This is a genomic window from Streptomyces sp. QH1-20, assembly GCF_041283565.1.
In the GTDB taxonomy this organism is placed as follows: Bacteria; Actinomycetota; Actinomycetes; order Streptomycetales; family Streptomycetaceae; genus Streptomyces; species Streptomyces syringius.
The window spans coordinates 7373608-7487153 of record NZ_CP166299.1 but is presented as its reverse complement, the minus strand read 5'-3'; the positions used below and the strand labels follow the sequence as shown (position 1 = coordinate 7487153).

Here is a 113546-nt window from a genome sequence, read left to right as displayed (position 1 = left end):
CGCCGCGGCTGACGCACACGGCTCTTCCATCGTCGCCGCCCCTGCCCTCCGCCGCGAACGCGGCGCCCTCCGCCCGGGGGCGATGGCCGGGCGACCGCGCCCTGTGGGCCCTTCTTGAGCCCGCGCGGCTGTCAGTGGCCGGTGCCAGACTGAAAAGCGTCGGGAGACACCGGATCGCCGCGCCCGCGGGAGACGGCCCCCGGCGCGGATCCGTCGAAGGAGCGCACCACCATGCTCACCACTGACTTCGTGACCGGCGCACCCAATTGGCTCGACCTCGGCAGCCCCGACACCGCGGCGGCGGCCGCGTTCTACGGCTCGGTGTTCGGCTGGGACTTCCGGGCGGCCGGGCCCGAAGCGGGCGGTTACGGCTTCTTCCAGAAGGACGGCCGGACGGTCGCCGCCCTCGGACCGCTCACCGAGGAGGGGGCGAACGCCGCCTGGACGGTGTATTTCCGGACCCCGGACGCCGATGCGACGGCGAAGGCCACCGAGCAGGGCGGCGGCACCGTCCGGGTCGAGCCGTTCGACGTGATGGACGCCGGGCGGATGGCCTGTCTGACGGACCCGGGCGGTGCCGAGTTCGCCGTCTGGCAGCCCGGCTCCGTCAAGGGGCTGGAAGCGGCCTCGGAGCCCGACACGCTGTGCTGGACGGAGCTGCACAGCCCGGACCCCGAGGCGGCCCAGGCCTTCTACCGCTCGCTGTTCGGGTGGCGGAGCGAGCGGATGGAGGTCCCCGGCATGACCTACACCGTGCTCTCGTCGGCCGAGGGCGACCAGCAGGCCACGACGTTCGGCGGTGTCGCCCCGCTCGAGGACGGCAATGAGCCGCGCTGGCTGCCCTACTTCGCCGTCGAGGACGCGGACGCGGCCGTCGCGAGGACGGTCGACCACGGCGGCTCGGTCCTCATGCCCGCCATGGACACCCCGGACATCGGCCGGATGGCCTGGCTCACCGACCCCTTCGGCGCCCCCTTCGCCGTGATCGAGCCGAACCCTCCGCAGTCGCCCTGACCGGGCGCGTCGGAAGGGAGGCCGGGCAGGTGGTCAGTGGACGGGGGCCACGGCCCGGATGCCCGCCACGACGGCGTCGACGAGGGCGGCCGGGTCGGGCTGGAAGTAGAAGTGGTCCCCGCTGAACACCCGGGTGCCCAGGAAGCGCGTGCTGGTGGCCGCCCAGCCCTCCGTGCGCGACAGCGGAACGCCCGCGTCGCCGTCCGCGACGAACACCGACAGGGGGACCGGCAGAGCGGGGGCGTCGCGGCGTGGCCGCCAGGTCTCCGAGAGTTCGAAGTCGGCCCGCATGATCGGCGAGAAGAACGCCCAGAGTTCGGGGTCCTCCAGCACCTCGCGCGGCGTGCCGCCCAACCGCAGCACCGCTTCGCGCAGCCCGTCGTCGGGAAGGGCGAAGCGCCGGGTCCCCCGGGGGTGGTGCTCGGGGGCGCTGATCGCCGAGAGACCCAGCCACTGCGGGAGGGGAAGCCCGCGCTCGTGCACGGCGAGGGCGGTCTCGTACGCGGCTATCGCACCCATGCTGTGGCCGAAGAGGGCGTACGGACGGTCCATCAGGGGCCGGAAGTCGTCGAGGAACCGCTCGGCCAGCTCCGCCGCGCTGCGGCAGGGCGGGCCGGGGCGGGCGACCCGGCCGGGCGCGTCGACCAGGCACAGCTCCCACTCGGCCGGCAGCAGCCGGGCCCAGCTCCGGAACGGCGCGTGCGAGCCCCCGGCGTGGTGCAGGACGAAGAGGCGCAGCTCGGGGTCCTGGACGGGGCGGGGGCGGATGATGTTGTTGATCTTGTTGTCGGTCATCAGAGCGGTGGGTTCCTGTTCTCGTCGCCGTCGGCCCGCCGGTGCGCGAGGGCGGACTCGAACGCCAGTATGGCGAGTTCGTGATCGGAGTGCGGGGCCGGGGCGGTAAGTGACGGGGACCGAAACGGAACCTTACTTTCCATGTGGGGCGGGGCCGGGCCGGTGTCGGGCGGCGGTCCGGTTGCGGGCAGGGGCGGAGTCCCTATGGTGGAGAACAATCATGATGCTCGCCCCAGGCCGGGACAGGCCGCCCGAGGCTTCGCGGCTCCCCCACCGCGCGCGACGCCTCGTCGTGGCCGCCTATGTCCTCCTCGCCGCCTCCGTCGCGACGGACCTGGCCACGAATCCGCAGTGGACGCTCTCCCCCGTGCTCGCCACGGCGCCCGTGCTCGCCAGCATCGGCACCCGGCGCGCCCGGGTCCCCCTGGCGGCCGGGCTGCTCGCCCTGGCGCTCGTCCCCCTGCTCGCGCGGGCCGACCCCGATGTCTCGCTCGCCGTCCATCTGACGTCGGGCTTCACCATCCTGACGATCACCTCGGTCAGCACCGCGAACGTCGTCCTCGTGGCGACGCGGGAGCGCGAGCTGCTCCAGTCCCGTTCCGTGGCGGAGGCGGCGCAGCGCACGCTGCTGCGGCCGCTGCCGGAGCGGATCGGCACGCTGCGGGTGGCCGTGCGGTATCTGGCGGCCGCGGCCGAGGCCCGGGTGGGCGGCGACCTCTACGCGGCGCTGGCCACGCCCTTCGGGACCCGGCTGATCATCGGTGATGTGCGGGGCAAGGGGTTGTCCGCCGTGGACGCCGCGGCCGACGTGCTGGGCACCTTCCGGGAGGTCGCCCAGGTCGAGGCGGATCTGACCACGGTGGCGCGCCGGATCGACGCCGCCCTGGGACGGCGCCCGCCCAGCGAGGAGTTCGTGACCGCCGCGCTGGTCGGGGTGCCGGACGACGACGGCCCGGCCGAGCTGGTGAACTGCGGCCACCTGCCGCCGTTGCTGCGGCGCGCGGGGACGGTGACCGAGGTGGAGACGCCCGTCCCGCAGCCGCCGCTGGGTCTGCTCCATCTGATCGGCGGCCTCTGCGACGGGCAGGGGTTCGTCTTCGAGCGGGGTGATCTGCTGGTGCTGTACACCGACGGCGTGACCGAGGCCCGCGACGCGTCCGGTGTCTTCTATCCCCTGACCGAGCGGCTCGCCCGACTGCCGGAGCTGGCTCCGGACGCGATGGCGGACCGTCTGGTGGCCGATCTGCTCTCCTACGCGGGCGACGAACTGTCCGACGACGCCGCCCTGCTGGTGGTGCGGCGCGAGCAGTGACACGGCGATCCCCTCACGGGTGGGCACGGACCGTCCGCGCCGCCCGGGTCTCCGCCGCCGCGGGCGGTCAGGCGCCGCAGTCCAGCTCCGCCGGGGGCAGTTTGCCGGAGACGAGGAAGGTGCCCACCGCGCGGTCGGTGCACTCCGAGCCGTTCGCGTAGGCCGAGTGACCCGTGCCGGCCCGCACGACCAGGGAGCCCGCGCCCAGGTTCGTCCGCACGGCCCGGGCGTTGACCAGCGGCGTCGCCGGATCGACGGCGTAGGAGACCAGGACCATGGCGGGGGCGCCGGGCGCGCTGAGAGGTTCGGCCTTCCCCGTGGGGGTGATGGGCCAGGCCGCGCAGTGCACCATGGCCGTGGCCACGGTGGAGCCGAACAGCGGCGACGCCTTCTCGAACTCCCCGAGGTATTTGAGGATGTCGTCGGGGCTCCTCGGCCCCGGCCTGTCCAGGCAGTCGATGGCGCTCCTGGCCATGGAGGGATCGGCGGTGGCTTCCCCGTTCTCCCCGGCCGGTCCCTGCCCGGTGAGCCGGCCCCCGTACGGGCCGAGCCGCATGAGCGGCTCCGGGTCGCCGTTCATGGCGTCGACCAGGGCCTGAGTGAGCTCCGGCCACTTCGCGTCCTGGTAGAGGGAGTCACGGATGGCCTGAGCCGCCATGGCGGTGGTGAGCCGGGCGCCGTCGGGGCCGGGGACGGGGTGGGCGTCGAGGCCCCGCACGAAGTCGGTGGTCGTGGTGGTGACGTCGTCGGGTGTGGCGCCGAGGGAACAGTCGTTCGCCGCGCAGGTCCGCGCGTAGCTCGCGAAGCTCTCGCTGATGGCCTTGACGTCCTCCCGCGCGGTCTGCGCCTGGTCGGCGCCCGGGTCCACGACCCCGTCGAGAACGAAGCGCCCGACCCGGTCCGGGAAGAGCCGGGCGTAGTGCTGGCCGATGTAGGTGCCGTAGGAGACGCCGAGGTAGTCGAGTCTGTCCTCGCCCAGGGCCGCCCTGAGCAGATCCAGGTCGCGGGCGACGCTGACGGTGTCCATGTGTGCCATCAGCGCACCGGTGACCTTCCGGCACTCGGCCGCCCGCTCGGCGGCGATCTTGAACTCCGCGTCCATCAACTGCCGGGTGCGCGGGATGAGATCGCTGCCGCCGTCGCTCGCGGGGCATATCAGCGGGGCCGAGCGGCGGACGCCACGCGGATCGAAGCCGACGAGGTCGTAGCGGTCGCTCACCTCGGGGGTCGCCACGAACGTACCGTCGGCGACGAGGGCGGCGCCCGCCTCACCGGGTCCGCCGGGGTTGAAGACCAGCGCGCCGAGCCGGCGGGACCCGGCCGGGGCGCGCACCCGCGCCACCCGCACCTTGATGGTGCTCTTGTGCGGCGCCGCGTAGTCCAGGGGCACCGTCAGCCAGGAGCACTCGGCGTCCGGCAACGGCTGCTGCACGCCCTCTCCGGCGTCCTCGGGCTCGCAAGGGGCCCAGTCGAGGCGCTGCCGGGCGATCTCCGGGGGCACCCCCGGTACGGGAGGTCCGGGCGGGGCGGCGCGCCGCGGCCCGTCCGGTCCGCCCGACGGGGTCGGCGGCCCGGTCCTCCCGGCACTGCCGCCACCGTCCGCCACACAGCCGCCGGCCACGAAGGCCGCGGTGACCATCACCACCGCTATCCTGCCGGGCCGGGTACGCATCCTCGTCACGTCCTCTCCTGGCGAGGCCCCGGCGGCGAGACGGACACAGCCTCGGGGACGATCCCAGTCCATCCGCCACGGCGGCGGGCCGCAGCCGGGATGGGGCCATCGGGATGACACGGCCGTGCGGGTTCCCCGGGACCGGCGCGGGGCAGGGTGACCTACGAACGGGGCCTGCGAAAGGGGGGACCATGGGACATGCCGCCGCGCCCGGTGGCGACCGGGAGGCCGGGCACGCCGACCACGAGAGCCACGGCGGCGGGGACCGGAACGGCCGCGCCACCGGGCGGGACGTCGTGATCGTGGGCGCCGGGTTCGCCGGTACCAGCGTCTTCCTGCACCTGGTGCGCGCGCTCCTGCGCCCGGGCCCACGGACGCGCACCGGCCCCGCCGCCCGCCCGGTACGGTCGGTGCAGGTGGTGGACCCCCACCCCGTCGGGTGGGGGCTGGCCTTCGGTGACAGCGACCCGCTGCTGGTGTGCAACAGCGCCGCCGACGTCAACTCCCTGCTGGCGGACCGGCCCACCGACTTCATCGACTACCTGCGGGCGCGCGGCGCGCCACCGGGGCCCAAGGACTGTGTGCCGCGCGCCCGGATGGCCGAGTACTGCCACGACCGCCACACCGAGGCCCGCGCCCTGGCGGTCGCCCACGGCATCGAGGTCCGGCACGTACGGGACACGGCGGTGTCGGTCAGCGCCTGGGCCGGCGGGCACCGGGTGCGGCTCCGTGGCGGGCAGGAGATCACGGCCGACGAGGTCGTCGTCTGCACGGGTGTCCACCGCCCGCGCGTCCCGGACGGCTTCGCGGCCTTCGCCGGCCACCCCCGTTATCTGGACAGCCCCTACCCCGCCGGCCGGATCCGGTACGGGCTTCCCCCGGGCAGCCGGGTGCTGGTGCTCGGCACCCACCAATCGGCCGTCGACGCCGCCCTGTTGCTGTGCCGCGACGGCCACCGGACGACCATGACCTCGCCCTCGGGACTCCTGCCCGCCGTACGGCAGTCGCTGGCCGCGCCGGTACGCGACTTCCCGCCGTTGGCAGGGATCGCCCGCCTCGATGCCGCCGACCCCCGGCTCGAAGCGAAGGTGACGCGCTGCGCGGTGGAGGCGGTCCGGCTGCTCGACCGCCGCCCGCTGCGCGCGCAGACCTCCACCGCCGCCGATCCCGTCCGGCGGCTGCGGGAGGAGACCGCCTTGGTGGAGTCCGGTGCCTGCTCCTGGCCCGGCGTCGTCGTGCCGCTGCTGGAAGAGGTGATCGCCCTGAGCGCCGCCCTTCCCGCCGCCCGGCGCCGCGCGCTGATCGCGCACTTCGCGTGGTTCGTCGGCCGCTACGCGACGGCACTGACCGTTCTCAACGCCCGTCGGCTGCTCGCCCACTTCGACACCGGCGTGCTGCGGATGGCTCCCGGCTACCCCCGCGCCGTGTCCTTCGACGAGGGCGCGTGGCGGGTGCAGTGGCCGCGAACCGCACCCACGGGATCCGGGGCGGGCTTCGACTACGTCGTCAACGCCACCGGTTTCCTTCCCCCCGAGCTGTGCTGGGACACCGACGGCAAGGCCGTGCACCTGGACGGGGCGCCGGGGCCCGCCGCGGCCGTCGACCGTCTGGAGGCCGATCTGCGGCTGCGCCTGGCGCCCGGGGCGCAGCCCGAGCACATCTGGGTGGCCGGGGTGGGCACCCATCTGCGGATCCCGTTCTCCAACCATCTGCGCAACGTGGTCCGGCAGGCCCGTCAGGTCGCGGACGAGATCGCGGCGATGCCGTGAACGGAGCGGGCGAGTGGGCTGCGGCACCAACCGCTCAATGACTGCTCGTCGTTCTGAACCCGCGGGGCACCAGCCACACGGCGAGCAGGGCCACGGCGACGACGATCGCCGCCGATACGTACGCCGTCGTGGTGAGCGCGTCGTCGAAGGCGTCCCGGGCGGTTTCGAGCACCTGCCGGCCCGTGGTGCCGCCGGCCTTCTCGGCGACCTCCGAGGCACCGCCGACCGACTCCCGTGCCCGCTCGGCGTCGGCGCCGCCCAGGGGCAGTCCGGTCATGTGCTGGTAGTAGACGGCGCCGTGGATGCTGCCGAGCAGGGCCACGCCGAGACCGACGCCGAGTTCGTAGGCGGTCTCCGAGACGGCGCCCGCCTGCCCGGCGCGTTCCGCCGGTACGGACGAGACCAGTACGGCCGCCGAGGCGGTGATCGCCAGCCCGTCGCCGAGGCCGAGCGCGGCCAGGACCACCGCGACGACCGGGTAGCCGGTGGGGACCGGGGACAGGGCCAGCAGCAGGAATCCCGCGGCGAGGGCGCCGAGGCCGAGGGCCAGCACGGAACGGACCCCGACGTGGTGCATCAGCCAGGGGGTCGACAGCGAACCGGCCAGCATGGCGGCGGCCGCGGGCAGGGTCCGCAGTCCGGCCTCGGAGGGCGAGTAGCCGTGGACGTACTGCAGCCACAGCGAGATGAGGAACAGCGCGGCACCGATGGCCAGCATGGCGAGCAGGGTGGCCAGCGCGGCGGCCAGGAACGGACGGCGCTTGAAGAGACGTACGTCCAGCACCGGGTCGTCGGAGCGGAGTTGGCGCCGGGCGAACACCGCCAGCAGCAGGATCCCGAGGGCGAGCGTGCCCAGGTCCTCGGGCAGCAGACTGCCCTTGGCGACGTGCTTGATGCCCCAGGCCAGGAACACGATGCCGACGATGGAGAGCAGGGCACTGGGCCAGTCGAGCCCGCCGGGCTGGGGGGTGCGGTACTCCGGCAGCAGCCGCAGTCCGGCGACGACCGTGACGACGACGACCGGGATGTTCACCCAGAACGCAGCCGACCAGCCGAAGTGCTCGACGAGCACCCCGCCGACGAGCGGCCCCACGCACGCCCCGGCGCCGGCGACGGCGGCCCAGATGCCGATGGCGAGGGCCCGCTCGCGGGCGTCGGTGAAGATGTTGCGGATCAGGGAGAGGGTCGACGGCATCACCATGGCGCCGCCGAGCCCGAGCAGTACCCGGCCGCCGATCAGCTGCGCGGAGCTGTCCGCGGTGGCCGCGACCACGGACGCCAGGCCGAAGAGGACGAACCCGCTCAGGAAGAGCCGTTTACGGCCGTACCGGTCGCTCACCGCACCACTGGTGACCAGCAGGCCACCGAGCACGAGACCGTAGATATCGATGATCCACAACTGTTCCAGCGCGCCCGGCTGGAGATGGTCGATGAGCGAAGGCAGAGCGACGTTGAGGATGGTGGCGTCCATGGCGACCAGCAGCAGGCTGGCGCAGAGCACCGCGAGCATCGCCCAGCGGCCGGGGTCGGGGGCCGGGCGGTGGTCCACCGCCGCGCCCTCGGGGACATCGGCAGGAGAGGCTCGCTCCATGGCACATCGCGCCCTTTCACCGGCTTCCCTTCGCATGATGGGCGAAGCCGGTGAAGGGCGCGATTCGTGATCGGCCGAGGGGCGTCGTGGATCAGCTCACCGGTACCGGAGCGTCCAACAGCCCGGCGTGGTGGCGGCGGGCGACGGCCGGGTGCGCCCGGAGCCAGCCCTTGATCTCGTTACGGCCGTACTCGGCGAACAGCGGGTTGGCCGCGTCCTGGGTGACACCGGGGGCCCGGTGGGCGTGCGGAAAGGGGACCGGCTCGATCCGGGCGTCCAGCCGCGGGTTGTAGAAGAACGGGACGGAGTAGCGCTCCCGGTTCCCCGGCGGGGAGACGACCCGGTGGTTGGTGGCCTTGAGATAGCCGTTGGTGGCCACTTCCAGCAGCTCGCCGAGGTTGATCACGAAGGCGCCGGGCATCGGCGGCACGTCGATGAACGCACCGTCGGGACCCTCCACTTGCAGTCCGCCGACGGTGTCCTGGAGGAGCAGCGTCAGGAAGCCGTAGTCCTTGTGCGCGCCGACCCCCTGCGCGGCGCCGTCGGGTGCGCTGCCGGGGTAGCGGACGAGCTTGAGGTGCAGATGGGGGCGGTCGGCGAAGGCCTCGTCGTAGAAGTCCGGCGGGGCGCCGATCGCGGCGAGCAGTTCGTGCAGCAGCCGCTGGGCCACCGAGCTCAGCCGGTCGACCCAGTTCAGGGCGGCGGCGCGCAGCTCGGGCAGGGCGGCGGGCCACTGATTGGGGCCCTCCAGCCACCAGTAGCCGGGCTCGTCCGGGCCGGGCACGCGCGGCGCGCGCTCGGCGCCGATGTCGATCTGGTCCCGCCAGTCGCGGCTGCCGCCGGTCCGCTCGTCGCCTATGCGGGTGTAGCCACGGAAATGGGGCGAGTTGAGGTTGCTGATGGCGAGCCGCTCCGCTTCGGGCAGGGCGAAGAAGGCGCGCAGGGTGCGCATCAGCTCAGCGGTCTCGGACTCGGTGATGCCGTGGCCGGTCAGATGGAAGAACCCCACGTCGCGGGCGGCGGTGTGCAGCGCGACCTGGAAGCGCGCCCGCGCTTCGGGGCCGGCCGAGGCGGCGGAGAGGTCGATGACGGGAAGCTCGTTGATCATGAAATTTATCCACAGCGTGAGGGCCCGGTCACGCCCGGCGGTGGCCGGGCGGCCCGCGAAGCGCCGCAGGGTATGCGGAGGGAGCGGGGCCGGGAAGCGGCTAGGAAAGGCAGAAGAAAGAAAAGGGGGGACCACTGCCCGGAGAGCGGGGCACGGTCAGGTGATGGTCAGCCGTAGTGGCGACAGGACATGCTCGTAACGCGGACGAGGTCCACGTGGCGGCGCTTGACGAGCGGAATCACACGCCCAGGGTATACGACCGGGCGCCGAACTGTTTTTCGCGCCCGGTCCGGGGGCGCAGCATGCCCCTGCCGCCCGCGCTCCGCCGGGTGCTCAGCCGTTGCGCAGGCGCTCCAGGTCGCGGCGGTCGCGCTTGGTCGGGCGGCCCGCGCCCCGGTCACGGTGCGCGACCTGGGCGATCTCCTCGCGCGGCGGGGCCGGCGGACTGTTGTCGACGTAGCATTCCGCGGCGACCGGGGCGCCGACCCGCTTCTTCACGACGCGCGAGACCACGACGATCCGGTCCCGGCCGCCCACGCGCAGCCGGACCTCGTCACCGCAGCGCACCGCGTAGGCGGGCTTGACGCGCTCGCCGTTGACGCGCACGTGACCGGCGCGGCAGGCGGTGCCCGCCAGCGAACGGGTCTTCGTGAGACGTACGGACCAGATCCAGCTGTCGATCCGTACGGATTGCTCGTCGGAAGCCATGACCCCCACCTTATGCAAGCGCTCCCCGCGGGGTGAATGCCCCGCGGGGACGGCATCGTGTCGTGCGGCTGCCCACCGGGGGGATGATTCAGCCGGCGGTGATCACCATGCGACCGGCAGCTCGACCGGGCCACGGATCAGTACCTCGGTCTGCCATGGCACCTGGTCGGCCGGGACCGCGAGCCGCAGCCCGGGGAGCCGGTCGGCCAGGGTGGACAGCAGGACCTCCGATTCCATGCGGGCCAGCAGGGGGCCCACGCAGAAGTGCGGGCCGTGCCCGAAGGCGACGTGCGGCGGTCCCTGGCGGTCGAAGTCGATCCGGTCGGGTTCGGGGTAGACCTCCTCGTCCCAGTTGGCGGCGACGTAGGAGACGTAGACGATGTCACCGGCGGTGATCCGAGCCCCGCCCACCTCGATGTCCACCGTGGCGATGCGCGGCTGTCCGATGCCGTGCTTGTGCGGGATCCAGCGCAGCAGCTCGTCGACGGCCTTCGGTACCACCGCGGGATCGGACCGCAGGCGGTCCATCAGCCCGTCCTGGGTGAGCAGGGCGTAGACCATGTTGGAGGTGTTGTTGCGCACCGCGTGCCAGCCGTTGAGCCCCATGAGGGTGGCGAGGGCCAGCAGCTCCTCCTGGTCGATCCGGCCCGCGTCGACGGCGGCCACCATCGTGCTCATCAGGTCGTCCCGCGGTGCCGCGCGGCGCTCCTCGGACAGCGCCTGGAAGTAGTCGTGGGCGGCCTTCTTCACGGCCTTGGCCCGCTCGAACGCCGCCTCGTCGGACGCCCTCGTCAGGATGGTCTGCGCCCAGTCGCGGATCTGCGGCCGGTCCTCGGCGGGGACGCCCATCAGCTCGCTGACCATCTCCAGGGGGAACGGCGAGGTGACGTACCGGATGATGTCGGCGGGCTGTCCGGCCGCCAGCAGCTCGTCGATCAGCTTGTCGAGCACGGCCTGGGCCCGGGGACGCAGCCGCTCCATGCTGCGCTGGGTGAACTCGGGAGCGACGACCGCGCGCACACGGGCGTGGTCGGGCGGGTCCACGAAGCTGACGGCGCGGTCGAGCGGGATGAAGTGCTTGGTCATCTTGGGGACGGACCTGTTGAGGATGTCCCGGCTGAACCGCGCGTCCGAGGCGACGAACTTGACGTCGGCGTACCGGGTCATCAGCCAGCAGTCGCCTTTGCCGTGCGGGAGCCGGATCCGGACCGGCGGGGCCTGCAGCGACTCCTTGAGGAAGGGGTCGAAGTCCAGCGCCGGCAGGTCGGGGACCTCGTACATGCGCGGGGTTTCACCGATCGTCACAGTCGCCTCCACCTCGATGGCCGCCTGGCTCGCCGCCAGGCCCGATCGCGCGTCAGGCTACCGGCGGCGGGGCCGCCGACCGCGGGGCGCGCGCATCGTCGACCCCCGTTCAGGCGAATGCCCCGACGGTCACGTCGGCCAGGAGCCGAGGGCGACGTCGACGACCCGGTGCAGGTCGTCGGGGGTGGCGCCGCCCGACGCCTGGACGGAGATGCCGTAGGAGACCATGGCGACGTAGCGGGCCAGACCGACGGCGTCGGCGTCGGCCGGCAGGTCGCCCTCGGCCCGGGCCCGTTCGAAGCGGGCGCACAGGTCCGCTTCGCCTGCGCGACGGCGGGCGGCGAGCTTGTCGCGGACGACACCGGCCTGTTCGCCGGTGGCGAGGGCCCCCTGGACGACGAGGCAGCCGCGGCCGGGGTTGTCCCGCGAGGTGGTGACCTCGACGGCGCCGCGCAGCAGACGTTCGGCGGCGGCACGGGCCGTGGGTTCGTCGAGGGCCTCGCGGACGTGGCGGGCGTAGGCGTCCAGATAGCGGTCGATCGCCTTGTCGAACAGCGCTTCCTTGTTGCCGTAGGCGGCATAGAGGCTCGGCCTGCTGATGCCCATGGCCAGGGTCAGGTCGGACAGCGCCGCGCCTTCGTACCCCTGTCGCCAGAACACGCGCAGGGCACGGTCCAGGCGTTCGTCGATGTCGAACCCACGCGGGCGTCCAGCGGTCACGGGCGGCGGCCTCCATTCATTTCGTACCGATCGATATAGTACTCTCACCCTTCGGTACCGATCGGTACACAATTCTGGATGTCCATTTCTGGACCGAAGGGGCTCGGGGACTCATGACGAAGACACTCGACGGCAAAGTGGCACTGGTGACCGGTGGCTCGCGCGGCATCGGTGCGGCGACCGCCCGCGCACTGGCCCAGGCGGGGGCGGATGTGGTGATCGGCTACGCCACGGCCGCGGACAAGGCCCGGGAGGTCGTGCGCGACATCGAGGCCCTCGGAGTGCGCGGCGTGGCCCACCGGGCCGACCAGGGCGACGCCGGGCAGGTCACCGCCCTGGTCGACGCGGTCGTGGCCGACTTCGGGCGGCTGGACGTCCTCGTGAACAACGCGGGTGTCTCGGTCAGCGGTCCGGTCGGCTCCCCCGACGGCGACCACGCCGCGTTCGACCGGCAGCTCGCGGTCAACGTCGGCGGGGTCATGGCCGCCATCCGGGCCGCGAGCCGGGTGATGACCGCCGGCGGGCGCATCGTCACCGTCGGCTCGACGCTGGCCGCCCGCCCCGGGTTCCCGGGCGTCGCCGACTACGCGGCCTCCAAGGCCGCCGTCGTCGGGTACAGCAAGGGTGCGGCCCGGGACCTGGCCGCCCGGCAGATCACCGTCAACGTCGTACAGCCCGGCGCGGTGGCGACCGACATGAACCCCTCGACGGGTGAGTTCGCGGACGCGCAGCACGCGGTGAACGCGATGGGCCGCCACGGCCGGCCGGAGGAGATCGCGGCGGGCATCGTCTTCCTCGCGAGCCCCGGCGCCTCCTTCGTCACCGGTGCCGTTCTCGACATCGACGGCGGCTATATGGCCTGACCGGCAGCAACCCGGCCCGGAGGCCCACGGGCTGGCCCGTTCGGGGGAATCGACCCCCGGGCTCCGGCGCGGCCGACGGCGGGCCGCCCCCTTCGGCCGATCGGCCGCGGCCAGACTGGGCCGATGGAAACGCAGGTCACGGAGATCGCGCCGGACATCTACCGGCTGTCCACCTACATCAGCGACGCGGACTTCATGTTCAACCAGTTCCTCGTCGACGCCGAGGAGCCGCTGCTGTTCCACTGCGGGCTGCGGGCGCTGTTCCCCCTGGTGTCGGAGGCCGTGGCCCGGGTGACCCCGGTGGAGAACCTCCGCTGGATCACCTTCGGTCATGTCGAGGCCGACGAGTGCGGCTCGCTGAACTCCTGGCTCCAGGCGGCTCCGCGGGCCCAGGTCGCGCACGGCGCGATGGGGTGCCTGGTGTCGGTGAACGACATGGCCGACCGTCAGCCGCGCCCGTTGGAGGACGAGGAGGTGCTCGACCTCGGCGGAAAGCGGGTCCGCCGCCTGGAGACCCCCCACATGCCGCACGGCTGGGACGCCGGGCTGCTCTACGAGGAGACGACGGGCACCCTCCTGTGCGGCGACCTCTTCACCCGGATCGGTGATGCCCCGCCCCTGACGGACAGCGAGATCGTCGGCCCCGCCCTGGCGGCCGAGGACACCTTCAGGTCGACGTGCCTGACGGCCGCCACGGCCCCGACCATGCGCCGCCTGGCCGGGCTGCGGCCGACGACGATGGGTCTGATGCACGGCCCGGCGTACACGGGCGACTGCGGTCAGGCGCTGACCGATCTGGCGGCGGCGTACGAGGACCGCTTCCTGGCGTCCTGCGACGGCCACCGGGGCGGGTGACCGCGGCCTGGGGGCCACCAGGACCCGCGCTAGGCGGAGAACTGCCGCATCAGCCGCATGCCCTGGGCCGGGGTCATGTGCGGCAGATACGCCTTGGAGATCGCCCGGGTGATGGCGGGCAGGAAGGCGGGGTCCGGGTAGACCATGTACATCGGGCGGTACTGCGGCTGGAATTTCGCCTTGAAGTTCAGCAAGGACCGGAAGCCGTAGACCGGTTCGAGGACCTTTCCGCCGTAGTCGAGGACGCGTTGCAGCGCGGCGGCCGGCTGGGCGCTGGCCGTGCGGGCCAGGGGGGCGCCGGAGAGGCTGAGGAACGCGGCGCCCTCCTCCTTGAAGCCGAGGGCCGCCGAGGCGATCAGGAACTCCATCGAGCCGCGGAAGCCGCCGGCCCTGCGCCGCATGAAGTCCAGTGTCCAGCCGACGGGGCTGCCGTCGCCGTACACCGGCATCCAGCTGGTGATGCCGTGCACCGTGCGGTCGCCGTCCACGGCCAGCAGACAGCGCACCGCGGGGTCGTCGAGTTCGTCGAGGCCGCCCAGGGTGAAGCCCATCTCCGGCAGCCCCTTGTCGGCGACCCACTCCTCGGAGATCGACCGCACCTGGTCGGTGAGGGCGACCGGGGCCTCCGGGTAGGACCACCATTCGGCGGTGATGCCCTCCTTCTTGGCCTTGTTCAGGGCGGTACGGACGTCCTGCCACTTCTTGCCGGTGAAGGCCAGGTCGGGCAGCGGCACCACGGTGTCCTCGGCCACCTGCACCGACCGCCAGCCCAGCCGCTCGGCGGACCGGAGGGTCTCGGACCCCACGCTGTAGAAGCAGGGTGTCCAGCCGCGCTCGTCGCAGTGCCGGGAGAAACCGGCGACGGCGGCCTCGCGGGCCCGCGGGTCGCCGAACGGGTCGCCGGTCGTCAGCGCCACCGTGGAGATCACCCGGTAGGCGACGGCGGCGCGGCCGCTCTCGTCGAACCAGTAGTGGTTGCCGTCCCATGTGGTGAGGTAGGAGAGGTTCGAGCCGCCGTGCGCGGTGAGGAGTTCCCGGGCCCGTACGGCCGCGTCCGCGTCGGTGTGCAGCCGGGGGCGGCGGAAGGTGAAGAACAGCGCGACCAGGGTGACCGCCCAGAAGACGAGCCCGCAGTACTGGTAGAGGGCCTTCGCCATGCCGCCGACCGGGATCGGCGAGTCGGTGAACTCGTCGAGGAAGGCGGGCGGCAGGAAGACCGACACCAGCCCGCCGAAGAGCAGCCCTGGGGTGGCGTCCGGGTCGTACTGGTCGCGCACGGCGTGTCCGATGCCCACGTAGGCGGCGCACACCAGCAGGAACGCGGCCCCGACGACCGCCGACAGCTTGGCGGTCGCGGTACGCGGCAGCCGCAGGTCGAAGCGGTCGCGGGTGAGGACGAGCAGGAGGAGGACCAGGACCGGCAGCAGCATCTGCTCCACGAAGGACTGGACGTAGCCCGCGTGGTCGGCGGGCACCGCGCCGTAGGCCTGGGGGTCGGCGAGGAAGTCGTTCAGCAGATAGCCGAGCAGCGCGATCCAGGCGAGGTGCACCAGCACGGCGAGGCCCCAGGCGAGGCGCAGCCCGCGGCGCAGCCCCTCCGCGAGGACGAGCAGCAGCAGGGGCACCAGCGCGGCCATGATGACGGACGGTGAGTGGTAGAAGTCCCGGATCGCGTGCTCGGAGTGGCAGTCGCGGGCGGAGGTGGCGCAGGCGTCCGCGACCTCCTCGGCGGTGGGCTGGATGGAGACGTAGAGGTTGTCGAAGGAGTTGAAGGGGCCGTACGCGTCGCGGTAGAGAATGGCGATCATCGGCCCGATCGCGGAGGCGGCCACGACGAGGGCGACCAGCACCCGGGCCTCGGTGTGCGAGGAGCGCCGCAGCCGCACCCGGCCGGAGCGGTGGTAGAGCGCGGCACCGGCGGCGAGGCCCACCACGACTCCGCCGAACCGCATGACGCCCTGCAGATGCCCCACGTACAGGGCCATCACGAGGGCGAACGCGCCGATGCCGAGCCGTATCCGGCGCCGCCACAGGGCGGTGAGCCGGTAGCTGAGGACCGCGCCGACGGCGAGCGCGCCGACGGAAGGGGTGACCGCGAGGTCCTCGGAGAGGCTGTCCAGCCACTGCTCGCCCGCGAGGGAGCCGACTTTGACGATGCCGAGGGCGAGCAGGGTGCCCGCGATCTGGCCGCCGAGCAGGATCGCGGCGGTGCGGGCGACGCCGAGGCGGCGTTCGGCGGGCGTGAGGAGCACCAGGACGAGGAGGGTCGCGCCGATGTAGCCGGCGAGCCCGGGACACCACAGCAGCGACGTGGCCGGGGTCCACCACCGGCCCTCGGCGAGGGAGGGCAGCCCGGCCCCGAAGCGTTCCATGCGGTGCCGTCCCGGGCCGCTGCCGAGGCTGCCGGTGACGGCGCCGACGATCCACAGGACCGCGAGGAAGGCGAGGGTGAAGGGGGCGTGCCGGACGGGGGCGAGGAGCCGGTCGAGGGTGGTACGCCACGGGTGGCGGCTGTCGCCGGTGACGGGCGCCTCGGCGGCGGCGTCGGGCGGGGCGGGAGGAGGGGGCGATGTCATCGGATCAATCCCGTCTCCCGGGACAGCCACGGCAGTTGACGTTCCAGACCGGGCCGCCAGACCTGCCAGCTGTGGCCCCCGGGGAGCTCCACCCACTCGGCCCGCATGCCGGCTTTGACGGCGGCCTCGTAGACCTTGCGCTGTTGCGGTCCGTAGGTCTTGTCGTCGCTGCCGGCGATGAACGCGGCCTTGGTGTCGGGGAACCGCTCGCGTGCCATCACATCGAGCGGATTGACGGCGGCGAAGGCGGCCGGGTCGCCGCCGAACGCCGTGTCGACGGTCTTCTTGGTGCTGCCGAGGGTCGGGGCGTCCTGGCCGGAGATGTCGTTGACGACGCCGTAGACGTCGGGGGCGTTGACGCCGAGCTGGAGGGAGCAGGTGCCGCCGAAGGAGATGCCGGAGACGATCCAGGAGGTGCGGTCCGTCGCGACCTGGAGGTGGGAGCGGATCCAGGCGGGGACATCTTTCGCGAGGTAGGACTGGACGTTGCCGAGCTTGGAGTCCACGCAGAGGGTGTTGGCGAACTGCTTGCCGAGCGGGTCCACGACGACGACCACGGGGGCGAGCCCCCGGTGCGCGGCGGCGAAGGTGTTCATCATGTCCACCAGCCGGCCGGAGTTGATCCAGTCGTCCGGGGACCCCGGCTGGCCGGCCATGAGCACGATCACCGGCAGCAGGGGGCGGGGGGTGGAGCGGTAGGCGGGGGGCAGGAAGACGTACGCGCTCCGGGCGTCGAAGCCGGAGGTGGTGCCGGGGATGGACGACTTGGAGAGGGTGCCCTTCTCGGGCAGCCCCTTGGGGGGCCGCCACACCTCCGAGACCGCCTTGCCCTCCGGGACCCGCAGGGCGGGCTCCTCGCGCCCGGTCGCGTCGGCCAGGCTGGTGGTCTTCTGCAGCCAGGTGTTGAGGGCGGTGCGCGCCGTCGGGTACTGGTCGAAGTGGCGGTTGATCTGCGAGGCGCCCAGCAGGACGACGAGGAGCCCGGCGAGCAGGGCGGGCAGCCACAGGCGGGGCCGGAGCAGCGGGAGACGGAAGGCCGCGAGAGTGATCCCGAGGACGGCCACGCCGGCCCAGAGCACCACATCGGTCGGCAGGGGGTCGGGGAAGACCTGGAGCCAGTCGTCCACGGCCACTTGCAGCAGCCAGGTGAGCAGCACGGCGAGCACGACGGCGATCGGTCCCCAGCGGATCCACCACCGGCGCTGCCGGGACCAGAGCAGGGCGGCCAGCGCGCACAGTCCCACGACCAGAAGGGTGAGCGGAATCCATCCGCTCACCAGTGACCAGTCCAGCGGGCCTGCCGCGATCCGCATGCGTCGCACCACGTCCGTGTGGGGGCCGGGGGGTGTGGGCGAACGGGTCGCTCTGCCTTGAGCTACGGCCCCACGTCGGTGGAGCCGGGTGGACTTGAACGCACCATCTACCCGTTCACCGAAAATGCTACCTTTCGGCGGATATCCGGCAACCTGGGATAAGGGTGCGGGGTCACCGGGGCCGGCCGTCTCTCAGGCGAGCGTGTCGAGGATCTTTGCTATCTCCCCGGGACGGAGTTGCACGCCGATGTGGCTGGTGTCCACCGTGTGGACCTGGAAGGGGTTCTCGGGGGTCAGTGCGTCGGCCTCGGCGATCATCCGGTCCTGGAGGGCGAGCGGGATCGCCCGGTCCAGGGAGAAGCGGACATAGGTGCGGGGGATCCGGCCCCATGCGTCGGCCCGGACGCGGGCGTCAGCGGTGAGGACGCGCGCGGAGTCGGCCGGTTCGAGGATGTTCAGGCAGGCGCGGAACTGCTCGTCGGTCGCGTCGGCGGCCAGAGCCTCCTTGGTCATGAGGAGGAACCGCGGGTCGGCCGAGCGCCAATTGACCAGGGACGAGGCGACGTCCCTGATCCCAAGGGTCGCCAGGTAGTCGGCCACGCTCGGCAGTTGGACGCAGCACCATGCGGAGACGTACACGATCCGGCCGATCAGATCGGGCACCGTGTTGCCCACGCCGCTGATGGTCGCCCCACCCCCACTGGTCCCCACCAGGATCACCGGCCCGTACTCCGCGACCTGGCGCACCGCTTCCACGACATGGGTGACGTTGTCCTCCAAGGTCACCCCGGCCAGCGGCGAGGGGTGCGCGGAGAAAGCCTCCAGGTCCTGCGGTGCCTGGTAGGAGAGCGGGAAACAGGCGTCCATGCCGTGGCCCGGCAAGTCGACGGCGAGCGCCCGGTGCCCGAGCAGCGCGAGTCGCTGGAGAACGGGCGACCAGGCGTAGGAACTGCTGTGCGCGCCGTGTACGAGCACGAAGGTCGGCCGGCCGTCCCGGCGCGCTGCGCCTTGTGGACTCTCCAGCACCATGGGGGGGCTCCTCTCGACAGGGAAACGGGGGTCGTGCTCGTCCTTCCTACGGGATCCGGCGGACGGTCAGCAGGGTTTGCGCCACGAATCCAGGTCGAGGCGCTTGCGCATGGAGCTGAGCCCGAGCCGCTTGGCGTCGCGGCAGAACGCGTCCGGCGCCAGGGCGTACTCCACGTGGAAGACCGCCTTGCCCCGCCGCACGAACGGCGCCAGCCGGTCGCACTCGCCGAACTGGGCGCACTCCTCGTTCACGGCGAAGTCGAAGTCCCCCACGAGTGCGGGAATTTGGTCCAGGTCGTTCTTCAGGCCCACGGCGAGCCCGCGGTCGTGGGCCAGTTTCGCGAGCATGCGGTTGAAGTCCAGTTGGTGGGCGGCAGTGAGCGGGAATCCGGTGGTGTTGCGGTATCCCTCGGTCAGGTCCGGTTCGACGGCGTCGAAGCCCTTCTTCCGGCACATCTCGATACGGGCGGCCATCAAGGGCCGAAGGACGTCGAGGCGGCGGATGTCGAGCCATCGCTCGCCCGCCCAGCCGTTGTTCTCGCCGAGCAGTTCCTTGGGGAAGTCCGCCTGGTCGGGCCGGAATTTCTCCCAGGCGCCCGCGTTGATGTAGCAGATCACCTTGCGGCCCCGGGCGTGCAGTCCCGCGACGGTCTTCGCGGAGTTCTCGAAGCCGTCGATGTCGTAGACGGGGACGTCCACGCTCATGTCGACCCGCCCGTCGAGCTGCCATTGCCAGCGGGTCCCGGGGCGGGGCCGCCAGCGCCGGGAGGCGGGACGGTTGGTGCCGGGGCCGTGGGAATCGGCCGATTCCGAGGGGTCTGCGGTGCTGGAGGGGTCTGTGCGGCCTTCCCCGCCCTCGTCCTCGTCCTCGTCGGGGTCCGGGGTGCCGGTTCTCCCTGGAGCTGCGGAGGAAGGCGTCCCTGATTCCTCGGGCTCGGGCCCGTCGTCGGCGGTGGAGCAGCCGGCGAGGCCGAGCAAGGTGAGGGCGAGCAGCCCGGCTCCGACGCGTCGCCCGGTCACCGGGCGTCCCCCGCGAGCCCGGTGACCGTGCCCGTCAGCGGCGCGGTCCGCCAGGGGTTGGATCCCTCCCCCGGCACCGCGCAGTGCACCGCGGCGCCCCGCCCGTCGGCGGTCCGTGCCACCTGCTCCGCGCACTCGGGCGGGACCCCGTAGACGAGGTGGCAGAACCGCTCGGGCGGATGGTCGGCCGTCCAGTTGGGCACCGCCGCCCGCCGGTAGGCCTCCCAGCTGCCCTCGAAGGTGACCAGGAGGTCGGCGATCAGGGCGTAGCCGGGGTCGGGGTGGGTGCCGGGGTTGAGTACGGCCGTCCGGGCGCCCAGTGCCCTGGCGAGGACGACGAGCCTGCGGTAGCGGGGCAGCAGCGCGGCCTGGGCCGCCGCCTGGTCGAAGAAGATTCCGTCCACGTCGTACCACCTGCGGTGTTTGCGGATGTCGCCGATGATCTCGCGGGGCGGCCGGTGGCCGTAGCCGGTGTCGGTGTAACCGAGCAGTCGGACGCCCGCGCTGCGGAGCCGCTCGGCGGCCGTCAGGAAGTCCGGGTCGGGGCGGTGGCCGGGGCCGTCCGCCACGTTGAGCACCACGGCGTACAGTCCGGCGGCGGCGCCCGCCAGCGATGTCCACGCCTGCGGGCTCACCGCGGGGTGGACGTACAGCGGGACGAGCAGCCGTCGCCCGCCGTCGCCGGATGGGCCCCCGCCCGCGCCGGGACGCGTCCGGCCGGTCACCGGAGGGACTCCGTCCGGGTGCGGGTCTCGGCCCAGAGGTCGGCGAGGGAGTCGGCGAGGGTGTGCCGGGGGGCCCAGCGCAGGGTGTGCGCGGCGGCGGTGATGTCCGCCTGTTGCCAGGAGACGGCGGCGGAGCGGGTGGAGCCGCCGCCGTCCTCCTCGATGCTGCCGCGGAAGCCGGCGGCCCGTACGAGCCCGTCGGCGATCTCCCTGACGCGGCGGGCCCGGCCGCCGGCGATGTTGAGGACAGGGGGCAGCGGCGCGGGCGCGGTGACGGCGAGGCTGATGGCGTGTGCCACGTCCCGCGCGTCGATGTAGTCGCGGTAGGCGGAGAGGTCTCCGGTCCGCACGCTGCCGTCGGGGCCGGCCCGGTGCAGTTCGGCGGCGAGCCGGCCGGGCAGTGAGGAGGCGGGCGAACCGGGGCCGACGAGGTTGAAGAGCCGCAGGACGACGGCGTCGAGGCCGGAGGCGGTCACCGCGAGGGTCCCGGCGAGTTTGGTGGCGCCGTAGAGGCCGACGGGCCGGGCCGCGGTGGTCTCGGTGACGGGCCGGTTCCCGTCCGTGGGCCCGTACTCGGCGGCGGAGCCGAGGTGGACCAGGCGGGCCGCCGGGGCGGCTTCGCGCAGTGCTTCGCACAGCACGGCCGGGCCGCGGGCGTTGACGGCGGCGAGGTTCACCGCGCTGCCGTCGACGGCGCCCGCGCAGTTGACGACGGCGTCGGGGGCAGCCGTGCGCAGCGCGGCGGCCAGCCGGCCCGGGTCCGCGGTGGCCAGGTCGACGGGGAGATCGGCGCCGGGGGCCCGGCCGCCGTCGAGCACCCGCGCGCCCGGGAGGGCGCGCAGTTGCCCGACGGCGTGCCGGCCGAGGAAGCCGGTGGCGCCCAGAACGAGGATGCGCATACGGGCCGTTCACGCTCCCTTGATCAGCATGTCGCGGTGCAGGGAGAACTCCCGGTTGGCCCGGTCGTAGTCGTCGGGCCGGCCGATGTCGAGCCAGTAACCGTCGAACTCGTACGCGTGCGGCGGGGTGTCCGCGGCCAGCATGTCCAGGACGAGCTCGTCGAACCCGAGCGGCAGACCGGGGGTGTAGCGGGACAGGGCCGCGCGGGAGACGCCGTACACCCCCATGGAGACCCGGTAGTCCATGCTGGGCTTCTCGGCGAAACCGATGACGCGCCCGCAGTCGGTGGTCAGCACACCGAAGTCGATGTTCACCTTCCGGGCGTAGGTGGCGATGGTCAGCGGCGCCTCGGCGGCCACATGGGTGCGGTACATCGCGCCGAAGTCGAGGTCAGTGAGGATGTCGCCGTTCATCGCCAGGAAGTTCTCGGGCAGCCGGTCGAGCATGGTGAGCAGGGGGCCCATGGTGCCCAGCGGGCTCTCCTCGGTGGTGTAGTCGACCTTGATGCCCCATTGGGAGCCGTCACCGACATAGGCGCGGATGATGTGCCCGAGGTGGCCGATGGCCAGGGTGCAGCTGGTGAATCCCGCGTCGGCCAGCTGGCGCATCACGATCTCGAGGATCGCGTGTTCCTCGCCGATGGGCACCAGGGGCTTGGGCAGCGCGGTGGTGTACGGACGCAGCCGGACACCCTTGCCTCCGGCCAGTATGACGACATGCATGGTGGCATTCCTCTCTGCGATGGGTGGCGCCGGAACGGGTGGTGACGTGGCGTCAGACGTTGTACATGCCGACCTTGTACCGGCTGAGGTTCACCGGGTCGCGGAAGAAGTCGATGGCCCGGACGAGCCCCGCCTCAAGGCTGTGGGCGGGGGCCCAGCCGGTGGCGGCGCGCAGCCGGCTCGCGTCGCAGACCAGCCGCATCACCTCGGAGGCCGCGGGCCGGATGCGCGCGGGGTCCTCGGTGACGGCCAGGTCGGAGTCCATGAGCTTGCCGATCAGCAGCACCAGGTCACCGATCGAGATCTCCTCCCCGGTACCGGCGTTGAAGGTGCGGCCGACGACGTCGGCGGCGGGGGCGGTACCGACGGCGAGGAAGGCGGCCACGGTGTCCTTCACATACGTGAAGTCCCGGGTGGGGCGCAGATCGCCGAGGGTGATGGCCCGCTCCCCCGCGGCCACCTGGGCGATGACGGTCGGGATGACGGCGCGCATGGACTGGCGGGGGCCGAAGGTGTTGAACGGCCGCAGAGTGACCACCGGCAGATCGAAGCTCGCGTGGTAGCTGTCGGCGAGGCGGTCGCCGCCGGCCTTCGACGCGGCGTACGGGGACTGGGTGTTGATGGGGTGGTCCTCGTTGATCGGCACGGTCTGCGCGGTGCCGTACGTCTCGCTGGTGGAGGTGTGCACCAGACGGGGGATGCCCAGGTGGCGGACGGCCTCCAGCACATTGAGGGTGCCGGTGACGTTGGTCTCCACATAGCTGTGCGGAGCGCGGTAGGAGTACGGGATCGCGATCAGCGCGGCCAGGTGGTAGACGGCCTCCGCGCCCGTCACCAGCCCGTTCACCGAGCCGGGGTCGCGTACGTCGCCGAGGACCACCTCGACGTGGGACATCACCTCGTCGGGGAGCGTCTCCAGCCAGCCGAAGGAGGAGAAGGAGTTGTACTGCACCATGGCGCGTACCCGGTGCCCGGTGGTGACGAGTTCCTCCACCAGATGCGAGCCGATGAATCCCTCGGCGCCGGTGACGGCGACGAATGCGGATGCGGATGCGGATGCGGATGCGGACATGCTGGATCTCCCTTGTGTGTGACGTTCACTCACCAGGCGTGTTCATGAACGTCGTTCATGACGAGTGCCGTGCGGTGTGCGTGAGGTGCGATGTGCGGGGACGGTGGTGCGGGGACGTGATGGTGCTTCAGCGGTGCGTCGTGAGTCGTCCGAGCAGGGCGGTGGCGACGGCCAGGAGGCCGACGGCCGTGGTGCCGCAGACGAGGAGTTGCACGGTGGCCGGGGTGGAGATCCGCAGGAACTGCGCGGCCGTCTCGGCCCCGGCCGCCGCCAGGCACAGCAGCGCCGGGGTCCAGGCGACGCCGAAGGCCTGGAGCAGCAGCCCGGTCCACAGGACCGCGCCGAGCGCCAGCAGCGCGGCGGTCCGCAGGGCGGTGGGCGCCGGGCCGTCCGGCCACAGGGCCCCGGCGGCCAGGGCGAGGACGGCCAGGGCGGCGAGGTAGACCGCCACGCACAGGGCGAGCACCCGGGCGACCCGCAGCAGCAGTCCCCCGGTGGTGACGCTCCGGGCGAGCGCCCGGAGGGCAAGGCTCCGGCAGCGGTAGAGCAGCCACTCCGCGACGCCCATGCTGAGGGTGAGCGCGATGACGGCGGAGCCCGCCGTGGGGGCGCCCGCCCCGTGCCGCAGGACGTCACCGAGCGCGGCGAGGGTCGTCAGCACCCCGCAGCCCAGGCCGAACAGCCCGTACGGAAGCGAGGCGGCCAGGGGCAGCGGGGCGGGCCCGGTCGGCGGGGTGTCGCCCTTGCGGGCGCGGGCGATCTCGTACGCCGCCGCGAAGAGCACGCCCCCGGCGGTGGCCAGCAGCAGGGCGACGCGTACGGCCGCCGGCGGGTCGGTGACCAGGAGCGCCGCTCCCCCGGTGGCGGTGGGCAGGAGGGCGAGCAGCAGGAGCCGCTCCCGGCCCAGCACCAGCAGCACGGTGGCCGCCGCGAGGTACAGCGCCTGGCCCGCCGCGTAGGCGGTGACCCCGGCCGGGGCGGGGAACGCCGCCGCGACCGCGACGGCGAGCAGGGCGCCGAGCGGGGCACCCCACATCAGCGTCCGTCCGGCGGCGGCGCGCCCGCCGGTGCCCAGTCGCAGATAGGCGCGGTGGGCGAAGCCCTGGTTCCAGGCCCAGGCCGTGAGCGCCGAGGCGACGAGCGCGCCGGTGCCGGCGGGCAGGCCGTAGCCGTTCCGGGCGCCGGCCAGGAAGGGGGCGCCGAGCGCGTAGCCGAAGCCGGGCAGGGTGAACACCAGGGCGCGCAGGACGAATTGGCCGGGGCTCACCTGCCACGGGTCGGGGCGCGGGCCGGGTTCGGGGTGGCCGCGCGGCACCCGTGCGTACAGTTCCGCCGCGAGTTCGAAGGCGTCGCGACGGCCGTAGCGCTCGGTGATCTGCTCGCCGGTCAGCCCGTCGGCCTCCAGGACGGCCGCGATCTCGTCGGGGTGGACGGCAGCCGCGCAGACCTCGGCGAGCTCCTCGGCGAGTTCGTCGAGCGGGTCGGCGGCCCACCGCGGCCGGGGCCGCGGATGGGGGCGCGGGTGCGCGGAGGCGAGGTCGTGGACGGGTTCGGGCTCGTCGGGGACGAGCCGCAGCAAGCCGCTCATCCGGCACCGCCCGCCGCCAGGGCCATGACGGGCACGGGCTCCGGCCGGAACATCCGCCCGTACTCCGGCTGCCTGCTGCGGGCCAGGTCGTGGTAGATGTCGCGGAAGGAGTCGATGGTCTGGCGGAGGGTGAACTGCTCGATCACCCGCAGCCGGGCCGACTCGCCCATCCTCGCCCGCAGTCCGGGGTCCTTCAGCAGCCGCAGCGCGGCCTTCGCCATGCTCTCGGGGTCGCGCGGCGGCACGACCAGCCCGCTGTCGCCCACCGCCTCGCAGACGCCCCCCACGTCCGTGGAGACGGTGGCGCGCCCGCACGACATGGCCTCGATCAGGGTGAAGGGGAAGCCCTCGCTGATGCTGGAGAGCATCACCACGTTGCCCGCCGCGTAGGCGTCGCGGATGTCCTCCACCCGGCCCTCGAAGGTGACGCCGTCGGCGACGCCCAGCTCGGCGGCGAGGTTCTCGCAGGCGGTGCGGTAGCCCTCTCCCCCGCGCGGGGTGCCGCCGAAGAGCCGAAGGCGTACGGCCGGGATCTCCGCCCGTACGAGCGCGAAGGCGCGGATCAGGGTCTCCAGGCCCTTGATGGGGTCGACGCGCCCGGCCCAGCTCAGGGTGGGGGCCTCCGGCTCCGGGCCGGCGGGCGGGAACGCCGCGGGGTCGACGCCGTTGTAGACGGTGCGGATGCGGTCGGGCGGGGTGCCCCCGTGCTCCTCCCAGCGCCGGTTGTAGCGGTTGCCCGGGGTGACCAGGGCGGCGCGCCGGTAGCTCTCCTCGGCCAGCAGCCGGAACAGCCCCAGCATCAGGGCCTTGACCGGCCAGCGGTAGGGCTCGGCGCGGAAGCCGAGATAGCGCTCGCGCAGATAGATGCCGTGCTCGGTGAGGAGGAACGGCGTGCCGTGGCGGTGGTGGGCGAGCAGCCCGGGGACCGCCGCGAGGCCGCCGCTCACGGCGTGGGTGACGCCCTCGGCCGGCGCCTTCGCGGCGAGCGGGCGCAGCGCGTGTTCCAGCAGGTCGGTGGCGGTCAGCGCGTCGTGCAGGGTGGGGCGGGCGGCGGCGGTGGCCAGCTCCGGGCGGTTCCACACCCGGACCAGGGCACGTGCGGCGGCTTCGCCGCGCAGCGCCGCCGGCAGGGTGCCCGCCGCGGCGTACTCGGCGAGCCGGTAGAAGGCGCGCGGGAAGTGGTGTTCCTGGGCGGGGTCGAGGAGGGCGAGCAGGAACCGTTCGTAGGCGGTGAGGAAGCGGCGCAGCGCCCGGCCGCGCGGGGCGCGGCCGGCCGGGGGCGGCCCCCACAGCGGGAGGGTGTCCACGCCGCGGACATGGCCGGGCAGGTCCCAGGCGAGCGGCTCCCGGCCGGTGCCGGTCACGGCGATGACGCGGAAGTCGATGTCGGGCATGCCCTGGACCAGTTGGTCGCACCACACGCTCACCCCGCCGTGGCTGTGCGGGTAGGTCCCCTCGGTGAGCAGCGTCACCGAGGGGGTGTCCAACGCCGGTTCGGCGAACGGTCCGTGCATGAATTCTGTTCTCTCCGGAAGACGGTGGGGCATGGGGCGGTTCGGCACGGAGGACACGGGTGGGATCAGCGCCGGGCGGGGACTCCGGTCCCGGGGCGCACGGGGTGGCTGACGCCCTTGGGGACCGTGAGAGCGGCGGCCGGGGCCTGTACCTGGGCGGCGGCCCCCGGCGCGGTACGGGCGGCCGGGGTCTCGGTGGGCAGGGTGAAGGTGAGCCGGGGCTGCCCGTCTGCGGGGGCGGCCCAGCCCGAGCGGGTTCCGGCGTAGGCGGCGCCGAAGGGTGTGCTTCCGGTGCCCTTGACCTGCGTGGTGCCGTTCGGGAGCGTCGCGGTGGCCTCGACCCCGGCGGGGGCCTCGACGGTGACGGTGGAGCCGATCCGGTAGGCCGTGACCTTGCCGGCGGCGAGGGCCGCGTCCCAGGCGGCCCGCTTGCGCAGCTCCGTGGCGACGTCCCGCATCCGGAGGTTGACCAGGGGCGTGTTGTCGGCGAAGAGGGCGGAGTAGTCGGCGAGGACCTTCTCCATGACGGTGTAGCCCAGGCGCTCCTCGGAGAGGTTGGACTGGTGCATGAAGTGCGGCCGCGGGTCATTGGCCAGGACGTGGCCGAGGGCGATCCGGGATTCGAGGGGCGCGATGTAGGACGCGAATCCGGTCCTGACGTCCAGCGGGGCCTTCAGGCAGGTGGTCGTCGTGGAGTTCTCGCAGAAGCCGCTGCCGCCGTCGGACTTCTTGGTGTAGAGCCAGTTGTACTCGTCGGTCTGCTCGGCGGCCGTGCCGACGTTGTAGTAGACATTCATCGGGTAGCGGGGCACGGTCAGCGCGGAGCCGACCTGGCGCTGGCGCGGTTCGCGCGAGTTGTCGCTGGCGATCGAGCCGACTCCGCTCGCGGTGAGGACGGGCGCGAGTTCGGGGTTGTCGACGTTCTGCTGGGGCAGCGTCCTGAGACCGGAGTGCTCACCGGTCACCAGCTCGTCCCGGTCGAGGGTCAGCCCCTGGCGGGCCGCCCAGGTGAGGTTGTCGTTGATCTGGCCGTTGATGGTCTGGCGGCTGACCCAGCGCGTCCGGCCGAAGAGATCGGTGGCGCACTTCCAGGGCACGACGGAGGTGTTCTGCTCACAGCCCAGGAAGGCGTGGGTGTAGGTGTGGTTGATCCAGCGGTAGGACTTCTGGTCGGCGACCAGCTGCTTCAGCAGCGGGTCCTCCGCCCCGCCGCGCTCCGCCCGGTACTCCTCGCTGCCGACGCCGTTGTAGGCGAGGTCCAGGGGGAGGCCGTGACGGTCGGACCACTGCTTGGCGTAGGCCGCGTCGGCGGCCGTCATCCGGATCGGCGGGCTCTGGGCATCGGGGTTGCCCGGGCAGTCGACGTCACCGGGGGTGCACTTGAGCTTGGTGTCCCAGCGGTCGTCGGAGGCGAAGACGTCGTCGACGTGCACACCGAAGTAGTTGCGGGCGGCTCCCAGATGGACGCCCCGGGTCAGCCACTCCACGATGCCCCGGGCGACCAGCCGGAACTGCGACTGGTACCGATTGTACACGAAGGTGACGACCAGCTCGCTGCGGCCGTCGTGGTCGTACTGGCCGATCAGCGAGCCGCGCGCGGAGCTGCCGGGGATGGGCGCGTCGAGGTAGCTGGTGTACGTCGCGCCGTTCGCCTGCTTCTCCAGCGGGGTCGCGAGGTAGCCCCAGCTCTCGTTGACGGCGGTGTCGTTGTCTTCAAAAGGAACGTTTCTCTTCAGATAGCCGAACGGCCCTCCGGCCCCGTCCCCGGTCACCTGGGCGGACTTGCCGTCCATCGAGCCGCTGTAGCCGGACCCCTGGGGGGTGTTGAGCCCCACGGCCGGACGGGCGTAGGTGTAGGCGTCCACCTGCCGGATCCCGAAGCGTTTCTCGTACCCGGCCAGGGCCGCCATCTCCGCCGAATCGGTGCCGAAGGGATTGTCGTTGGGCAGCACCACGCCCTGGAATCTGGCGCGCGGTCTGCCGTCCACGGTGTCACTCAGGAACGCCTCGTCGATCCGCGGGCGGCCGGAGTCCGCCAGGGCGATCTTCGTGTACGGCGTGCCGGCTTCGTCGAGCTCGGCGCGGATCGCCTCGGTGGCCGGTCCGCCGTCGTCGACGACCAGCACCCGTAGGTCGATCCTGGGCTCCGCCCCGGCGGCGACGGCGCCGCTCGCCGGTAGCGTCACAGCCAGTAGGGCCGCCGAGGCGCATGCCGCGGCCAGCCGGGTCGTACGACCCATCATGATCTCCCCCCATAACGGCACGGCGCACCAAAGCGTCGTCCGTACGGTTCCTCACGTGCGCATGGCGTCGATGCCGCCACTGAGCGCACCCCGAATAGTCCCCAAGTCCGGCTCCGCTGCGGTCCGGGACCCCATCCCGGCCGCGTCCGCTCCTCCCCTGCCGCGGTACGCGCGCCGATGCCCGTACCCGTGCCGCGTGGCCGGAGCCGAGGCCGCGCGACAGTGACCGGGCGGGTGGCACAGCGGTGCCACACCCCCCGAGAAGCGCACTCAGCCTCTCGACCGCCCAGCCATATAGTGCGCCATGCCCGAAGGCCGCGCGGGGCGCACTGAGCAGGAGCCGGGCGCTCGCCCCGAGGTGTTGTCCGGAATTCAACTCGCCCCGGACAGCGGCCGGATACGGACGGATCAGTTCTCGCTCATCGGTCATCGCCGGGGTGACCTGTGGCGACATTGGTCTATGCCCCGCTCGTATGCCCGCCGCCGGGCCGCCGGACCGGGCGGCCTCCCCGACATCGAACGGCGGCAAGATCGGCCTGATGACGGCTGTCGGAATTGCCGGTTGCGGCGCCAATTCGCCGGATGTGCTGGTGGCGATCACCCCCAACTACCGTGCCGTACCGGCGTGTCGGGGCTGTGAAGTTCCGGAAACCGCGCGACCGGTCCGATACTGTGCCGAGTTTGTTCCGCGATCGTTTCCGGGGCGGGGGGCGGGCTGGGGGCCGGCGTCCGCCGCGACGCGCCCCCACGCGTAACGCCCGGCCGGACGGCCGGGCGCTGCGCCATGGTCTTCTCGGCCCGTACGGGCCAGGGTCCCGGCCCGTACGGTCAGCGCTTGCCGCGCACCTTGCCGAGCAGCGCCTTCAGCTGGGCCCGCTTGCGTGGGTCCCGGGAGGCCCGCTTGCCCTCGCTGATGACCCGGCGGCCCTGAGGGCTCCGGGCGAAATTCCTGATCCGGTCGATCAACCCTGCCATGACCCATTCCTCCGGTCGCTCACGGCCCGGCGCGGCCCACGTGGTTCGAGACTGTGTGTCTACCCACGGACCGGGGATCTCACATGCGGGAGTCCCACGTGCCGGATCCTCACGTACCGGGTTTGCGGCCGTACACCTGGACGTCGTCGCCGTTACGGAGCATGGACCAGTACTTCTTCGCGTCCGCCGTGCGCATGTTGACGCAGCCGTGCGAGCCGGGCGGTGACCAGACGCTGCCGCTGATGGCGTGGAAGGCCTGTCCGCCGTCGAAGAACTGGCTGTAGGGCATGCGGACCTTGTAGATGCTCGACCAGTGGTCGATCGCCCGCCAGTAGATCTTCTTCGCGCCGGTGCGCGTCTCGTACCCGTCCCTGCCCGTGCGCACCGGTACCGGGCCGAACTTGAGGGTCTTGCCGTCCTGGATCCAGCTGATCTGGCGCGTGAGGTCCACGCAGGCTATGCGCCCCTTGTTCACCGGGCACTTCCCGGCGGCGTTCGGATTGCGCTTGGTGATCTCCGCCTGCATCGCCCGCCAGGTGACCGGGCCCGCGTAGCCGATGTCGGGGCGGATGCCGTGCTTGTTCTGGAAGGCCTGGATCGCCCGGCAGTCGTCCGGCGACTGCCGCCCGTCGACCGGCCGGCCCAGGAACTTCTCCGCGTCCTTCTGGTGCGGCCCCGCCTTGGTCGTACACGCGGTGGCCGCCTGCGCCGTCCCGCCCATGGCCACCGTCAGTGGCGCCGTGAGTCCGACGACCCCCAGCAGCACCGCCGTCCGGCGTGCCGCGACTGATCCCGTCCTGGTTCTCGCTCTGCTTCCCATACGGGGTATGACCCCTCACCCGGCCCGGCGGTTGCACGAGCCGGCACCCCGCTTTTCCCCGGCGGCACGTGGCGGGATCCGGACTTGTGGGGTCCGGGGCCCGGTGATTCGATGCCGCCATTCCGGTGAAGTGGTCCCCGGCGTTCTCCCATCGAAGGAGATCCAGTCATGCCCATGAACCCCGTGAGAAGCGGCAGAAGAAGCGCGCTCGACCTGCCGAGGACACCGACCGGATTCGACCAGGTCTTTCACGCGATACGCGCCCGGAAGCCACAACGCATCGCGAGCCTGCCCGCCGAGCCGCGCTGGCGCACCGAATACGTGGCGCGGGACGTCACGGGCCCGCGCATGACCCTCCAGGAATTCGGCTACCGCCGGGAGGAGCTCCTCCACGCACACGGCAGGGTCGACGACACCGCCGCCGTCGGACCCGTGCGGATCCTCACCCCGGAGGGCCTCGACCTGCTGGCCGAGGTGTGCGACAAGCTGGAGGGAGCGGCCGGGAGCAGCCGGTTCATCGCGACGCGGCGGCTGCGCAGCGCCGATCTCGTGTCGTCGTTCATCAACAACATGATGCGCGACCGGACTTTCCTGCTCACCTGTTCCCGGCTGGCGGGAGTTCCCTTGATCCCGCATCCGCTGCGCATTCCCACCGCGCAGATCAATTACTTCGAGGGCCGGGGCCGGCCGGAGATCGTGCGCTGGCATCGCGACGGCATGGACTACGTCTTCACCATCCAGCTCAGTGGTTACGACGATTACGAGGGCGGGCGCTTCACCTATTTCCAGGGACGCACGGATGAATTCACGGGGGTGACCGAGGGTGACCCCCGGATCCGGGAGGCGCCGTGCGGGGAGCGCGGGGCGACGCTGTTCCTGCACGGCAGCCGGATCTTCCACGCGGTCACCCCGGTGACGGAGGGCCGCCGGGTGACTTTGGTGATCTCTTTCTTCTGCCCCTACTTCGCCCGGCAGGACTCGAATACGTTCTGGCACCTGGCGGGCGACGACGGCATTCCCGCCACGATCCCCAGCTGGCTACGGCTCAAGTGGCCGGTGCGTGACCCCGCCATGGACTACAGCCTGCGGGCGGGCAGCCCGGTCATCACCTGGGAGGACGTGGTCCAGGGCGGCTAGACGGCACCGGGTGCCCGCAGGGCGCCTGTGGCGCTCTACCAGGGCACGGTCTGGCCATGGCGGTCCAGGAACTGCAGGCCGGGGGCGCCGGTCTGCGCTTCGAAGACGTCGACGACGGCTGGGATGCTCTCCCCGGGGGCGAGTGGCGCGTCGGGCCCGCCGAGCCGAGTCCGATGGTGGCCGGGGTCGATGAGCCGCTTGGTCGGCCCGTCATCCGCGTGGCGGGTGGCGTAACCGCGCATCAGCTGGTTGAGCGCGGCTTTGCTGGCCACAACGCGGTCCATGCCCTCACCGCCCTTGCCGACCAGCTGACCGGCAAGGTACTGGTCGACTATGCCGTCCCCTTCATCTGCAACCCCGACACCGAACACCCCTGGCCCACCCCCTGGGGCGTCATGCCGCGCCTGGAGCCGGTCGACACCGACAGCCTCGGCGAGCAGATCCAGCGCGCCTTGCCCGACGTCAAGGTCGTCAAGGCCTCCCATGCGCTGATCTGGCCGGCACGGCCGTAGGGCGTTCGGGTACCCGCCCGCCCTCTACCGCGCCCGAAGATGGGCCAGCAGCTCGTCCCCGGCCGGGTACGGGCGCTCCTCGGGCAGCAGCCGGGACGCCGTCTCCAGGTCACCGCCGCGCACGAGCGCGTGCACTTCGTGCGCGAGCGGGGTCACATCAGTGATGGCGACCGTCCACTCGTCGGCATAGCGTCGCGCGGCCTCGCCCGACAGCCCGAGCTGGAGGGAGCGGTACGGCAGCGCGGCCAGGCGCAGATCGCGCTCGGGGTCCCACTGCACCCGCGTCGGCGCCCGGCGCAGTTCGCGCCGCCAGGTGTCCCGGTCGGGGTGCACACCGCGTTCGTAGTGCGACAGGGCGGCGTGCCGCAACGCCCACTCGAACCCCTCACGGGTGATCTCGACGGCGAGAACCGTCTCCTGCCCCTCCTTCGCGCCCCAGCCGCAGCGGTACATCATCCACAGGAAGGAGGGCTTGATCCAGGTCATCCGGTCCCGCTTCCAGGCGGCGGGGAAGCGCCCGTCGCGCACGGCGGGAACGCCGATCACGGGGCTGTAGGCCTGGTAGACGGTGACGGTGGAGTCCGTGTGCAGCGCGCGGATGCGGTGGCTCGGTTCGTGCATGCCGATCACCATGCGGTACGCCGACCCGCGTTGACCAGTGATTTACGGGCGGGCGGGGCCGTCGGCGTTACAGCCAGCCGTTGCGGCGGAAGCCGCGGTGGATGGTGAAGCAGGCGACGGCGATGACGCAGAGGACGAGCGGGTAGCCGTAGGTCCAGCGCAGCTCGGGCATGTGGTCGAAGTTCATGCCGTAGATCCCGCAGACCATCGTGGGCACGGCGACGATCGCGACCCAGGCGCTGATCCGGCGCATGTCCTCGTTCTGCGCGACGGTCACCTGGGCGAGATGGGCCTGCAGGATGGAGTTGATCAGATCGTCGAGGGCGATGATCTGCTCGGCGACCCGGGCCAGGTGGTCGGCGACGTCGCGGAAGTAGGTCCGTAGTTCCTGGTCGACCACGGGGTAGGGCCGGGTGGACAGCTCCCGCACCGGTCGGTCCAGCGGTATCACGGCACGCCGGAATTCCAGGAGTTCGCGCTTGAGCTGGTAGATCCGGCCCGCGTCGGCGTGGCGGCCGCTGTCGCTGGCGAAGACCTCGGTCTCGACGTCGTCGATGTCGCTCTGCACGGAGTCGACGACGGCGAGGTAGTCGTCGACCGTGTGGTCCGCGATGGCGTGCAGGACGGCGGCGGGACCCTTCGCGAGCAGCTCGGGGGCGGACTCCAGTTGCTCGCGGAGCGGGCCGAGGGAGCCGTGTCCGCCGTGTCGGACGGTGACGACGAAGTCGTGGCCGGTGAAGACCATGATCTCGCCGGTGCCGACCACTTCGCTCGTCGCGGTCAGCTTGTCGTGGTCGACGTAGCAGACGGTCTTGAGGACGGTGAAGAGCGTGTCGTTGTAGCTCTCCAGCTTGGGGCGCTGGTGGGCGTGGACGGCGTCCTCGACCGCCAGCGGGTGGAGGCCGAACAGCGTGGCGATGTCGGCGAACTCCTCCACGGTGGGCTCGTGCAGTCCGATCCAGACGAAGCCGTCGCCGGCCTTGCGCACGTGCTTGATCGCTTCCTCGGCGGGGCAGTCGTCCTCCTGCCGGATGCCGCCGATGTAGACCGCGCAGTTGACGACGGCGGATCCGAGCGGTGAGCGTGCCGGATGGCTGAGGTCCACCGCGGTGCGGCGGTGCCTCAGCCGTACCGCTTTGCGCAGCTGGCCGGTCATCGACATACGGGGTCCTCCTCCAGGTCGGCGGACAGTCTGCCATCTCCGGCCTGCGGGACCCAGTCGTGCCCGGGGTGGCGCCTACCCCGTGAATGCCCTCGTCACCGCGCCCGGCGCACGCCCGTGCGCCCCCGCGAAGCGGTCAGTCGCCGGCGCCGGGGAAGAAGTCGACGAGCAGCATGTCGCGCATGCCCGTGCGGGCGCCGGGCGCGGGCCGGACCGGGGAGACGCCGTGCAGGACGCGCCGGTCGTCGAGGACGATGGTCTCCATGGGGGTGGTGAGCACCGCGTGGTGGATCCGGCGCCGGTCGAGGTCGTAGAGGCTGGACTCGGCGCCCTCGATGTCCTCGCGGCGGATCAGCACCTGGGCGACGTAGCTGTGGCCGTCCTGGTGGACGCCCTCGGGGGCGGGGTGGCCCTCGGCGTCCTCGGTGGCGGTGACGCGTATCTGGTGCACCCCGCAGGTGTCGATGCCGGTGCGGGGGCCGGGGAGCCTGTCGAAGAGGGTGCGGACGACCGTGCGGAGCGCGGCGCCGGACGCCACCGAGTCGTCGAGCGGGGCGAACAGGCGGTCCACGCCGCCGTTCACCTTGTTCACGGTTCTGTCCTGGAAGAAGGCGGTGTGCGGCAGCTTCTCGAGCCGGTCGGGCAGCAGCCGGAAGGACCCGTAGCGGCGGAACCGGTAGGGCGTGTCGGTGCCCAGGTGCGCGTCGGCCGGCAGGTCGTGCCAGGAGTCGGTGAACTCCGCGACATCGTCCTCGGGGAGCTCGGCCAGCGCGGTCGCGAGAAGGTCCGGGCCGAATTGAACAAAGGGGGCGAAGGGGACGACCTGATCGAGGGGGCCCGGTTCCGGTGCGTTCCCGGGTCCGGCGTCGGATGTGTCCGGTGCCCGCAGTGGCGCTGTGGTCATGGGATTCCTTGCCTTCGTACGGGCCCTGTCACGGGCCTTCCTGCGGACGTGCTCGGGGCACCGGGTCACGGGGGCTGAACGAACGTAGCAAGACCGGCCACCACGGGGAATCGGCCGCGACGGCCGAAAAAGTCACATACAAAGGCCTGTTGACAAACGCGCGGGTGCCCGGACGACGCACGTCGTCCGGGCACCCGCGGTGCGTGTGCGGTCCGTCAGCCGAGGACGGCGGAAATCCGTTCGAACGGTACGAGCTTGAAGTTCTGGTTGCCGCTGGTTCCGGGGGCGGAGTTGGTGCCGTCCTGGCAGACGAAGGCCCCGCCGGGGAACTTCGCGCCCAGCGGTGCGGCGGTGGCGTCGATGCCGTCGGTGTCCTCGCAGCCGTCGGCGGCCGTCCCCTTGGTGACGGCGAAGCGGCCGAGGTAGCCGCCGCCGGTCCGGTCGTAGACGGCGAAGTCGTTGCTGCCCTGCGAGGAGACGATGAGGTAGCGGCCGGCGGCGGTGATGCCCTCGGCGTCGGCGGTCAGATGGCCGCCGGAGCCGGTGGAGTCCAGCTCGGTGCGCGTGGTGCCGGCGGTGGGCTCGGCGCCGTAGACCCACACGCCGACGTCCTCCTCGCCGAGGTAGAGCCTGCCGGTCTTCTCATCGGCGTAGCAGCCCTCGACGGCGGAGCCGGCGTCGAAGAGACGCACGGAGGTGGCGGTGACCTCGTCGCCGCGCACCGCGAGCTCCCACTGCTCGATGCGGCCGGAGGTGCTGTTGGGGTAGGCGTACAGCTTGCCGCTGGTGGGCGAGGTGTACATGCAGATGCCGTGCGCGGTGACCTCGGTGGCGACGTCCTTGAGGTGCCTCAGCTTTCGCGTGGCCGGGTCGATGCGGTAGATGTGCATCGCGCCGCCACCGTTCGCGGCCTCGTCGTCCGCGGAGACGACGATGTCTCCCCGCAGGTCGACGTTGTTGCCGTGGTCGCCGTTGATCCGCTGGATGCGGTTGCCGGAGAGGTCGAGGACCTCCAGGGCGCCCTTCTTGTCGGTGGTGACGATCACGGAGCGGGACGGGTCGGTGGGGTGGACCCAGATCGCCGGGTCGTCGGCCGCGTCACCGCTGTGCGACACCGGGGCGGTCTCCACGGTGGCGGTCACCGTGAAGCGGCCGGGGGCGGCTGCCCGCGCGGTGCCGGTGGACTGCCAGAGCAGCGCCCCGGTCGCGAGGGCCAGGGCGGCCGAGGCGGCGCGCAGACGGACGGAGGTGGCCAGGGGCCTCATGCGAAGGAGCCTTCCGGAGACGACAACGTCGCGGCGAAGGTACGTTCGACACCGGACGGAGCGGTGAACTCCTTTTGAATCCCGGACGACCGTTGCCCGCCGCCGCGGTCGGTCACTCCGCCGTACGCATCGCCTGCTCGATCAGGGCCGCGGTGGTCGCCGCCGTCTCCCGGGTGGTCTCGTCCTCGCCGGTGCGGGCGAGTTCGCCCAGCAGGACGGCGGCGGCCTGGAGCACTCCGACGTGCACGGTCGCGGTCCGCAGCGCGGCGAGCGCGGCGGCGGCCTGCTCGCCCGACGACGCGGCGGGGCCGGGGATCAGGGTGCTGACGCCGCGTCCGAGGGCGGTACGGGGCGAGGGCTGAGGTGTTGTTGTGCTCACCGGTGCAGTCTTCCGTACTCGGAGCCCTGGCGCGTATGTGTGGTGGGGCCGGGCCGGCCGCCGTCGGACGGAGGCGCGCCAACCACGCGATGTGTGAAGGCTCGTTGGCCGCTGGGCCAGGCGATCCCCGCGTGTTACGTGTATCACCAATTGATCCCGTCGCGCCTTCGCGGGGTCAGACTTGACCGGGTGAGGCGGCACGGCCCGATCGGCCGGCCGCACTGACACCCTGATACGTCTTTCTCGCGAGGTACCCACGTGCGCTACGCAGACGGCCCCACTGTTCACAGCGACCTCCACATCGCCGCGCCCCCGTCCGAGGTCTGGGCGCTGGTGACCGACATCCACCTGCCCGCGCGGCTCAGCCCCGAACTCCAGCGCGTGGAGTGGCTGGACGGTGCCACCGAGGCCGCGTTGGGGGCGCGGTTCGCGGGATACAACCGCCACCCCCTGGTGGGCGACTGGCGGACCGTCTCCCATGTGGTCGAGCTGACCGACGAGCGGCTGTTCGGCTGGGCGGTCACGGATGCCGACGGCCGGTTCGGGGAGCCGGTGACCGATCCGGCCGGACGGCTGGCCACCTGGCGGTTCGAGCTCACCCCCGAGGCGGGCGGCACCCTCGTGCGGCAGTCCGCGGAACTGGGCCCGGCCCGCTCCGGCGTCAGCCTCGCGATCGAGGGCAAGCCGGAGGCGGAGGCGGCCATCGTCGCGGCCCGGCTCAAGGATCTGCGCTCGGGCATCGACGCCACCCTGAACGGGATGAAGGACCTCGCCGAGGGGCGACGGTGACCATCGCCACGGCAAATCGGCTGGCGGCGGACGCCCTGCCCATGGCAGAGTGATCACCACGCCGAAGGGGCGTAGCTCAGCTGGCCAGAGCAGCGGACTCCAAACCCGCTAGTCGCAGGTTCGAATCCTGTCGCCCCTGCTGACGGTTGGGCAGGCCTACCGCCGCTGACCTGCAAAAGCGTAATGAAGTGGGGCTGTCGCGATCATCGCGACAGCCCCACTTGTCGTTCCGCCGTGTGCTGCGCCTGCTCCAGCCCGCTTGGCGGAATTCACCGCTAAGGAGCGCGCGCTCCGTCGTCAGCCGAGCACGTGCCCGGTGGTGGCGTCGACATGGCCGGGCACCGGGTCGTGGCGGTCGCCGACGGTGGACGTGCCGGTGGGTTCGAACAGGAGGATCGAGGCGCCGGCGGTGGAGAACGGACGGTGTTCCACCCCGCGCGGGACGACGAACACCGCGCCCTGGGGCAGCACGACCACCCGCTCGCCCTCGCCGTCGCGGAGGCCGATGCCCAGCTCGCCGTCGAGGACGAGGAAGAACTCGTCCGTGTTCTCGTGCACGTGCCAGATGTGTTCGCCCGCCACCTTCGCGATGCGGACGTCGTAGTCGTTCACCTGGGTGACGATCCGTGGGCTCCACAGCTGGTCGAAACTGCTCAGTGCGGACTTCAGGTCGATCGGTTCGTTGATCACCACGCCATCATCGCCATTGTCGATCACGCGATACCAGTGCTAGGAATCGCATATGTCGCATGGATCCTCGCACCGGGTGGCCGTCCTCGTCGATGAGGGCTCCAACCCCTTCGAACTGGGCGTGGCCACCGAGCTGTTCGGGCTGCGCCGCCCCGAGATCGACCGGCGGTGGTACGACTTCACGCTCTGCGCCGCCTCGCCCGCCGTGCGGATGAACGACGGGATGTTCACGCTGTCCGGCGTCGCCGGGCTGGAGGCCGCCGACGCCGCCGACACCCTGATCGTGCCCAACCGTCCGGAGCCCCGCACCCCGCCGGATCCGGCGGTGGCGGCCGCGATCCGGCGGGCCGCCGGGCGGGGTGCGCGCCTGGTGAGCTTCTGCACCGGCGCGTTCACCCTCGCCGCGGCCGGGGTGCTCGACGGCCGCCGGGCCACCACGCACTGGAAGTGGGCGGCGGAGTTCTCGGCCCGCTACCCCGAGGTCCGGCTCGAACCGGACGTCCTGTTCGTGGACGACGGTGACGTGCTGACGGCCGCCGGGAGCGCCGCCGCGCTGGATCTCGGCCTCTACCTGATCAGCCGCGACCATGGCGCCGAGATCGCGAACACGGTGAGCCGGCGGCTGGTGTTCGCGGCGCACCGCGACGGCGGACAGCGGCAGTTCGTCGAGCGGCCGGTGCCCGCCGTACCCGAAGCGTCGCTCGCTCCGCTGCTGGCCTGGGCCCTGGAACGGCTGGCCCGGCCCCTCTCCGTGGCGGACCTCGCGGCCCGCGCGGCGGTCAGCCCGGCCACCTTGCACCGGCGCTTCCGGGCCGAGCTCGGCACCACGCCGCTCGCCTGGCTCACCGGTGAACGGGTGGCGCTGGCTTGCCGGCTGATCGAGCGCGGCGAGCTAAGGCTCGATGTGGTCGCCGAGGCCAGTGGCCTGGGGACGGCCTCGAACCTCCGGGCGCAGCTGCGCCGACGCACCGGGCTCAGCCCGACGACCTACCGCCGGCGGTTCGGTCCGGCCGCTTGCGAGCCGGTGGGCTGAACGGATCGGCGGGCGGCCGGGATGTACGCGAGCCCGTGCGCGCCGGCTTCGCCCGCGCGGCCGACCTCCAACGTGGTGATCACCCGCATCAGCCTCAGGTCGACGACCGTCACCGTGCTGGACATGACGTTGGAGACGTAGCCCACCGAGCCGTCCGGGGAGGAGGTGATGGTGAGGGGGAACCGGCCGACCTCGACCTGTCCGGCCACCTCCAGGGTGTCGGGGGCGTAGACGGTCAGCACGCCGTTGTCCTGCGCTCCCAGGGTGCCGCCGGGCACCTGAGCCGCCATCCGCAGCTCGCCCGCGAGCACCGCGCCGGTGACAGTGGTGTGCACGGGGAACACCACGCCTTCGGTGGGCAGGGTCCGTACGGTCGCGCCGGTGGTGGTGTCGATCACTCGGATGCCCGGTGCGGCGGCGGGCGGGGCGGCGAAGTCGCCCTTGGGGGCGGCCACGTAGACGTACCGGCCGTCGCGCGAGACGTCCAGTCCCTCGCTTCCGGGTACGGCGATCCGGCCGGTGAACTCGTCGCGTTCGAGGTCCACGACGGAGACGAACCCCGCCTCCTTGTTGGTGGAGTAGCCCCGCCGTCCGTCCGGGGTGATGGCGAACCAGTGCGGGCCGTCGGCCATGACCGGGATCCGGGCGACCCGCTCATGGGTCCGGGTGTCGTAGACGATCACGCCGCCGGGCTCGTCCTCGGTGGCCTCGACGCTGACGTACAGCCGGGAGCGGCCGGGGTCCAGGGCGAGGCCGTGCGGGGCGTGGTCCGGTGCGGTGTCGAGGGTGCCGACGATCTCGTGGGTGTCCACGTCGATGACGCTGATGTTCCGGGCCCGGCCCTGGTGGGCGTGGTAGTAGCCGGAGACGTAGGTGCCGGCGCAGTACAGCAGCCGTCGGCTCGCGTCGAAGCACAACTCGTGCGGTTCGGAGGGCACTTCCAGCACCCGGAGGGGCTCGTGGGTGCGGGCGTCGAAGAAGGTGACGGTCGGACCGCTCTGGCTCACGACGGCGAGCTGGTCACGGGTGGTGTCGGTGTGCGTGTTCATGTCCCGCATCCTGGGCGGCCGGGGCGGGGCACTCCAGTGCGATGTGGTCATGTATGTGTTGTCCCCGGCGCAATGATCCAGGTGGGGCTGTCCCCCGGCCGGAAACGTTGTGGCAGGGGTCACGCGCCGCGAAGGCCGGGGCGTTCAGCTCTGGGCGATTCCGCTGAGAGCATGGGGCGCTTCCCCCGGCGGCGGCCGGGGTGCACAGTCGCGGTCATGAGACTTCTGATACTGGGTGGCACGGAGTTCGTGGGCCGCGCCGTCACCGACGAGGCGCTGGCCCGGGGTTGGCACGTGACCGTCTTCCATCGCGGCCGCCACGAGCCCGCGCCGGGCGTGGTCGAACTGCTGGGCGACCGCAGTGAGGTGGGCGGTCTGGCGGCGCTGGACCAGAGCGAGTGGGATGTCGTGGTCGACACCTGGACGAACGCGCCGTCGGCCGTACGGGACGCGGCGCGGGCGCTGGCCGGCCGGGTGAAGCGGTATGTGTATGTGTCCACCGGCTCGGTGTACAGCTATCCCTGCGCACCCGGGCACGACGAGGACGCGCCCTTGGTGGACGGCTCGCCCGACGCCGGCGAGGTGGACTACCCGCAGGCCAAGCGGGGCGGGGAGCTGGCGGCAACCGAGGTCTTCGGGGACCGGGCGCTGCTGGTGCGGGCCGGGCTGATCCTCGGCCCCCGGGAGAACATCGGGCGGCTGCCGTGGTGGCTGCTGCGCATCGCCCGGGGCGGCCCGGTCCTGGCGCCCGGGCCACGCGACTTGGCGTTGCAGTACATCGACGCCCGCGATCTCGCCCGGTGGTCCCTGGACGCCGTGGAGCAGGGACTCAGCGGCCCCTACAACCTCATCAGCCCGCCCGGCCACACCACCATGGGCGAGCTGCTGGAGGCGTGCGTCCGCGTCACCGGTTCCGACGCCGAGCTGCGCTGGACGGATCCGGAGCCGATTCTCGCCGCAGGCGTCGAGCCGTGGATGGACCTGCCGATCTGGGTGCCGCCGGGCGAGGGTTACGACACCATGCACCAGGGTGATGTGTCCAAGGCGTTGGCCGCCGGGCTGCGCTGCCGCCCCGTCGAGGAGACGGTGGCCGACACCTGGGCCTGGCTCCAGGAGTTGGACGGCCCGCCGCCGCAGCGGGCGGACCGCCCCCCGCTCGGCCTGGACCCGGAGGTCGAGGCCAAGCTGCTCCGCGGCTGAACAGCGAGCAGTACAGCCGCTGTGAGGGGAGACGGACCCGCTGTCCCCTGTTCAGCAGGTCCGCCTCCCGGTCATTGCACGGCCACCTCGGCGGTGGCCGTGTCCGCTGCCCGGTGGAACCGCTCGCGCGAGCCCGCGCTCGGGGTGGACAGCGCCAGTCGGCGGTGCGTGCGGCGCAGCAGGGCGCGGACCATGACGGGGTGCACCCGCTTGACGACCGCGAAGTAGGCCCGGCCCACCGCGTTGTGGGTCCGCACGACCGTGCTGAGCGTGACCCGCCCCTGGTCGATCAGGATCGAGGCCCGGAAGTCGAGGTGGCCGGCGTCCTTGCCCAGCAGGACCTCGCCGTCCCCGCGCGCCACGACGGGGAAGCGCAGAGCGCCTTCCCAGGCGCGTGGGTCCTCGGGCATCCCCGGCAGGATCTCCAGCTGCCAGGCGTCGGTGAAATCGGTCCGTTCGAAGGCCGTACGGGCCAGCCGGGCGCGGGCCGGGAGCTCCACCTCGACCGGCCTGTCCCATTCCAGCCGGTTCAGCAAGCGGACCCACGGGGACCAGCGCACCGCGCGCCGCAGTGAACCGGTCGCCACGCGCTCGATGTTGTCGAAGACCTCCTCGACGACGGTGTCGTGGGCGAAGCGGATCGCCAGGGCCCACGCCAGTGCCTCGGTGCCGCGCTGGGTCTGCTCCAGGGTGTGCCGCACGAGGCAGCGGCCGGGGCCGAGCGGTTCCACGGTCATCTCGTGGAAGCCGTTCGACGGCGGGGTGAAGTCGAAGCGGATACGGCTGCCGGGCTCGTAGGCGCCGACGCGGTAGCGCACCGGGCCGTGGCCGCCCTCGGCACCGACTCCGAGCGGGCGGTCGAAGCGCATCGCGGGCCAGGCGGGGGTGGGGAAGATCGGGTCGGCGTCGGACGACACCCGGTCGAGCAGGGCTCCGACCGTCTCGGCCGGAGCCTCGATGATGCGTTCGTGGATGTTGCGGACCGTGCGCATTACCCCTCCATACGCTGGCGTATGTTCAACCGTACGGTAGCGTACGGTCATGGTGCAACGGCGATTGCGGGAAACCGGCGGACGACAGCGGCTCAGCGCGCTGGATTGGGCGGACGCGGCGCTCACCGCCATCGGCGAGGGCGGGCTGGCCGCCGTCGCGGTCGAACCGCTCGCCGTCCGGCTGGGCACGACCAAGGGCAGCTTCTACTGGCACTTCGCCAGCCGGGAGGCGCTGATCGAGGCCGCGTTGCTGCGCTGGGAGGAGACCCGCACCGAGGCGGTCATCACCGCGCTGTCGGCCGAGCCGGACCCCGAGGTGCGGCTGCGGAGTCTCTTCACCCAGGCGACCGAGGCGGTCACCGAAGGCCCGCTGGAGGTCTCGCTGCTGGCCACCGTCGGACACCCGCTGGTCGCCACGGTGGTGAGACGGGTGACCGAGCGCCGGCTCGGCTATCTCACCCAGCTCTTCTCCGAGCTGGGCTTCGACCCCGAAGAGGCCCGGCTGCGCGGCACGTTGGGCTACACCAGCTTCCTCGGCCACGGCCAGCTGGTCAACGCCGTTCCGGAGGCCCTCCCGCCGGGCCAGGGGCGGGCCGACCACCTCGACTCGATCATCGACATGCTCTTGCGCCGGGACTGACGCCGGAGCGGCGAAGCCCGCACCCGGAGGACGCCCCGAACGCGGCTGTCCCGTGGGACGGTCGGGACATGCCCTTCCGAACCCACGGGACAGATGAGGCGATTGACCGCGCGTCAGCGGGCTCAGTTCGCCGCGGTGGCCGTCCGCGACGCCGTCTCGTCGCCCTGCCGGTCCTCCGCCTTGCCGAGGAGCAGGCGCTCCGCGAGGTGACCGAAGAGCAGGCCGAAACCGGCCCACAGGACGAACTGGACGGCCAGCGTGGCGAGGCGGAACTGCCACAGCAGCACGGCGGGGAAGCCCTCCGGCACGTTCTCGCCCGAGGGCAGGAACGCGAAGGCGATCCCCACCACCACCAGGAAGGCGGCGCCCGCCACGACGCTCGCGTACCAGTTGCCCAGGCGGGGAGCCAGCCGCTTGCCCAGGATCACCGTGCCGACGGTGAGCAGCACGCTGAGCGCGATCATCAGGAAGAACAGCGCGGTGCGCTGGTCCAGGGTGTCCGGGTCGCCCACGGCGGGCGGGTTCGCCGGATACTTCAGGAACGGCACCAGATAGACCGCGACGAACGCGCCGAGCGAGACCAGTACGGCCGTCGCGCGCGGGCCGAAACGGCCGACGCGGCCCAGCGCGTAGCAGTACACCAGGGCGGCGATACCGCCCAGTGCGACCCCGTAGACGAGGATGCCGGTGGCCAGCCCCGCGGTCGACTGCAGGGAGCGGCTGACCAGCTCCTCACCGCCGCCGTGGTCGTGGCTGTGCGCCTCTTCGAAGGCGATGGCCGCGTCCACCCGGGATTCCCCGAGCAGATAGGCCGTGAGCAGCGCCAGCGCGCCGGCGGCGAGGCCGGCGAGCATGCCGCGTACGAGCAGCGCCCGTACCGATATGGAGTTCACGAGCTCTTGACCCCTGGTCTCTCAGTGGCAGGGGAAGCCGAGCAGATGACGGCCGTCGTGCACCCACTCGTGCACACCCTCACCGGAGATCAGGGCGGTGGCGCCCTGCTCGGCGCCGACGAAGTACAGCAGGATCAGCGCGAGGATCCCGAAGAAGATCGTCCACGGGGCGATCTCCTTGAAGGAGATCGGGGTGATCGCCGGTACGGCGGGGGTACCGGTCGCGGGGGCGGCTGACTGGGCCATGGCAAAACCTCCTGGGGAACACGCGTCCCGATCGTGGTGCTTTCAACGACGGTGCCGGGTCTGACTTCCCTGCCACCGCCCCGCGTGGATCGGGGGCGTTCGCCGGGTACACAGTGGCGCGACCGTGCCGGGATCTCACCGGACTTCCGTCACACCGTCGTCATGTACACGCGACCGTACCGTGTACGCGACCGGGGCGCTACGGCGTGCGGATGCGCACCCCCGCGCGCGCCCCGCTCGCCCCCTCGTGGTCTGCTGGGCGCGGGCCGACCGGGCCCGCCCGGGAGGAGAGTTGAGGACCATGACCGTACGTGTGACGCTGCTCTCACCGGCGATGAGCGCCGCACTGCGCGAAGCCCGTTTCGACGACGGCGCCCCGCTCGACGACGCAGGTGTCCGGCAGGCCCGCGCCGTCGCCGGCGGTCTGCCTCGGGTCTCGGCCGCGCTCTGCGCCCCCTCCCCGCGCTGCCGTGGGACGGCCACCGCGCTCGGCCTGTCCCCCGCCCCCGTGCCCGAGCTGCGGGACCTCGAGGTGGGCGACTGGCGTGGGCGGGGGCTGGCCGAGCTGTCCGCCGCCGAACCCGAGGCGGTGGCCGCCTGGTTGGCGGACCCCGGCGCCGCGCCGCACGGCGGCGAGTCGCTGCTGGACCTCGTCGGCCGGGTCGGCTCCTGGCTGGACGGGCGGACCGACGACGACGGCCGGCTGCTCGCCGTCGTGGAACCCGCGGTGGTCCGCGCGGCGGTCGTACACGCACTGGAGCTGCCCCCGCGGCTCTTCTGGCGGCTCGACGTGCCCCCGCTGACTCTCACCGAGCTCACCGGCCGCGCCGGACGCTGGAACCTGCGCTGCGGCCGGCCGCTGCCCCCGGAGCCGGCACCGCCGGTCTCCTGAACCGGCACCGGAGCGCACCGGGACTCACAGGGCGGTCAGCCCGCCCCGCGGGGCCCGCGTCCCGGCCGACGGCCTCCGGTGGATCAGCTCCAGCAGCCCGCAGCGGACGCAGGAGGCCGCCGGATGGCCGGCGTCACCGCCGCTCCCGCCGTCGAAGGACCGTCCCGGACGGCCGTGCGGGACGTCGGCCAGTAAGGACTCGACGGCCGCCAACAGCGCGAGGCTGTGCTGGAGTTCGTGCTTGAGGACGCGGATCCGGGCGCCCTGCGCGCCCACCTGTCTGCGGGTGGTCGCCAGGCGCTCGTACTCCTCGGGGGCCACCACCACCGCCTCCTCCCCACCGATGATCATTCGACGCGGCTCGGGGCGCCTGCTCATCGTGGCCGTCCTCTCCTGTGGGGGCATGACCGGTGGGGGCAGTCAATCATGAGAGTCCGTTGGCATTTGGGCCACTTGAGCGGGAATGGCCGTGAACTGCGGGTGCGGCCCGGCACATCGGTGCCGGGCCGCGCCCGCTGTCCCCCTGATCGGAGCGGCGGTGACCGGCGTCAGCGCGCGTCGGCGCCAGTCAGCTCGGCCCGCACCTGCCGGGCCGCCTCGACCAGATGCTCCAGGGAGCCGCGGACCTCGCTCCAGCCCCGCGTCTTCAGGCCGCAGTCGGGGTTGACCCACAAACGCTCGGCGGGGATGGCGGCGAGCCCCTTGCGCAGCAGGCCGGCGGTCTCCTCGACGCCCGGCACCCGGGGCGAGTGGATGTCGTAGACGCCCGGGCCCACCTCGTGCCCGTATCCGGCCACGGCGAGTTCGTCGGCGACCTGCATGTGCGAGCGGGCCGCCTCCAGGCTGATGACGTCGGCGTCCAGCTCCTCGATGGCGCCGATGATGACGCCGAACTCGGCGTAGCACATGTGGGTGTGGATCTGGGTGTCCGCCCGGACGCCCGCGGTGGTCAGCCGGAACGCCTCGGTCGCCCAGGCCAGATAGCCGGGCCGGTCGGCGGTGCGCAGCGGCAGTGTCTCACGCAGTGCGGGCTCGTCGACCTGGATGACGGCGGTCCCGGCGGCCTCCAGGTCGGTGACCTCGTCGCGCAGGGCCAGGGCGACCTGGCGCGCGGTGTCGGCGAGCGGCTGGTCGTCGCGGACGAAGGACCAGGCGAGCATGGTGACGGGGCCGGTGAGCATGCCCTTGACCGGGCGCTCGGTCTGCGACTGCGCGTAGCTCGTCCAGGCCACGGTCATGGGCTCGGGGCGGGAGATGTCGCCGGCGAGGATCGGCGGGCGGACGTAGCGGGTGCCGTAGGACTGCACCCAGCCGTGCTGGGTGGCGAGGTAGCCGGTGAGCCGCTCGGCGAAGTACTGGACCATGTCGTTGCGTTCGGGCTCGCCGTGGACGAGGACGTCCAGCCCGGCCTTCTCCTGGAAGGCGAGGACGTCGCGGATCTCGGCGGCGATGCGCTCGTCGTATCCGGCGGCGTCGATCCGTCCCGCGCGCAGGTCGGCGCGGGCGGTGCGCAGTTCGGTGGTCTGCGGGAACGAGCCGATGGTCGTGGTGGGCAGCAACGGCAGGCCCAGCCGGGCCCGCTGGGCGGCGGTCCGCTCGCTGTACGGCTGCGGGCGGCGGGTGTCCCGCTCGGTGACGGCCGCGGCGCGGGCCCGGACGGCCGGGTCGTGGGTGAGGGCCGAGGCGGCGCGGGAGGCGCGGGCGGAGCGGTTGGCGGCGAGCTGCGGGGCGATGACGTCCGTGCCCTCGTTCAGGCCGCGGGCGAGGGTGACGATCTCCTCGGTCTTCTGGCGGGCGAAGGCGAGCCAGCGGGCGACCTGGGGGTCCACGTCGCGTTCGGCGGTGGCGTCGAGGGGGACGTGCAGCAATGAGCAGGAGGGTGCCACGTCCACCCGGCCGGCGAGACCGAGCAGGGTGGCGAGGGTGGCCAGCGAGTGTTCGAGGTCGTTGAGCCAGATGTTGCGGCCGTCGACGACGCCGGCGACGAGTCGCTTGCCCGGCACGCCGCCGGCCGCGGCGAGGGCTTCGAGGTTGGCGGCGGCGGGGCCGGTGAAGTCCAGGGCCAGTCCCTCGACGGGTGACTTGGCGAGGACGGGCAGCGCGTCACCGAGGCGGTCGAAGTAGGTGGCGGCCAGGATCCTGGGCCGGTCGGCGAGCGCGCCCAGGTCGCGGTAGGCACGGGTGGCGGCGCTGAGGACGGCCGGGGGCTGGTCCTGTACGAGCGCGGGCTCGTCGAGCTGGACCCACTCGGCGCCGGCGGCCCGCAGCTCGGCCAGCACCCGGGCGTACACCGGGAGCAGCCGGTCGAGGAGCGTGATCGGCTGGAAGTCGGCCGGGGCGCCGGGTGCGGGCTTGGCGAGCAGCAGGTAGGTGACCGGGCCGACGAGGACGGGGCGGGCCGTGTGGCCGAGGGCGAGGGCCTCGCGCAGTTCGCCGAGCGGCTTGGCGGGGTCGGCAGTGAAGACGGTGTCCGGGCCCAGTTCGGGGACGAGGTAGTGGTAGTTGGTGTCGAACCACTTCGTCATCTCCAGCGGCGGGGCCTCCTGGGTGCCGCGAGCCATGGCGAAGTAGCCGTCCAGGGCGTTGTCCCGGACGGCGGCGCGGTGCCGCTCGGGGATGGCGCCGACCATGACCGTGGTGTCCAGGACGTGGTCGTAGAGCGAGAAGTCGCCGGTGGGGACCTCGTCCACGCCGGCTTCCGTCAACTGGCGCCAGGCGGTGCTGCGCAGGGTGGCGGCGGTGGCGTGCAGGGCGTCGGCGGTGACGCGGCCCGCCCAGTAGCCTTCGACGGCCTTCTTCAGCTCACGGCCCTGGCCCTGCCGGGGGTAGCCGTGGACGGTGGCCCGGGAGGACGGGGTGGCGGTGCGGTCGGTCACGGAACTCTCCTTCGCGAGTCGCGGAATGACCACGGCGGACCCGGGTGCGAAGGGACGACGAAGAGGGCGGGCGCGCCGGGCACGCCTGCCTGCCACCGCCGGCCCTCCCTCGGGGCCACCGAGATCACCGCACACGGGTGGCGTGCGGGCAGTGGCAGGTCTTCGGACTCGTGGGCGCGCCCTGGGCCTTGGGGCCTCGGGCACCTACTGGCCGTCGCTTCCCGGACGCGTGGCGTCCAGTGCGTATGACGGCGGTCGTTCCCACTCACCGCTGCGGGGCAGTCCCGGATTCCCACCGGGTTCCCTCTTGCGACGCTCCCGCCTGGCAGGCGGGGCGAACCAGCTGCGTCTCCCACCCTAGACACAATGTCGAAGTGCCGGTAGGGGAATCCGCGCATGGGTTCGATCTTGACGTGTGGCCGGGGGAGGACGCGTGGCCGAGGGAAGGGGCCCGTTCCCCGGCACCCGGGGCGCTCGCGCGAGCCGTGCCGACGCGCCGTGCCCCTCCGCGCGGTGACGGCGATCGTGTCGGGTACCCACAGGGTGCGGCCGGAGAGGATCCTTGAGCCCGTGAGAGCAGCGATCGGAAGACGGCCGGCCCGTGCGGCGCGGTCGCGCGCGGTGTTCGCTCCGGCCGCCGCCGGACCGGTGGCACGGTGAGTGCCGCGGACCGGGGCGGTGGCGCGCCCTTCGTGGTGTCGGTGCACGACGTCGCGCCGTGGAGCTTCGCCCAGAGCCGCCGCTGGCTGGGGGACCTGGACGCCCGCGGGGTGCCCGCGACGCTGCTGCTGGTCCCCGGGGCCTGGCGCGGCCCCGGTCTGCCGGAGGACCCGGCCCTGGTGAGCTGGCTGCACCGGGCGCGGCGGCGCGGCCACGAGCTGTCCCTGCACGGCTACGCCCACGAGGCCGTGCCGGGCGGGCCGCTCCCCCGCCGGTGGCTGAATTCCGTACTGGCCCGCGGGTGCGCCGAGTTCTGCGCGCTGGACGAGCCGGCGGCACGCGAGCGGCTGCGGGCCGGGCTCGCTGCCCTGGCTTCGGTGGACATCAGCCCACGGGGCTTCACACCGCCGGGGTGGCTCGCCTCCCCGGGCGCGCTGACGGCCCTGCGGGAGCTGGGCCTGGACTACACGACCAGCCATTTGGGGGTGCGCGACCTGCGGACCGGCGTGCGGCACCGCATGGTCGCGCTGTCCCACCGCCCCGGCGGGTTCGGCGAGCGGTTCGGGGCCCGGCTGATGCGGACGGCGGCGCGGCGGTGGGCGGGCCGGGGCAGACCGTTCCGGATCGCGCTGCACCCCGCCGACCTGTCCCGGGAGGGCTTGCGCGACTGCGCGCTGGACGCCATCGACGCGGCCCTAGCCGCGGGCGCCCGCCCGTGCACGTACGCCGAGCTGGTCCGCGCCCGCCGGACCTCCGTCGAGGACGCGGGCTGAGGCGCGATGAGGATCGTTCAGATCGCCAATTTCTACGGCCCTCGCTCCGGCGGGCTGCGCACCACGCTCGACGCGCTCGGCCGGGGCTACGTCCGTGCGGGGCACGACCGGGTGCTGATCGTGCCGGGCCCCCGGCGGCACCGCGTGCGGGACGCCGTCGAGGGGCTGCGGGTGACGCTGCCGGGGCTGCCCGTGGGAGGCGGCTACCGCATGCTGGTCCCGCCGTGCGGGGTGGGCGAGTTGCTGCGCCGGCTGGCACCGGACTCGGTCGAGGTGTCCGACAAACTGACCGCAGTGCGCGCGGCGGGGTGGGCGCGGGCGCGGGGGGCACGGACGGTTCTGCTCTCCCATGAGCGGATCGACGCGATCCTGGCTCCCCGGGTGCCGGACTGGGTGCCGCTGCGGAGCCTGGCCGACGGGTGGAACCGGCGTCTGGTGGCCGGGTTCGACGCCGTGGTCACCACCTCGGCCTTCTCCGGCGCGGAGTTCACGCGCGTGGCGGCACCGGTGCTGCACCGGGTGCCGCTCGGTGTCGATCTGGAGGTGTTCACCCCGTCGGCCGGACGGCCGGGAGGCGGGGGTGGCGTGCGACTGCTCTACACGGGGCGGCTGTCGGCCGAGAAGTACCCCCATCTGCCGGTGGACACCCTGCGCGTGCTGACCCGGCACGGTGTGGACGCCCGGCTCGACGTGCTGGGCGACGGCCCGGAGCGGCACCGTCTGGAGCGACGGGCCGCGGGGCTGGCGGTGCGCTTCCACGGCCATGTGTCCGACCGCCGGGCCGTCGCCCGGCTGACGGCGCGGGCGGACGTCGCGCTGGTCCCCTGCCCGGTGGAGTCCTTCGGGCTGTCCGCCCTGGAGGCACTGGCGTGCGGCACCCCGGTGGTCACCGCCGCGACGGGCGCCGCGCGTGAACTGCTGGCCCCGGGGGCGGGCTTGGCGGCGCCCGCGTCCCCGCTGGCGATGGCGGACGCCGTGACGGCCGTACTCGCCGAGCCGGAGGAGCGCCGCCGCACCGCCGCGCGAGCCCGCGCGGAGCAGTTCCCCTGGTCGAGGACGGTGGCCGGCATGCTGGCCGTCCACGCGGTGGGCCGCCGCCTGCCGAAGCGGTGACGGCCCACGGCGGCGGCGCGAGCGTGTCCGCCGGACCGGTGTGGGCGCGTGGGGCGGCGCCCGTCCGGTTCGGCGACGGAGAAGACCCCCGGCGGCTGCCGGATCAGCCCCGCCCAGCCGCACCTGCCCTGTGCGCGAGGCCTGGGGCGAGCCGGCCGTCCCCGAGTGGACCGCCACTGCCCCCACGGCACCGTTGCGGGCGGCCCGTGTGACGCATGAGAATCTCCCCTACCCGGACCCCGCCCGGACCCTGGAGTCGCCGTGACTGCCTTCGCGCACGCTCCTCTCGACCGCCGCACCGCGCTGCGGGCCGCGGCCGGGCCCGTCGGTGGTGGCGGCCGGAGTCCGCTGCGGGTGATGAGCTTCAACCTCCGCTACGCCTCGGAGACCCCGCCCCACACCTGGGCCGACCGGCGGCCCGTCACGCGCGCGCTGCTGCGTCACGAGCGCCCTCATCTCCTCGGCACCCAGGAGGGGTTGTACGCGCAGTTGCGCGACATCGCCGACGATCTGGGGTCGCGCTACGCCTGGGTCGGCACGGGCCGCGCGGGAGGCAGCCGCGACGAGTTCACCGCCGTCTTCCATGACGTGCGGCGGCTCGCCCCCGTCGCGTACGACCACTTCTGGCTCTCCGACACCCCGTATCTGATCGGGTCCGCGACCTGGGGCAACACCGTGATCCGGATGGTCACCTGGGTCCGGTTCCGCGATCTGCTCACCGGGGGTGAGTTCTACGCCCTCAACACCCATCTCGACCACGCCCACCAGTACGCGCGGGAGCGCTCCGCCGCGCTGATCACCACCCGGCTGCGCGGTCTGGACCCGGCCCTGCCCCGGATCGTCACCGGCGACTTCAACGTCCCCGCACACGGCAACCCCGTCTACGACACGATGCTCGACCAGGGTTCGCTCGTGGACTCCTGGGACGCGGCCGATCAGCGCGGGGCGCAGTACGCGACCTTCCACGGCTACCGGCCGCTGGTGCCGGACGGCGACCGCATCGACTGGATCCTCACCTCGCCCCGGGTGCGGACCCGGCGCGCGGCCATCAACGTCTTCCAGCAGGGCGGGCAGTTCCCCAGCGATCACCTGCCGGTGCAGGCGGACCTGGAGCTGTAGGGCGCCCGGACGCTCCCGGCGCGCATCCCCGAGCCGCCTGGTTCACCGCTGCTTATCCCAAAGCCGCCCGAGTGTCACCACTTTGAACCGATCCACCCGGGGCATGGCACCGACTATCGGACATTCGAACATCAGGCCTCCCTTGGCGCACCAGAATCGCAGAAAACCCTTCCGTCGCAGGCCACCCTGGGTGACGTTCAATCAACAGTGCGAAATGGTTCGCCCCAACGTCACCACGAGTTGTCCGCATTACGAACAAAGCTGTCCGGAAGTGCCCGGATCATTTTGACTGTGGCCACCCTCATCACCAAATGTCTGCCAAATGTCCTCGTCAGTGAAGCCCGTGTGCTCAGGGCTCTTACGGAACTACGACTTCCGATTACTGCTCTCCGGGGCAGCGGTGAGCCAGATCGGCGCTCAAGTGACCGTGGTGGCCCTGCCGTTGGTGGCCGTCATCGAGCTCGACGCGTCACCCATGGAGGTCGGGCTGCTGACCGCGGCCGAGACCGCGGCGTTCCTGCTGGTCGGGCTGCCCGCCGGCGCCTGGGTGGACCGGATGCGGCGGCTGCCCCTGCTCATCCGCACCGACGTCGTACGGGCCGTGACGATGCTGAGCCTGCCGCTCGCGGCGTGGGCCGGGGCACTGACCATGGCGCAGCTGTACGTGGCCGCCCTCATCACCGGTGTGGCCACCGTGTTCTTCGACATCGCGCACCAGAGCTATCTGCCCGGCCTGCTCCCCCGGGAGCAGCTGGTCGCGGGCAACGGCGCCCTGGAGACGGCCCGTTCGTCCGCCCAGGTGGCGGGGCCGGGGCTGGGCGGCGCCCTGGTGCAGCTGCTCGGGGCACCCGTCGCCCTGTTGGCCGACGCGATCGGCTACCTCGTGTCGGCGCTCTTCCTGAGCGGGATCCGCGCCCGTGAGCCGCGGCCCGCGCCCGTGGTGGGTGTCCCGCTGCGGGCCCAGGTCGCGGAGGGCCTCGTGTTCGTCCTCCGCCACCCCATTCTCCGTATGATCGCCTGCGCCACCGGGATCGCGAACTTCTTCTTCGCGATGCTGATGTCCGTCCAGACGGTGTTCCTCGTGCGGGAGCTCGACCTGCCCCCCGGGGTGCTCGGGCTGATGCTGTCGGCCTCGGCCGTCGGCGGGCTGGCGGGCGCGCTGTGCGCGGGGCCGCTCGCCCGCGCGGTCGGCCAGGCCCGGGTCATCTGGCTGTCGACCGTCGTCACCGGGCCGTTCGCGCTGCTGTGGCCGCTGGCCGGACACGGCGCCGCCGCCGTCTGGTTCGCGATCGCCTCGGCGGCCGTCTTCTTCGGCGCGGTGGTCTACAACGTCGCCCAGGTCAGCTTCCGGCAACTGCTGTGCCCCGACGCGCTCCTCGGGCGGATGAACGCCACCTTGCGCTTCATGGTCTGGGGCACCATGCCGCTCGGCGCCCTGCTCGGCGGGGCCGTCGCCTCCGCCGCCGGGGCGCGCGCCGCCGTATGGGTGTGCGCCGCGGGCTTCCTGCTCGTCCCCCTGCCCCTGCTGCTCTCCCCGCTGCGGCGCCTGCGCGATCTGCCGGCACCCGCCGCCGACGCGGGCCGGACCGTGTCCGGAACCTAGGCCCCACCGCCTCACCGTCCCACCGCCCCACCCGTCGGCCGGAAGCGTCCTCGTAGCGGACCGCTCGGACGCTCCGACACCGCGGCGGCCGGACGTGCCCCACCCCAGCACCGCCTGACCCCCCTTTCGTCTCACGAGTCAGCGCGCCCCGGGCGCGCGGGAGGACATCGTGCAGTCCAGCAGCATCACCTCGCAGTACCTCGACCGTTACCGGCGCACCGTCGACGGCGCGGCACGGGCCGCCGGTCCGCTCCCGGTCACCGGTGCGCAGCGGCGGTTCCTGCTCGCCCGGCGGATGGACCCGGCCGGGCGGGCCGATCTCGTACCGCTGTTCTTCGCCTTCCCCCGCGGTTCCGTCGACACCGGCCGGCTGCGGGCGGCGGCCGGGCACCTCGCCGCCCTGCACCCCGCCCTGCGGGCCCGCCCCGACACGCTGCGCGGGGTTCCGGTGCAGCGGCTCGGGGAGCCCGACGCCCGGGTGAGCCGGGTGGAGCCGCGCCCCGGCGAGAGCGCCGCCGACGCGCTGCGCCGGGCGCTCGGCGCCTGGGCGGCCGAGGGCCCGCCGCTGCGGCTGTTCCTCACCGCCGACCCGGCGGGCGACCGTGACGTCCTGGCCGTCGTCATGGACCACGCGGCCTGCGACGAGGCGTCCATCGGCCGGGTCATGGCGGATCTGACCGACGCCTACCGCGACGGGCTCGGCCCCCGGGACGTGCCCGGGGCCCGGGCGGCGGACGAGCTGGCCGCCTACCGCGAGGCCGTGCAGCTCCAACTCGAGGCCGAGGCACGGGCGTCGGGGCAGCGGTCCGTCACGTACTGGGCCCGGCGGCTCGCCGCGCTCCGCCCGGCCACCGGCCCCGCGCCGGCCCCGCGCGCCGGGGACGGCCCGGCCGGCACCGGAGCCGTGCTGCACCGGCTGCCCGCCGCACCGGACGGCTCCCGGCCCGCCTTCCCCGTCCTGCTCGACGCGTGCGCCGCCGCCGCGCGCACGCTGTACGGCCCGGACCGCGTCCCGGCCCTGGGCTACCCCTGGGGCGGCAGGCCCGCCGCGGCGCAGCCCGTCCTGGGCTGCTTCCTCAACACCGTCGTGCACCCGGCCACCGCCTGCGACCTCGACGAGCGGACCGTGGCGTGGTGGGACGACCTCGACCACGCGGACGCCCCGTTCGACGAGGTGGTGCACGCGGCCCGGACCGCCGGGGTGCCCTGGTCGGGGCGGCTCGACGGCCTGCTCACCTCCGAGGACCTGCACCGCCGTCCGCCGCTGCGGCTGGGCGACGCCACCGGGCACGAGACGCACATCGACGGCCGTCCCGTCCAGGCACCGTTCGCCGTGTCCGTCTCCCACGGCACGGACCTCCTCGTCCGGATGGCGTGGGACCGGGGCGTGGTGCCGGACCCCGTCGCCGAGGACGCCTTCGCCGCCCTGCTGGACGCCCTGCGGGCCCGCACCCACGGACCCGCACCGGTGGGCTGAGCCGGACTCCGGCCGCCCGCCCCCTCACTTGACCCGGCCCGCCGTCCACCCGACGCGGGCACCGGGCCCCTCCAACCACCCCACGGAAGGGTTGACCATGTTCGGACTCTCCACATCCCAGGAGATCGTCTGGCTGCACGAGCAGATGCTGCCCGGCAGTCGCGCCTACAACTTCACCGCCACCATCGATCTGCGGGGCACACTCGACGAGAGCGCGCTCCGCGACGGGCTGGCCGCCGCCCTCGACCGGCACCCCGGGCTGCGGCTCGAACTCGTCGAGAACCCCGGCGCGCTGCCCGGCCAGCGCGTCCGCGAGGGCTGCACACCACGGGTGCGCACCGTCGACCTCGGCCGGGAGGCCGACCCGGAGGCCGCCTTCGAGGAACTGCTGCGCACCGAGGCCGTCACCCCCCTCGACGTCTTCGAGGCACCGTTGCTGCGCTGGTGCCTGGTCCGCCTCGGTGACGACCACCACCGGATCATCCACGTCGAGCACCACCTCGTGCACGACGGGCACTCCTTCGCGATCCTGCTCCGCGACGTGTTCACCGTGTACCGGGCGCGGGTGCTGGGCGAGCCGGCCGAGTTGCCGGCCGCTCCCTCCTACGAGGACCACGTACGGGCCGCCGAGGGGCAGGGCCGGCAGGAGCGGCGGGAGGCGAGCCTCGCGTACTGGCAGCGGGAGCTGGCCGACGCCGCCTTCGATCTGCCGTTGCCCGGGCTCGCCCGGCCCGGTGTGCGGCGCCGGCACGCGGGCGCCCAGCTGCGCCAGCCGATCGACGCGGACCTCGCCGAGCGGCTGCGGGCGCACAGCCGCGCCCAGGGGCACACCCCGTTCTCCACGCTGCTCGCGCTCTTCGCCGAACTGCTGCGCCGCCACAGCGGGCGCGCCGACCTCGTCGTCGGCACGGCGGTCGGCAACCGCCCGGAGGGCTTCGAGGGCGCCACGGGCATGTTCGTCAACACCATCCCGCTGCGTCTGCGGCTGGACCCCACGGCCGGGGCCGACGCGATGGTGGACGAGGTGACCGACGGTCTGATCCGCGCGCTGCCGCACCAGGAGGTGCCCGTGCAGGTGCTCACCCGGGCGCTGGGGCTGCACACCTCCGGGGCGGACAACCCGCTGTTCAGCGTCATGTTCAGCGCGCACGACGCGGCGCTGCCGCAGATCGCGGTGCCGGGCCTGGAGGTGTCGCTGTTCGAGGGCTTCAACACCGGCACGACCCGCTTCGACCTCGACCTGGTGCTGCTCCCCGACGACCGGCGCACGGTCGGCCCGCGCGCGGGCGCGGCCGGGATGACGCTGGTGTGGGACTACGACCGGGACCTGTTCGACGAGGCGACGGCACAGCTGCTCGCCGAGCGGTTCCTGGGTCTCGTCCGCGCCTATCTGGGCGCGCCGACGACGCCGCTGGCCGAACTCGCCCCCGCGCCCGCCGTCGTGGGCCCGGCGGACGACCGGGCCATGGCGGTGTCGTCCAGGGCGGCTCTGGACCCCGTCGCGGGGCGCGACCCCGCGACCGTCGCGATCGTCAGCGGCGCCCTGAAGATCACCTACGGGGAGCTCGACCGCCGGGTCGAGGAGCTGGCCGGGAAGCTGCGGGCGGCGGGCGTCACGGAGGGCCGGCCGGTGGCGGCCGTGCTGCCGCGCGGGGTGGACACCGTGGTGACCCTGCTCGCCTGTCTGCGCACGGGAGCGGTGTACACCCCGCTCTCCCCCAACGACCCGGCCGCGCGACTGGAGACGCTCCTGGCCCGGCTGCGGCCGGCACTTGTGCTGACCGACCGGGAGAGCGCGCTGTCCCTGCCCGCCGAGGGCCTGCCGGTGGCCCTGCTCGACGCGGCGGAGTTCCCCAAGGCGGAGCCCGCCGAGTGGATCGAGGGCGCGGCGTACATCATCCACACCTCCGGCTCCACCGGTCTGCCCAAGGCCGTCGTGGTGGGCCGGGCCGCGCTGGCCCACTTCACCACGGGCGTGGCGCGGCGGTACGCGCTGACCTCCGAGGACCGGGTGCTGCTGTTCGCCCAGCCGTCGTTCGACGTGGCGCTGGAGGAGGTGCTGCCGTCGCTGCTGGCCGGTGCGGCCCTCGTGGTGCCGCAGCGGGAGGTGCCGACGGCCGCGGAGCTGATCGCCGTGCTGTCGGCCCGCCGGGTCACCGTCGCCAATCTGCCGACGAGTTATCTCCTCGCGGTCCGCGAGGAGCTGCGCGACGCGCTCGGTGACGGCCGCTGGTCGCCGCGGCTCCTGGTGTGCGGCGGCGAGCGGCTTCCGGCCGGTGCGCTGCGGGAGCTGCTCGCCGCCGCGGACGCCGCCGGTACCGACACCCTCACGGTCCTGAACGCCTACGGGGTGACGGAGGCGGCGGTCACCTCCACCGTCCACGAGGTGGACCGGGCGGAGCTCACCGAGGGCACCGAGGTGCCGCTCGGCAGCGCGCTGCCGGGCGTCGACGTCCACGTCCTGGACGCGGGCCGCTGTCCGCTGCCGTGGGGCGCGGTCGGTGAACTCGCCATCGGCGGCGCCGGTCTCGCCGAGGGGTACCTCGGGGGCGACGAGGCCGCGGAGGCCACGGCCGCCCGGTTCGTGACCGTACCGGCGCTGGGCGGTGAGCGCGTGTACCTCACCGGTGACCTCGGCTACCGCGACCGCGAGGGCCGTCTGGTCTTCCTCGGCCGCCGCGACAACCAGATCAAGCTGCGCGGTTACCGCATCGAGCTGGAGGAGGTCGAGGCCGCGGCGTCCGCCGAGCTCGGCGGGCGGTCCTGCGCGGTCGTCCTCGACCGGGAGGCGTCCGGCGGGCCGCGGCTGGTGGGCTTCTTCGAGTCCCGCGCCGGGACACCCGCCGAGGCACCCGTCGAGCCGGATACCGAGGCCCTGCACGCCGCGCTGTCCGGGCGGCTGCCCGCCGCGCTCGTCCCCGGCCGCTGGATCCGGCTGGACGCGATGCCGACCCTGCCCGGCGGCAAGCCCGACCGTGCCGCCCTGACCCGCGCGGCCGCCGACCTGCCGCTCGACCACGTCACCGAGCAGGCGTCCGCGGAACCCGCCGACCCGGCCGTCGCGCTGCTCAGCGAGGGCTGGCGGGAGGTGCTGGGACACGACCGCTTCTCGCCGTCGTCGCACTTCTTCCAGGTGGGCGGGCACTCCCTGCTGGCCGCCCAGCTCGCCGCGTGGCTGGAGCCCCGGCTCGGCGGCCGCCCGCCGCTGCGGGTCCTCTTCCAGCATCCCGTCCTCGCCGACCAGGCCCGCGCCGTCACGGAGGCGACCCGATGAGCACCGCCCCCTCGTCCGTCCTGGAGACGGAGCACCGTGAACTCGTCGACGCCTTCACGTCGTTCGTCCGCCGTGAGCTGGTGCCGCTGGCGGCCGAGCTGCCGGAGGACGGCGATCTGCCGCCCGCCGACCTGCGGGCGTACGTCCGCGGCCGCTCGGCGAAGCTCGGCTTCTACGCGGGCGACTACCCCGAGGAACTGGGCGGTTCCGGCATGCCGTTCAGCGCCGTGGTGCTGCTCCACCACGCCGCGGGACGCAGCGGCTGTCCGCTCGCCCCGTACGCGCTGGCGGGTTCGGACGGGCCGAGCCCGCTGCTGCGGCAGGGCACCGAGCAGCAGATCGAGCGGTATCTGAAGCCGCTGGTGCGCGGGGAGGCGACCCGCTGTCTGGCGCTGACCGAGCCGAACGCGGGGTCGGACGCCTTCCACCTCACCAGCACCGCGACCCGCGAGGAAAGCGGGGAGTGGGTGCTGACCGGCCGCAAGACGTTCGTGAGCAACGCCGGGCACGCGGACTTCGCGATCGTCGTGGCCCAGGCGGGCGCCGGTACGGGTGAGGCGAGTGAAGGAGGCCCGACCGCGTTCGTCGTGGAGATGGACCATCCGCGGCTGCGGATCGGGCAGGCCTACGACGGCATGTCGGGCGAGCGGCTGTACGAGCTGGTGCTGGACGGGGTGCGGCTGCCGGCCGACGCCGTCGTCGGCGGCGAGGCCGGGATCGGCGCCGCCCTCGGCAACGGCATCGACAGTCTCTCCCGGGGCCGTCTCGTGGTGGCCGCCATGTGCAACGGCATCGCCGAGTACGCCCTGCGGCTGGGCGTCGAGTACGCCCGCGAGCGACGGGCGTTCGGGGAGCGCATCGGCGCGTACCAGCATGTGCAGGAGCACCTGGTGAGCAGTCGCGCGGAGGTCGAGGCGGCGAAGCTGCTGACGCTGGCGTGCGCGCGGCTGGTGGACGAGGGCGTGGAGACGCCGGAGAACGCGGCGCTGGCCAAACTGACCGCGTCCGAGACCGCCGTCCGGGTCGTGGACCGGTCGTTGCGGGTGCACGGCGCGACCGGCTGGGTCCGGGGCCATCCGCTGGAGTTCCTCTACCGGTACGTTCGGATGATGACGATCATCGAGGGGACGTCGGAGATCCAGAAGGTGATCGTCGCCCGGTCGATGGGCCTCGGCTGAGCCACCCGTCCTGGCGCCACCGCGCCGCCCCTGCCCCTCTCGTATCGCGCGCCCCGCGCCCTGTTCGCGGCCCGCGCGACCCCTTCGACTTCGTCAAGAGGAATCATGACCACTGCCAAGAACACGTCCCGCCCGAACGCACCGGACGGCGAACCGCTCCTCAGCGTCGCCCACGGCCCGGCCGCCCCGGCGGACGGCTGGGACGTCCTGGCCCGGTTCGAGCACTGGGTCCGCCATGAGGCGTCCGCGACCGCCGTCGAGGACGGGGAACTGAGCTGGACCTACGCCGAGCTGGACGCCCTGGCCGAGCGGGTCGCCGACGCGCTGCGCCCCCGGGTGCGCCCCGGTGATCTGGTCGGGGTGTGCCTGGACCGCTCCGCGGCCCTGGCCGCGACGGCCGTCGCCCTCGCCCGGCTCGGCGCCGTCTACCTCCCGCTCGGGCCCCGCCCGGGCGACCGGCGGCTCGCCGCCGTGACGGGCGGGCTCCGCGTGACCGCGCTCGTCGGGGCGCCCGAGGTGCTGCCCGAGGCGTACCCCGCCGGTGAGCGGCTGCCGCTGCCCCTGCCCGTCGCAGGGGCCAACGCGGCGGAGGCCGTCGTCGCCTTCGCGCCGGGCGACCAGGTGACGGGGGCGGACGCGCCCGAGGGCGCCTTCTACGCCGTGCTCACCTCGGGGTCGACGGGCACGCCCAAGGCGGTCGCGGTGGACAGCGCCGCGCTCGCCGCCCGGTTGCGCTGGTATCTCGACCGCGTCGGCGCCCGCCCGGGCGACCGGCACAGCCTGCTGGTGGGGGTCTCCTTCGACCCGCACGTCCTGGAGCTGTGGGCCGCCCTGTGCTCCGGAGGCGCGCTGAGCGTCGCGCCGGACGAGGTGCGCTGGGACCCGGAGGCGCTCACGGACTGGTGGCGGCGGGCGGCGGTGACGGTGGCGATCCTGCCGACGCCGCTCGCGGAGACCGTGTTCGAGCGGCCGTGGCCGCGGCTTCCCGCGCTGCGTCACCTCTCGGTCGGCGGCGACCGGATGCGCCGCAGGCCGGCGGCGGACGTCACCGCCCTGGTGGACAACGCGTACGGTCCCGCGGAGGCGACCGTCGTCGCCACCGCGCACGCCCTGAACCCGGCGGGCGCGGCGGACGGCGACGGCACGGACGGCGAGGACGCCGGGGCGCCGCCGCCCATCGGGCTGCCGCTGGACGGCACGGTCGTCGGTGTCACCGACGCCTCCGGGCGCCTCGTGCCCCGGGGCGAGCCCGGTGAACTGCTCCTCGGCGGCGCCGGGCTGGCGATGGGCTACCTGGACGAGGAACTGACGGCCCGGCGCTTCGTGGCACCGCCGGCGGGGATGACCGGGACCGGGCGGGTCTACCGCACCGGCGACCGGGTGCGGATGCGGCCCGACGGCGTGCTGGAGTTCCTCGGCCGACTGGACGACCAGGTCAAGGTGCGCGGGGTGCGCATCGAACCGGCCGAGGTCGAGGCGGCGTTCGAGCACGACCCGCGGGTCCGGCGGGCGGTCGTCGCGCCGACGACCGGAGCCGACGGCGCGGTACGACTGGTCGCCTACGTCCTGCCCGTCCCGGGCGGGCGGGCACCGGCCGGAGCGGAACTGCTGGCGGCCGTGCGCGACTGGCTGCCCGAGCAGGCGGTACCGGCGGCGGTCCGGTACGTCGATGCGTTCCCCCTCGACGCCAACGGCAAGGTCGACCGCGCCGCGCTGTCGGCCGGGGAGGCGCCGCGGGAGACGGCCCCCGCGCACGCCGCGGCGTCCGGTTCGCAGGAGTTGGTGCTGCGGCTGTGCCGTACACTGCTCGACCGGCCGGACCTCGGCCCCGGGGACAACTTCATCGGCAGCGGCGGTGACTCCCTCGCCGCCGCACGGCTGCTGGCCGCCCTGGAGGAGGAGTGCGGCGTACGGCTGCGGGCACCGGAAGTGCTGCGGCAGCCCGACCTGCGCAGCCTGGCCGCGCTGCTGGACAGCAAGCGGACGGCTACCCCCAAGCCGTCGGCGCCCCCGGCGGATGCGGCGCCGGTGGCCGCGCCTCCAGCGGCTGCCGCGGCGGCCCCGGCCGACGGTGGTGTGCTCGGGCGGGTGGCCGCCCGTGCCGAGGCGTCTCCAAGGGACCTCGCCGTGCTGGACGGCGATCTGACCTTGACGTACGGCGAGTTGACCGCCGCGGCCCGGCGACTGGCCGGTGTGCTCCGCGCCCGGGGCGTGCGGACCGGCACCCCGGTCGGGTTACTGATGCCGCACTCGGTGGGCGTCGTCGTCGCCCAGCTCGCCGTCTGGTGGGCGGGCGGCCACTACGTCCCCCTCGACCCCACGTATCCCCGGACGCGTACGGACGCGATGCTGGCCGACGCCGGGGTCGCTCTGACGCTGGGCGAGAAGGACCTGCTGGAGGCGGCGGGCATACCGGCGGGGCAGGGGCTCGCGCTGTCCTCGGCCGGGATCGCCGACACGGTGCAGGGGCCGGACGAGGACCTCCCGGCACCGCCCCCTCCTTACGACCCGGACGCCGTGGCCTACGTGATGTACACCTCGGGTTCGACGGGCCGCCCCAAGGCCGTGGCGATCACCCACCGCGGGGTGGCCGGGCTGACCGTCGCCCCGGACTTCGTGACGGTCACCCCCCGGGACCGGGTGCTGTTCCACTCGGCGCAGACCTTCGACGCGGCCCCCTTCGAGGTCTGGGTCGCCCTGGCGAACGGTGCGGCGGTGGCCGTCTCCACCGCCGACCGGCACTCGCTGGAGGGGCTGGCCCGGGACGTGGAGCGGCTGGGCGTCACCGTCGCCCTGCTGACCACCGCGTTCTTCCACCACCTCGCCGACCGCCGGTCGTCGGTCTTCGGCGTACTGCGCGGCGTGCTCGTCGGCGGCGAGGCGATGTCGGCCCGGCACGCGCGGAGCGTGCTGCGCTCGCACCCGTGGCTGGAGCTGGTCCACGGCTACGGTCCGACGGAGGCCACGACCTTCGCCACCACCCACCGGGTGCGGGACGCCGACTGCGACGGCCCGCCGCCGATCGGCCGCCCGGTCGCCGGGACGACGGCGCACGTCCTCGACGAGCACGGCGCCCCGGTGCCCGCGGGCACCCGCGGGGAGCTGTGGCTGGGCGGCCCCCGGCTCGCCCGGGGCTATCTCGGCCGGCCCGACCTCACGGCGGAACGCTTCGTCGACCACCCGGCCGCCGGACGGATCTACCGCACCGGTGACCTCGTGTCGGCCCGTCCGGACGGTGTGCTGGACTTCCACGGCCGGACCGACGACCAGTTCAAGATCCGTGGTTTCCGGATCGAGCCCGGCGAGATCGAGCACGCGCTGCGGACCCACCCGCGCGTCGCGGACGCGGCCGTCACCGTGCTGCGGCCCACGCCGGAGGACGCGCGGCTGGTCGCCTTCGTCGTGCCCGTCGACGGCGGACACCTCACGGTCGCCGCGCTCCGCGCCCACCTGGCCGAACGGCTGCCCGCGCAGCTGCTGCCCAACGGCTGGTCCGTGGTGGACGACCTGCCGCTGACCGCCACCGGCAAGGTCGACCGCCGCGCGCTGGCCGAACAGCCGGTGCCCGGCATTCCGCAGCCCGCCGGGGCCGGGGAAGCCCCGGTCACGCGGCCGGCGCTGTCCCCCATCCAGCAGACCGTGGCCGAGGCGTGGGCCCGGGCACTGGACCGCCCGGTCGACGCCCCGGACGCCGACTTCTTCGAGCTCGGCGGCCACTCCCTGCTGGCCCTCGGCATCGTGGACGACGTGCGGGAGGACGTCGGCGTCGAGCTGTCGCTCGCCGAGTTCTTCGCGGCGCCCACGGTGGCCGGACAGGCCGCGCTGATCGAGGAAGCGCTCCTCGGCCGCTTCGGAGCGGACGTCGGGACCGACGGGGAGGAAGGCCGATGACCACCGCCCCCGACGCCGCGCGGCAGGAGGCGCTGCTGCGCCTCGCCCGGCAGCGTGGGCGGACCGGCGCCGCCACGAGCCGGGCGTCCGCGCCGACCGGCGGGGCCGAAGGCCCGGCGCCGCTGTCGCACGCCCAGCACCGGATGTGGCTGATGGACCGGCTCGGCCAGGGCGGCGCCCTGTACAACGTGCCGTTCGCGACGCGGGTGCGCGGCCCCCTCGACCTGGACGCCCTCGCCGGGGCCGTCACCTCTCTGGTGCGCCGCCACGAGGTGCTGCGCACCCGGTACGGACACGACGACGGCGAGCCCTACCAGGAGGTGATGGCGGCCGGACCGGTGCCGGTACGGGTCGTGGACGCCACCGGTGACGGCCGGGGTGAGCTGTCCGTGGAGGCGGCGCGCCCGTTCGACCTGGGCGCCGGGCCGCTGCCGCGCGTGCTCTGTGTGCGGCACGCGCCCGAGGACCACACCGTTCTGTTGACGTTCCATCACATCGCGGTGGACGGCGGCTCGCTCGACCTGATCACCCGCGAACTCGACGCCCGGTACCGGTCGGCCGTGGAGGGCCGGGCCTGGGAGCCGGACACCGACGCGCCGCGGTACACCGACTTCGCCCGCCGCGAGCGCGCGGAGTCGGCCGCGACGCTCGACACCGGGCCGGCGTACTGGGCGGAGCGGCTCGCGGGCGCCCGGCCCGTGCCACTGCCCCGGCCCGCGGTACCCGCCGGCGGCCGCGGCGAGGGCCACGTCATCGGCGCGCCCCTGACGCCGTGCACCCTCGAAGGGCTGCGCGGGGTGGGCCGGGACCACAAGGCCACGCTGTTCACGGTGGTGCTCGCGGGTGCGTTCGCGACGCTGCTGGAGGCGACCGGCGGCGAGGACCTCGTCATCGGGTGCGCGAGCAGCCACCGCGACCGGGCCGGGTGGCGCGATCTCGTCGGCCTGTGCGTCAACACCCTCGCGATCCGCACGGACCTGTCCGGCGTGCGCGACTTCGGGGAGCTGCTGTCGCGGGTACGGGACGACCTGCTCGAAGCGCACCGTCACCGCGACGTCCCCTTCGACCTGGTCACAGCCCGGCTCGGCGCGGCGGCCCGGGACGACGACGGCAATCCGCTGGTGGGCGTCACCGCCGACGTGCTGCCGAAGCCGTCGGGGCTGCGCCTGGCCGGGACGGAGTGCGAGCCCGTCGACATCGACCTGGGGACGGCCAAGTTCGGCCTCGGCTTCTACGTCGCGGAGGCCACGGACTGCACCGGGCCGCGCGCCCTGGTGCAGTACGACCGGGGGCGGCTCGACGAGGAGACCGCCCAGGGGCTGCTGGACGGCTTCGCCGCGCTGCTGACGGAGGTGGCGTCGGATCCCGGGCGGCCGCTGTCGCGCGGGGCGGCCGACCGCGTGGACCACCGCGAGGCAGAGCTCACCACCGCGCCGCTCGGTACGCGCGGCGAGGCCGTCGTGGCGGTGTTCGGCGAGCTGTTGGGCGACGACCCCGGCCCCGACGGCGACTTCTTCTTCCTGGGCGGGCACTCCCTGCTCGCCGTCCGCGTCGCGGAGCGGCTGCGGGAGCGGCTTTGCCTGCCGCTGACGGGGCTGGACGTCCTGGAACACCGCACCCCGCGCGCGCTCGCCGCGCTGCTGGACGAGCGGGCGGAACAGCGACGGCGGACGACCACGGCCGCCTCGGGCGGGGTCGCCCGCCGGGGGCCCGCCAGGACCGGCACGGTCCTGGTCACGGGCGGCACCGGTGGCGTCGGGGCCTTCGTCCTGCGGGAGTTGGCGGCCCGGGGACGGCCGGTGCGCGCGCTGGTGCGGCCCGAGTCGGCGCACCTGGTGGCGGGCGACGGGATCGAGGTGGCCGAGGGCGATCTCGCGGACCCGCGGAGCCTGCGGGACGCGGTCGCGGGCGTGGACGCGGTGATCCACTCCGCGTGCACCTTCACCTCGCCCGAGGTGGACGTCGCGGCGATGCGCGCGCTGCTGGACGGCTGGCGTCAGGGCTCGTTCGTCTTCGTCAGCAGCGTGGACGCGTACGGCAGGCCGCCGGTGGTGGAGGTCACCGAGGACACGCCGTCCGCCGAACCGCTCACCGCGTACGGGCGGGCCAAGCTCGACTGCGAGCGGATGCTGTGGGAGGCGGCGGGTACCGGGGGGCGCGGCGGGGCGACCGCGGTGCGCGCGCCGCTGGTGTGGGGGCCGCACCCCCGGTTGCGCGACCAGCTGAGGTGGGGCGCGACGGGGGCGCTGTTCCAGGCCGCCCGGTCCGGGGAACCGATCGTGCTGCCCGCGGCGGGGGCCGTCCCGGCGTCCGGTGACCCCTGGTCCGGGGCGCCCTGGGTGCACGCGGCCTCCCTGGCGCGTGCCCTGGTGACCTGCGCCGAACGGCCCGCGCACGGCATGGTGAACGCCATCGGCGGCCATGTCGGCTGGGAGGAGTTCGCGACCGAGCTGAACCGGCTGCTGGGGAGCACCGGCGGGATCCGCCCGGCGGACGGGACGGCCTCCGTGCCCCTGCTGCACCGCCATCGCTACCGCGCGGAGGCTCTCGCGGAGGAGTTGGTCGAACGGCCGGGTGAGGACTGGCGCTCGGTGATCGCGGCGATGCTGGACCACTGACGCGCGCGGACGGATCCGGAGGGGTGGCGGTGAGGAGACCGCCACCCCTCCGGCGTCGGTCCGCTTGGAGAATATGATGCACCGCCCCTGCGAGAGCGGGAGCAATTCCTTGCCGAATACACCGTATTGCGCGGCCGTCTCGAAGAATCAGCATCACGGAAGGATGTATTCCCATAGTCGGCCGTAAAGGAAGCCCGACCGCGGGCGAATCGACCGGCGGGTAACTTCCCCGGGAAGCACGGGCGATCGGCGTAAAAGAGGGCCAAAGTCCCTGGCCAGAGGGGCCGTTGCGGGAGGGGCGCAAGGGAATTCCGCGAATTTCCCGAAGGCGGGAACGATATCGACGGTCCCGCCGTCTGAGGGAGTGTGCCCGAATGCGCGCGGCTCGGGGTGTCGTGCGCGCGGGAAGGGGGCGTATGGCATGGACGAGGAGCGAAGTCCATTGCTGGCCGGGCGTTACCGGATCGTCGAACGGCTCGGCAGTGGTGGCATGGGGGTGGTGTGGCGCGCCGTCGACGAACTGCTCGACCGCGAGGTCGCGGCGAAGGAGGTCCGCGCCCCGGAGCACATGCGCGAGGCGGACGTCCGGCTGCTGTACGCGCGGCTGAAGCAGGAGGCCCGGGCGGCCGCCCGGATCAGCCACCCGTATGTGATCACGGTGCACGACGTGGTCGAGCAGCAGGGCCGGCCCTGGATCGTCATGGAGCTGGTGCGCGGCAAGTCGCTGGCCGATGTGCTGGAGGAGGAAGGAGTACTCCAGCCCAAGGAGGCGGCCAGGATCGGGTCGATGGTGCTCCAGGCACTGCGCAGCGCGCACGCGGCCGGGGTGCTGCACCGCGACGTCAAGCCCGCCAACGTCCTGATCGAGGAGAGCGGCCGGGTCGTGCTGACCGACTTCGGTATCGCCGTGGTCGAGGGTTCGGGCACCCTCACCCACACCGGCGACATCGTCGGCTCCCCCGACTTCCTCGCCCCCGAGCGGGCGATGGGCCAGCGTCCCGGCACTCCCTCCGACCTGTGGTCGCTGGGCACGACCCTGTACGCGGCGATCGAGGGCCTCTCACCGTTCCGGCGCACCTCGGCACTGAGCACCCTGCAAGCGGTGGTGCAGGACGAGGCACCCACGCCACGGCGGGCCGGCCCGCTCACCCCGCTGCTCGAAGGGCTGCTCCGCAAGGACCCGCGGGACCGGATGGGAGCGGTGGAGGCCCAGCGGCTGCTGGACTCGGTCGCGGCCGGGCGGCTCACCGAGCCACCGGGCTGGGCGCGTTCGGACACCGGGGAGTACGTCCGTACGGCCGTCGCCGCCCCCTCCCCGGCGCCGGTGCCACGGCCCGCCCCGTCACCCGTACCGTCTCCGGTCCCCGCCCCCGGGCCGCCCGTGCGGCATCTCTCGCCCGCACCGCCCGGCCCCCGCCTCGGCGGTGTCTTCGGGCCGCCCACCCCGCCGCAGCCCGAGCGGCCGTTCCTTGATCCGCAGCGCCCGGCCCGCCCCACCGGACGCCGTAAGTCGATGGTGATCCTCGGTCCGGTGCTGGCGTTCCTGCTCGCCGGCGGAGCGGCCACCGCCGCGGTGATCGCCACCCGTGACGACGGCGGCACTCCGTCGGGCGGCACCGGTGGGACGGTCGCCGAGACCGGCCGGCCGTCGGACGGCACCTCGGGGGGACAGTCACAGCCGCGTCCGTCCACGACGCCCGGACCGCAGGAGACACCCGCGGCCACCACACCCGTCACCGAGCCGACGCGGAACCCGGGCACGACGTGCGCGCCCGGCGGCTGGGTCCCGACCTGCGGATACGGCTGAGCGAAGGCGGGTGGGGACAGACGAGGGGCACACGTAGCGAGGTAGGCGAGGGGCTCCGGTGACGGGGCCCGGGAGTCACTGATCACCGACATCACAGACCGGCTTTCGGGGGTGCGCACATGCGGCTGGGGTCCTTTCCGTACAAAGTCACCGAGCGCGGGACGGGTGGGCCGGACACCCGGCGTGCCCGCAGGCGCAAACGGCTGCTGCGCGCCGTCGCGCTGCTGGCCGTGCCCGCCGTGATCGGGGGGACGGGCACCCTGGGGTGCACGGGCCCCCAGAAGAAGAAGGCGGCCGAGCTCGCACTGGAGGCCGTGGGAGTGGTCGGCGACGCCCCGTTCCTCACCGGCGCGGGCACGGACCTCAAGGGGGTCGGCTCCGCCCGCCGTGGCGGCGAGCTGGCCGGCGACAGCCGCGGCGCGTTCGGCGGCACCCGTAACGTCGCGCACTGCGACAAGGCGGCCCTGGTCAAGGAGCTCACCCGGGACAGCGCCAAGGCGAAGGCCTGGAGCTCGGCACGCGACATCGACCCCCGGGACCTCGCCGCGCACATCGACAAGCTGACACCGGTGGTCCTGCTCCACGACACCCTGGTCAAGAACCACAACTACAAGGGCAACGGCGAGATCACCGGATATCTGTCGGTCCTCCAGGCGGGCGTCGCGGTGCTCGTCGACGCCTACGCGCGGCCGGCCGTCAAGTGCAACTGCGGGAACCCGCTGCGGCAGCCGGAGACCAACGTCGACTACAAGGCGTCCTCGTACAAGGGCAAGCGCTGGGAAGGCTTCGCCTACGTCCAGATCACGGTCATCAAGGAACGGCCCAAGGAGAAGGGGCCGCTGACGGCCGTCCCGCTCGTCGATCCCTACGCGCCGACCAAGGGTTTCAACCGCGGGACCGGCACCGATGGTTCGAAGGACTCCCAGCCGTTCCCCGTGCCCACCCCGTCGGCCCTGCTCCCCACGCCCACGGGCGGTGGCAGCGGCACCCCGTCGCCGGAATCGGGCACGCCCTCCCCGCCGGCGCCGTCCGCTTCCACGCCGCAGTCCGGAACGCCCTCCTCACCGCCGGGCCCGGGAACGCCGCCCCAGGGAACCCCCTCCAAGGGGACACCGTCCAAGGGAATGCCCTCTCAGGGAACGTCGTCCAAGCCGCCGACCGGCACCGGGCCGTCGTCGGTCCGGCCGCCGACGACCTCGAAGCCTCCGAAGGCCACCGCGGCCGTGCCGACGGCACCGGCCGTGCCGTCCGCCCGCACCAAGCCGCCGTCCACGGCGTCCACCGGGGGCCGGGTGCCGACGGCCGGTAGCCAGGAACGGCCTCCGCAGAAGTCGGTACAGCCGCCGCAGACTCCGCCGCGGAAGACCGGGCAGCCCCCGCCGGTGACCAAGCCGGTCGACCCGCCGGTGAACAAACCGGTGAACCCGCCGACGTACAAGCCGACGTACAAGCCGGTGGACCCGCCCAAGCCTCCGCCGCAGTCGGCCGCCAAGCCCACGGCCGACCGGCAGCCACCGTCCGTGCAACAACCCACCGCGGACAAGCAACTGCCGCCCGCGCCCCGCACACCGCCCAAGGCCGAACCGCCGAGCACATAAGCGGCCCCGCCCCGGTCAACGGGCCGTGCCGGCCGTCTCCCGCCGGTCGAGGTCGAGATGGGCACCGACATGTGAGGTCAGTTCCCAGTCGGCCCGGCCGGTGTACTCGCGCCAAACGGCCCGCAGCGCGGCGGCGGCGAGGAGGAGCGAGTACAGCGGGCCACCGGCGATCAGCTTGAGGTAGTGCGCCGGGCGGATGGCGAAGCCGTACTCGCGGCCGAAGTCGTGCAGGGCCACGGCCTCGAAGACCATCATCGTGACCATCGGCAGCATCGGCAGCCAGGCGGCCAGCGCGAAAGGCAGCGGGACGCCGCCGATCAGGGCGACGATCAGGCCGGCGGGGATCATCACCCCGGTCGCGGCCTGGAGGAACGGCGTACTGAGGGTGTACCGGGCGAGGACCCGCTGCCGGAACGCCGGCAGCCGGCACCACTCGCCCTTGCGCAGCACTTGAAGGAACCCCTGGTTCCAGCGGGTGCGCTGTTTGAGCAGGGAGGTCAGGGAGTCGGGCGTCTCCTCCCGGGTGACGAGCGCCGCGTGATAGGCGACGACGACCTTGGCCCCCCGGCTGGAGAGCCGGACGCCCAGGTCGCAGTCCTCCGCCAGGCAGTTCCCGTCCCAGCCGCCCGTCTCGCGCAGCAGCCCGGCGCGGACGAAGACGGTGTTGCCGCCGAGCGGGATGAAGCCCTTCCGGGCGTGCAGATGAAGGCGGCTGCGGAACCAGAAGAAGTACTCCAGGCAGTTCCGCAGGCTGTACCAGCTGGTGTCGTAGTTGACGAGCTGCACCCCGCCCTGCACGACGTCGGCGCTCTCGCGGCGGAAGGCGAAGTCCACGTGGCTGAGCAGCTCGCGGTGGACGATGTCCTCCGCGTCGAAGACGCCGACGATGTCGCCGCCGGCGTGCGGCAGCGCGGTGTTCAGCGCCTTGGGCTTGTTCTTGGTCTCGTGGGTGTCCACCACGACCTTGACCTTGTCCGGGTGTTCGGCGGCCAGTTCATGGGCGATGGCCGAGGTGCCGGGGTCGTCGTGGCCGACGATCACCACGATCTCGTACGCGGGGTGGTCGATGCGCAGCATTCCCTCGACGGTGTGCCGCAGTACCGCCTCCTCGTGGCGGGCGGGCACCAGGAGCGAGAAGGACAGGCCGTGCCGCCCGTCGGGTTCGGCGAACGCCGTGGCCTCCAGCACGTCCGGCGTGCGCCACGCGTGCATCATCCACCACAACGTCACACCGGCGACGGCCATGAGGATCGCCGAGTCCAGTAACAGGACCATGGAGACCATGGATTCCCCCCACGATTTTCGTTTGTCTCCCCCATGACCCCAGGAAGCTAGCAGCAGCGGTCTTTTCGCGGCAATGCCGTAACCAGTGGGTGGTATCCACAACTTCACGCGTGCGGACCGCCCCGCGGGTCCCGGCGGGGAATACGTGATGCGGAATTCATGATTCTGCGGCATGCCGTCTGACCTGCGGTGGGTGCCCGGATCGTCGTGGCTCGTTTCCTGCTGTCATGTGCCAGCAAGGTGTGCCACTCTGTCTCGTCGTCGGCCCGACCGGGCCCCGGGGAGGCACCGTCGTGAGGAATGCCGCGCTGCTACCGAGCGTTCGGCCGGTGGCCGACTCGGGCACGCAGGGACAGGAATCAACGCCTCCGTCCCATGGCCGAAGAATATTTCGCCGGGATTTCCTCCCGGTGACCTTCCTATTGATTCTGATCCTCGCTCTGCGGGCCTGGAACATGGGCAATTACCCGTTCCCCAATGACGACGAGGGCACCTATCTCGCACAGGCGTGGGCGGTCGGGCACGGCAAGGGTCTCGCCCACTACACGTATTGGTACGACCACCCGCCCTTCGGCTGGATACAGCTCGCCGCGCTCTCCTGGCTGCCCGCCGCCCTGCTGCCCGACTCACCGGCCTTCGTGCAGGGCCGGGCCGCCATGCTCGTCGTCGTCGCCGGCACCGCGCTCCTGGTGCACACGGTGGCCCGGCGCACCGGGATGGGCCGCGGCGCCGCGGCGGGCGCGATGCTGCTCTTCGGGCTCTCCCCGCTCGCGATCTCCCTGCAGCGGCAGATCTATCTCGACGGGTTCGCCACGCTCTGGGCCCTGGCCGCCTTCGCCCTCGCCCTGTCACCCCGCCGCCATCTGTGGCACCACATCGCCGCCGGGGCGGCCTTCGCCGTCGCGGTGCTCTCCAAGGAGACGATCGCCGTCCTGCTGCCGGCGCTGCTCCTCGCACTCCGGCAGGGCAGCCACCCGAGGACGCGTACGTTCTCCTTCGCCGGGTTCGGCTCGGGGCTGGTCCTGACCGTGCTGTTCTATCCGCTGTACGCCCTCCTCAAGGGCGAGTTGCTGCCGGGCCCGGGGCATGTCTCCCTCCTCGGCACGCTCCGCTTCCAGCTCGGCGGTCGCGAGGGCAGCGGTTCGGTCCTCCAGACCGGCACGGACGCGAACACCCTGGTCGACGGCTGGATATCGAGTGATCCACTGCTTCTGGCGGGAGGGTGCGCGGCCGCCGTGGCCGGCCTGTTCGTCCGGCGACTACGGCCGGTCGCGGTCGCCGTGGTCGTCCTCGTCCTGGTCGCGCTGCGCCCCGGCGGCTATCTGCCGCAGATGTACGTGGTGCAGCTCCTGCCCTTCCTCGCGCTGGCCCTCGCCGGGGCGGCCCACGCGCTCGTCCGTGCCCTGCCCGCACGGCACGTCTGGCGGCTGCCGGCGATCGCGGTCCTGCTGGCGGCCGTGCTGCTCGCCGCGGGGCCCGGGCACATCCGCCAGGGCCGCCACGCCCTGACCGCCACCCAGAACGACGTCTACCACCAGGCGGCCGCGTGGCTGCACGCCGGCCACGTCCGGGACGTGTCCCGGGCGCGCGTGGTCACCGACGGGGTGCTGTGGCTGGACGCCGTGGACGCCGGCTTCAGCCCCGGCCGGGTGATCTGGCACTACAAACTCGACCAGGACCCCGCCGTGGCCAGGTCCCTGACGCGCGGCTGGCGCGACGTCGACTACGTCCTCTCCACCCCCGCGCTGCGCGGGGAGCGGGACAACCTGCCCACCCTGCGCGCGCTCTTCGCGCACTCCGAGGCCGTCGCGACCTTCGGGGAGGGCGGCGGACGGATCGAGGTACTCAAGGTCATGAAGGGGGATGGATGACCTCGCACCACCCGTACGGCACCCACCATCTGTCCAGACGGCTCCAACGGGCCAAGGTCAGAGCCCTGTTGCTGGTCACCGCCCTGCTCGCCACGGGCCTCGCGGTCCTGCAGCCCGGCGCGCAGCCGGCGCGGGCGGCGGACGACCTCGTCACCAACTCCGGTCTGGAGACGCTCGACGGCGACGGTTTCCCGCGCTGCTTCGAGAAGGCCGGCTGGGGCGACCAGGACGTCACGTACACCGTCACGGGCGCGGACCAGGCCCACAGCGGCGATCACGCGGTCCGCATCGACATGACCCGGCGCGCCGGGGGCGACCGCAAGACGATGATGCGCCAGGACGCCTGCGCGCCGAAGGCCGTCCCGGGCCATCAGTACGATCTGTCGCTCTGGTACCGGTCCACCTCGCCCGACGTCGCCCTCACCCTTTTCCGCCACGACACCCGGGCGGGCTGGGTGTTCTGGACCGACCTCAAGACCTTGCCGCAGGCCGGCTCGTACACACGCACCGAGGTTCGTACACCAGTCGTCCCGGACAACACCGATCAGATCACCTGGGGTGCCGCGCTGTACGGCGTAGGCACACTCATCACGGATGACTACTCCATGGTGGACACGACGGTCCCGCCGCCGGAGCCGGAACCCGACCCCTGCGCGCCCGCCGGCACCCCCGACTGCCGGGGGCAGTGGGAGGTCAAGAAGGCCCCCGCACCCCTGCGGGCCATCCACACGGTGCTGCTGCACACCGGCAAGGTGCTGCTGATCGCGGGCTCCGGGAACGACGAGGAGGCCTTCAGGGCCGGCACCTTCAAGACCTCCGTCTACGACCCCGTGGCCGAGACCTTCACGGATGTGCCGACGCCCGACGACTTCTTCTGCGCCGGGCACGTCCAGCTCCCGGACGGGCGGGTGCTGGTGATGGGCGGCAACAAGGACTACGCCTCCCCCGACGGCAGCGTCGGCTACAGGGGCCTCAAGGTGTCCTACGTCTTCGATCCGGCCACCGACCGGTACACCAGGATCAACGACCTCAACGCCGGCCACTGGTACCCCTCCGCCACCGAACTCGGCAACGGCGACGTGCTCTCCCTCGGCGGGCTCGGCGAGGACTCCGCGGGGACCGTCGTCAACGAGCACTACTCCGCGGCGCGCGGCCGCTGGCTCGGCATCGGCGACGCCAAGCAGGCATGGACCTTCTGGGGTCTGTACCCCGCGATGATCCTCCTCCAGGACGGCCGGCTCTTCTACACCGGCAGCCATGTCTTCGGCGGCGGGCTGGGCACCACCGGGGCCTCGGTCTACGACTACGACAAGGGCACCGTCACCGAGATCCCGGGGCTGCGCCGCAAGGACGAGCGGGACCAGTCGATGTCGCTCCTGCTGCCCCCGGCCCAGGACCAGAAGGTGCTCACCCTCGGCGGCGGCAACCACACCGTCGCGCCCGACGCGCACCGGCTCGTCGACCTGATCGACATGAAGGCCGCCTCGCCCCGCTATCTGCCCGGCCCCGATCTGCCCCAGGGCACCTACGCCGACGGCAGCAGGCAGAAGGGCGCGGAGGGCAAGGTCTACGCCTCGGCGGTGATCCTCCCCGACGGCAAGGTCCTGGAGACCGGCGGCGCGCTGCACACCTACCGCGAGGACCCGGTCTTCGAGGCGTCCCTGTACGACCCGGCGACCAACACCTTCGCCTCCCACCTGGCGACCGACCCGGTGCCGCGCACCTACCACTCCTCCTCGGTCCTGCTGCCCGACGGCCGGGTGCTCAGCGTCGGCGACAACCCCGCCAACGGCTCCTTCGACCAGCGTCTCTCGGTCTTCAGCCCGCCGTACCTCTTCAAGGGCGCCCGGCCGCGGATCACCTCGGTGGCGCCGGGCACCTGGGCCTACGGCAGCACCCGGCGCATCACGGTCGACAAGCCGGTGGTCAAGGCCTCGCTGATCCGGCCCGCCGCCGTCACCCACTCCTCCGACCCCAACCAGCGGTACGTGGATCTGCCGATGACGGTCGACGGCACCACCATCGACCTCAGCCTGACCAGCAACCCGAACCTCGCCCCGCCCGGCTGGTACATGCTCTCGGTCGTCGACGCGGCCGGCGTGCCGTCGGTGTCCCGCTGGGTGCGCGTCGGGCCGCAGGGCCAGATCGCCGCCGCGCGGGTGCAGCGTTTCGCCGACGAGCTGGCGGCGCCGCGCCCCGGGGCGCATCCGCAGCACGGCAAGGCCGAGGAGAAGTCGGGCGTCACCGTCCCCGAGGGCTATGACGGCTGCGACCACGCCTACGGCGACGTGGGCCAGTGCGTGCCGTGGACGTTCCCCCGGACGGAGGCGGGCGGGCGGTGCGACTGGCTGCGGGAGCGCGGCTTCGGGCCGCTGAAGGTCCACGGCCGTGACCGGCACCGCCTCGACACCGACCGCAGTGGCGTCGCCTGCGACCGCGGTGACAGCGGGGGCGCTCCGGGCGGGAGCCGCGGGCATCACTGACCGGCGGCACCGAGGGCGGGCGGGCCGTCTCCACGGGGAGGCGGCCCGCCCGCGCCGTGCCCTCAGCCCGGAAGGGCGGTGGCGCCGAAGGCCCCGGACAGCCGGTCGCGCGCGAGGGTGAAGTGCCGGTCGGTGATCTCGTAGGTGGCGGAGGCGTGCAGGCCCAGGGCGCGCTTGGCCGGGTCGGGGTGCGGATTGCGGTACAGGGCCTCGGCGAGGTCGCGCAGCTCCAGCATGACCGGCACGGCTGCCCCGAGCAGCGCCGGGTCCTCGGTGTAGCCGCGTTCGAGGACGACGAGCAGCCGCGCGTACACCTCGTTGAAGTGGTCGGCGGCCCGGCGCACGGCGCTGCCCGGCGGGTAGTGCGCCACCTTCGCCTCGGGGTCGATGGGGTAGGTGTGCTGCCAGGCGACGTCCATGGCCGGGCCGGTCGGCCCGGAGCGCGGGGTGTCGTGCGGGCCGTAGCTGCGCTCCTGGCGGATCTCGTTGAACCGGAAGTAGTGCGCGACCTCGCGGGCCTCGCCGAAGAGCCGGTCGTCGGTGTCGTGGATGCCCCCGGCCGCGCCCTCGCCCTGCTCGGTGATGACCCGCAGGGCCTTGAGGGCGGACGCCAGGTCCGTGACCGCGAAGACCTCACCGCCGGAGTTGTAGAAGTCCTTCGGGCCGACCTGCCGCGCGGGGTCGCCGCGGAAGAGCTCCGCCTCGCCGAGCCTCCTCGACAGGCGGATCACCCCTTCCCGGATGGTGTTGTAGAACTGGCCGATGGAGGTCCAGCCGTCGTCGTCCGCCACCGAGGGATGGCCGGGCGGCTCGGCGACGTACTCCGGCCGCTCGATGTACAGGAAGGTGTCCAGCGCCTTCGTCCCGAAGTGCCGCAGGGCGACGGGGACCTGGTCCCGGCTGAAGGGCAGCCGGGCGGGGTAGCCGGTGACGAACCGCGAGTTCGCCACCAGAGGGGTGCCGCCCGTCGCGTTCAGAAGGTTGGCGACGAGCGTCATGTGCAGCATTTCCTCGAGCACCACGGCCCGGACGGCGAAGTACGCGGGCCGGTTGGTGCCGGGCGGCAGCGTGTACATGGCCGTGAGATAGGGCGGGATGGTGAGGTGTTCGAGGGTCAGTGCGGCCTGGAGGAACAGATGCAGCTCCGCGCGGTCGCGCGGCACCCGGAACGGCGGTTCCTCGACCACCGCGAGGTCGGCGGAGATGTCATTGTGCCGGGCGGGTTCGCGCTGGCCGGTCAGCGGGCCGGTGGCCGTCATGGGCGTCCCTCCGGGACGGGGGCGGTACGGACGGTCAGGGGCCGGCGCAGCTCGCTCAGCTCCCGGTGGATCCGCTCGCTGCTGCGCAAGGCCAGGGCGGCCATGGTCAGCGAGGGATTGGCGGTGCCGACCGAGGGCATGCTGCCGCAGCCGACGGCGTAGAGACCCGGGTGGTCCCAGCAGCGCTGCCACTGGTCGACCACGGACGTCTCGCGCGAGGACCCCATCACATGGGTGCCGGCTCCGTGGCCCGCGCCCTGGTAGACGAAGTCGCGGCCCTCGAAGCGGAAGTGGCCGGGGGCCGTGGGGCCGGGCCCGTAGGCGGTGTGGTCCTCGGCGTCGAGCAGCCCGAAGATCTGGTCGGAGACGGCCTTCGCCGCCGCCATGCCGCGCTTGACGCGGTCGGAGAGGTCGTAGGTGATCACGGGGCGCGGATTGCCCAGCAGATCGCGGTGGAGGGGGTCGATGGTGACCCGGTTCCGGCTCTCGGCCTCCTGCTCCATCTCGAACTGCAGGGTGAACTGGCGGCTGATGCCCCGGCCCAGCGCGTCGCGCAGCGCGGTGCCGAACAGCCCTCGCCCGCGCGGTGCCGCCGGGTCGCCGCCCATGCCGAGCAACCGGGCCACGTCGGCGTCGGGTGCGCCCGCGGGCCAGCTCCACCCCCAGTTGGCGATCACGATACGGAAGGGCGCGCGGGTCCGCCGGCCCGCTCCGGTGCGGAAGCCCTCCAGGCCGGACGTCGACCCGGGGCCGCGGAACGGCCCGACGGGGTGGTTCATCAGCCCCCAGGTGAGCAGCACCGGGTGGTCCATCAGATTGCGCCCCACCTGGCCGCTGCGGGTGGCCAGGTGGGAGACGAGCAGCAGCTTGGCGTTCTCGATGGCGTGCGCGGCCAGGACGACGACATCGGCCTCGGCGGTGCGGGTGACGCTCGCGGGGGCGGCGGGGTCGTCGTACTCCTGGTACTCGACGCCCCGGGCGCGGCCGTCGCTGGTGGTGAGGACCCGGCTCACCACAGCGCGGGTGACGAGGGTGACGTCACGGCTCCAGGCGGCCTGGGTCTTGAGCGGGGTGTACTTCGCCTGGGCCGGGCAGATCGGGGTGCAGGAGGCGTTGCCCACGCAGCGCTCACCGTAGTTGGGCAGCCCGGCCGCCCCGACCGGGCGGTAGCCGCGGCCGCCGTCGTAGTGCTCGTGGGGTGTGCTGTTGCGGGCGTGCGGGGTGGTGACGACGCGCAGGGCGGTGTGCGGGGAGCCCGGCTTCTCCTGGACGGCGTGCCCGTCGAGCCGGGCCGCCAGGACGTTGTCGAGGTAGCTGCGGGGGATCTCCCGCATCGGGTAGACGTAGCCCTCGGGGAACGGCAGACCGATGGCCTCGGCCTGCTCGGCCGCGTCCCCGGAGACGCCCAACTCGCGCTCGGCCGCGCGGTAGTGGGGCTCCAGGTCGTCGTAGCCGATCGGCCAGTCCCGGCCGTAGCCGTAGCGGCTGCGGACGGCGAAGTCGTCCGGGTGCATGCGGGGCGTCAGCCCCAGCCAGTGCAGACCGGTGCCGCCGGCGGCGCGCAGATAGTCCGAGTTGTAGGGCAGGGCGCCGCGCTGGACGAGGTAGCCGCGGGCCCGGTACCCACCGCCGGGCAGACCGCCCACATGGAGGACGTCGGGGGACGGGGCGACGGCGTTGGGCCGGTAGGGCGAGTTGGGCACCTTGGCCACGGCGGACGCGAAGGTGTTCAGCGCGTCGAGATGGCCGGGCCAGGTGTCCAGGGTGCCGGTGCCCGCCTCCAGGACGAGCACCCGCCACCCCTGGTCCCCCAGGCGCTTGGCGACCAGGCTGCCGGCCATCCCGGCGCCCACCACGATCACGTCGTACCGGCGTCGGCCGGGGTGCGCGGGGCTGTTCACGCGACGCCTCCCGTGCCGTGGGCCGGGCGGTCGGGCCGGGCGAGGGGCGGGGCGCCGGGCGGCGGATCGGCCCAGGTGCCGAAGCCGGGGGCCTTCGCGCCCGGCGGGTGACCGTGGAAGGTCCGCCAGACCAGGCCTTCGGGGTACGCCTCGGGGGCGGCCATGAAGGCGGTGTTGGCCTGCTCGCGGCCGAGCGCGCGGTGCACGGACCGGGCGAGCGCGGGCCATACGCCCAGGTACCACAGATGGGTGACGGCGCGGGCGATCTCGCGGGAGGTCTCGTCGACGAGCCGGTCGGGGTCTCCCCCGGCGGCCGCCATGTCGTCGATGAAGCGGCCGACGGCCTCGCGGCCCACCTGGTCGACCGTGGTGTCGTGGTACAGCTGGGCCATTCCGGTGGCATACAGGTCGAACGCCGGGAATCCGGTGAGGCGTTCGGAGATGTCGATGAACCCCGCAACGGGCGGGGGCACTTCGACGGACTCGTCTTCAAGTGCCGTTCGATTGAGCTCGGGAATCATGCGTGACCACCCCTCCAAGGGACTGCCCGCACATTCTTACCGAAGAGTTCATAGCGGGAGAAGAGGGGTGAACGACCTTTAACCGGAAGGACGTTGGCGGAATAGCCGATTCGGGACAGTCACCTCCGACTCAGGGGTTCGGCCGGGTCACCGCCGCCTCCAGCAGGACGCGTGCGGCCTCCTTGGCCCGGAGCGCCGGCTCGGCAGCACCGGAGATCGCGGCCGTCACGATGGCCCCCTCGGCGAGCAGGGCGAGCTGGTCCGCGAGCGCGGCGGGGGCCCCCGCCCCGGTCACCAGGCCGGTGAGATACCGCCGGAAGGCGTCCTTGTGGGCGCGGGCGACCGCCGCCACCGTCTTGGAGTCGGCGCCCAGCTCCCCGAAGGAGTTCACGAAGGCGCAGCCGCGGAAATCGGGCTCCTCGAACCATTGGTGGAGCCAGTCGAAGACCGCCAGGACCCGCTCGGCCCCGGCGGGCCGGGCGTCGGCGTAGCGGGCGAGCGCGTCCCGCCAGCGGGCGTCGCGCCGTCGCAGATAGGCCTCGACGAGGGAGTCCTTCGACGGATAGAGCTGGTAGAGGCGCTTGAGGGAGACGCCCGACGCGGCACGGATCGCATCCATGCCCACCGCCTGGAGACCTCGCCCGTAGAAGAGCGTCCCGGCGGCGTCCAGCACCCGGGCCTCCGGCGTCGCGGCTTCCGTTGCCGTGTTGTCCATTACCGCTCCCACCTCGCGTCTTGCCTGAGAACCATCGTTCTCCTAGGCTACCGGACAGCAGAGAGAACGACCGTTCTCCGCGTGGAAGGGAAGAGTCATGTCCGAGCAGAGGCCGCCGCTCCCGCCGTTCACCGCCGAATCCGCCCTGATAAAGGTCCAGGCCGCCGAGGACGCCTGGAACAGCCGCGATCCCGAGCGCGTCGCCCTCGCCTATACCGAGGACTCCGAGTGGCGCAATCGCGAGGTGTTCCTCACCGGCCGGGCGGAGATCGTGGACTTCCTGCGCGCCAAGTGGGAGCGCGAGCACGGCTACCGCCTGCGCAAGGAACTGTGGGCCTACGGCGACGACCGCATCGCCGTGCGCTTCGCATACGAGTGGCACGACGACGAGGGCCAGTGGTGGCGCAGCCACGGCAACGAGAACTGGGAGTTCGACGAGAACGGCCTGATGCGGCGCCGCTACGCAAGCATCAACGATGTGCCGATCGCCGAGGACGACCGGCACATCGCCGTCTGACCGGCACCCCGACGCCTCAGGCCAGGACGGCGGGCGCGGCAGCGGGCTCGGGCGCGGCGGGCGGGGCTGTGGGAGGGGCGGCCGTCAGGGGGGTGAGCTGCTCGATGTCGTAGCGCTTGCGCAGCGCGGCGATGGCGTCCTGGTCGATGACCGGGCCCGAGTTGAGGATCTCGAAGAGCTCCTCGAAATAGCGCTCGTGGTCCGGCGGGGGCGAGGCCTGGAAGAACATCCGCGCGGGGTCGGACGTGGGGTTGGCGAACGCGTGCGGGCAGCCGGGCGGCACGACGATGAGCGTGCCGGCCGTGGCCCGTACACAGCGCTCCCCGCTCGGGGACTCCCACTCCCGCCAATTGCGGACGGTCCGGACGCGGGGTTCGAAGGCGAGGACGTCGAGCTCGCCTTCGAGCACGTAGAAGAGCTCCTCGCTGCGGGTGTGCAGATGCGCGCCGACGTCGAAGCCCGGGGGCACGACGACCTCGAAGCTGGAGGCCGCCCGCGAGTGCTCCCCGGTCACCTTGAACGTCACCTGCTGGGCCGCCGTCACGAGGGTGCGCCCCGCGCCCGGGGGGACGATGAGGCCGTCCGGAGAGCTGGTGAGAGTCATCGTGCGCGGCCTTTCGGGATGTTCACGAGGCGAGCGGATTCGATCGTGGTCATCGGCGTGCACTCCTCGTCGTGAGGTGGACGCGGGCGAGGCGCGGCGGGCGGTCCCGCGTTCGGGCGCTCTCTCGGGAAATGATCCCCGGCTCCGGGCGACGGCCACAGGCCGAGCCCGGAAAATCACCCGTCCAGGGCATGGATTCGAAAGGGAATCCTCCGGTTCCCTGTGCGTCGGGCACGGCACCGGCTCCGTCGCCGGCCAGTCTCACGGCCCGTCTAAAGTGACGGCATGGACGCCTTGGGGGATCTGTTGCGTGGGGTACGGGCCGACGGTGCCCTGTTCGGCCGGTGGACGGTGACGGCACCGTGGTCGCTGCGCTTCGCGGACGGGGCTCCGCTGACCCTGTGCACGCTGGTGCGGGGGACGGGCTGGCTCGTACCGGCGGAGGGCGAGCCGCTGCTGCTGCGGCGCGGCGACACCGCGCTCGTGCGCGGGCCCGCGCCGTTCACCTTCGTGGACGCGCTCGCGGCCGCCCCCGAGGACGCCACCGGTCCCAGCGCCGAACTGGTCTCCGGTGCCTACCGCTCGGAGTCCGACATCGGCCGGCGCCTGACCGGTGCGCTGCCGCCGGTGCTGATCGTGCCCGACGAGGACGAGCCGGCGGGCTGCGGCGTGCTCCACGAGTTCATCGCGGCCGAGGTCGCCGCCGACAAGCCGGGGCAGCAGTTCGTGCTCGACCGGCTGATGGACTGGATGCTCGTCTGCACGCTGCGCGCGTGGTTCGAGCGCCCCGAGGCCTGTCCGCCCGCGTGGTACCGCGCGCTCGGCGACCCGGTGGTCGGCGCGGCGCTGCGCGCGATGCACGACGCGCCGGCCCGGCCCTGGACCATCGCCGCGCTGGCCGCCGGGGCGGGCGTCTCCCGGGCGTCCCTGGCCAAGCGCTTCACCGAGCTGGTCGGGGAGCCCCCGCTGGCGTATCTGACGGGGTGGCGGATGACGCTCGCCGCCGAACTGCTGGCCGAGCCGGAGGCGACGGTCTCCGGGGTGGCGCGGCGGGTGGGGTACGCGGACGGGTTCGCCTTCAGCGCGGCCTTCAAGCGGGAACGCGGCCTCAGCCCGAGCGCGCACCGCGCCACTCGGGTAGGGGCGGACCGCGAGCCGGTCGGCGCCTGAGGCCACCGGCCTCGCACGACCTTGGACGCTCGGACATCCGGTCGAGCGTTTCGGCCATGGCCCGGCGGCAGGCCCGGCGGGGAAGCTCGGGGCATGACGAACGAACCGGTATTGGTGATCGGCGGCACGGGCAAGACCGGCCGCCGGGTAGTGGCAGGGCTCACGGAGCGCGGCGTGGCCGTGCGTGTGGCGTCGCGCAGCAGCGAGCAGCGATTCGACTGGCTGGACGAGAGCACATGGGGGCCGGCGCTGGAGGGCGTCGGCGCGGTCTACGCGGTACCGCTGGAGGGGGTGCCGGTGCCGCGGTCCTTCACCGAGCTCGCCGCCAGAAGCGGGGTCCGGCGCATCGTCCTGCTGTCGGCCCGCGGGGTGGACGTGCCCGGGTACTACGGGGACGGCGAGGCCACGGACGGGGAGAAGGCGGACGAGGAGGAAGCGGAAGGCGCCGCGAGCCATCTCCAGGGCGAGCAGGTGGTGCGGGACTCGGGGCTGGAGTGGACGATCCTGCGCCCGGGGTGGTTCGCCCAGAACTTCAGCGAGGGCCTGTTCCTGGACTCGCTGCTCGCGGGCGAGCTGAGACTGCCGGTGGCGGACGGCGCGGCGACGTTCGTCGACCTCGCGGACGTCGCGGCGGTCGCGGTGGCGGCGCTGACCGAGGACGGGCACACCGGGCAGGTCTACGAGATGTCCGGGCCCCGGGCGGTGGACCTGGAGACGGCCGTCGCGGAGATCGCCGAGGCCACGGGCCGCCGGATCCGCTATGTGCCGGTGACGGTCGACCGGTTCACGGCCGAGCTGAGGCAGGAGGGGCTCTCGGCGGAGGACGCGGAGCTGTGGGCCGCGGCCCTGAACCCGATCCGCCGGGGCCTGGAGGCCAAGATCTCCGACGGCGTGCGGCGCGCGCTGGGCCGTGACCCGCGTGACTTCACGGAGTTCGTGACGGACGCGGCCGCCGCCGGCGCCTGGCGCGGCTGACGCGCCCGCGCCGAGCCGGTCACGCCCCCTCGACCGGCTGGGCGCACCCCGTTCGCGGGACCTCCGGGCGTGGCGCGGCGGGGGAACGGGGTGCGCTCCCCGATCCTGTCGGCGCGGATGCCGCGTCACGGGATGGGAGTTCTGCGTGGAGAACGGGATCACGGCGACGGCACGGGTGGCCGCGTGAGACGGGTGTGGGTCGCCGTCCTCGCGGCGCTGACCGTACTGGGGATGTCGGAACCGGCGAGGGCCCAGCACACGGTGGGCGGGCGTTCCGCGCTCGCGGCGGTCACGCCGATCGTGGCGGCCGACCAGGCCACCCGGTCGGTGTACGTGCTGGACGCGGAGCGGACGCGGTGGGACGCCCAGGGGCCGGACGGGGGCGTGCTGTGGTCGTGGCGCGCCGACCGCCGCGCGGACCTCTCCGATCTGCGGCCCGCGGCCTCGTGGACGAACCCGAGCGAGGCCAAGCTCCGGGAGATGGACGGCCGGCGGTATCTGCTGACCACGGCGTCCGGTGGTCTGGCCGCCGTGGTGAGGTACCCGGAGGGCACGTCGTACTGGGCGGCCGACACCGGCTCGGGCAACGCGCACAGCATCGAGCTGCTGCCGGACGGGAACGTGGCGGTCGCGGCCAGCAAGGGCGAGTACGTGCGGTTGTACGCCGCGTCCCGGAGCACACGGGCCACCGAGTACACCCAGGTGGCCCTCGCCGGTGCGCACGGTGTGCACTGGGATCCGCGCAATGAGCTGCTGTGGGCGTTGGGCGACCGTGAACTCGTCGCGCTGGCGGTGGGCGGCACGCCGGACTACCCCGACCTCACGGTCGTCCACCGCCGGGCGCTGCCCACCCGGGGCGGTCACGACCTGGCCCCGGTGCTCGCCTCGCCCGGCCGGCTGTGGGTGACCACGTCCTCGGCGGTGTACCAGTACGCGACCGGGGAGCGGCAGTTCGTCTCCTACCCGCTCCAGTCGAGGATCAGCGCGCGGTCGGTCAAGAGCGTCGGCGACGACCCGGTCACCGGGCAGGTGCTGGTCGCCCGGCCCGAAGCGGGCAACCCGTGCGTCTGGTGCACCTCCACCCTGACCCTGTACCAGCCCGACGGGACCCGCACCCTGCTGCGCGGCGGCATGTACAAGGCCCGCTGGTGGTCCTCCTACCGCAGCTGACGGGGCCTAGCGGGCGGCCGGGCGGGACACCTCCTCCGTCAGCCGGGCGCGGACGTCCGCGGTGGCGTCGACGTTGTCGGGCACCTGCTCCCACAGGGCGAGCAGGGCGGGTGCCAGCCGGCGGGCGCGCTCCCCGCTGTGCTGCCAGCAGTAGTGGGCCCGCTTCAAGGCGGCGAGGGCCTCGGTGTCCGCCGGGCCGCCCCGGGCGAGCCGGTTCGCGGCGGCCGACATCCACAGCTCGGCGGCGCGCGGGTGGTCGCCCGCCAGCCGGGCGAGGTCGGCGCGCACCTCGATCCACAGCCGGGCTTCCGCGCTGTCCGTGCCGTGCCGGCGCAGCGTCTGCTGTTCCCAGGCGGCGGCCATGTTCGCGGCCTCGTTGTGCCGGCCGGCGTGGGCGGCGGCGAGGATCCGCGGCAGCGGGTCGTCGTCCGGGGGCCCGGTGGGTTCGGGGACCGCAGGCGAAGGGGTCGCCGGGGGCGCGGTGTCGACGGGCGCGGGGGACCCGAATCCGGGCACCGCCGGAACGGGTGCGGGGCGCCGGACCACAGGGGCGGCACAGGGGTTGGTGAGGACGGGGCCGAACGCGCCGTGCTGGAAGGCCACGACGCCCTCGGGCAGGGTGGCCTGGGCGAGGGCCTGGTGGTGGACGTGGGCGGGGTCGAGCGTGGGCCCGGCGGTGGGATGGCCGGTGCGCAGGGCCGCGAGGAAGGACCGGGTGTACGGCCCGGCCTCCAGGGACGCCTTGGGCGTGGTGGGGGTGATGACGCCACAGGCCGGGACGCCCGCCGCGAGGTGCCCTTCGCGGGCCGCGGCGGCCACGTGGGGCAGGGCGTGGGCGTCGGCTTCCGCGTCGATCACGAGCAGCGTGGGGCCGGGGTGGTCGCGCAGGGTGCGGGTGAGCCATTCCCAGGGCAGTCCGGTGTAGCGGACGGTGGCGGGGGTGCTCTCCCGCAGGGCCAGGTGCAGTTCGGTGCTGCGGCGGGCCGGGATCATGAGGTGGCCGGTGACCCAGACCAGTAACGGCCCGGTGCCGGTGACGGCGTGCTGGAGGTAGGCCAGGACGCTCTGCGGGCCCGCCATGGCGGGAAGCTGCACCACGTCGGCGGACGCGGCGGCGAGGAAGCCGCGGGGGTTGGCTCCGGCGATGGCGTGCGCGGTGGGGTTGGGCAACGCCCCCCGCCGTCTGTCCGGGGTGCCGTCCAGCAACAGAACACAACCATGAGCGGGGTGGTTCACTGCGCGCTTCCTTCCGGCTGATGCGGGTCCCGCGCCGTCGCGGCGGGTACGGGCAGCCCTGTGGCACGGGCTGCCCCGGTGGCTGGGTACGGGGGTCGGCTGCTCGGGTCGCCGCGGGTGGGGACCGCGGCACCGTCACCGACAGGCGGGGCGGGGCCGGGCCCCGACGACGTCCGGTATCTCCCCGTCGGCGGTGTCCGGTGGCGGGTGCCGGGTGAGCCGGGCCTCGCGGACCCGTCGGCGCGGCCCGCGGCGGGGGTGGCCGGGCGGCCGGACGGCCACCGGCCCGGCGGGCCCGTTCAGGACCACTTCCGGGCGCCGGGGCGGCCCCGGCGCTCCTCGGTGCGGATCCGGCGCTCCTCGGCGGCCTTCTTCACGCCTTCGGCGCGGCGCTCGGCGTAGCCGTTGGGTTCCACGACGTGGAAGCACTGGCCGCAGACATAGCCCCCTTCGGGGCCTTCGATCACCGGGTTCAGGCAGTCTTTGCACAGCATCGCGGCAGCATTCGTCTGGGGGATGTCGGTGCCGTCCATTATTTCCCGGCCGCGCCGCAGTTGTTGCACGACCAGCCGCCGTCGGACCCCTGGATCACGGGCGCGCCACAGTGTGTACAGTTCACCGGTTTCCCCTCCCCCGCCGGCCATCATGGCACCCGAGGGGGCCCGCCGGAAGCGTGACCGGCGCAGCCGTTCGGTGTGATGTGGTCCTCGCGCCCCGGTGGGCGCCCGTACGCCCGTGGTCGGCGCCTTCCCGTTCGCTGTGCTTCCGTCACCCCCTGTCCCCGACTCGCCCAAGTCGCCCAGAGATGCCCCAATAAATCATATAGGCGTGCAGCTCACTGTCGGCGAACCGGGAGTCGGGGCGATGGGGACATACGGAGGCAGGACCGCTGTGGCGGCGCTCGGGATCGTGCTCGCCGTGGTGCCGGGGTGCGCGCCGGGCGGGGACGCCGACGGCCACAGGGCACGGGGGGCGGGAGCCACTCAGGCGGCGCGGGGCCAGCGCGGATTCACCCTGCTGGCCTCGGGGGACGTGCTGCCGCACGATTCGATCATCCGGCAGTCGAAGCGGGACGGGGACCGGTCGGGCACGGAGTACGACTTCCGTCCGATGTTCGCCGGGGTGAAGGACATCGTCTCCGGCGCCGACCTGGCGATCTGTCATATGGAGACGGTCTACGGGAAGCGGTCGGGTCCGTTCAGCGGCTGGCCGGCGTTCGTCTCGCCGCCGCAGGTCGCGCGGGCGCTGAAGGAGACGGGCTACGACTCCTGCTCGACGGCCTCCAATCACACCCTGGACGCCGGGACCGCGGGCGTGCGCCGGACGCTGGACGCGATGGACGCGGCGGGGCTGCGACACACCGGTTCCGCGCGGTCGGCGGCGGAGCGGGACCGGGTGAATCTGCTGCGGGCGGGGCCGGCGAAGGTGGCCCACCTGTCCTACACCTACGGCACGAACGACATACCCGTGCCCGAGGGCAGCCCCTGGGCGGTCAATCTCATCGACGAGGACCGTATCGTCGCGGACGCCCGGGCCGCCCGGAAGGCCGGGGCCGACGTCGTCGCGGTCTCCCTGCACTGGGGCACGGAGTGGCAGCGGGACCCGGACGAGCAGCAACTGACCCTGGCGAAGGGGCTCACCGCCGCCAGGAGCGGCGGGCGCCCGGACATCGACGTCCTCCTCGGCACGCACAACCACGTGCCGCAGGCCTACGAGAAGGTGGGCGGCACCTGGGTGGTCTACGGGATGGGCGACCAGCTCGCGGGCGAGATGTTCAATCCGCGGGGCGTCCCCGACGGGCGGGGCAACCAGAGCTCCCTCGCGCGCTTCACGTTCGCGCCGCCCGCGCGGGCGGGCGGGCGCTGGACGGTGACGAAGGCGGAATTCCTGCCCCAGCTCACCGACCAGGGCCCGCCGTTCCGGGTGGTCGCCCTGGGCAAGGCGGTGCGGGAGCGGCCGGGCCGCGCGGACCTCGCCGCCGCCCGGGAGCAGATCCGCGAGGCGGTGCTGTCCCGGGGCGCGGCGAAGGACGGCCTGGTCATGGGCGACTGACGTCAGCCCATGGCGGCCCGGGTCGCGGGGGTGTCGTCGAGGATGCTGCGGTTGACGCTCCTGCACAGGGGGACGGAGCCGACGGCGCCGACGTACTTCGCCGCGACCCAGGTGGGCCGGGCCCGCAGGAGGTACCAGTACTCGTTGCCGCCGATGTTCTGCGCGCGGACCTTGCAGCGCAGCCCGATCGGGGCACGGTGCCTCAGCGGGCGGCCCGTCACCTTGGAGTCGGTGCTCGGGTACGCGCGCTCGTTGACGCCCGAGGCGGCCGTGACCGTGCCGCTCGGCGCCACCGGCACCGGCGCCGACTGGGCCGGTGCGACGGCCAGCAGCGGGGTGGCGAGCGCGGCGGCCGCGATCACGCCGCGGATCGCGAGTGTCCTGGACATGGGAACTCCCTGCAGTGCGAAGTGGATAACGCAATGCCCAGTTTCCGCACCGCATGTCCTGATAAACCGGGAAAGAGGTTTCCGGCCCTTCCGGGTGATCAGCCGATCGGGTGGCCTCACTTCTTGGCGCGGCTCGGCTGGACCCGCTTCGGCTCGCCCTTCATCTTCGGGTGCTCCGGCGGGTAGGGCAGATCGCCCAGACCGTGCTCGCGCTCGTCGCGGTCGGCCAGTTCGAGCGCGGCCTCCAGACCGTAGGCGTGCTCGTCCATGTCGGCGTGCACGTCGCCGGCCTCGGCGAACCGGGCGGGCATGGTGGCCAGGTCGAAGTCCTCGGGCACGGCGCTGGGGACCTCCTCCCAGCGCAGCGGGGCGGAGACGGGGGCGTGCGGACGCGGCCGTACGGAGTAGGCGCTGGCGATGGTGCGGTCGCGGGCGGTCTGGTTGTAGTCCACGAAGATCTTGGCGCCCCGCTCCTCCTTCCACCAGGCGGTGGTGATCCGCTCCGGCGCCCGCCGCTCCAGCTCCCGGGCGACGGCGATGGCCGCGCGCCGCACCTGGACGAACGTCCACGACGGCGCGATGGGGACGAAGACGTGCAGGCCCCGGCCGCCGGAGGTCTTGGGCCAGCCGACCAGGCCCAGTCCGTCGAGGACGTCGCGCAGTTCGAGCGCGGCCCGGACCGCGTCGGCGTAGTCCGTACCGGGCTGGGGGTCGAGGTCGATGCGCAGCTCGTCGGGGTGCTCGGTGTCGGCGCGCCGCACCGGCCAGGGGTGGAAGGTGAGACAGCCGAGGTTGGCCGCCCACAGGACGGCCGCGGTCTCGGTGGGGCAGATCTCGTCGGCGTAGCGGCCGCTGGGGAAAGAGATACGGCCGGTCGGGATCCACTCGGGAAGGTTCTTGGGGGCCCGCTTCTGGAAGAACGACTCCCCCTCGACGCCGTCGGGGTACCGCTCCAGCGTCGTGGGCCGGTCCCTGAGGGTGCGCAGGATGCCGTCGCCGACGCTCAGGTAGTACCGGGCGAGGTCGGCCTTGGTGAACCCCCGCTGGGGAAAGTAGACCTTCTCCGGGTGGGACACCCGCACCGTCCGCTCGCCGACGGTGAGCTCCAGCGAATCTGCCATACCGTCACGCTAGGCCGCACGGGCGGGCGGCGCCCGTCGGCGGGCGCGAGGACCGTCCCGCCCGCACAATCAAGATCATGGACCTTCCGGTGATGCCTCCGGTGCGGCCGATGCTGGCGAAGTCCGCGGCGGCCATCCCGCCGGGCATGAGTTACGAGGCCAAGTGGGACGGCTTCCGTGCCATCGTCTTCCGTGACGGCGAGGAGATCGAGCTCGGCAGCCGCTCGGGCAAGCCGCTGACCCGCTACTTCCCCGAGCTCGTGCGCGGGCTGCGCGAACAGCTGCCGCCGCGCTGCGTCCTGGACGGCGAGATCGTCATCGTCCGGGGCGGACGGCTGGAGTTCGACGCCCTGTTGGAGCGCATCCATCCGGCCGATTCCCGGGTGCGCCATCTGGCGGAGACCACCCCCGCGAGCCTGGTGGCGTTCGATCTGCTGGCCCTCGGCGACGCGTCCTTGCTGGAGACGGAGCAGCGCGCCCGCCGGGCCGCGCTGGAGGACGCGCTGCGCGACGCGGCCGACCCGGTGTTCGTCGCGCCCGTCACCGAGGACATCGCCGTGGCCCGGGCGTGGTTCGAGCGGTTCGAGGGCGCGGGCCTGGACGGGGTCGTCGCCAAGCCGCCCGGGCTCCCCTACCGGCAGGGCGAGCGGGTCATGGTCAAGGTGAAGCACGAGCGCACCGCCGACTGCGTGGTCGCGGGGCTGCGGCTGCACAAGAGCGGGCCGGTCGTCGGTTCGCTGCTCCTCGGCCTGCACGACGACGCGGGCCGGCTGCAGCACGTCGGGGTCTGCGCGTCCTTCCCCATGCGCCGCCGTCAGGAGTTGATGGGCGAGCTGGAGCCGCTGCGGATGCCCTCCGTCGAGGGCCACCCCTGGGAGCAGTGGGCCAGCGAGGAGGCACAGGCCGCCGACCGGTTGCCCGGCGGCCCGAGCCGGTGGACGGGCAAGAAGGACCTGTCGTGGATCCCGCTGCGCCCGGAGCGGGTGTGCGAGGTCGCCTACGACCACATGCAGGGCGACCGCTTCCGCCACACCGCCCAGTTCCGCCGCTGGCGCCCCGACCGGGAGCCGGTGGAATGCACGTACGCGCAGTTGGAGGAGCCGGTCCACTACGACCTCGCGGAGGTGCTCGGCGGCTAGCGGACGGGCATCGAGCCGCCGACCGGAGCAGGGGGCTGCCCGTTCGGCGCAGTTCCGCGCGACCTGACGGTCCGACACATGTAAGCGTGGAGGGACGGACGAGGACCATGTGAAGAGCGGAAGGGTGGGGTTCATGCCCAGGGCACGTACAGCCCGCTTCATCACCGGAGCCCGGCGCGGCGCCGTCCTGTTCGCCTGCGCGTGCGGCGTGTGCCTGCCGTCCTGTGACGGCCGGGCGGTCGCGGCGAGCGCCACGGACGGCCCCGACTCCCCGTTCTGGGTGGAGCCCACGGGCCGGGCGGCACGGCAGGTGCGGGTGTGGCAGGAACGCGGCCGGGAACAGGACGCGGCGGCACTGCGGCGCATCGCCGACCAGCCGACGGCCGTGTGGATGCCCGGTGACGGCCGCGATCCGAAGGAGCAGGTGGAAGAGGTCACCCGGCAGGCCGAACGAGCGGACCGGGTCCCCTTGCTGGTGGCCTACAACATCCCGCACCGTGACTGCGGCCAGTACTCCTCCGGCGGCGCGAAGGACGCCACCCAGTACCGGGCCTGGCTGGACAGCGCCGCCGCGGGCATCGCCGAGCGCCGGGCGTGGGTGGTGCTGGAGCCGGACGCCATCGCCCAGTGGGCGTCGGGCTGTGTGGCCCCGGACGTGGCCAAGGAACGGCTCGGGCTGCTGGGGGAGGCCGTCCGGAAGTTCAAGGCCAACCCCCGTACGTCGGTGTACCTCGATGCCGGCAACTCCGGCTGGATCTCCGATCAGCGGCTGCTGGCGGGTGCGCTGGAGAGGGCGGGGGTGTCGCAGGCGGACGGGTTCGCGCTCAACGTCTCCAACTTCCACACCACCCCGGTGACCCGCGCGTACGGTGACAAGCTCTCGGACCTGCTGGGCGGGGCGCACTACATCATCGACACCAGCCGCAACGGCAATGGTCCGCTGCCCCCGGAGCAGGACAAGGCCACCGGCGGCAACGGCAACGAGTCGTGGTGCAATCCCCCGGGCCGGGCCCTGGGCGCCGCGCCCACGACGGACACCGGCGCGGAGCGTGTCGACGCCTTCGTCTGGGTCAAGCGGCCCGGTGAGTCGGACGGCACCTGCCGGGGCGCCCCGCCGGCCGGTCACTGGTGGGCCGACTACGCGCTGAAGCTGGCGCGCGCCAAGCCCACCGCCCCCGCGAAGCCTGCCGCGCCGCAGCCCGTGGAGGTGACGAAGCCGGTGCAGGTGATGAAGCCGGTGGTGCAACCGGTGGTGCCGCCCGCGGTGGCACCCCCCGCCGCCCCGGCCGTCGCCCCGCCTGCCCCGCCGGTCCCGCGCCCGACGCCGCAGGCACCGCCGGCCCCCGTCACTCCGGCGAAGTAGCCGACGGGCGGCGCGACGGGTGAGGGGACGCTTCCCACCGGAAGCGTCCCCTCACCCGTCGCGCCGCCCCCCGGCACCGGGCCGGGGGTACAGCTCAGCGGACGTGCACCCAGGCCGCCTCGGACGGGGTGCCGTCCCGGTCGGTCAGGAACACCATGTACCAGCCGGCCGGCACCAGGGACGGGTCCTTCGGGATGGTCACGGACAGCCCGTCGGCCCGGGCCGTCGCCTGGAGTGCGATGGAGCGCTGCTCGACGTCCGTGGCGTGGGTGACCGCGCTCGGACGCATCAGCCGGACCGCCGCCACCTTGCCGGGGGCAGGCGTGGGGAGGGTGATGGCATCGCCGCGCTCGGCCTTGAGCGGTCCGGTGCGCAGGGCCGGGCGCTTGTCGCGGTAGAGGTACGGCGGGGTGTAGACCTCGATGCGCTGCTCGAACGCGCCGGGCCTGGTGTCGTCCTCGTCGGCGAAGAGCGGATTGGAGCCGAACACCGCGATCCGCCCGTCGGGCAGCAGCAGGGCCTCGGAATGGTAGTTGCGGCCCACGGTGGGGGCGGCCATGGTGTCGAACGCCTTCGCCCGGGGGTCGTAGAACTGGGCGCCCAGGATGTCCGACCCCCGCTTGCCCCGGTAGTCGCGTGAACCGCCGGTGGTGAAGACCTTGTCGTCGGGGGTGAGGACGGCGTTGAGGTAGCGGGTGCCCACCGGCAGGTCCGGGCCGGAGGCGAAGACGGGGTTGTCGGCCTTCAGGTCCGCCACCGCGGTCCGCTTGGTGGCCTCGTGGGACTCCCCCACCCCGCCGCCGCCCAGGATCATCACCTTCTGGTCCTGGGCCGGGGGCAGCAGCACCGACGCGGAGGTCTCCGTGAGCTGCGGGTCCCGCAGGCCGGGGACGGGGGTGAAGGTGTTCTCCTCCACGTCCCACACCCCCGGCTTGCGGCCCTTGTCGGCCGGGCCGTAGCCGGCGTTGGAGCCGGAGTAGAAGAGCTTCCCGCCGGCGGTGAGGAACAGCGCGGGGTAGGTGGGGAAGTACTGCTGCGGCGCCGGTCCCCAGGTGCGGGTCTTCGGGTCGTAGATCTCGTTCTTGCCCGGGATGATCTCGCCCATGTCGTCCAGGCCCGAGACGGACAGCACCCGGCCGTCCTTCAAGCTCACCAGGGTCGGGTACCAGCGGGCCTCTTCCATCGGGTCGACCGCCACGTACCGCTCGGTGACGGGATCGAACTCATAGGTTTCCTTCAGGCCCTGGAAGTCCTTCTTGTCCAGCCCCAGCTTCGTCGCCAGCCCGTAGACCATCTGGGCGTCCTTGCCCCGCAGCCCCTTGACCTTGTACTGGTCGGCGGTGTTGGCGATGCCCTCCTCGCCCTCGACGTCCGACTCCACGTACACCCGCGCCTGCGACGCGCTGACGACGACCTTCTTGGGGTTCTCGTCGGTCTCCTCGGTCACCGTCTTCTTCGCCCGCGGCACCAGGACCGGCAGCTGCGAGCGGTACCGCTTGCCGGTCGAGCCCTCGAAGACGGTCCCCGCGGGCAGGGTCCGGGGTCTGTCGGGGTCCTCGTTCTTCACCATCATCCCGCCGCCCGCGCGCGTCACATCGCCGGTCAGCTTCTCGTAGCGCGCGGTGCCGCCCGCCACCAGCAGCTTTCCGTCGGGCAGCTGCGCGTGCCCCGCGCAGAACATGTCCTTGGGGGTGGCGATCTCCTTGAAGGTGTCGTTCCGCGGGTCCCACAGCACGCTCTGGAAGGTCCCCGCCTTGAAGTTCTTCTCGTCGTTGCCCGAGCCCGCGATCAGCAGCACCTTGCCCGTGTGCAGCAGGGCCGCGTGGATCGCGTTGATCCTGAACTTCTCGGGGACGTCCACCAGATCCCAGTGCCCGTAACGGGCCTTGTAGGACTCCTGGTTGATGGTGTATTCGTGCCAGGCCCGCTCCGCGAACCCGGCGGCGGCCGGGGCGTTCGCCGCGACGAGCGCCGCGACCGCCACCGTGCCCAGCGCCGCCTTGCGTGCCTTCGTCTTCGGGTAGATCTTCACCACACCACCCACATCCCATCCGTCGCATCAGCACTCTCGGCGCCGCCGCCCTCTCGGCTGTGCCGCGCCGTACGTCCGTACCGAGGACCGCCGCCCGTGTCGGGGCGGCCTCCGTTCACACCGGGCTGCGCTGCTCCACCGGGCGGGAGGCCCCGGCCTCCGCCTCCCCGGCCACCGCCGGATCCCCCACCGCCGGCACCGGCTCCGCCCCGCGGCGGAGCCGCCAGCGGTCCCGCCACAGCCCCGCCTGCCACACCCCGAGCGGCCCGAGCGCGGTCAGCATGGCTAGCCCCGCCCAGATGCGCATCGCCGTGTGGGCATGGCTCAGCACCATCGACGCGGCCAGCGACAGCCCGAAGACCCCGACCCACACCAGGTGGGTGCGGAAGGTCGCCAGGCAGTCGGGGCTGGCCGAGTCGCCCTTGGGGGTCACGACGAACCGCGAGCGCCGCCGCAGCAGCGCCTCCCCCAGCGCCCGCGCGTACAGCGGGGCGGAGAGGGCGGACATCACCATCCCGGCCGCGCCGGAGGACCCGGCCGGCTCGTGCGGGCTCACGTTGTGACGCCGGTTCCACATGTACAGCCCGACCTGGAGCGCCGCCGCGTCGCTGTAGAGCATCAGCCACACCTGGGACTCCACGTTGATGCCCGCCGCGCCCAGCCCGAGGAAGAGCACGCACGACACCGCGCCGAGGAACCAGTTGAGCGCCGCCATCGGGTAATACGTCACCATCAGCGTGTAGTTGAGCGCCCGGCCGGGTGACAGGCGCCAGACCGCCCGGCCGTACTGCTTCAGCAGCGTCTCGAACGTCCCGCGCGACCAGCGCAGTTGCTGGGAAAAGAAGTCCGTCCACGAGGACGGGCCCTCGCCCACGGCCAGCACGTCCGGGGTGTACACCGACCGCCAGCGGCGGCCCGTGGCGGGGTTGCGGCGGCGGTGGATCTCCAGACCCGTCGCCATGTCCTCGGTGATCGAGTCGTAGAGCCCGCCGATCTGGCGCAGCACGCTGATGCGCACACAGTTGCTCGTCCCCACGAACATCGGCGCGCCGTAGGCGTTGCCCGCCCGCTGGATCAGCGCGTGGAAGAGGAACTGCTGGCTCTCGGCGGCCTTGGTCACGGCCGCCGTGTAGTTGCCGTAGACCTGCGGACCGACCACGAACGCCACGTCCGGGTCGCGGAAGTAGCCCATCATGCGCTGGAGGAAGTTCGGCAACGGCACGTGGTCGGTGTCCACGCAGGCCATGAACTCGTAGTCGTGGCCGTGCGCGTCGAGCCAGGCGTTGTAGTTCCCGTGCTTGGTGCGGGCCCGGAAGCAGCCCGACGGCTGGTTCCAGCGGACGGTCCCCTTGCGGGAGAAGTGCCGTACGCCGAGCTGCCGGCACAGCTCCTTGACCTCGCGGTCGTCGCCCTCGTCCAGCAGCCAGACATCGAGCACCCCGTCGTGCTCGATGCGCACCGCCCCCTCCAGCGTGGCCTTCACCATCTCCAGGGGTTCCTTGCCGGGGACGAAGCTCGTCAGGAACGCCACCCGGGTGCCCGGCTGTGCCCGCACCGGCACCGGATCGCGGGCGACCCAGGTCGCGTGGGCGTTGGAGAGGACATTGACCACGCGGAAGACCTCGATCAGTCCGATCGAGATCAGCATCACCGTGTCCGCGGCGCGCCCGATGGGCCCGACGTACTCCCGGTGCGCCCAGTGCCCCGGCCACAACAGCCATACCAGCAAGCCCATAGACACCAGCGGGGCCGCTCCCACGAGCAGCCCGATCCCCCATCCACTGCCGGATTCCCGGTCCAGCAGCCGCTGGTACCGCACCCGGTACACGCCCTTGGGCGGCTCCGTCAGCTCCCCCGCCAGCCGGCTGAACCCCTCGTAGTCATAGCCCGCCGGTCCGTTCGCCCCGTCCGGCTCCGCCACCTCGGGTCCGCCCGGGCCGCCCGGCCCCGCTCCCCCGGAGCCCGGACCGCCGGAGCCGGAGCCGGGGGCACCGGGACTCCCCGGGCCCGCCGGACCCGAGCCGCCGGCGGCTCCGCCCGGCCCGGGCACGCCGCCGGGCGGCCCGCCGGACGCGACGGCGCCGCCGGATCCAACCCCGGCCGCCTTCCCGTCGACGGGCCGGCCGCCGGAAGCCTTGTCACTGGACACACTCGCCACCGCGCACCCAACGGTGGCCGCCAACCGGGCTCCACTCGCCGAAACCGTCACCACACACCCCCAGTCGCACAAGGACACGGGAACTTTGCATGACTCGAATAAATCGCATAAATCGCTGCATCAGCCCTGAAAACCTAACAAGCTGACTCTCTGATCATCTGACAATCTGCATGCAACACACCGTCAGGCCACCCACACAGACCACACACGGGGCCGCACCGGGCCGAGGTCGCCCCCTGGTGAGGTAGGCCGCAGGTAGTACGGCGGTCGGCCCAGACGGCGTACGGCTTATGGCCGAGGCGCCCTGGCGCATCCCGTCGATAGCGTCCAGGGCATGACGAACATGCCACCGGCGCGCAGTGCCGAACAGCGGAAGTCCGACGTGCTGGAACGGCTGGAGAAGGACCAGGACGCGTGGGTGTCCACGGCGGACCGCGACGGCGGGCCCCTGCTGGCCCCGCTGTCCTTCGTCTGGCACGACGGCACGCTGCTGATGTGCACCCGCACCACCAACCGCACCGCCCGTAATCTCGCGGCGAACGGCGAGGCCCGCATCGCCCTCGGGCACACCCGGGACGTGATCCTCATCGATGCCGAGGCCGAGACCGTCGCCGGGACGGACCTCCCGGCCGCGGCGGCCGACGCCTTCGCGGCGAAGCTGGCATGGGACCCCCGGGAGCGCGCCGCCTGGGTGTACCTCCGCTTCCGGCCCCGCCGGCTCCTGGCCTGGCGGGAGGAGAACGAGCTGGAGGGGCGGGAACTGATGAGGAATGGGGCATGGCGCGTATGACCGGGCGTCCGGCGGGTCGGACCTGGCGGGGTGTGCCCTAGAATTGAAGAATTCTTCAATTCACCAGGTGCCTGGGTGGTCAGGCGTGCCGCATGGGGGGCTGTGGTGAGTGCGTTCGCCGAAGCGATGCGGGAGCGGGTGCGCGACGCCCGCGCGGCCCTGGAGGCGGCACAGGCCGACGGTGACGCCTACGCGACGGCCGTGGCCGCCGACGAGCTGGACGACGCGCTGCGGCTGGCCCGGGCGCACGGCGTCGACACCGACGCCGCGGCGGACCCGGGCGAGGGGCGGGACGAGCGTTGATCGGGGTGCGGGTTCCTCTCTATCAGGCGAAGGCGGAGTTCTTCCGGATGCTCGGACACCCCGTGCGCATCCGGGTGCTGGAGCTCCTCCAGGACGGGCCGATGCCGGTGCGGGACCTCCTCGCCGCCATCGGGATCGAGCCGTCCAGCCTTTCGCAGCAGTTGGCCGTGCTGCGCCGCTCCGGCATCGTCACCGCCACCCGCGAGGGCCCCACCGTCGTCTACGCGCTGGCGGGCGGGGACGTCGCGGAGCTGCTGGCGGCCGCCCGACGGCTGCTCACCCAGGTCCTGACCGGCCAGGAGGAGCTCCTGACGGAACTGCGCGAGGCCGAGCGGCCGGGCACCCTTTGATGCCACCCGCGCCGGCTGCCGCCATCCGGCCGTCGCCGTGGGAGCAGCGCCGTCACCTTCCTCGACGGCGGTGAGCGCGTCGCACTGATGCGCCACTTCGAGGGGAAATCGCCGCCCCCGTGACACCCGGGGGTCCCGCCCAAGAGGTGCGGTGTCGGCGGCGGCACCGCGCCCCGCGTACGCGTGCGTGGTGCACGCGGCATATTCCGCCCACGTTCTTGTCAACTTGGCAGGTCAGAACATTTCTCCGACCTTCGGAGGCAGGGTCCGCCGCCCCCTCGCGCTGCTACTGTCGCGCGTCATGGAGCAGCTCTTCACCCCTGATGAACGTGCCCGTATCGAGGCCGCTGCGCGAGAAACCGGCCACTCCCCGCGCGACTGGGTGCGCGCGGTCGTCCTGCACCACCTCGACAGCGGGGACTTCGAGGAGACCGACACCGCGCACGGCGCCCTCGCCACCCGCGCGGAGCACCCCGGGCCGTACCGGCCGGGGCTCGAGGACGCCCTCTGGCTCGTCACCACGCACCGCCGGTCCGGCAGGCTCCTGATGGAGCTGCATCACGCGGGCTGCTGGGTGCCCAAGGGCGGCGAGGACGCCATGACCACCGCGGAGGCCCGCGACCAGCTCGCCTCGGACGGCGCCCGGCCCTGCGACGCCTGCCAGCCGCAGAGGTTCCTCACCCGCTATTGACGGCCCGCCCCGCACCGGTACCGACTCCTCCGCTTCTCCTGCGGCGTTGTGGCGCGAATGCACCAATTACGCTGTCCACGTCAAGATCATCAAGTGGCGTGGCCGGGGGATGTGGAACATGAACATAGGGACGCGGCTCACCGGGTGGGCGACGCTGCTCGCCGCCTACGCGGCCGTGGTCGTCGGTGTGATCCCGTTCCGGGAGCTGCCGCCCAAGCGGCAGCAGCTGTGGCTGCTCGCCGTGGCCGCCGGGTGCGCCCTGTGCTGGATATGCGTCTCCTGGCTGGTCATGGCCAGAAGGCGGGCGGTGTCACGGAAACGGGTCACGCGCAAGAAGTACGAGCCCCGGTCCTCGCGCCTGGTCTGCTGGGTACTGGGCTTCGGCATCGCGCTCGCCAGCGGAGCCGCGCTCTGTCAGGGGGTGGGGCCGGACGGCCCGTACGGCGAGTGGCTCGCGAAGGTCGGGCGGGCCGGCGGCGGCACCCGCGACGTCCGCATCGAACGGATCGTCGGCGAGCCGCGCTCCACGGACGTGGAGATCAACGACGTCGACGAGTACGCGTCGACCATCGAGGTCGTCCTCCCCTTCGACTCGGGGACCCGGCGGGTCACCGTCGAGAACGTGCACACCCCGGGCATGCCGGAGGTGGGGCGCACCGTGCGGTTGCTGTACGCGCCGAGCCGGCCCGACCTCGGGGTGCGTGAGACGCCGGACAACGACATCGGCACCTTCGTGGGCCGGCTGATCGCCCTGCCCGCCATCTGGGTTCTGACCTTCGCGGCCGGGGTCGTCACGAGCATGGTGCTGCACCGCAACGAGTTCGGCGTCCGCTCCGCCCGCCGGTTCGCACCCCGCGTCCATCTGCCGGCGGCGGCCCTGCTGGCCTGCGGCGCCGGGCTCGTCCTGCCTCTGCTCACCGGCTTCCCGGCGACGGGCACGGGCTGGGCCCTGGCGGCGGGCGCGGCCACCACGCCGTGGCTCGCCCTGGTGTGGCTGTTCAGAACGGCCGGACGGGCCGGAACGCGCTGAGGCGGGCAGGGCCCGGCGCGCGCAAAGGCCGGTGCCGCACCGTGAGTTGTCGGTGCGGCACCGGCCCGGGCGACCGGCCGCCAGGAGTCGGGGCGGCGGCGCGAGGTCAGCCGCTCTTGCGGCGGAAGTTGCGCTGGCCGCCCGCCTTGCCGTGGGTGCCGTGGATCTTCGAGCCGTCGCGGTTCTGGCCGTTGGCACCGCCCACGGCCTTGCCCTGCTTGCGCTCCAGGGCCTCCCGGAACTTGCGCTTGACCGCGTCCTCGGTGCCCTCGGCACCCCCGGCGGTCGCGTCCTGCGGCACGTTGTTCTCTGTCATGAAAACCTCCTGGTCAGTCATACCGGCGTCAGCCACAGCTTGGCACACCGGCGCCACCACAATTCCCACGTCAGGCGCCCGGAGCCCGCGGGCCCCGACGCCGGTACCGGTGGATTCCGCACCGCCGGTCCGTCAGCGCACGATCAGATCGCCGTCGGGCAGGTCCTCCACCGTCACCACGCTCCTCGGCGTACCGAGGCCCTCGGCCACGGCCACCGCCAGTCCCTCGGGATCGGGCCGCGTCGGGTACGGAACGGCCTCGCCGTCGCCGTAACTCTCCACGGCCTTGGTGAAGTAGCCGGGGTGCCAGGCCCCGACCGCGCCCTTGATCTCGACGGCGCGGACGGCCCGTCCCCCCACCTGACGGCGCAGTGCCGCGAGGATCTCATCCGACCGGTATTCACCCGGCACCTGGAACAGACTGGCGTGGGCACCCGCCTTGCCGCCGTCGCGCAGGCGGACCGTCACCGTCAGACAGCTGGTCACGCTGGGGTAGACGATCGTGCCACCGCGGCCGATCTCCTTGACCTGCCCCTCGGTGATACGGACCGTCGCCGTCCGGCCGTCCGATACGGCCGTCCCGCCACCGGGGCCGGTCGCCGCGCCGGCCGGGAGCACGCCGGCGCCGAGCTGGAGGGCCAGCACCGCGGACCCGACGAGCAGCGCCCGGCCGCCGGACGCCAGGAGCGGGGCGGCACGGCGGCCGGATATGCCGGCAGTCGACCGGGGCGGGGACGGGAAGGGTCGCGGTGCGCGCTGTTCGGGCACGTCGCTCCTTGGGACGAGGAGATGACCGACGCCTCGCTCGGCCCGCGAAAGGGCCGCGCCCGGGCGCCGGGCCGCGGACGGCGGCCCCGGACATCCTAGGAGCACCGGGCGCCCTCAAGATCATCAGGTGGGCGCCGGCCGCCCCGACGGGCCGCCGGCGCTGTCACCCCGGCGCCGTCACACCGCCGGGGCGTCCGGGCCGAAGCGGCTGCGGACCGCGGTCTGCACCTCGGCCTCCTCCGCCGGATCGGCGGCGAGCCTGCGGAGCTGCTCGACGACCCGGGCATCGGCCGTGGTCGCGTGGTGCGCGGCGAGCTCGCGGGTGGTCTCCTCGCAGTCCCACAGGCACTCGACGGCGAACCCGGTGGCGAAGGAGGGGTCCGTCGCGGCGAGCGCCCGGGCCGCCCGGCCCCGCAGATGGGAGGAGGAGGTCTCGCGGTAGACGTGCCGCAGGACCGGTGCGGCGCAGGTGATCGCCAGCCGCCCGGCACCGTCGACGAGATCCCACAGCACCGGGGCGTCGGGGCCCTGTGCCCGCACGGTCCGGCGCAGGGCGCCGAGGACGAGAGCGGCGTCGTACTGGGCGCCCCGGCAGGCCAGCATCCCCGCCGCGGCGGCGCCCAGGGCGTCGGTGCGGTGGATCCAGGCGCGGGCCCGCTCCAGGGCCGCGGTGCTGCGCATGCGCCCGAAGGCGCTGACGGCGGCCTCCGCGACGAGCTCGCGGGGGTCGTCGGCGGCGGTCTCGATGAGGTCGAGGGCCTGGGGATCGTGGTGCTCGGCGAGATAGCGCAGCGCGGTGGCGCGGGCGGCGTCGGGGGCGTCGGCCGCGGCCTCGATGATCTCGACCCGGTCCTCGGGCCCGGCGACCGCGGTCAGGCAGCGGGTGGCGGGCACGTGGCGGTGCTGGGTGGGATGGAGGGCCAGGCCTTGCTGCGCCCAGTCGAGGACCTCGCGGACGCTCCAGCCCGGCCGTGGCCCGGTCGGGCGCAGCTGGCGCTGCCAGCGGTCGAAGGAGCCCTGTTCCCGCGCGGCGCGCACCCGGGCGGCGGTCGCGGGGGCGTGCGGGTCCTCGGCCCACAGCCGCCACGGGCGGGGCTCGAAGGCGTCCCGCACGGCGGCGGCGAGCGCGGACTCGCCCTCGGGCGTGCGGGGGAACCGGGCGACGATGATCTCCCCCAGGGCGGCCAGACCGGCGTCGTCGTCGCGCAGGGCGAGCTCGTCGAGGGCCCAGGACCAGTTGCCGCCGGTGGTGGCGTAGCGGCGCAGCAGCAGCAGGGCGTCGTCGCGGCCGTAGGAGGCGAGGTGGCCGAGGACGGCGAGGGCGAGGCCGGTGCGCTCCTCGGCGGTGTCGAGCAGGTCGTCCGGGGCGAAGAGGTGCTGCTCGATCTCCTCGAGACCGCCGTCGAGGTCCAGGTAGAGCCGCGCGTAGTAGAGGGAGCGGTTCTCCACCTGCCAGTCACACCGCGGATCGCGGAGCACGCAATGGTGCAGTGCCGCGAGCGCCTCGGCCCGCGGCGCCGCGAGGGCATGCAGGGTCCCGTCGCCGCGGCCTCGCTGAAGGAGGCCGAGCAGGGTGCCGCTGGGCGCTATGTCTGGATCGAACATGGGGTCAGCATCCGGTGCGGGGAGTCGGCTGGCAACGGGATTTCCGTCGTCCGGCATTCTTGCCGGTGTCCACCTGTGCTATGCCTGGTGAACTGGAGGAACTCGAGGTCTTCCGAGCGCCCGCAGCCTACCCGGAGCGGAGCATTCCACGGAGCCGTGTCCGAATTGCCCCCTGCCGGACCCCTGAAAGCCTCTGACATATGCCTACAGCACCACCGTATCGGGTATTGCAAAACCACTGACGGGCGCTCGCTCCCTGTGCAACAGTCGTTACCGGCCCTTCCACAGATCCACCGGATCCACCGGATCCGTCAGAGTTGGCCGCGCCGCGCATGTATCGGAGTACGTGATGCCGTCCCCCCTCTCCGCGGACCGTTCCGCCGCCGACCGACCGCCGCAGCGCGGCACGGTCGAGGCACTGATCTCACAGACGCGGCGGCTGCGCGGCGACATCGACGCCGTGCGCCGTGAGACGGCCGACGAGGAGCGCGCGGGCGACCCCGAGCTGCGCTGGCAGCGGGCCCTGTGCGATCTGGCCGCGCACCATCTGGACGGCCTCGGTGAGCACCTCGACCAGCTCCGCGCGGGGCTGCCCGCCGACGTCCCCGTCGACGGGCCCGCCGAGCTGTCCGCGGGGGCACCCGCCCCCGCACGGCCCGCGGCGCCGGACCCCGGCCGCGCCGGGAGCGCCGAGTGGAATCTCCTCAACGACGAGGTCACCTGGTCCGACGAGCTGTTCGAGCTCTTCGGCCGACGGCCCGAGGACGGGGCGCCGACCCTCGACGAACTGCCCTCCTGGCTGCTGGAGGAGGACCGGGGACTGCTGTCCGCGATGGTCACCGACTGCCTCGTGGACGGCAAGGCGATCGACGGCGAGTTCCGCGTCGTGCGCGCGGACGGCGCCGTGCGCACCGTGCACATGATGGGTGAGCCGGTGCTCGACGCCGACGGCGCCACGGCCTCCATGTGGGCCGTGCTGCGGGACGTCAGCGAGCTGCGCCGCAGCCAGCGGGAGGTGCACGAGACCCGTGACTTTCTCCGCCGCGAACGGCACATCGCGCAGGCCGAGCGCCGGCTCGCGGTCGAGCTCCAGGAAGCCGTGCTGCCACCGTGGCGCGGCTCCCTCCGGCTCCCGTACGACGGGCCCCCCGCCGTCGGCCTCGCCGAGGCACCGGGCGTCCTCGATCTGGCCGCGCACTACCTCCCTTCCGCCAGCAGCGCCCTGATCGGCGGCGACTGGTACGACGCGATGCAGCTCCCGGACGGGCGGACGCTGCTGAGCGTCGGCGGTCTCACCGGACACGGGGTGACCGCCACCTCCGGCATGGCCATGCTGCTCGGCGCGCTGCGCGGCATGGCGGTCGCCGGGACCGAGCCGGGCCCCCTGATGGGCCTGCTCAATCGCCTGCTCGACGCCTCAGCCCAGCCCGCGCTGGGCAGCGCGGTGTGCTGCCGCTACGACCCGCGCGAGCGCACCCTGCTCTGGTCACAGGCCGGCCACCCCGCCCCTCTGCTCTTCCGGAACGGCCGGGGCCGGGCACTTCGGCCCCCTGAGGGCGTGCTGCTCGGAGCGGTCGCCGACGCCGCGTACGCCCAGGCCGAAGAGCGCCTGGAGCCGGGTGACGTGCTCGTTCTGCACACCGAGGGGCTGTCGCCCCGCCGCACCACGCCCGACACCGATCCGGGCACCGAGCGACTGCTGGAGCTGGCACCGCGCTTCGCGATGGCGAGAAGCGCGCAGGACGGTGTGCGCGTGGTGCTGGAGGAGTTCGGCGGCGAGGCGCGCGAGGACGACGCCTGCGTGCTCGTCGCCCGCGTCGGCTGCTGACCACGCGGCTCGTCACACGCTCGCGCTCCTGCCTTTTCCCGTGCCCTTCCCCGGGCCCTTCGGCAGGGCCCGCTGGATCTCCTGGCGCAGATCCTCGATCCGGGCGAAGCCCGCGTACTTCCCCGTGAGCCGGTACATCTCGCGCAACCGGTCCCAGGTGCGGTGGGAGGAGGTGTCACCGATCGAGGCCAGGGCCAGCCGGGCGTAGGTGTCGGCCTGCTCGGGGTCATTGCCGAGGAGGCAGGCGGAGGCCATGGAGATGTAGTCGAAGATCTTCGAGCGCAGGGTGTCGTTCCCCCGCAGCGCCAGCGCCTGTTTGGCGTGCCGCTGGGCGATGGCCGCGGCCCCCGGCTCGTGGTCCGCGAGCGTCCGGTACGCCAGGGCCTGCATCCCGTGGAGCTCCATCTCGTGGAAGGACTGCATCCAGCTCGGCGGCGGTACATCGCCCTTGTCCGACGCGAACAGCTCTTCCGCCTGACCCAGGGTCCGCCGCATGGCCTGGCCACGCCCCATCGACGCCTGCGCCCAGGCCTCGATCGTGTACAGCATGGCCCGGGTGCGCGGCAGCGTCTCGCTGCCGGAGCCGGACTTGGCGAGCTTCATCAGGTCCAGGGCGTCGTCCGGGCGGCCGAGGTGGACCATCTGCCGGGCGGCCCGGGAGAGCGCCTCTCCCGCGCGCGGCCGGTCGCCGCCCTCGCGGGCCGCGTGCGCGGCGATGACGAAGTACTTCTGCGCGGTGGGCTCCAGGCCCACGTCATGGGACATCCAGCCCGCCAGCACCGCGAGATTCGCGGCGACGCCCCAGAGCCTGCGCTGGAGGTGTTCGGGGTGGCGGTAGGAGAGCATGCCGCCCACCTCATTGAGCTGGCCGACCACCGCCTTGCGCTGCAGCCCGCCGCCGCGGGCCGCGTCCCAGGCGCGGAAGACGTCGACCGAGCGCTCCAGGGCGTCGATCTCGGTGGAACCCACGGGCGCCGCCTCGTAGCGGTCGAAACCCGCGGCGTCGGCGTACGCGCCGTCCCTGCGCAGCGGGTCGTCGAGCCGGGGGGCGTCGGAGGTGAGAAGGGGGTCGGTGTGCAGCCAGTCGTGCATGGCGCTGCTGAGTGCTGATCCTGCGGAGAGCGCGGCACACGCGCCCACCAAGCCGCGTCGGTTGAGCATGAGGTCCATTCCCGTGAATTCGGTGAGGACCGCGGCCGTCCGCTCGGGCGCCCAGGGCAGTCCGTCGACGGACTGCCCCTTCGTCGCGCGCCCGCGCCGGCCGAACCCGAGATCCTCAATGGTCACGACACGACCGAGACGCTCGGTGAACAGGGCGGCCAGCACCTTGGGCACGGGATCCCGCGGGGACTCCCCCATGTCGATCCAGCGCCGAACCCGCGAGGTGTCGGTCGCCAGCTGCGGATGTCCCATGACAGCCGCCTGCCGGTTCACGAGTCTCGCCAGCTCGCCCTTGGTCCATCCGGCGAGGCCGAACAGATCCGCCAGGCGGGTGTTGGGTTCCCTTGTCACGTCAAGCCCCCAGGTTCCTCGGCTGACTTGAAGGTATCGGCCCGTCATGGGCCAAGCGAGTATTCGCCAGGCTTCGCCAGGGTGCGCCAGATGGTGTGCCACCGGCGGCCGGGTGTGATGTAGGAACGCGCAACCCCGGCCCCCGCCGACCGGAGGGCATTCCCCAGGGTGCACCGGACCCCAGGGGCCGGGATGCGCGGCAACTCGTCGGCACACGAAGGGATCTGTTCCGCCCATGTATGCAGCATCGACCTCCGTGTCCGCGCCGCCCCGACCGATCCGACCGCAGCAGAGCGGCGGAGGGCCGTATCTCGACCCCTCCCACGCCGCGGGAGCCGCGTTCGGGGCGGGCCGGGCCCGGCGGGCCCCGGGGATCGGCGCCCAACCGCTCAGCGGAAGAATCGACCTGTCCGGCCCGCAGGGGACGCAGCTGCGCGCGGCCATCACGTCGGTGCACCGCATCTGTCCGGAGTTCAACCCCGTCCAGGTACTGCGTCGCAGCGCGCGTTCCGTCCTCCTGGTCGGGACGACCGGACGCTCGACGGCCGTGGCCAAGTGCTTAACTGATCACTCTCCGGCCTGGGCCGAACGATTCCGGCACGAAATAGCCACATATCGCGCATTCGTGCGCCATCGCCCGCCCGTGCGGGTACCCCGGCTCATCGCAGCCGATCCGGACAACTGCACACTCGTCATCGAGCGGATGCCCGGCCGCCCGGCCGCCGGCCAGCGGCATCCGGTGGACTCCCCGCCCCGCGCCGATGTGCGGGCGGCGCTCGGCGCGATCTGCCGGGTCAATCTCTGGCGGCCACCGGCCGGCATGTTCGACATGCCGCTGGACTACGGCAAGCGCATCGCCCGCTTCCATGAGCTCGGCCTGCTCACCGACCGTGACCTGGGCGATCTCCAGAAGCTGCTGCACGGACTGGCGCATGTGCAGGGGCAGTTCTGCCACGGCGACGCCCTGCTGTCGAACATCCTGCTCTCGCCCGCCGGGCCGGTGCTGGTCGACTGGGACCAGGCCGGCTGGTATCTGCCGGGGTACGACCTGGCCACGCTGTGGACCGTCCTCGGCGACGCCCCGGTGGCGCGGCGTCAGATCAGTCAGCACGCGCAGGCCGCGGGGCCCGCTTCCCGTGACGCCTTTCTGGTGAATCTCATGCTCGTACTGACCCGCGAGATCCGTACGTACGAGACCGCCGTGCAGCGTTCCATGCAGGACCCCACGCCGTCGGGGCCCGGCATGGCCGATGCCGGAGAGGAGCAGCGGCTGCTGCTGCGCCGGCTGCACGACGACTGCGCGCTGGCCCGGCGGGCCGTCCGGGCGGCGGTGGGTACCCGCTGAGCCCGGCGGGCCCGCCGCGCCCGGCGTGCGGCGGGCCGGGATTCTCCCCGCATTCACCGCATTGGAGCAGCACCGCCGCACAGACCGAACGCCCGTGCCGGGAGAACGCCCCGACACGGGCGTTCGGCACGTCCGACACCGGCTCATCACGGTGATTGACGGATCGTCGGATTGCGGTTACCTCTGGAAAGTCCGGTCCCGCACGCCTGATCGCGCCCCTACCATCCCAGCGCATGGCACGGCCCGTCCCAAGGAGGCTGCATTGCGAGGATCCGCCGCGGAGTCATGGAGCACCCCACCGACCCGCCCCCGTAGACGTCCGCGCGGACGTCCCCTTCGATCCTGCCGTACCCTGCGGGCGGCCGGCGCCGTCGCGTCGGCCGCCCTGCTGTTGCCCGTGCTCGCGGCCGCGCCGAACGCGACCGCCGGGCAGCCGGGCTCCGGAGCGCTGCAGCGAGCGTTCGCCGATGCCTCGGCCAAGTATCACGTCCCCCAGAGCGTGCTGCTGGCTGTCTCCTATCTGGAGTCGCGCTGGGACTCCCACGGCGGTGCCCCGAGCGTCACGGGCGGCTACGGCCCGATGCACCTCACCGACGCGGCCACGGCCCTGGCCGGGGCCCCGCACCACAGCGAGGCCGGGGAGGACGCCCGGGGTGACGCCGCCCGGCCCCGCGCTGCCGCCCGTGCGGCCGTACGGACGACCACGGCGGGCCCGCTCCCGGCCCGGCTGCGCACCCTGGAGCGAGCCGCCGCGCTGACGGGGCTGTCCGGCACGGCGCTGCGGCAGGAGACCTCGGCCAATGTCCTGGGCGGCGCGGCGCTGCTGGCGGCCGCGCAGAAGCGGCTGGGGCTGCCGCCGAGCGAGAGCCCCGCCGACTGGTACGGCGCGGTGGCGAGCTATTCCGGCGCCTCGGACGCGGCGACCGCGGCCACCTTCGCCAACGACGTCATGGACGTCATCCGCACCGGCGAGCGGCGCACCACCGACGCGGGCCAGCAGGTCACACTGGCCGCGACGCCGCGGCTCGCGGCCCGTACGGAGCAGGTGCGGCGGCTGGGCCTCGCGACGCCCCCGGCCACGGGGGTCGAATGCCCGCCCACCGTGGCCTGCGAGTCGATCCCCGCGCCGTACGAGAAGCTCGAGGGCGACGACTACGGCAATCACGACCTGGCGAACCGGCCGACGTCGCAGAAGCCCGATTTCATCGTCATCCATGACACCGAGGGGTCGTGGGAGACCTCGATCAAGCTGGTGAAGGATCCGACGTACGTCTCCTGGAACTACACCGTGCGCTCCTCGGACGGCCATATCGCGCAGCACGTGCCGACCAAGGACGTCGCCTGGCACGCGGGCAATTGGTATGTGAACGCCAAGTCGGTCGGCATCGAGCACGAGGGGTTCCTCGCCCAGCCCGACGCCTGGTACACGGAGGCGATGTACCGCACGTCCGCCCGGCTGGTGAAGTATCTGGCGCACAAGCTGAGGATCCCGTTGGACCGGCAGCACATCCTGGGCCACGACAACGTCCCCGGCACCACCACCGCGACGATCAGGGGTATGCACACCGACCCCGGCCCGTACTGGGACTGGGCGCACTACTTCGCGCTGATGGGCAGGCCCTTCCAGCCCACGGGCGGCCCGTTCGCCGGCATGGTCACCGTCGCGCCGTCCTACCACGACCACCAGCCCGACTACACCGGCTGCGTCAAGCCCGGTCAGGCGTGTGTCCGGCACGGTTCGGGAGCGGTCCGGCTGCACACCGGGCCCGGGCCGGACGCCCCGCTGGTGAAGGACATCGGTCTGCGCCCCGACGGCGGCGCCTCGACGATCGACGTCAACGACACGGGTGCCCGCGCCTCCACCGGACAGCAGTTCGCGGTCGCCGGTCACCGGGGCGACTGGACCGCCATCTGGTACCTGGGCCAGAAGGCGTGGTTCCACAACCCGTGGGACAGGCCGACGGCGCTGGACGCCTACGGCAAGGTGGTCACGCCCAAGCGCGGCCGGCCGAACGTTCCGGTGTACGGGCGCGCGTATCCGGAGAAGGAGGCCTATCCGGCGGGTGTGCCGGTGCAGGCCGTCTCACCCCTGCCGTACAAACTGCTCGCCGGTCAGGCCTATGTGCTGGGCCAGCGGTCGCCGAGCGAGTATCTGTGGGCGTCGACCTTCGACGAGAAGGGCCACCAGGTGATCCGCGGCAAGGACACGTACTACGAGATCCAGTTCGGGCACCGGGTGGCCTTCGTCAAGACCACCGATGTGGACGTCCGGCCCTCGAACCGCTAGCGGGGAGCGCGAACGAGCCCGGCACGGTGATCGTGCCGGGCTCCGGTGTGCCGGGGAATACGGGACTCAGCCCTGCTGGAACATCTCCGCGGGCAGCGGCTTGAGGAGCTGGTACAGCTCGTCGGTGATGGGGCGGTCCCAGCTCGCGATGGTGACGAGCACACCGTCGCTGCGGTCGAACTGGGTGCAGGAGATACGGCCCTCGGAGCACTTCACGCGCCGCACGATGAGGAGGTTGTCCTCGTGCATGACGGGGATGTCCTCGGTGCCCACCACGTGCACGGGCTCGTCGTTGCCCAGCGCCGCCAGGAGCTGCGCGACCTCGAACGGCACCTGGTCCTCGTCCAGCTCGCGCGCCGGGGAGCCCTCCGGCAGATTGCCGATGATCATCGCCGGGCCGCGCCCGCCGAAGAGGTCGTAGCGGAGGAAGACGCCCTGGCAGGTGCCGTCGGGCGCGGGCAGCAGCCCGGCCCCGAGGTCGCCGGGCCAGTCCCCCGGGTCCATGGCGAGGACGTCGAAGTCCGGCCCGGTGGGCGTGGCTGCGCTGCGGCGGCGGAGGAACGACATGCCCACATCGTACGTGCCCGCGGCCGGGCCGCCGTCCCGGGGAACCCGGCGTGGCCCGCTCCCGCTCAGGCGGCCTCGGCGGCGAGGGTCTCCAGCAGCTCCACGGCCTCCGCGGCCCGCTCGTAGGGCACGAAGAGGTGGTCGTGATGGCAGCCCGCGACGACGTTGCAGCTCAGCCCCGCCCGGGCCAGGGCCTGGGCCACGGCGGCGGTGAGGCCGACGGCCTCCAGGGCCGAATGAACCCGCAGGGTGATCCAGCCGGCGACGTACGCGTACGCCAGGCCGGCGGCGTCGGCCTCCTCCTTGCGGAGCACGAGGGTGAGTCCCTCGTCCTCGGCCACGGTCACCACCGGCTTGACGCCGACCGGCGCCGGGCCGGTCACCACGGTGAAGACATAGCGCCCGGGGTTGAGCCGCGGCCGCATGCCGCCGAGCAGTTTCGTCAGATCGCGTTCTCCCGCCATGCCGTCACCCTACGGGGGTGACGGTGCCGCCTGCGGCGGCGAGCGCCCCGGCGGGAGCGTCACCGCCGCGCGGCGGGGGCGCGGGCTAGGTGAGGTCGAACTCGCCCTTTCGCGCGCCCACGACGAAGGCGCGCCATTCCTCCGGGGTGAACACGAGCGAGGGCCCGGTCGGGTTGCGGCCGTCGCGCATGGCGATGTAGCCCTCGACGAAGGCGACCTGCACGTCGCCCGTCCCTTCGCTGCTCGACTGCCAGGTGGCCTTGCCGAGGTCCAGCTCCGGCTGCGCGCCGCCCGTCAGTCGCCCCGGACGCTGTTCCCTCAGGTGACCCGTCATGCTGTCCGCCACGTCTGCGCTCCTCCCGGTTCGTCGTCGTCCCGGGGCCACAGTAGCGAGCGCGGCGGGTGGCGGACAGGCCGCCGGGGAACGCCCGTACTCCCGTCAGGTCGTGGGGGGTTCGGCGGCGACCAGCCACATGGAGAAGAACTGCGCGCCCCCGCCGTAGGCGTGGCCGAGTGCCTTGCGGGCGTCCGCCACTTGGTGCTCGCCCGCCCGGCCCCGGACCTGCAGGGCGGCCTCGGCGAAGCGGAGCATGCCGGAGGCGCCGATCGGGTTGGTGGACAGGACGCCGCCGGAGGGGTTGACGGGCAGGTCGCCGTCGAGTGCGGTCACCCCGGCCTCGGTGAGCTTCCAGCCCTCGCCCTCCGCCGCGAAGCCGAGGTTCTCCAGCCACATCGGTTCGTACCAGCTGAACGGCACGTACAGCTCGACGGCGTCGATCTCGCGCCGCGGGTCGGTGATCCCGGCCTGGCGGTAGACGTCGGCGGCGCAGTCCTTCCCCGCGCGGGGCGAGACGAAGTCCTTGCCGGCGAAGAGCGTCGGTTCGCTGCGCATGGCGCCGCCGTGCAGCCACGCGGGCGGGTGGGGGGCGCGGGCCGCGCCCGCGCGGTCGGTGAGGACCATGGCGCAGGCCCCGTCGGAGGAGGGGCAGGTCTCGGAGTAGCGGATCGGGTCCCAGAGCATGGGCGAGGAGCGGACCTTCTCCAGGGTGATGTCGTGTTCGTGGAGGTGGGCGTAGGGGTTCTTGAGGGCGTTGCGGCGGTCCTTGTAGGCGACGAGGGAGCCCACGCCGTCGGGCGCGCCGGTGCGGCGCATGTACGCCCGGACGTGCGGGGCGAAGAAGCCGCCCGCGCCGGCCAGCAGGGGCTGCTGGAAGGGGACGGGCAGCGACAGGCCCCACATGGCGTTGGACTCGGACTGCTTCTCGAAGGCCAGGGTCAGGACGGTCCGGTGGACGCGCGCGGCGACGAGGTCGGCGGCCACGAGGGCGGTGGAGCCGCCGACGGAGCCCGCGGTGTGCACCCGCAGCAGCGGTTTGCCGACGGCGCCGAGCGCGTCGGCGAGGTAGTGCTCGGGCGTCATGACGCCCTCGAAGAAGTCGGGTGCCTTGCCGATGACGACGGCGTCGATGTCGGACCAGGTGAGCGCCGCGTCGGTCAGTGCGCGGCGGGCGGCCTCGCGGACCAGTCCGGCGATGGAGACGTCGCGGCGGGCGGCGGCGTGCCGGGTCTGCCCGATTCCGACGACGGCCACGGGTTCTCGGGTCATCGGGTCTCTCCTTCCAGGACCGCGACGAGGTTCTGCTGGAGGCACGGGCCGGCGGTGGCGTGGGCGAGGGCGCGGTCGCTCGCGCCGCGGTGGATGCGGGCCGCGGCCTCGCCGAGCCGGATGAGGCCGGCGGCCATGACGGGGTTGGCGGCCAGGGCGCCGCCCGAGGGGTTGACGGTGACGTCGTCGCCCAGCCGTAGCGCCTTGCGCAGCACGATTTCCTGCGAGGTGAAGGGCGCGTGCAGTTCCGCCGTGTCGACGGGGGCGTCGAAGACCCCGGCGCGCGTCGCGGCGAGGCGGGTGGAGGGCGAGTCGGTGAGATCGCGTACGCCGAGGGCGTGGGCCTCGACGCGGTGGTCGATGCCGCGTATCCAGGCGGGCCGGTCGTGGATCCGGCGGGCGGTGCCCCCGGCGGCGAGGACGACGGCGGCGGCGCCGTCGCCGATGGGCGGGCAGTCGCGGACGCGCAGCGGCGCCACGACGTAGTCGTCCGCAGCCCCCGTGCCGCGCGCGATGCCCGGCGGGCCGGCCGCGCGGTTTCTCGCGGCGATGTCGGCGAGGGCGCGTTCGTCGGTCTCTCCCGCGTCGATGAGCGCCCGTGCCTGGAGGGCGGCGAGGGCGACCGGGTCGGGCCACAGGGGGGCGAGGTAGTAGGGGTCGAGCTGCCGGGTGAGGACGTCCCGGACGTCACCGGCCGAGGAGGTGCCGTAGGCGTAGACGAGCGCGGTGTCGGCCGCGCCGGTGAGGATCTTGACCCATGCCTCGTACAGCGCCCAGGCCCCGTCCGTCTCCACGTGGGACTCGGCGATGGGCGGCCAGGCCCCGACGCCGTCGAGGGCCATGGTGAAGGAGAAGGCGCGGCCGGCCAGGTAGTCGCTGGACCCGGAGCAGGTGAAGTCGATGTCGCGGGCGGTGAGTCCGGCCTGTCCGAGGGCGTCGTGGAGCACCGGCATGAGCGTCTCGACCTCGGACAGTCCGTCGGTGCGGCGCCGGTGGGCGCTCTGCGCGAAGGCGACGATCGCCACGTGCCTGGCGGCGTGCGTCACAGCAGCTCCTTGTACGTCTCGTACTCGGCGTCGGGTTCGTCGGCGGGGCGGTAGTGGTCGGGGTAGCGGGCGCCGTCGGTCCATACGGGCTCGACGCGCAGCCCCATGCGCACCCGGTCGTAGGGGATGCCGGCGATGCGGCCGTGGAGGGCGAGGTCGGCGCCGTCGAGGGCGATGTGGGCGTAGACGTAGGGGACTTCGATGTCCAGGCCCTTGGCCTTGATGTTGACGACGCAGTACGTGGTGACGGTGCCGCGCGGGCCGACCTCCACCTCTTCGTCGGTGGCGACACCGCAGGTGGGGCAGGCGCCGCGGGGCGGGACGTAGACCTTCCGGCAGGCGGGGCAGCGTTCACCCACGGTCCTGCGGTCGGTGAGGGCGGTGAGGTAGCGGCTCTGGGCGCGGCCGGGCGTGTAGGTGTAGTCGAGGCGGGCGGGCGTGGTGACGGTGGTGACGGGGTCGGCGAACACGCCCGGCGGGGAGGCGGGGGTGGTGGGCTCGGTGGCCCCGTCGTCGTGCGGCTCGAAGCAGGCGATGTCGGTGATCGCTCCCGTTCGCTGCGGGGCCCAGCGGATGCGGACCCGCATCCCGGTACGCACGGTGTCCGGGCCCGGGGCGTCGAGGGCGTGCAGCAGGGCGGTGTCGGCGCCGTCGAGGCGGACGAGGGCCCAGGCGAAGGGGGTGCGCAGCGGCTGGCCGCGGCGGGGGGCGGGGTTCCAGGCCCAGGTGGTGACGGTGCCGGTGGCGGCGACCTCGACGAGGTCGCGGATCTCCTCGGCGGTGCGGGGGTCGTACTCGACGGGGGGCACCAGCACCTGCCCGTCGGTGGTCCGGACGCCGAGGACGGTCCGCTCGCGCAGCCCGGTGAGGAACGCGCTCTGTACGGGGCCGAGGGAGCGGGTGAAGGGGAATTCCACGACCAGGGGGGCGGTCAGGGGCTCGGGCATGGCGGTTGTTCTCCTTCGGCGGCCGGCTCAGGTGCGCCGGTAGACGGCGGGGCGCTTCTCGGCGAAGGCGCGGGCGCCTTCCTTGGCGTCGTCCGTGTCGAAGATCGGCCAGCCGCGCCGGAGTTCGAGGGCGAGGCCGTCCTCCTCGCTCATCCCGGCGGTGTCGTGGACGCAGGCCTTGACGGCTTCGACCGCGAGCGGTCCGTTGGCGTTGATGAGTTCGGCGGTCGCCAGGGCCGCTTCGAGGGCCGTGCCGTCGGGGACGACGCGTCCGATGAGCCCGATGCGTTCGGCTTCCGGAGCCGGGTACGGGCGTCCGGTGAGCAGCATTTCCAGGGCGTGGGTGCGGGGGATCTGGCGGGCGAGGCGGACGGTGGAGCCGCCGATGGGGAACAGTCCGCGGCGCACTTCGAAGAGGCCGAAGACGGCGCTCTCGCCCGCGATGCGGATGTCGGTGCCCTGGAGGATCTCGGTGCCGCCTGCGACGCAGGGGCCCTCGACGGCGGCGATGACCGGTTTGCGGGGGCGGTGGTGCCGGAGCATGGCCTTCCAGTGCAGGTCGGGGTCGGCGTCGAGGCGCTCGCGGTAGACATCGCGGGTCTGGCCCCGGCCGGCGAGGGCCTTGAGGTCCATGCCGGCACAGAAGGCGCCGCCGGCGCCGGTGAGGACGACCGAGCGGATCGCGTCGTCGGCGTCGGCCGCCAGCCAGCCGTCGTAGAGCCCGACCAGCATCGGCAGTGAGAGGGCGTTCTTGGCTTCCGGCCGGTTCAGGGTGAGCACGAGGGTCGCGCCGACGCGCTCCGCGGTGAGGTGCGGGGTCCCGCCCATGACAGTTCTCCCGTCTCGAGACGGAGAACAGGTTGCAGGAGGCGGGGGCCGGGTTCAATAGATTTCTGACTTCCCGTCAGTTTTCTTGGGTGAACTCCCTTCCCCCCTCGGCCCCCGGACGCTCTAATGACCGCCGAGCCCCTGTTCCCCCGGTCGGGCCCCGGTCAGGAGGAGACGTGGACTACAACCTCGCCGATCTCTTCGAGTCGGTCGTCGACACGGTGCCGGACCGGGAGGCCCTGGTCCATCTCGACCTCCCGGGCGGCGGCGCCGAGCGGCGGCTGACGTACGCGCAGCTGGACACGGCGGCCAACCGACTGGCCCACCACCTCCGAGGCAGCGGGATCGGGCCGGGCGCGCATGTGGGGCTCCACCTCTACAACGGCGTCGAGTACCTCCAGACCGTATGGGCCTGTCTGAAGATCCGGGCGGTGCCGGTCAATGTGAACTACCGCTACGTGGACGATGAGTTGGCCTATCTCTACCGGGACGCCGATCTGGCCGCCCTGGTCTTCGACGCGGAGTTCACCGGCCGGGTCGCGGCGGCCGCACCCCGGGCCGAGCGGCTGCGGCATCTGGTCCGGGTGGGCACGGCCCCCGAAGGCGCCGCAGAGCCGCACATCGCCCCCGTCGGCTTCACGGCCGCCGAGGCGTCGGGGGCGCCCTGGCGCGACTTCGCACCGCGCTCGGGCGACGACCAGTT

95 protein-coding genes, 1 tRNA gene, 1 pseudogene and 1 riboswitch (1 of these 98 running past the window's edge) are annotated in these 113546 nt (G+C 73.1%); of the genes and pseudogenes, 42 read left to right on the top strand and 55 right to left on the bottom strand.

Going from position 1 to position 113546, the window contains the following annotated elements:
- Positions 1-231: 231 nt before the first annotated feature.
- Positions 232-1014, top strand: a complete 783-nt coding sequence (locus tag AB8O64_RS33425; RefSeq protein WP_370423419.1) for a VOC family protein — start codon at positions 232-234, stop codon at positions 1012-1014.
- A gap of 33 nt (positions 1015-1047) precedes the next feature.
- Here the strand turns inward: AB8O64_RS33425 and AB8O64_RS33420 are convergent, their stop codons facing one another.
- Positions 1048-1809: a thioesterase II family protein gene (locus tag AB8O64_RS33420; protein WP_370423418.1), complete on the bottom strand. Its 762-nt coding sequence runs from the start codon at positions 1807-1809 to the stop codon at positions 1048-1050.
- Positions 1810-2029: 220 nt separating this feature from the next.
- Between AB8O64_RS33420 and AB8O64_RS33415 the strand changes: the two genes are divergently transcribed.
- The gene (locus tag AB8O64_RS33415; RefSeq protein WP_370423417.1) at positions 2030-3121 is read left to right on the top strand and encodes a PP2C family protein-serine/threonine phosphatase; all 1092 of its coding nucleotides are present in this window, start codon (positions 2030-2032) and stop codon (positions 3119-3121) included.
- 67 nt (positions 3122-3188) lie between these two features.
- On the opposite strand, the gene AB8O64_RS33410 is transcribed toward AB8O64_RS33415, so the two are convergent.
- Positions 3189-4793: an alpha/beta hydrolase gene (locus AB8O64_RS33410; protein WP_370424049.1), complete on the bottom strand. Its 1605-nt coding sequence runs from the start codon at positions 4791-4793 to the stop codon at positions 3189-3191.
- Between the two features lie 191 nt (positions 4794-4984).
- Here AB8O64_RS33410 and AB8O64_RS33405 point away from each other — a divergent pair, with 191 nt between their 5' ends.
- Positions 4985-6562, top strand: coding sequence for an FAD/NAD(P)-binding protein (locus tag AB8O64_RS33405; RefSeq protein ID WP_370423416.1), 1578 nt, complete (start codon positions 4985-4987; stop codon positions 6560-6562).
- Between the two features lie 34 nt (positions 6563-6596).
- On the opposite strand, the gene AB8O64_RS33400 is transcribed toward AB8O64_RS33405, so the two are convergent.
- The 5 genes from AB8O64_RS33400 to AB8O64_RS33380 all read right to left on the bottom strand — a co-directional run bounded on the left by AB8O64_RS33400 (position 6597) and on the right by AB8O64_RS33380 (position 11994).
- The gene (locus tag AB8O64_RS33400) at positions 6597-8153 is read right to left on the bottom strand and encodes an MFS transporter (RefSeq protein WP_370423415.1); all 1557 of its coding nucleotides are present in this window, start codon (positions 8151-8153) and stop codon (positions 6597-6599) included.
- 91 nt (positions 8154-8244) lie between these two features.
- Complete coding sequence (locus tag AB8O64_RS33395) at positions 8245-9261, bottom strand: isopenicillin N synthase family dioxygenase (protein ID WP_370423414.1); 1017 nt, start codon at positions 9259-9261, stop codon at positions 8245-8247.
- A 333-nt stretch (positions 9262-9594) separates the two neighbouring features.
- The gene (locus AB8O64_RS33390; RefSeq protein ID WP_365211801.1) at positions 9595-9969 is read right to left on the bottom strand and encodes an RNA-binding S4 domain-containing protein; all 375 of its coding nucleotides are present in this window, start codon (positions 9967-9969) and stop codon (positions 9595-9597) included.
- Positions 9970-10071: 102 nt separating this feature from the next.
- Positions 10072-11274 carry a cytochrome P450 gene (locus tag AB8O64_RS33385; RefSeq protein WP_370423413.1) on the bottom strand — a complete coding sequence of 401 codons (1203 nt, stop codon included), beginning with the start codon at positions 11272-11274 and terminating at the stop codon, positions 10072-10074.
- 129 nt (positions 11275-11403) lie between these two features.
- Positions 11404-11994 (bottom strand): TetR/AcrR family transcriptional regulator, encoded by a 591-nt coding sequence (locus AB8O64_RS33380; RefSeq protein WP_370423412.1) that lies wholly within the window; start codon positions 11992-11994, stop codon positions 11404-11406.
- A 113-nt stretch (positions 11995-12107) separates the two neighbouring features.
- Between AB8O64_RS33380 and AB8O64_RS33375 the strand changes: the two genes are divergently transcribed.
- On the top strand, positions 12108-12857 hold the full coding sequence (locus tag AB8O64_RS33375) for an SDR family NAD(P)-dependent oxidoreductase (RefSeq protein ID WP_370423411.1): 750 nt from the start codon (positions 12108-12110) through the stop codon (positions 12855-12857).
- A 123-nt stretch (positions 12858-12980) separates the two neighbouring features.
- A complete protein-coding gene (locus AB8O64_RS33370; protein ID WP_370423410.1) occupies positions 12981-13712 on the top strand; it encodes an MBL fold metallo-hydrolase in 732 nt (243 codons plus the stop codon).
- 29 nt (positions 13713-13741) lie between these two features.
- Here the strand turns inward: AB8O64_RS33370 and AB8O64_RS33365 are convergent, their stop codons facing one another.
- The 13 genes from AB8O64_RS33365 to AB8O64_RS33305 all read right to left on the bottom strand — a co-directional run bounded on the left by AB8O64_RS33365 (position 13742) and on the right by AB8O64_RS33305 (position 30209).
- On the bottom strand, positions 13742-16288 hold the full coding sequence (locus AB8O64_RS33365) for a bifunctional lysylphosphatidylglycerol flippase/synthetase MprF (RefSeq protein WP_370423409.1): 2547 nt from the start codon (positions 16286-16288) through the stop codon (positions 13742-13744).
- Positions 16285-17601: an alpha/beta hydrolase-fold protein gene (locus tag AB8O64_RS33360; protein WP_370423408.1), complete on the bottom strand. Its 1317-nt coding sequence runs from the start codon at positions 17599-17601 to the stop codon at positions 16285-16287. Before AB8O64_RS33360 ends, AB8O64_RS33365 begins: the two co-directional genes overlap by 4 nt.
- A 192-nt stretch (positions 17602-17793) precedes the next feature.
- Positions 17794-18630, bottom strand: coding sequence for an alpha/beta fold hydrolase (locus tag AB8O64_RS33355; protein ID WP_370423407.1), 837 nt, complete (start codon positions 18628-18630; stop codon positions 17794-17796).
- Between the two features lie 66 nt (positions 18631-18696).
- Positions 18697-19650 (bottom strand): endo alpha-1,4 polygalactosaminidase, encoded by a 954-nt coding sequence (locus AB8O64_RS33350; RefSeq protein WP_370423406.1) that lies wholly within the window; start codon positions 19648-19650, stop codon positions 18697-18699.
- Entirely contained in the window at positions 19647-20375 is a 729-nt protein-coding gene (locus AB8O64_RS33345) for a spherulation-specific family 4 protein (protein ID WP_370423405.1), read from the bottom strand. The genes AB8O64_RS33350 and AB8O64_RS33345 overlap by 4 nt, the downstream gene beginning before the upstream one ends.
- Entirely contained in the window at positions 20372-21274 is a 903-nt protein-coding gene (locus AB8O64_RS33340; RefSeq protein WP_370423404.1) for an NAD-dependent epimerase/dehydratase family protein, read from the bottom strand. Before AB8O64_RS33340 ends, AB8O64_RS33345 begins: the two co-directional genes overlap by 4 nt.
- A 9-nt stretch (positions 21275-21283) precedes the next feature.
- Positions 21284-21997 (bottom strand): NDP-sugar synthase, encoded by a 714-nt coding sequence (locus tag AB8O64_RS33335; protein ID WP_370423403.1) that lies wholly within the window; start codon positions 21995-21997, stop codon positions 21284-21286.
- Between the two features lie 52 nt (positions 21998-22049).
- Positions 22050-23069, bottom strand: coding sequence for an SDR family NAD(P)-dependent oxidoreductase (locus AB8O64_RS33330; RefSeq protein WP_370423402.1), 1020 nt, complete (start codon positions 23067-23069; stop codon positions 22050-22052).
- 127 nt (positions 23070-23196) lie between these two features.
- Positions 23197-24657, bottom strand: a complete 1461-nt coding sequence (locus AB8O64_RS33325) for a hypothetical protein (protein ID WP_370423401.1) — start codon at positions 24655-24657, stop codon at positions 23197-23199.
- On the bottom strand, positions 24654-26171 hold the full coding sequence (gene pelF, locus AB8O64_RS33320) for a GT4 family glycosyltransferase PelF (protein WP_370423400.1): 1518 nt from the start codon (positions 26169-26171) through the stop codon (positions 24654-24656). Before pelF ends, AB8O64_RS33325 begins: the two co-directional genes overlap by 4 nt.
- 65 nt (positions 26172-26236) lie before the next feature.
- Positions 26237-28411: a hypothetical protein gene (locus AB8O64_RS33315; protein WP_370423399.1), complete on the bottom strand. Its 2175-nt coding sequence runs from the start codon at positions 28409-28411 to the stop codon at positions 26237-26239.
- 831 nt (positions 28412-29242) lie between these two features.
- Positions 29243-29389, bottom strand: coding sequence for a hypothetical protein (locus tag AB8O64_RS33310; protein ID WP_356454020.1), 147 nt, complete (start codon positions 29387-29389; stop codon positions 29243-29245).
- Positions 29390-29498: 109 nt separating this feature from the next.
- Positions 29499-30209 (bottom strand): L,D-transpeptidase family protein, encoded by a 711-nt coding sequence (locus AB8O64_RS33305; protein WP_370423398.1) that lies wholly within the window; start codon positions 30207-30209, stop codon positions 29499-29501.
- A 168-nt stretch (positions 30210-30377) separates the two neighbouring features.
- Here AB8O64_RS33305 and AB8O64_RS33300 point away from each other — a divergent pair, with 168 nt between their 5' ends.
- Positions 30378-31346 (top strand): 2OG-Fe dioxygenase family protein, encoded by a 969-nt coding sequence (locus AB8O64_RS33300; RefSeq protein WP_370423397.1) that lies wholly within the window; start codon positions 30378-30380, stop codon positions 31344-31346.
- A gap of 56 nt (positions 31347-31402) precedes the next feature.
- Positions 31403-31858 carry a hypothetical protein gene (locus AB8O64_RS33295; RefSeq protein ID WP_370423396.1) on the top strand — a complete coding sequence of 152 codons (456 nt, stop codon included), beginning with the start codon at positions 31403-31405 and terminating at the stop codon, positions 31856-31858.
- A 24-nt stretch (positions 31859-31882) separates the two neighbouring features.
- Here AB8O64_RS33295 and AB8O64_RS33290 read toward each other — a convergent pair whose 3' ends face one another.
- The 5 genes from AB8O64_RS33290 to AB8O64_RS33270 all read right to left on the bottom strand — a co-directional run bounded on the left by AB8O64_RS33290 (position 31883) and on the right by AB8O64_RS33270 (position 36189).
- Positions 31883-32479 carry a DUF4291 domain-containing protein gene (locus AB8O64_RS33290; RefSeq protein WP_370423395.1) on the bottom strand — a complete coding sequence of 199 codons (597 nt, stop codon included), beginning with the start codon at positions 32477-32479 and terminating at the stop codon, positions 31883-31885.
- Between the two features lie 67 nt (positions 32480-32546).
- Positions 32547-33641: a magnesium/cobalt transporter CorA gene (gene corA / locus AB8O64_RS33285; RefSeq protein WP_370423394.1), complete on the bottom strand. Its 1095-nt coding sequence runs from the start codon at positions 33639-33641 to the stop codon at positions 32547-32549.
- A 136-nt stretch (positions 33642-33777) separates the two neighbouring features.
- Positions 33778-34545, bottom strand: coding sequence for a 2OG-Fe dioxygenase family protein (locus AB8O64_RS33280; RefSeq protein ID WP_370423393.1), 768 nt, complete (start codon positions 34543-34545; stop codon positions 33778-33780).
- Positions 34546-34760: 215 nt separating this feature from the next.
- The gene (locus AB8O64_RS33275; RefSeq protein ID WP_370423392.1) at positions 34761-35810 is read right to left on the bottom strand and encodes a phytase; all 1050 of its coding nucleotides are present in this window, start codon (positions 35808-35810) and stop codon (positions 34761-34763) included.
- A 112-nt stretch (positions 35811-35922) separates the two neighbouring features.
- The gene (locus AB8O64_RS33270; protein ID WP_130880916.1) at positions 35923-36189 is read right to left on the bottom strand and encodes a hypothetical protein; all 267 of its coding nucleotides are present in this window, start codon (positions 36187-36189) and stop codon (positions 35923-35925) included.
- Between the two features lie 258 nt (positions 36190-36447).
- Between AB8O64_RS33270 and AB8O64_RS33265 the strand changes: the two genes are divergently transcribed.
- Complete coding sequence (locus tag AB8O64_RS33265) at positions 36448-36978, top strand: SRPBCC family protein (protein WP_370423391.1); 531 nt, start codon at positions 36448-36450, stop codon at positions 36976-36978.
- 65 nt (positions 36979-37043) lie between these two features.
- Positions 37044-37117, top strand: a tRNA-Trp gene (locus AB8O64_RS33260).
- Positions 37118-37275: 158 nt separating this feature from the next.
- On the opposite strand, the gene AB8O64_RS33255 is transcribed toward AB8O64_RS33260, so the two are convergent.
- Entirely contained in the window at positions 37276-37668 is a 393-nt protein-coding gene (locus AB8O64_RS33255) for a cupin domain-containing protein (protein WP_370423390.1), read from the bottom strand.
- Positions 37669-37720: 52 nt separating this feature from the next.
- On the opposite strand from AB8O64_RS33255, the gene AB8O64_RS33250 reads away from it, so the two are divergent.
- Positions 37721-38701: a helix-turn-helix domain-containing protein gene (locus tag AB8O64_RS33250; RefSeq protein ID WP_370423389.1), complete on the top strand. Its 981-nt coding sequence runs from the start codon at positions 37721-37723 to the stop codon at positions 38699-38701.
- Here the strand turns inward: AB8O64_RS33250 and AB8O64_RS33245 are convergent.
- Entirely contained in the window at positions 38656-39750 is a 1095-nt protein-coding gene (locus AB8O64_RS33245; protein ID WP_370423388.1) for a YncE family protein, read from the bottom strand. The genes AB8O64_RS33250 and AB8O64_RS33245 overlap by 46 nt on opposite strands.
- Positions 39751-39966: 216 nt before the next feature.
- Between AB8O64_RS33245 and AB8O64_RS33240 the strand changes: the two genes are divergently transcribed.
- Positions 39967-40950 carry an NAD-dependent epimerase/dehydratase family protein gene (locus tag AB8O64_RS33240; protein ID WP_370423387.1) on the top strand — a complete coding sequence of 328 codons (984 nt, stop codon included), beginning with the start codon at positions 39967-39969 and terminating at the stop codon, positions 40948-40950.
- Positions 40951-41021: 71 nt separating this feature from the next.
- On the opposite strand, the gene AB8O64_RS33235 is transcribed toward AB8O64_RS33240, so the two are convergent.
- Complete coding sequence (locus AB8O64_RS33235; protein ID WP_370423386.1) at positions 41022-41942, bottom strand: DUF2867 domain-containing protein; 921 nt, start codon at positions 41940-41942, stop codon at positions 41022-41024.
- 49 nt (positions 41943-41991) lie between these two features.
- Between AB8O64_RS33235 and AB8O64_RS33230 the strand changes: the two genes are divergently transcribed.
- Positions 41992-42582 carry a TetR/AcrR family transcriptional regulator gene (locus tag AB8O64_RS33230; protein ID WP_370423385.1) on the top strand — a complete coding sequence of 197 codons (591 nt, stop codon included), beginning with the start codon at positions 41992-41994 and terminating at the stop codon, positions 42580-42582.
- Positions 42583-42704: 122 nt separating this feature from the next.
- Here AB8O64_RS33230 and AB8O64_RS33225 read toward each other — a convergent pair whose 3' ends face one another.
- Entirely contained in the window at positions 42705-43475 is a 771-nt protein-coding gene (locus tag AB8O64_RS33225) for a CbtA family protein (RefSeq protein WP_370423384.1), read from the bottom strand.
- Between the two features lie 21 nt (positions 43476-43496).
- On the bottom strand, positions 43497-43721 hold the full coding sequence (locus tag AB8O64_RS33220) for a CbtB-domain containing protein (protein ID WP_356454039.1): 225 nt from the start codon (positions 43719-43721) through the stop codon (positions 43497-43499).
- 301 nt (positions 43722-44022) lie between these two features.
- Between AB8O64_RS33220 and AB8O64_RS33215 the strand changes: the two genes are divergently transcribed.
- Entirely contained in the window at positions 44023-44613 is a 591-nt protein-coding gene (locus AB8O64_RS33215) for a histidine phosphatase family protein (protein ID WP_370423383.1), read from the top strand.
- 24 nt (positions 44614-44637) lie between these two features.
- On the opposite strand, the gene AB8O64_RS33210 is transcribed toward AB8O64_RS33215, so the two are convergent.
- Positions 44638-44991 (bottom strand): hypothetical protein, encoded by a 354-nt coding sequence (locus tag AB8O64_RS33210; RefSeq protein ID WP_370423382.1) that lies wholly within the window; start codon positions 44989-44991, stop codon positions 44638-44640.
- A gap of 170 nt (positions 44992-45161) precedes the next feature.
- A complete protein-coding gene (gene metE / locus AB8O64_RS33205) occupies positions 45162-47489 on the bottom strand; it encodes a 5-methyltetrahydropteroyltriglutamate--homocysteine S-methyltransferase (RefSeq protein ID WP_370423381.1) in 2328 nt (775 codons plus the stop codon).
- A gap of 156 nt (positions 47490-47645) precedes the next feature.
- A riboswitch (cobalamin riboswitch) is annotated at positions 47646-47798 on the bottom strand.
- Between the two features lie 347 nt (positions 47799-48145).
- Between metE and AB8O64_RS33200 the strand changes: the two genes are divergently transcribed.
- The 11 genes from AB8O64_RS33200 (at position 48146) to AB8O64_RS33150 (ending at position 68600) form a co-directional block, all read left to right on the top strand.
- On the top strand, positions 48146-48922 hold the full coding sequence (locus tag AB8O64_RS33200) for a DUF2334 domain-containing protein (RefSeq protein ID WP_370423380.1): 777 nt from the start codon (positions 48146-48148) through the stop codon (positions 48920-48922).
- 6 nt (positions 48923-48928) lie between these two features.
- Positions 48929-50035 carry a glycosyltransferase gene (locus AB8O64_RS33195; RefSeq protein ID WP_370423379.1) on the top strand — a complete coding sequence of 369 codons (1107 nt, stop codon included), beginning with the start codon at positions 48929-48931 and terminating at the stop codon, positions 50033-50035.
- A 261-nt stretch (positions 50036-50296) separates the two neighbouring features.
- The gene (locus AB8O64_RS33190; RefSeq protein ID WP_370423378.1) at positions 50297-51154 is read left to right on the top strand and encodes an endonuclease/exonuclease/phosphatase family protein; all 858 of its coding nucleotides are present in this window, start codon (positions 50297-50299) and stop codon (positions 51152-51154) included.
- A 322-nt stretch (positions 51155-51476) separates the two neighbouring features.
- A complete protein-coding gene (locus AB8O64_RS33185; protein ID WP_370423377.1) occupies positions 51477-52757 on the top strand; it encodes an MFS transporter in 1281 nt (426 codons plus the stop codon).
- Between the two features lie 169 nt (positions 52758-52926).
- Complete coding sequence (locus AB8O64_RS33180; protein WP_370423376.1) at positions 52927-54234, top strand: non-ribosomal peptide synthetase; 1308 nt, start codon at positions 52927-52929, stop codon at positions 54232-54234.
- A 97-nt stretch (positions 54235-54331) separates the two neighbouring features.
- A complete protein-coding gene (locus tag AB8O64_RS33175; RefSeq protein WP_370423375.1) occupies positions 54332-57508 on the top strand; it encodes an amino acid adenylation domain-containing protein in 3177 nt (1058 codons plus the stop codon).
- Positions 57505-58686 carry an acyl-CoA dehydrogenase family protein gene (locus AB8O64_RS33170; RefSeq protein ID WP_370423374.1) on the top strand — a complete coding sequence of 394 codons (1182 nt, stop codon included), beginning with the start codon at positions 57505-57507 and terminating at the stop codon, positions 58684-58686. The genes AB8O64_RS33175 and AB8O64_RS33170 overlap by 4 nt, the downstream gene beginning before the upstream one ends.
- A gap of 105 nt (positions 58687-58791) precedes the next feature.
- Entirely contained in the window at positions 58792-62577 is a 3786-nt protein-coding gene (locus AB8O64_RS33165) for an amino acid adenylation domain-containing protein (protein ID WP_370423373.1), read from the top strand.
- Entirely contained in the window at positions 62574-65195 is a 2622-nt protein-coding gene (locus tag AB8O64_RS33160) for a condensation domain-containing protein (RefSeq protein ID WP_370423372.1), read from the top strand. The genes AB8O64_RS33165 and AB8O64_RS33160 overlap by 4 nt, the downstream gene beginning before the upstream one ends.
- A 421-nt stretch (positions 65196-65616) precedes the next feature.
- Positions 65617-67002, top strand: a complete 1386-nt coding sequence (locus AB8O64_RS33155) for a serine/threonine-protein kinase (protein WP_370423371.1) — start codon at positions 65617-65619, stop codon at positions 67000-67002.
- A gap of 119 nt (positions 67003-67121) precedes the next feature.
- Positions 67122-68600 carry a DUF6777 domain-containing protein gene (locus tag AB8O64_RS33150; protein ID WP_370423370.1) on the top strand — a complete coding sequence of 493 codons (1479 nt, stop codon included), beginning with the start codon at positions 67122-67124 and terminating at the stop codon, positions 68598-68600.
- Positions 68601-68615: 15 nt separating this feature from the next.
- Here the strand turns inward: AB8O64_RS33150 and AB8O64_RS33145 are convergent, their stop codons facing one another.
- Entirely contained in the window at positions 68616-69884 is a 1269-nt protein-coding gene (locus AB8O64_RS33145; protein WP_370423369.1) for a glycosyltransferase, read from the bottom strand.
- Between the two features lie 410 nt (positions 69885-70294).
- Here AB8O64_RS33145 and AB8O64_RS33140 point away from each other — a divergent pair, with 410 nt between their 5' ends.
- Entirely contained in the window at positions 70295-71755 is a 1461-nt protein-coding gene (locus AB8O64_RS33140) for a glycosyltransferase family 39 protein (protein WP_370423368.1), read from the top strand.
- Entirely contained in the window at positions 71752-74238 is a 2487-nt protein-coding gene (locus AB8O64_RS33135; RefSeq protein WP_370423367.1) for a galactose oxidase-like domain-containing protein, read from the top strand. The genes AB8O64_RS33140 and AB8O64_RS33135 overlap by 4 nt, the downstream gene beginning before the upstream one ends.
- Before the next feature lie 62 nt (positions 74239-74300).
- Here the strand turns inward: AB8O64_RS33135 and AB8O64_RS33130 are convergent, their stop codons facing one another.
- The 4 genes from AB8O64_RS33130 to AB8O64_RS33115 form a co-directional block, all read right to left on the bottom strand.
- Positions 74301-75497, bottom strand: a complete 1197-nt coding sequence (locus AB8O64_RS33130; protein WP_370423366.1) for a ferritin-like protein — start codon at positions 75495-75497, stop codon at positions 74301-74303.
- The gene (locus tag AB8O64_RS33125; protein ID WP_370423365.1) at positions 75494-77398 is read right to left on the bottom strand and encodes a GMC family oxidoreductase; all 1905 of its coding nucleotides are present in this window, start codon (positions 77396-77398) and stop codon (positions 75494-75496) included. The genes AB8O64_RS33130 and AB8O64_RS33125 overlap by 4 nt, the downstream gene beginning before the upstream one ends.
- Positions 77395-77919: a hypothetical protein gene (locus AB8O64_RS33120; protein WP_370423364.1), complete on the bottom strand. Its 525-nt coding sequence runs from the start codon at positions 77917-77919 to the stop codon at positions 77395-77397. The genes AB8O64_RS33125 and AB8O64_RS33120 overlap by 4 nt, the downstream gene beginning before the upstream one ends.
- A 130-nt stretch (positions 77920-78049) precedes the next feature.
- Complete coding sequence (locus tag AB8O64_RS33115; protein ID WP_370423363.1) at positions 78050-78634, bottom strand: TetR/AcrR family transcriptional regulator; 585 nt, start codon at positions 78632-78634, stop codon at positions 78050-78052.
- A gap of 97 nt (positions 78635-78731) precedes the next feature.
- Here AB8O64_RS33115 and AB8O64_RS33110 point away from each other — a divergent pair, with 97 nt between their 5' ends.
- Positions 78732-79151, top strand: a complete 420-nt coding sequence (locus AB8O64_RS33110) for a DUF1348 family protein (RefSeq protein WP_370423362.1) — start codon at positions 78732-78734, stop codon at positions 79149-79151.
- Positions 79152-79167: 16 nt separating this feature from the next.
- Here the strand turns inward: AB8O64_RS33110 and AB8O64_RS33105 are convergent, their stop codons facing one another.
- Positions 79168-79755: a cupin domain-containing protein gene (locus AB8O64_RS33105; protein WP_370423361.1), complete on the bottom strand. Its 588-nt coding sequence runs from the start codon at positions 79753-79755 to the stop codon at positions 79168-79170.
- A 285-nt stretch (positions 79756-80040) separates the two neighbouring features.
- On the opposite strand from AB8O64_RS33105, the gene AB8O64_RS33100 reads away from it, so the two are divergent.
- The 3 genes from AB8O64_RS33100 (at position 80041) to AB8O64_RS33090 (ending at position 83070) form a co-directional block, all read left to right on the top strand.
- Positions 80041-80925: an AraC family transcriptional regulator gene (locus AB8O64_RS33100; protein WP_370423360.1), complete on the top strand. Its 885-nt coding sequence runs from the start codon at positions 80041-80043 to the stop codon at positions 80923-80925.
- A gap of 93 nt (positions 80926-81018) precedes the next feature.
- Entirely contained in the window at positions 81019-81900 is an 882-nt protein-coding gene (locus tag AB8O64_RS33095; protein WP_370423359.1) for an NAD(P)H-binding protein, read from the top strand.
- Positions 81901-82083: 183 nt separating this feature from the next.
- Complete coding sequence (locus AB8O64_RS33090) at positions 82084-83070, top strand: DUF6528 family protein (protein ID WP_370423358.1); 987 nt, start codon at positions 82084-82086, stop codon at positions 83068-83070.
- 6 nt (positions 83071-83076) lie between these two features.
- Here AB8O64_RS33090 and AB8O64_RS33085 read toward each other — a convergent pair whose 3' ends face one another.
- Both AB8O64_RS33085 and AB8O64_RS33080 read right to left on the bottom strand, forming a co-directional pair.
- Positions 83077-84306 (bottom strand): hypothetical protein, encoded by a 1230-nt coding sequence (locus tag AB8O64_RS33085; protein WP_370423357.1) that lies wholly within the window; start codon positions 84304-84306, stop codon positions 83077-83079.
- Positions 84307-84605: 299 nt separating this feature from the next.
- Positions 84606-84839, bottom strand: coding sequence for a hypothetical protein (locus AB8O64_RS33080; RefSeq protein WP_356455637.1), 234 nt, complete (start codon positions 84837-84839; stop codon positions 84606-84608).
- A 331-nt stretch (positions 84840-85170) separates the two neighbouring features.
- Between AB8O64_RS33080 and AB8O64_RS33075 the strand changes: the two genes are divergently transcribed.
- Positions 85171-86358, top strand: coding sequence for a CapA family protein (locus AB8O64_RS33075; protein ID WP_370423356.1), 1188 nt, complete (start codon positions 85171-85173; stop codon positions 86356-86358).
- Between the two features lie 2 nt (positions 86359-86360).
- Here the strand turns inward: AB8O64_RS33075 and AB8O64_RS33070 are convergent, their stop codons facing one another.
- Together AB8O64_RS33070 and ligD are read right to left on the bottom strand one after the other, a co-directional pair.
- A complete protein-coding gene (locus AB8O64_RS33070; RefSeq protein WP_370423355.1) occupies positions 86361-86747 on the bottom strand; it encodes an SH3 domain-containing protein in 387 nt (128 codons plus the stop codon).
- 116 nt (positions 86748-86863) lie between these two features.
- The gene (gene ligD / locus AB8O64_RS33065; RefSeq protein WP_365216198.1) at positions 86864-87868 is read right to left on the bottom strand and encodes a non-homologous end-joining DNA ligase; all 1005 of its coding nucleotides are present in this window, start codon (positions 87866-87868) and stop codon (positions 86864-86866) included.
- Between the two features lie 77 nt (positions 87869-87945).
- On the opposite strand from ligD, the gene AB8O64_RS33060 reads away from it, so the two are divergent.
- On the top strand, positions 87946-89007 hold the full coding sequence (locus tag AB8O64_RS33060; protein WP_370423354.1) for an ATP-dependent DNA ligase: 1062 nt from the start codon (positions 87946-87948) through the stop codon (positions 89005-89007).
- A 133-nt stretch (positions 89008-89140) separates the two neighbouring features.
- A pseudogene (locus AB8O64_RS33055) lies at positions 89141-90166 on the top strand (glycoside hydrolase family 6 protein); the annotation flags it as partial.
- 298 nt (positions 90167-90464) lie between these two features.
- On the opposite strand, the gene AB8O64_RS33050 reads toward AB8O64_RS33055, so the two are convergent.
- Both AB8O64_RS33050 and AB8O64_RS33045 read right to left on the bottom strand, forming a co-directional pair.
- Positions 90465-92402, bottom strand: coding sequence for a galactose oxidase-like domain-containing protein (locus tag AB8O64_RS33050; protein ID WP_370423353.1), 1938 nt, complete (start codon positions 92400-92402; stop codon positions 90465-90467).
- A gap of 115 nt (positions 92403-92517) precedes the next feature.
- Complete coding sequence (locus tag AB8O64_RS33045; protein WP_370424047.1) at positions 92518-94323, bottom strand: glycosyltransferase; 1806 nt, start codon at positions 94321-94323, stop codon at positions 92518-92520.
- 571 nt (positions 94324-94894) lie between these two features.
- Between AB8O64_RS33045 and AB8O64_RS33040 the strand changes: the two genes are divergently transcribed.
- The 5 genes from AB8O64_RS33040 to AB8O64_RS33020 all read left to right on the top strand — a co-directional run bounded on the left by AB8O64_RS33040 (position 94895) and on the right by AB8O64_RS33020 (position 97724).
- Positions 94895-95350 (top strand): pyridoxamine 5'-phosphate oxidase family protein, encoded by a 456-nt coding sequence (locus tag AB8O64_RS33040; RefSeq protein ID WP_356455623.1) that lies wholly within the window; start codon positions 94895-94897, stop codon positions 95348-95350.
- 105 nt (positions 95351-95455) lie between these two features.
- Complete coding sequence (locus AB8O64_RS33035) at positions 95456-95653, top strand: hypothetical protein (protein WP_370423351.1); 198 nt, start codon at positions 95456-95458, stop codon at positions 95651-95653.
- Positions 95654-95658: 5 nt separating this feature from the next.
- Positions 95659-96003: an ArsR/SmtB family transcription factor gene (locus AB8O64_RS33030; protein WP_370423349.1), complete on the top strand. Its 345-nt coding sequence runs from the start codon at positions 95659-95661 to the stop codon at positions 96001-96003.
- A gap of 301 nt (positions 96004-96304) precedes the next feature.
- Entirely contained in the window at positions 96305-96694 is a 390-nt protein-coding gene (locus AB8O64_RS33025) for a DUF6233 domain-containing protein (RefSeq protein WP_370423347.1), read from the top strand.
- Positions 96695-96812: 118 nt separating this feature from the next.
- Entirely contained in the window at positions 96813-97724 is a 912-nt protein-coding gene (locus AB8O64_RS33020) for a hypothetical protein (protein WP_370423345.1), read from the top strand.
- A gap of 106 nt (positions 97725-97830) precedes the next feature.
- Here AB8O64_RS33020 and AB8O64_RS33015 read toward each other — a convergent pair whose 3' ends face one another.
- The 3 genes from AB8O64_RS33015 to AB8O64_RS33005 all read right to left on the bottom strand — a co-directional run bounded on the left by AB8O64_RS33015 (position 97831) and on the right by AB8O64_RS33005 (position 100413).
- Positions 97831-98040 carry a DUF5302 domain-containing protein gene (locus AB8O64_RS33015; protein ID WP_370423343.1) on the bottom strand — a complete coding sequence of 70 codons (210 nt, stop codon included), beginning with the start codon at positions 98038-98040 and terminating at the stop codon, positions 97831-97833.
- 132 nt (positions 98041-98172) lie between these two features.
- Positions 98173-98808 (bottom strand): hypothetical protein, encoded by a 636-nt coding sequence (locus tag AB8O64_RS33010; protein ID WP_370423341.1) that lies wholly within the window; start codon positions 98806-98808, stop codon positions 98173-98175.
- Between the two features lie 177 nt (positions 98809-98985).
- Positions 98986-100413 (bottom strand): HEAT repeat domain-containing protein, encoded by a 1428-nt coding sequence (locus tag AB8O64_RS33005; protein WP_370423339.1) that lies wholly within the window; start codon positions 100411-100413, stop codon positions 98986-98988.
- Positions 100414-100762: 349 nt separating this feature from the next.
- Between AB8O64_RS33005 and AB8O64_RS33000 the strand changes: the two genes are divergently transcribed.
- The gene (locus AB8O64_RS33000) at positions 100763-102241 is read left to right on the top strand and encodes a PP2C family protein-serine/threonine phosphatase (RefSeq protein WP_370423337.1); all 1479 of its coding nucleotides are present in this window, start codon (positions 100763-100765) and stop codon (positions 102239-102241) included.
- A gap of 12 nt (positions 102242-102253) precedes the next feature.
- Here the strand turns inward: AB8O64_RS33000 and AB8O64_RS32995 are convergent, their stop codons facing one another.
- On the bottom strand, positions 102254-103753 hold the full coding sequence (locus AB8O64_RS32995; RefSeq protein WP_370423336.1) for a hypothetical protein: 1500 nt from the start codon (positions 103751-103753) through the stop codon (positions 102254-102256).
- Positions 103754-103988: 235 nt separating this feature from the next.
- Here AB8O64_RS32995 and AB8O64_RS32990 point away from each other — a divergent pair, with 235 nt between their 5' ends.
- Together AB8O64_RS32990 and AB8O64_RS32985 are read left to right on the top strand one after the other, a co-directional pair.
- Positions 103989-105098 carry an aminoglycoside phosphotransferase family protein gene (locus AB8O64_RS32990; RefSeq protein WP_356455603.1) on the top strand — a complete coding sequence of 370 codons (1110 nt, stop codon included), beginning with the start codon at positions 103989-103991 and terminating at the stop codon, positions 105096-105098.
- A gap of 262 nt (positions 105099-105360) precedes the next feature.
- Complete coding sequence (locus AB8O64_RS32985) at positions 105361-107385, top strand: N-acetylmuramoyl-L-alanine amidase (RefSeq protein WP_370423334.1); 2025 nt, start codon at positions 105361-105363, stop codon at positions 107383-107385.
- A 66-nt stretch (positions 107386-107451) separates the two neighbouring features.
- On the opposite strand, the gene AB8O64_RS32980 is transcribed toward AB8O64_RS32985, so the two are convergent.
- From AB8O64_RS32980 to AB8O64_RS32950, 7 genes are all read right to left on the bottom strand, one after another.
- Positions 107452-107952 carry a hypothetical protein gene (locus tag AB8O64_RS32980; RefSeq protein WP_130880961.1) on the bottom strand — a complete coding sequence of 167 codons (501 nt, stop codon included), beginning with the start codon at positions 107950-107952 and terminating at the stop codon, positions 107452-107454.
- Between the two features lie 65 nt (positions 107953-108017).
- Entirely contained in the window at positions 108018-108416 is a 399-nt protein-coding gene (locus tag AB8O64_RS32975) for an ACT domain-containing protein (protein ID WP_361926299.1), read from the bottom strand.
- An 85-nt stretch (positions 108417-108501) separates the two neighbouring features.
- Positions 108502-108750, bottom strand: coding sequence for a DUF397 domain-containing protein (locus AB8O64_RS32970; RefSeq protein WP_370424046.1), 249 nt, complete (start codon positions 108748-108750; stop codon positions 108502-108504).
- 105 nt (positions 108751-108855) lie between these two features.
- The gene (locus AB8O64_RS32965; RefSeq protein WP_356449801.1) at positions 108856-110022 is read right to left on the bottom strand and encodes a thiolase domain-containing protein; all 1167 of its coding nucleotides are present in this window, start codon (positions 110020-110022) and stop codon (positions 108856-108858) included.
- Entirely contained in the window at positions 110019-111068 is a 1050-nt protein-coding gene (locus tag AB8O64_RS32960; RefSeq protein WP_370423331.1) for a thiolase domain-containing protein, read from the bottom strand. Before AB8O64_RS32960 ends, AB8O64_RS32965 begins: the two co-directional genes overlap by 4 nt.
- Entirely contained in the window at positions 111065-112015 is a 951-nt protein-coding gene (locus AB8O64_RS32955; RefSeq protein WP_370423330.1) for a Zn-ribbon domain-containing OB-fold protein, read from the bottom strand. Before AB8O64_RS32955 ends, AB8O64_RS32960 begins: the two co-directional genes overlap by 4 nt.
- A gap of 27 nt (positions 112016-112042) precedes the next feature.
- Entirely contained in the window at positions 112043-112843 is an 801-nt protein-coding gene (locus AB8O64_RS32950; protein WP_370423329.1) for a crotonase/enoyl-CoA hydratase family protein, read from the bottom strand.
- 176 nt (positions 112844-113019) lie between these two features.
- Between AB8O64_RS32950 and AB8O64_RS32945 the strand changes: the two genes are divergently transcribed.
- Positions 113020-113546, top strand: the beginning of a protein-coding gene (locus AB8O64_RS32945; RefSeq protein ID WP_370423327.1) for an acyl-CoA synthetase. Its footprint extends 1132 nt past the window's final position; 527 of the gene's 1659 nt are visible here — the first part of the coding sequence; the start codon lies at positions 113020-113022; the stop codon falls past the right edge of the window.

Coding starts and splice junctions, on each gene's coding strand:
- AB8O64_RS33165 (WP_370423373.1), top strand. CDS start 58,792: ATGACCACTGCCAAGAACACGTCCCGCCCGAACGCACCGGACGGCGAA.
- AB8O64_RS33305 (WP_370423398.1), bottom strand. CDS start 30,209: ATGGGAAGCAGAGCGAGAACCAGGACGGGATCAGTCGCGGCACGCCGG.
- AB8O64_RS33250 (WP_370423389.1), top strand. CDS start 37,721: ATGTCGCATGGATCCTCGCACCGGGTGGCCGTCCTCGTCGATGAGGGC.
- AB8O64_RS33020 (WP_370423345.1), top strand. CDS start 96,813: ATGAACATAGGGACGCGGCTCACCGGGTGGGCGACGCTGCTCGCCGCC.
- AB8O64_RS33110 (WP_370423362.1), top strand. CDS start 78,732: ATGTCCGAGCAGAGGCCGCCGCTCCCGCCGTTCACCGCCGAATCCGCC.
- AB8O64_RS33240 (WP_370423387.1), top strand. CDS start 39,967: ATGAGACTTCTGATACTGGGTGGCACGGAGTTCGTGGGCCGCGCCGTC.
- AB8O64_RS33335 (WP_370423403.1), bottom strand. CDS start 21,997: ATGCATGTCGTCATACTGGCCGGAGGCAAGGGTGTCCGGCTGCGTCCG.
- AB8O64_RS32970 (WP_370424046.1), bottom strand. CDS start 108,750: ATGACGGGTCACCTGAGGGAACAGCGTCCGGGGCGACTGACGGGCGGC.
- AB8O64_RS33115 (WP_370423363.1), bottom strand. CDS start 78,634: ATGGACAACACGGCAACGGAAGCCGCGACGCCGGAGGCCCGGGTGCTG.
- AB8O64_RS33005 (WP_370423339.1), bottom strand. CDS start 100,413: ATGTTCGATCCAGACATAGCGCCCAGCGGCACCCTGCTCGGCCTCCTT.
- AB8O64_RS33210 (WP_370423382.1), bottom strand. CDS start 44,991: ATGAGCAGGCGCCCCGAGCCGCGTCGAATGATCATCGGTGGGGAGGAG.
- AB8O64_RS33370 (WP_370423410.1), top strand. CDS start 12,981: ATGGAAACGCAGGTCACGGAGATCGCGCCGGACATCTACCGGCTGTCC.
- AB8O64_RS33425 (WP_370423419.1), top strand. CDS start 232: ATGCTCACCACTGACTTCGTGACCGGCGCACCCAATTGGCTCGACCTC.
- ligD (WP_365216198.1), bottom strand. CDS start 87,868: ATGGCAGATTCGCTGGAGCTCACCGTCGGCGAGCGGACGGTGCGGGTG.
- AB8O64_RS33360 (WP_370423408.1), bottom strand. CDS start 17,601: ATGCGGATCGCGGCAGGCCCGCTGGACTGGTCACTGGTGAGCGGATGG.
- AB8O64_RS33060 (WP_370423354.1), top strand. CDS start 87,946: ATGGACCTTCCGGTGATGCCTCCGGTGCGGCCGATGCTGGCGAAGTCC.
- AB8O64_RS33095 (WP_370423359.1), top strand. CDS start 81,019: ATGACGAACGAACCGGTATTGGTGATCGGCGGCACGGGCAAGACCGGC.
- AB8O64_RS33375 (WP_370423411.1), top strand. CDS start 12,108: ATGACGAAGACACTCGACGGCAAAGTGGCACTGGTGACCGGTGGCTCG.
- AB8O64_RS33340 (WP_370423404.1), bottom strand. CDS start 21,274: ATGCGCATCCTCGTTCTGGGCGCCACCGGCTTCCTCGGCCGGCACGCC.
- AB8O64_RS33175 (WP_370423375.1), top strand. CDS start 54,332: ATGTTCGGACTCTCCACATCCCAGGAGATCGTCTGGCTGCACGAGCAG.
- AB8O64_RS32955 (WP_370423330.1), bottom strand. CDS start 112,015: ATGCCCGAGCCCCTGACCGCCCCCCTGGTCGTGGAATTCCCCTTCACC.
- AB8O64_RS33075 (WP_370423356.1), top strand. CDS start 85,171: ATGGGGACATACGGAGGCAGGACCGCTGTGGCGGCGCTCGGGATCGTG.
- AB8O64_RS33015 (WP_370423343.1), bottom strand. CDS start 98,040: ATGACAGAGAACAACGTGCCGCAGGACGCGACCGCCGGGGGTGCCGAG.
- AB8O64_RS33355 (WP_370423407.1), bottom strand. CDS start 18,630: ATGGTGCTGGAGAGTCCACAAGGCGCAGCGCGCCGGGACGGCCGGCCG.
- AB8O64_RS33135 (WP_370423367.1), top strand. CDS start 71,752: ATGACCTCGCACCACCCGTACGGCACCCACCATCTGTCCAGACGGCTC.
- AB8O64_RS33215 (WP_370423383.1), top strand. CDS start 44,023: ATGACCGTACGTGTGACGCTGCTCTCACCGGCGATGAGCGCCGCACTG.
- AB8O64_RS33420 (WP_370423418.1), bottom strand. CDS start 1,809: ATGACCGACAACAAGATCAACAACATCATCCGCCCCCGCCCCGTCCAG.
- AB8O64_RS33280 (WP_370423393.1), bottom strand. CDS start 34,545: ATGACCACAGCGCCACTGCGGGCACCGGACACATCCGACGCCGGACCC.
- AB8O64_RS33295 (WP_370423396.1), top strand. CDS start 31,403: ATGGCGGTCCAGGAACTGCAGGCCGGGGGCGCCGGTCTGCGCTTCGAA.
- AB8O64_RS33150 (WP_370423370.1), top strand. CDS start 67,122: ATGCGGCTGGGGTCCTTTCCGTACAAAGTCACCGAGCGCGGGACGGGT.
- AB8O64_RS33025 (WP_370423347.1), top strand. CDS start 96,305: ATGGAGCAGCTCTTCACCCCTGATGAACGTGCCCGTATCGAGGCCGCT.
- AB8O64_RS33220 (WP_356454039.1), bottom strand. CDS start 43,721: ATGGCCCAGTCAGCCGCCCCCGCGACCGGTACCCCCGCCGTACCGGCG.
- corA (WP_370423394.1), bottom strand. CDS start 33,641: ATGTCGATGACCGGCCAGCTGCGCAAAGCGGTACGGCTGAGGCACCGC.
- AB8O64_RS33170 (WP_370423374.1), top strand. CDS start 57,505: ATGAGCACCGCCCCCTCGTCCGTCCTGGAGACGGAGCACCGTGAACTC.
- AB8O64_RS33275 (WP_370423392.1), bottom strand. CDS start 35,810: ATGAGGCCCCTGGCCACCTCCGTCCGTCTGCGCGCCGCCTCGGCCGCC.
- AB8O64_RS33300 (WP_370423397.1), top strand. CDS start 30,378: ATGCCCATGAACCCCGTGAGAAGCGGCAGAAGAAGCGCGCTCGACCTG.
- AB8O64_RS33230 (WP_370423385.1), top strand. CDS start 41,992: ATGGTGCAACGGCGATTGCGGGAAACCGGCGGACGACAGCGGCTCAGC.
- AB8O64_RS33130 (WP_370423366.1), bottom strand. CDS start 75,497: ATGACGGCCACCGGCCCGCTGACCGGCCAGCGCGAACCCGCCCGGCAC.
- AB8O64_RS33040 (WP_356455623.1), top strand. CDS start 94,895: ATGACGAACATGCCACCGGCGCGCAGTGCCGAACAGCGGAAGTCCGAC.
- AB8O64_RS33080 (WP_356455637.1), bottom strand. CDS start 84,839: ATGGACGGCACCGACATCCCCCAGACGAATGCTGCCGCGATGCTGTGC.
- AB8O64_RS33105 (WP_370423361.1), bottom strand. CDS start 79,755: ATGACTCTCACCAGCTCTCCGGACGGCCTCATCGTCCCCCCGGGCGCG.
- AB8O64_RS33235 (WP_370423386.1), bottom strand. CDS start 41,942: ATGCGCACGGTCCGCAACATCCACGAACGCATCATCGAGGCTCCGGCC.
- AB8O64_RS33405 (WP_370423416.1), top strand. CDS start 4,985: ATGGGACATGCCGCCGCGCCCGGTGGCGACCGGGAGGCCGGGCACGCC.
- AB8O64_RS33155 (WP_370423371.1), top strand. CDS start 65,617: ATGGACGAGGAGCGAAGTCCATTGCTGGCCGGGCGTTACCGGATCGTC.
- AB8O64_RS33325 (WP_370423401.1), bottom strand. CDS start 24,657: ATGAGCGGCTTGCTGCGGCTCGTCCCCGACGAGCCCGAACCCGTCCAC.
- AB8O64_RS33315 (WP_370423399.1), bottom strand. CDS start 28,411: ATGGGTCGTACGACCCGGCTGGCCGCGGCATGCGCCTCGGCGGCCCTA.
- AB8O64_RS32965 (WP_356449801.1), bottom strand. CDS start 110,022: ATGACCCGAGAACCCGTGGCCGTCGTCGGAATCGGGCAGACCCGGCAC.
- AB8O64_RS33330 (WP_370423402.1), bottom strand. CDS start 23,069: ATGTCCGCATCCGCATCCGCATCCGCATCCGCATTCGTCGCCGTCACC.
- AB8O64_RS33195 (WP_370423379.1), top strand. CDS start 48,929: ATGAGGATCGTTCAGATCGCCAATTTCTACGGCCCTCGCTCCGGCGGG.
- AB8O64_RS32975 (WP_361926299.1), bottom strand. CDS start 108,416: ATGGCGGGAGAACGCGATCTGACGAAACTGCTCGGCGGCATGCGGCCG.
- AB8O64_RS33145 (WP_370423369.1), bottom strand. CDS start 69,884: ATGGTCTCCATGGTCCTGTTACTGGACTCGGCGATCCTCATGGCCGTC.
- AB8O64_RS33365 (WP_370423409.1), bottom strand. CDS start 16,288: ATGACATCGCCCCCTCCTCCCGCCCCGCCCGACGCCGCCGCCGAGGCG.
- AB8O64_RS33400 (WP_370423415.1), bottom strand. CDS start 8,153: ATGGAGCGAGCCTCTCCTGCCGATGTCCCCGAGGGCGCGGCGGTGGAC.
- AB8O64_RS33185 (WP_370423377.1), top strand. CDS start 51,477: ATGTCCTCGTCAGTGAAGCCCGTGTGCTCAGGGCTCTTACGGAACTAC.
- AB8O64_RS32980 (WP_130880961.1), bottom strand. CDS start 107,952: ATGTCGTTCCTCCGCCGCCGCAGCGCAGCCACGCCCACCGGGCCGGAC.
- AB8O64_RS33070 (WP_370423355.1), bottom strand. CDS start 86,747: ATGTCCAGGACACTCGCGATCCGCGGCGTGATCGCGGCCGCCGCGCTC.
- AB8O64_RS33310 (WP_356454020.1), bottom strand. CDS start 29,389: ATGGCAGGGTTGATCGACCGGATCAGGAATTTCGCCCGGAGCCCTCAG.
- AB8O64_RS32990 (WP_356455603.1), top strand. CDS start 103,989: ATGTATGCAGCATCGACCTCCGTGTCCGCGCCGCCCCGACCGATCCGA.
- AB8O64_RS33160 (WP_370423372.1), top strand. CDS start 62,574: ATGACCACCGCCCCCGACGCCGCGCGGCAGGAGGCGCTGCTGCGCCTC.
- AB8O64_RS33395 (WP_370423414.1), bottom strand. CDS start 9,261: ATGATCAACGAGCTTCCCGTCATCGACCTCTCCGCCGCCTCGGCCGGC.
- AB8O64_RS33100 (WP_370423360.1), top strand. CDS start 80,041: ATGGACGCCTTGGGGGATCTGTTGCGTGGGGTACGGGCCGACGGTGCC.
- AB8O64_RS33290 (WP_370423395.1), bottom strand. CDS start 32,479: ATGCACGAACCGAGCCACCGCATCCGCGCGCTGCACACGGACTCCACC.
- AB8O64_RS33120 (WP_370423364.1), bottom strand. CDS start 77,919: ATGATTCCCGAGCTCAATCGAACGGCACTTGAAGACGAGTCCGTCGAA.
- pelF (WP_370423400.1), bottom strand. CDS start 26,171: ATGCACGGACCGTTCGCCGAACCGGCGTTGGACACCCCCTCGGTGACG.
- AB8O64_RS33390 (WP_365211801.1), bottom strand. CDS start 9,969: ATGGCTTCCGACGAGCAATCCGTACGGATCGACAGCTGGATCTGGTCC.
- AB8O64_RS33415 (WP_370423417.1), top strand. CDS start 2,030: ATGATGCTCGCCCCAGGCCGGGACAGGCCGCCCGAGGCTTCGCGGCTC.
- AB8O64_RS33410 (WP_370424049.1), bottom strand. CDS start 4,793: ATGCGTACCCGGCCCGGCAGGATAGCGGTGGTGATGGTCACCGCGGCC.
- AB8O64_RS32950 (WP_370423329.1), bottom strand. CDS start 112,843: ATGGGCGGGACCCCGCACCTCACCGCGGAGCGCGTCGGCGCGACCCTC.
- AB8O64_RS33000 (WP_370423337.1), top strand. CDS start 100,763: ATGCCGTCCCCCCTCTCCGCGGACCGTTCCGCCGCCGACCGACCGCCG.
- AB8O64_RS33245 (WP_370423388.1), bottom strand. CDS start 39,750: ATGAACACGCACACCGACACCACCCGTGACCAGCTCGCCGTCGTGAGC.